This is a genomic window from Streptomyces sp. MAR4 CNX-425 (genome assembly GCF_048656465.1).
GTDB lineage: Bacteria > Actinomycetota > Actinomycetes > Streptomycetales > Streptomycetaceae > Streptomyces.
The window spans coordinates 510,270-623,916 of the sequence record NZ_JBMDLF010000001.1; the positions used below are offsets into that span (position 1 = coordinate 510,270).

101 protein-coding genes, 1 pseudogene and 2 riboswitches (2 of these 104 only partly in view) are annotated in these 113,647 nt (G+C 75.0%); of the genes and pseudogenes, 39 read left to right on the forward strand and 63 right to left on the reverse strand.

Annotation, left to right across the window (positions count from 1 at the left end; all coding sequences use genetic code 11):
* Positions 1-1,474, forward strand: partial view of an isoleucine--tRNA ligase gene (ileS, locus tag ACHZ99_RS02220; protein WP_420302578.1) — the 3' end only. It extends 1,718 nt beyond the left edge of the window; only the last 1,474 of its 3,192 coding nucleotides appear in the window; its start codon lies off the left edge, out of view; the stop codon is at positions 1,472-1,474.
* Between the two features lie 291 nt (positions 1,475-1,765).
* Here the strand turns inward: ileS and ACHZ99_RS02225 are convergent, their stop codons facing one another.
* From ACHZ99_RS02225 to rsmH, 16 genes and pseudogenes are all read right to left on the reverse strand, one after another.
* Entirely contained in the window at positions 1,766-3,043 is a 1,278-nt protein-coding gene (locus ACHZ99_RS02225) for a DivIVA domain-containing protein (RefSeq protein WP_420302579.1), read from the reverse strand.
* A gap of 64 nt (positions 3,044-3,107) precedes the next feature.
* Complete coding sequence (locus tag ACHZ99_RS02230) at positions 3,108-3,395, reverse strand: YggT family protein (RefSeq protein ID WP_281618893.1); 288 nt, start codon at positions 3,393-3,395, stop codon at positions 3,108-3,110.
* A 63-nt stretch (positions 3,396-3,458) separates the two neighbouring features.
* Positions 3,459-4,100: a cell division protein SepF gene (locus tag ACHZ99_RS02235; protein ID WP_420302580.1), complete on the reverse strand. Its 642-nt coding sequence runs from the start codon at positions 4,098-4,100 to the stop codon at positions 3,459-3,461.
* Between the two features lie 124 nt (positions 4,101-4,224).
* Complete coding sequence (locus ACHZ99_RS02240; protein ID WP_420302581.1) at positions 4,225-5,043, reverse strand: YggS family pyridoxal phosphate enzyme; 819 nt, start codon at positions 5,041-5,043, stop codon at positions 4,225-4,227.
* Positions 5,043-5,786: a polyphenol oxidase family protein gene (locus ACHZ99_RS02245; protein WP_420303182.1), complete on the reverse strand. Its 744-nt coding sequence runs from the start codon at positions 5,784-5,786 to the stop codon at positions 5,043-5,045. The genes ACHZ99_RS02240 and ACHZ99_RS02245 overlap by 1 nt, the downstream gene beginning before the upstream one ends.
* A gap of 33 nt (positions 5,787-5,819) precedes the next feature.
* Positions 5,820-7,034 carry a cell division protein FtsZ gene (gene ftsZ / locus ACHZ99_RS02250; RefSeq protein WP_420302582.1) on the reverse strand — a complete coding sequence of 405 codons (1,215 nt, stop codon included), beginning with the start codon at positions 7,032-7,034 and terminating at the stop codon, positions 5,820-5,822.
* Between the two features lie 241 nt (positions 7,035-7,275).
* Positions 7,276-8,103, reverse strand: a complete 828-nt coding sequence (locus tag ACHZ99_RS02255; RefSeq protein WP_420302583.1) for a cell division protein FtsQ/DivIB — start codon at positions 8,101-8,103, stop codon at positions 7,276-7,278.
* A gap of 37 nt (positions 8,104-8,140) precedes the next feature.
* Positions 8,141-9,235: an undecaprenyldiphospho-muramoylpentapeptide beta-N-acetylglucosaminyltransferase gene (gene murG / locus ACHZ99_RS02260; RefSeq protein WP_420302584.1), complete on the reverse strand. Its 1,095-nt coding sequence runs from the start codon at positions 9,233-9,235 to the stop codon at positions 8,141-8,143.
* 43 nt (positions 9,236-9,278) lie between these two features.
* Positions 9,279-10,514 (reverse strand): putative lipid II flippase FtsW, encoded by a 1,236-nt coding sequence (gene ftsW / locus ACHZ99_RS02265; RefSeq protein WP_420303183.1) that lies wholly within the window; start codon positions 10,512-10,514, stop codon positions 9,279-9,281.
* A gap of 588 nt (positions 10,515-11,102) precedes the next feature.
* Positions 11,103-12,527, reverse strand: a complete 1,425-nt coding sequence (gene murD / locus ACHZ99_RS02270; protein ID WP_420302585.1) for a UDP-N-acetylmuramoyl-L-alanine--D-glutamate ligase — start codon at positions 12,525-12,527, stop codon at positions 11,103-11,105.
* Entirely contained in the window at positions 12,524-13,591 is a 1,068-nt protein-coding gene (gene mraY, locus ACHZ99_RS02275) for a phospho-N-acetylmuramoyl-pentapeptide-transferase (protein ID WP_420302586.1), read from the reverse strand. The genes murD and mraY overlap by 4 nt, the downstream gene beginning before the upstream one ends.
* Positions 13,588-15,018, reverse strand: a complete 1,431-nt coding sequence (locus tag ACHZ99_RS02280) for a UDP-N-acetylmuramoyl-tripeptide--D-alanyl-D-alanine ligase (protein ID WP_420302587.1) — start codon at positions 15,016-15,018, stop codon at positions 13,588-13,590. Before ACHZ99_RS02280 ends, mraY begins: the two co-directional genes overlap by 4 nt.
* Positions 15,019-15,161: 143 nt before the next feature.
* Positions 15,162-16,943, reverse strand: a pseudogene (locus ACHZ99_RS02285) (UDP-N-acetylmuramoyl-L-alanyl-D-glutamate--2,6-diaminopimelate ligase); the annotation flags it as partial.
* 42 nt (positions 16,944-16,985) lie between these two features.
* Positions 16,986-18,755, reverse strand: coding sequence for a peptidoglycan D,D-transpeptidase FtsI family protein (locus ACHZ99_RS02290; protein WP_420302588.1), 1,770 nt, complete (start codon positions 18,753-18,755; stop codon positions 16,986-16,988).
* 268 nt (positions 18,756-19,023) lie between these two features.
* Complete coding sequence (locus ACHZ99_RS02295; RefSeq protein WP_420302589.1) at positions 19,024-19,614, reverse strand: FtsB family cell division protein; 591 nt, start codon at positions 19,612-19,614, stop codon at positions 19,024-19,026.
* 22 nt (positions 19,615-19,636) lie between these two features.
* A complete protein-coding gene (rsmH, locus tag ACHZ99_RS02300) occupies positions 19,637-20,599 on the reverse strand; it encodes a 16S rRNA (cytosine(1402)-N(4))-methyltransferase RsmH (protein WP_420302590.1) in 963 nt (320 codons plus the stop codon).
* A gap of 291 nt (positions 20,600-20,890) precedes the next feature.
* Here rsmH and ACHZ99_RS02305 point away from each other — a divergent pair, with 291 nt between their 5' ends.
* The 4 genes from ACHZ99_RS02305 to ACHZ99_RS02320 all read left to right on the forward strand — a co-directional run bounded on the left by ACHZ99_RS02305 (position 20,891) and on the right by ACHZ99_RS02320 (position 26,413).
* Positions 20,891-21,448 carry a beta-class carbonic anhydrase gene (locus tag ACHZ99_RS02305; RefSeq protein ID WP_420302591.1) on the forward strand — a complete coding sequence of 186 codons (558 nt, stop codon included), beginning with the start codon at positions 20,891-20,893 and terminating at the stop codon, positions 21,446-21,448.
* A gap of 153 nt (positions 21,449-21,601) precedes the next feature.
* Positions 21,602-22,639, forward strand: a complete 1,038-nt coding sequence (locus tag ACHZ99_RS02310; RefSeq protein WP_420302592.1) for an AAA family ATPase — start codon at positions 21,602-21,604, stop codon at positions 22,637-22,639.
* A complete protein-coding gene (locus ACHZ99_RS02315; protein WP_420302593.1) occupies positions 22,639-24,021 on the forward strand; it encodes a DUF58 domain-containing protein in 1,383 nt (460 codons plus the stop codon). Before ACHZ99_RS02310 ends, ACHZ99_RS02315 begins: the two co-directional genes overlap by 1 nt.
* Before the next feature lies 1 nt (position 24,022).
* On the forward strand, positions 24,023-26,413 hold the full coding sequence (locus ACHZ99_RS02320) for a transglutaminase TgpA family protein (RefSeq protein WP_420302594.1): 2,391 nt from the start codon (positions 24,023-24,025) through the stop codon (positions 26,411-26,413).
* Between the two features lie 458 nt (positions 26,414-26,871).
* Here ACHZ99_RS02320 and ACHZ99_RS02325 read toward each other — a convergent pair whose 3' ends face one another.
* The 3 genes from ACHZ99_RS02325 to ACHZ99_RS02335 all read right to left on the reverse strand — a co-directional run bounded on the left by ACHZ99_RS02325 (position 26,872) and on the right by ACHZ99_RS02335 (position 29,102).
* A complete protein-coding gene (locus ACHZ99_RS02325) occupies positions 26,872-27,288 on the reverse strand; it encodes a DUF3040 domain-containing protein (protein ID WP_420302595.1) in 417 nt (138 codons plus the stop codon).
* Between the two features lie 227 nt (positions 27,289-27,515).
* The gene (locus tag ACHZ99_RS02330) at positions 27,516-28,310 is read right to left on the reverse strand and encodes a methyltransferase (protein WP_420302596.1); all 795 of its coding nucleotides are present in this window, start codon (positions 28,308-28,310) and stop codon (positions 27,516-27,518) included.
* Between the two features lie 315 nt (positions 28,311-28,625).
* A complete protein-coding gene (locus ACHZ99_RS02335) occupies positions 28,626-29,102 on the reverse strand; it encodes an SAV_6107 family HEPN domain-containing protein (RefSeq protein WP_420302597.1) in 477 nt (158 codons plus the stop codon).
* Positions 29,103-29,562: 460 nt separating this feature from the next.
* Here ACHZ99_RS02335 and ACHZ99_RS02340 point away from each other — a divergent pair, with 460 nt between their 5' ends.
* A complete protein-coding gene (locus ACHZ99_RS02340) occupies positions 29,563-31,095 on the forward strand; it encodes a phytoene desaturase family protein (protein ID WP_420302598.1) in 1,533 nt (510 codons plus the stop codon).
* Between the two features lie 19 nt (positions 31,096-31,114).
* On the opposite strand, the gene ACHZ99_RS02345 is transcribed toward ACHZ99_RS02340, so the two are convergent.
* From ACHZ99_RS02345 to ACHZ99_RS02365, 5 genes are all read right to left on the reverse strand, one after another.
* Positions 31,115-32,140, reverse strand: coding sequence for a hypothetical protein (locus ACHZ99_RS02345; protein WP_420302599.1), 1,026 nt, complete (start codon positions 32,138-32,140; stop codon positions 31,115-31,117).
* Positions 32,141-32,198: 58 nt separating this feature from the next.
* Positions 32,199-33,116: a methylenetetrahydrofolate reductase [NAD(P)H] gene (gene metF, locus ACHZ99_RS02350; RefSeq protein ID WP_420302600.1), complete on the reverse strand. Its 918-nt coding sequence runs from the start codon at positions 33,114-33,116 to the stop codon at positions 32,199-32,201.
* Positions 33,117-33,207: 91 nt separating this feature from the next.
* Complete coding sequence (gene thiE, locus ACHZ99_RS02355; RefSeq protein ID WP_420302601.1) at positions 33,208-33,903, reverse strand: thiamine phosphate synthase; 696 nt, start codon at positions 33,901-33,903, stop codon at positions 33,208-33,210.
* Positions 33,904-33,958: 55 nt separating this feature from the next.
* Positions 33,959-34,324 (reverse strand): Rv2175c family DNA-binding protein, encoded by a 366-nt coding sequence (locus ACHZ99_RS02360; protein WP_420302602.1) that lies wholly within the window; start codon positions 34,322-34,324, stop codon positions 33,959-33,961.
* A 122-nt stretch (positions 34,325-34,446) separates the two neighbouring features.
* The gene (locus ACHZ99_RS02365; RefSeq protein WP_420303184.1) at positions 34,447-35,631 is read right to left on the reverse strand and encodes an NAD(P)/FAD-dependent oxidoreductase; all 1,185 of its coding nucleotides are present in this window, start codon (positions 35,629-35,631) and stop codon (positions 34,447-34,449) included.
* 240 nt (positions 35,632-35,871) lie between these two features.
* Positions 35,872-35,982, forward strand: a riboswitch (TPP riboswitch).
* Here ACHZ99_RS02365 and thiO point away from each other — a divergent pair.
* From thiO to ACHZ99_RS02390, 5 genes are all read left to right on the forward strand, one after another.
* The gene (thiO, locus tag ACHZ99_RS02370; protein WP_420302603.1) at positions 35,979-37,256 is read left to right on the forward strand and encodes a glycine oxidase ThiO; all 1,278 of its coding nucleotides are present in this window, start codon (positions 35,979-35,981) and stop codon (positions 37,254-37,256) included. Its footprint overlaps the riboswitch before it by 4 nt.
* Positions 37,253-37,528, forward strand: coding sequence for a sulfur carrier protein ThiS (thiS, locus tag ACHZ99_RS02375; RefSeq protein WP_420302604.1), 276 nt, complete (start codon positions 37,253-37,255; stop codon positions 37,526-37,528). Before thiO ends, thiS begins: the two co-directional genes overlap by 4 nt.
* A 6-nt stretch (positions 37,529-37,534) precedes the next feature.
* The gene (locus ACHZ99_RS02380) at positions 37,535-38,395 is read left to right on the forward strand and encodes a thiazole synthase (RefSeq protein ID WP_420302605.1); all 861 of its coding nucleotides are present in this window, start codon (positions 37,535-37,537) and stop codon (positions 38,393-38,395) included.
* Positions 38,396-38,552: 157 nt separating this feature from the next.
* The gene (gene pknB / locus ACHZ99_RS02385; RefSeq protein WP_420302606.1) at positions 38,553-40,466 is read left to right on the forward strand and encodes a Stk1 family PASTA domain-containing Ser/Thr kinase; all 1,914 of its coding nucleotides are present in this window, start codon (positions 38,553-38,555) and stop codon (positions 40,464-40,466) included.
* A 1-nt stretch (position 40,467) separates the two neighbouring features.
* Positions 40,468-41,391: a deoxyribonuclease IV gene (locus tag ACHZ99_RS02390; RefSeq protein ID WP_420302607.1), complete on the forward strand. Its 924-nt coding sequence runs from the start codon at positions 40,468-40,470 to the stop codon at positions 41,389-41,391.
* 64 nt (positions 41,392-41,455) lie between these two features.
* Here the strand turns inward: ACHZ99_RS02390 and ACHZ99_RS02395 are convergent, their stop codons facing one another.
* On the reverse strand, positions 41,456-42,391 hold the full coding sequence (locus tag ACHZ99_RS02395; protein WP_420302608.1) for an NADP-dependent oxidoreductase: 936 nt from the start codon (positions 42,389-42,391) through the stop codon (positions 41,456-41,458).
* A 152-nt stretch (positions 42,392-42,543) separates the two neighbouring features.
* Between ACHZ99_RS02395 and ACHZ99_RS02400 the strand changes: the two genes are divergently transcribed.
* The gene (locus tag ACHZ99_RS02400) at positions 42,544-43,017 is read left to right on the forward strand and encodes a MarR family winged helix-turn-helix transcriptional regulator (RefSeq protein ID WP_420302609.1); all 474 of its coding nucleotides are present in this window, start codon (positions 42,544-42,546) and stop codon (positions 43,015-43,017) included.
* Positions 43,018-43,212: 195 nt separating this feature from the next.
* On the opposite strand, the gene ACHZ99_RS02405 is transcribed toward ACHZ99_RS02400, so the two are convergent.
* On the reverse strand, positions 43,213-43,827 hold the full coding sequence (locus ACHZ99_RS02405) for a sulfite oxidase-like oxidoreductase (protein WP_420302610.1): 615 nt from the start codon (positions 43,825-43,827) through the stop codon (positions 43,213-43,215).
* Positions 43,828-43,989: 162 nt separating this feature from the next.
* Here ACHZ99_RS02405 and bfr point away from each other — a divergent pair, with 162 nt between their 5' ends.
* Positions 43,990-44,472, forward strand: a complete 483-nt coding sequence (gene bfr, locus ACHZ99_RS02410) for a bacterioferritin (RefSeq protein WP_420302611.1) — start codon at positions 43,990-43,992, stop codon at positions 44,470-44,472.
* Between the two features lie 13 nt (positions 44,473-44,485).
* Here bfr and ACHZ99_RS02415 read toward each other — a convergent pair whose 3' ends face one another.
* The gene (locus ACHZ99_RS02415) at positions 44,486-44,818 is read right to left on the reverse strand and encodes a (2Fe-2S)-binding protein (protein ID WP_420302612.1); all 333 of its coding nucleotides are present in this window, start codon (positions 44,816-44,818) and stop codon (positions 44,486-44,488) included.
* A gap of 108 nt (positions 44,819-44,926) precedes the next feature.
* Positions 44,927-46,288 (reverse strand): class II 3-deoxy-7-phosphoheptulonate synthase, encoded by a 1,362-nt coding sequence (locus ACHZ99_RS02420; RefSeq protein ID WP_420302613.1) that lies wholly within the window; start codon positions 46,286-46,288, stop codon positions 44,927-44,929.
* Positions 46,289-46,623: 335 nt separating this feature from the next.
* On the opposite strand from ACHZ99_RS02420, the gene ACHZ99_RS02425 reads away from it, so the two are divergent.
* Positions 46,624-48,552 (forward strand): anthranilate synthase family protein, encoded by a 1,929-nt coding sequence (locus ACHZ99_RS02425; protein WP_420303185.1) that lies wholly within the window; start codon positions 46,624-46,626, stop codon positions 48,550-48,552.
* Positions 48,553-48,651: 99 nt separating this feature from the next.
* On the opposite strand, the gene ACHZ99_RS02430 is transcribed toward ACHZ99_RS02425, so the two are convergent.
* From ACHZ99_RS02430 to ACHZ99_RS02445, 4 genes are all read right to left on the reverse strand, one after another.
* Entirely contained in the window at positions 48,652-49,680 is a 1,029-nt protein-coding gene (locus ACHZ99_RS02430; RefSeq protein WP_420302614.1) for a 6-phosphofructokinase, read from the reverse strand.
* Positions 49,681-49,849: 169 nt separating this feature from the next.
* Complete coding sequence (locus ACHZ99_RS02435; protein ID WP_420303186.1) at positions 49,850-50,494, reverse strand: response regulator; 645 nt, start codon at positions 50,492-50,494, stop codon at positions 49,850-49,852.
* 175 nt (positions 50,495-50,669) lie between these two features.
* On the reverse strand, positions 50,670-51,896 hold the full coding sequence (gene macS / locus ACHZ99_RS02440; protein WP_420302615.1) for a MacS family sensor histidine kinase: 1,227 nt from the start codon (positions 51,894-51,896) through the stop codon (positions 50,670-50,672).
* A gap of 38 nt (positions 51,897-51,934) precedes the next feature.
* Entirely contained in the window at positions 51,935-52,708 is a 774-nt protein-coding gene (locus ACHZ99_RS02445; protein WP_420302616.1) for a lysophospholipid acyltransferase family protein, read from the reverse strand.
* Between the two features lie 213 nt (positions 52,709-52,921).
* Here ACHZ99_RS02445 and ACHZ99_RS02450 point away from each other — a divergent pair, with 213 nt between their 5' ends.
* The 4 genes from ACHZ99_RS02450 (at position 52,922) to ACHZ99_RS02465 (ending at position 56,137) form a co-directional block, all read left to right on the forward strand.
* Positions 52,922-53,737, forward strand: coding sequence for an alpha/beta hydrolase (locus ACHZ99_RS02450; protein WP_420302617.1), 816 nt, complete (start codon positions 52,922-52,924; stop codon positions 53,735-53,737).
* Positions 53,724-54,380, forward strand: coding sequence for a hypothetical protein (locus tag ACHZ99_RS02455; RefSeq protein WP_420302618.1), 657 nt, complete (start codon positions 53,724-53,726; stop codon positions 54,378-54,380). Before ACHZ99_RS02450 ends, ACHZ99_RS02455 begins: the two co-directional genes overlap by 14 nt.
* Positions 54,381-54,483: 103 nt before the next feature.
* Complete coding sequence (locus ACHZ99_RS02460; protein WP_420302619.1) at positions 54,484-55,122, forward strand: RNA polymerase sigma factor; 639 nt, start codon at positions 54,484-54,486, stop codon at positions 55,120-55,122.
* Positions 55,115-56,137: a hypothetical protein gene (locus tag ACHZ99_RS02465; protein WP_420302620.1), complete on the forward strand. Its 1,023-nt coding sequence runs from the start codon at positions 55,115-55,117 to the stop codon at positions 56,135-56,137. The genes ACHZ99_RS02460 and ACHZ99_RS02465 overlap by 8 nt, the downstream gene beginning before the upstream one ends.
* Here ACHZ99_RS02465 and ACHZ99_RS02470 read toward each other — a convergent pair.
* The 6 genes from ACHZ99_RS02470 to ACHZ99_RS02495 all read right to left on the reverse strand — a co-directional run bounded on the left by ACHZ99_RS02470 (position 56,121) and on the right by ACHZ99_RS02495 (position 61,610).
* The gene (locus ACHZ99_RS02470) at positions 56,121-56,894 is read right to left on the reverse strand and encodes an endonuclease/exonuclease/phosphatase family protein (RefSeq protein ID WP_420302621.1); all 774 of its coding nucleotides are present in this window, start codon (positions 56,892-56,894) and stop codon (positions 56,121-56,123) included. The two genes, ACHZ99_RS02465 and ACHZ99_RS02470, sit on opposite strands and share 17 nt — an antisense overlap.
* Before the next feature lie 150 nt (positions 56,895-57,044).
* Positions 57,045-57,986, reverse strand: coding sequence for an ROK family glucokinase (locus ACHZ99_RS02475; protein WP_420302622.1), 942 nt, complete (start codon positions 57,984-57,986; stop codon positions 57,045-57,047).
* A gap of 73 nt (positions 57,987-58,059) precedes the next feature.
* Positions 58,060-58,512, reverse strand: coding sequence for a DUF5304 family protein (locus tag ACHZ99_RS02480; RefSeq protein WP_420302623.1), 453 nt, complete (start codon positions 58,510-58,512; stop codon positions 58,060-58,062).
* Between the two features lie 475 nt (positions 58,513-58,987).
* Entirely contained in the window at positions 58,988-60,319 is a 1,332-nt protein-coding gene (locus ACHZ99_RS02485) for an ArsA family ATPase (RefSeq protein WP_420302624.1), read from the reverse strand.
* A gap of 9 nt (positions 60,320-60,328) precedes the next feature.
* Positions 60,329-60,799 (reverse strand): SRPBCC family protein, encoded by a 471-nt coding sequence (locus ACHZ99_RS02490; RefSeq protein ID WP_420302625.1) that lies wholly within the window; start codon positions 60,797-60,799, stop codon positions 60,329-60,331.
* A gap of 49 nt (positions 60,800-60,848) precedes the next feature.
* A complete protein-coding gene (locus ACHZ99_RS02495; protein WP_420302626.1) occupies positions 60,849-61,610 on the reverse strand; it encodes a metallophosphoesterase family protein in 762 nt (253 codons plus the stop codon).
* A 129-nt stretch (positions 61,611-61,739) separates the two neighbouring features.
* Between ACHZ99_RS02495 and ACHZ99_RS02500 the strand changes: the two genes are divergently transcribed.
* Entirely contained in the window at positions 61,740-63,566 is a 1,827-nt protein-coding gene (locus ACHZ99_RS02500) for an AMP-dependent synthetase/ligase (RefSeq protein WP_420302627.1), read from the forward strand.
* A 107-nt stretch (positions 63,567-63,673) separates the two neighbouring features.
* On the opposite strand, the gene ACHZ99_RS02505 is transcribed toward ACHZ99_RS02500, so the two are convergent.
* The gene (locus tag ACHZ99_RS02505; protein ID WP_420302628.1) at positions 63,674-64,837 is read right to left on the reverse strand and encodes a glycosyltransferase family 4 protein; all 1,164 of its coding nucleotides are present in this window, start codon (positions 64,835-64,837) and stop codon (positions 63,674-63,676) included.
* A gap of 114 nt (positions 64,838-64,951) precedes the next feature.
* On the opposite strand from ACHZ99_RS02505, the gene ACHZ99_RS02510 reads away from it, so the two are divergent.
* A complete protein-coding gene (locus ACHZ99_RS02510) occupies positions 64,952-66,274 on the forward strand; it encodes a glycosyltransferase 87 family protein (protein ID WP_420302629.1) in 1,323 nt (440 codons plus the stop codon).
* A gap of 7 nt (positions 66,275-66,281) precedes the next feature.
* Here ACHZ99_RS02510 and ACHZ99_RS02515 read toward each other — a convergent pair whose 3' ends face one another.
* The 6 genes from ACHZ99_RS02515 to ACHZ99_RS02540 form a co-directional block, all read right to left on the reverse strand.
* Positions 66,282-66,404 carry a DUF6126 family protein gene (locus ACHZ99_RS02515; protein ID WP_420302630.1) on the reverse strand — a complete coding sequence of 41 codons (123 nt, stop codon included), beginning with the start codon at positions 66,402-66,404 and terminating at the stop codon, positions 66,282-66,284.
* A gap of 17 nt (positions 66,405-66,421) precedes the next feature.
* On the reverse strand, positions 66,422-67,012 hold the full coding sequence (locus ACHZ99_RS02520) for a helix-turn-helix domain-containing protein (protein WP_420302631.1): 591 nt from the start codon (positions 67,010-67,012) through the stop codon (positions 66,422-66,424).
* Positions 67,013-67,110: 98 nt separating this feature from the next.
* Complete coding sequence (locus ACHZ99_RS02525; RefSeq protein ID WP_420302632.1) at positions 67,111-68,427, reverse strand: hypothetical protein; 1,317 nt, start codon at positions 68,425-68,427, stop codon at positions 67,111-67,113.
* 219 nt (positions 68,428-68,646) lie between these two features.
* Positions 68,647-69,684, reverse strand: coding sequence for an NlpC/P60 family protein (locus ACHZ99_RS02530; protein WP_420302633.1), 1,038 nt, complete (start codon positions 69,682-69,684; stop codon positions 68,647-68,649).
* 229 nt (positions 69,685-69,913) lie between these two features.
* A complete protein-coding gene (locus ACHZ99_RS02535) occupies positions 69,914-70,936 on the reverse strand; it encodes an NlpC/P60 family protein (RefSeq protein WP_420302634.1) in 1,023 nt (340 codons plus the stop codon).
* A 306-nt stretch (positions 70,937-71,242) separates the two neighbouring features.
* Positions 71,243-72,601 (reverse strand): NYN domain-containing protein, encoded by a 1,359-nt coding sequence (locus ACHZ99_RS02540; protein WP_420302635.1) that lies wholly within the window; start codon positions 72,599-72,601, stop codon positions 71,243-71,245.
* Between the two features lie 179 nt (positions 72,602-72,780).
* Between ACHZ99_RS02540 and ACHZ99_RS02545 the strand changes: the two genes are divergently transcribed.
* From ACHZ99_RS02545 to ACHZ99_RS02570, 6 genes are all read left to right on the forward strand, one after another.
* Positions 72,781-73,062, forward strand: a complete 282-nt coding sequence (locus tag ACHZ99_RS02545) for an Lrp/AsnC family transcriptional regulator (protein ID WP_420302636.1) — start codon at positions 72,781-72,783, stop codon at positions 73,060-73,062.
* A gap of 96 nt (positions 73,063-73,158) precedes the next feature.
* Positions 73,159-73,473 (forward strand): hypothetical protein, encoded by a 315-nt coding sequence (locus ACHZ99_RS02550; RefSeq protein WP_420302637.1) that lies wholly within the window; start codon positions 73,159-73,161, stop codon positions 73,471-73,473.
* 3 nt (positions 73,474-73,476) lie between these two features.
* Positions 73,477-74,892: a sensor histidine kinase gene (locus ACHZ99_RS02555; protein ID WP_420302638.1), complete on the forward strand. Its 1,416-nt coding sequence runs from the start codon at positions 73,477-73,479 to the stop codon at positions 74,890-74,892.
* A complete protein-coding gene (locus tag ACHZ99_RS02560; RefSeq protein ID WP_420302639.1) occupies positions 74,892-75,584 on the forward strand; it encodes a response regulator transcription factor in 693 nt (230 codons plus the stop codon). The genes ACHZ99_RS02555 and ACHZ99_RS02560 overlap by 1 nt, the downstream gene beginning before the upstream one ends.
* Before the next feature lie 90 nt (positions 75,585-75,674).
* Positions 75,675-77,099, forward strand: a complete 1,425-nt coding sequence (locus tag ACHZ99_RS02565; protein WP_420302640.1) for an SLC13 family permease — start codon at positions 75,675-75,677, stop codon at positions 77,097-77,099.
* A gap of 76 nt (positions 77,100-77,175) precedes the next feature.
* On the forward strand, positions 77,176-78,357 hold the full coding sequence (locus ACHZ99_RS02570) for a glycerate kinase (RefSeq protein ID WP_420302641.1): 1,182 nt from the start codon (positions 77,176-77,178) through the stop codon (positions 78,355-78,357).
* 88 nt (positions 78,358-78,445) lie between these two features.
* On the opposite strand, the gene ACHZ99_RS02575 is transcribed toward ACHZ99_RS02570, so the two are convergent.
* The 6 genes from ACHZ99_RS02575 to ACHZ99_RS02600 form a co-directional block, all read right to left on the reverse strand.
* On the reverse strand, positions 78,446-79,837 hold the full coding sequence (locus ACHZ99_RS02575; protein WP_420302642.1) for an aminotransferase class V-fold PLP-dependent enzyme: 1,392 nt from the start codon (positions 79,835-79,837) through the stop codon (positions 78,446-78,448).
* A 340-nt stretch (positions 79,838-80,177) separates the two neighbouring features.
* Positions 80,178-80,295, reverse strand: a riboswitch (SAM riboswitch).
* Between the two features lie 89 nt (positions 80,296-80,384).
* The gene (trpD, locus tag ACHZ99_RS02580) at positions 80,385-81,452 is read right to left on the reverse strand and encodes an anthranilate phosphoribosyltransferase (protein WP_420302643.1); all 1,068 of its coding nucleotides are present in this window, start codon (positions 81,450-81,452) and stop codon (positions 80,385-80,387) included.
* 127 nt (positions 81,453-81,579) lie between these two features.
* Positions 81,580-83,214, reverse strand: coding sequence for a cytochrome b (locus ACHZ99_RS02585; RefSeq protein WP_420302644.1), 1,635 nt, complete (start codon positions 83,212-83,214; stop codon positions 81,580-81,582).
* A complete protein-coding gene (locus ACHZ99_RS02590; protein WP_420302645.1) occupies positions 83,211-84,281 on the reverse strand; it encodes a Rieske 2Fe-2S domain-containing protein in 1,071 nt (356 codons plus the stop codon). Before ACHZ99_RS02590 ends, ACHZ99_RS02585 begins: the two co-directional genes overlap by 4 nt.
* Positions 84,278-85,090 carry a c-type cytochrome gene (locus ACHZ99_RS02595; RefSeq protein ID WP_420302646.1) on the reverse strand — a complete coding sequence of 271 codons (813 nt, stop codon included), beginning with the start codon at positions 85,088-85,090 and terminating at the stop codon, positions 84,278-84,280. Before ACHZ99_RS02595 ends, ACHZ99_RS02590 begins: the two co-directional genes overlap by 4 nt.
* A 63-nt stretch (positions 85,091-85,153) precedes the next feature.
* Positions 85,154-85,774, reverse strand: coding sequence for a cytochrome c oxidase subunit 3 (locus tag ACHZ99_RS02600; RefSeq protein ID WP_420302647.1), 621 nt, complete (start codon positions 85,772-85,774; stop codon positions 85,154-85,156).
* A gap of 145 nt (positions 85,775-85,919) precedes the next feature.
* Between ACHZ99_RS02600 and ACHZ99_RS02605 the strand changes: the two genes are divergently transcribed.
* Complete coding sequence (locus tag ACHZ99_RS02605) at positions 85,920-86,333, forward strand: hypothetical protein (RefSeq protein WP_420302648.1); 414 nt, start codon at positions 85,920-85,922, stop codon at positions 86,331-86,333.
* Between the two features lie 76 nt (positions 86,334-86,409).
* On the opposite strand, the gene ACHZ99_RS02610 is transcribed toward ACHZ99_RS02605, so the two are convergent.
* The 4 genes from ACHZ99_RS02610 to coxB form a co-directional block, all read right to left on the reverse strand.
* Positions 86,410-87,663, reverse strand: a complete 1,254-nt coding sequence (locus tag ACHZ99_RS02610; RefSeq protein ID WP_420302649.1) for an Ig-like domain-containing protein — start codon at positions 87,661-87,663, stop codon at positions 86,410-86,412.
* A gap of 114 nt (positions 87,664-87,777) precedes the next feature.
* Positions 87,778-88,176, reverse strand: coding sequence for a cytochrome c oxidase subunit 4 (locus tag ACHZ99_RS02615; protein WP_420302650.1), 399 nt, complete (start codon positions 88,174-88,176; stop codon positions 87,778-87,780).
* Positions 88,173-89,930 (reverse strand): cytochrome c oxidase subunit I, encoded by a 1,758-nt coding sequence (gene ctaD, locus ACHZ99_RS02620; RefSeq protein WP_420302651.1) that lies wholly within the window; start codon positions 89,928-89,930, stop codon positions 88,173-88,175. Before ctaD ends, ACHZ99_RS02615 begins: the two co-directional genes overlap by 4 nt.
* Positions 89,927-90,850: a cytochrome c oxidase subunit II gene (coxB, locus tag ACHZ99_RS02625; RefSeq protein WP_420302652.1), complete on the reverse strand. Its 924-nt coding sequence runs from the start codon at positions 90,848-90,850 to the stop codon at positions 89,927-89,929. Before coxB ends, ctaD begins: the two co-directional genes overlap by 4 nt.
* A 346-nt stretch (positions 90,851-91,196) precedes the next feature.
* Here coxB and ACHZ99_RS02630 point away from each other — a divergent pair, with 346 nt between their 5' ends.
* Positions 91,197-92,612 carry a cysteine desulfurase/sulfurtransferase TusA family protein gene (locus ACHZ99_RS02630; protein WP_420302653.1) on the forward strand — a complete coding sequence of 472 codons (1,416 nt, stop codon included), beginning with the start codon at positions 91,197-91,199 and terminating at the stop codon, positions 92,610-92,612.
* A gap of 79 nt (positions 92,613-92,691) precedes the next feature.
* Here ACHZ99_RS02630 and ACHZ99_RS02635 read toward each other — a convergent pair whose 3' ends face one another.
* Positions 92,692-93,681 (reverse strand): carbohydrate kinase family protein, encoded by a 990-nt coding sequence (locus tag ACHZ99_RS02635; RefSeq protein ID WP_420302654.1) that lies wholly within the window; start codon positions 93,679-93,681, stop codon positions 92,692-92,694.
* 146 nt (positions 93,682-93,827) lie between these two features.
* Between ACHZ99_RS02635 and ACHZ99_RS02640 the strand changes: the two genes are divergently transcribed.
* Together ACHZ99_RS02640 and ACHZ99_RS02645 are read left to right on the forward strand one after the other, a co-directional pair.
* On the forward strand, positions 93,828-94,079 hold the full coding sequence (locus tag ACHZ99_RS02640; RefSeq protein ID WP_420302655.1) for a hypothetical protein: 252 nt from the start codon (positions 93,828-93,830) through the stop codon (positions 94,077-94,079).
* Between the two features lie 95 nt (positions 94,080-94,174).
* Positions 94,175-95,875, forward strand: a complete 1,701-nt coding sequence (locus tag ACHZ99_RS02645) for a hypothetical protein (protein ID WP_420302656.1) — start codon at positions 94,175-94,177, stop codon at positions 95,873-95,875.
* A 137-nt stretch (positions 95,876-96,012) separates the two neighbouring features.
* Here the strand turns inward: ACHZ99_RS02645 and ACHZ99_RS02650 are convergent, their stop codons facing one another.
* Entirely contained in the window at positions 96,013-96,366 is a 354-nt protein-coding gene (locus ACHZ99_RS02650; RefSeq protein WP_027753766.1) for an iron-sulfur cluster assembly accessory protein, read from the reverse strand.
* A 286-nt stretch (positions 96,367-96,652) separates the two neighbouring features.
* Here ACHZ99_RS02650 and nadA point away from each other — a divergent pair, with 286 nt between their 5' ends.
* Together nadA and ACHZ99_RS02660 are read left to right on the forward strand one after the other, a co-directional pair.
* Positions 96,653-97,837, forward strand: coding sequence for a quinolinate synthase NadA (nadA, locus tag ACHZ99_RS02655; RefSeq protein WP_420302657.1), 1,185 nt, complete (start codon positions 96,653-96,655; stop codon positions 97,835-97,837).
* 57 nt (positions 97,838-97,894) lie between these two features.
* Positions 97,895-98,770 carry a GNAT family N-acetyltransferase gene (locus tag ACHZ99_RS02660; protein ID WP_420302658.1) on the forward strand — a complete coding sequence of 292 codons (876 nt, stop codon included), beginning with the start codon at positions 97,895-97,897 and terminating at the stop codon, positions 98,768-98,770.
* A 170-nt stretch (positions 98,771-98,940) separates the two neighbouring features.
* Here ACHZ99_RS02660 and ACHZ99_RS02665 read toward each other — a convergent pair whose 3' ends face one another.
* The 4 genes from ACHZ99_RS02665 to ACHZ99_RS02680 all read right to left on the reverse strand — a co-directional run bounded on the left by ACHZ99_RS02665 (position 98,941) and on the right by ACHZ99_RS02680 (position 102,445).
* On the reverse strand, positions 98,941-99,663 hold the full coding sequence (locus ACHZ99_RS02665; RefSeq protein ID WP_420302659.1) for a response regulator: 723 nt from the start codon (positions 99,661-99,663) through the stop codon (positions 98,941-98,943).
* 2 nt (positions 99,664-99,665) lie between these two features.
* Complete coding sequence (locus ACHZ99_RS02670; protein ID WP_420302660.1) at positions 99,666-101,234, reverse strand: sensor histidine kinase; 1,569 nt, start codon at positions 101,232-101,234, stop codon at positions 99,666-99,668.
* Positions 101,235-101,310: 76 nt separating this feature from the next.
* Positions 101,311-101,589: a PspA-associated protein PspAA gene (gene pspAA, locus ACHZ99_RS02675; protein ID WP_420302661.1), complete on the reverse strand. Its 279-nt coding sequence runs from the start codon at positions 101,587-101,589 to the stop codon at positions 101,311-101,313.
* Between the two features lie 37 nt (positions 101,590-101,626).
* Positions 101,627-102,445 (reverse strand): PspA/IM30 family protein, encoded by an 819-nt coding sequence (locus tag ACHZ99_RS02680; RefSeq protein ID WP_420302662.1) that lies wholly within the window; start codon positions 102,443-102,445, stop codon positions 101,627-101,629.
* A gap of 273 nt (positions 102,446-102,718) precedes the next feature.
* On the opposite strand from ACHZ99_RS02680, the gene ACHZ99_RS02685 reads away from it, so the two are divergent.
* Entirely contained in the window at positions 102,719-103,318 is a 600-nt protein-coding gene (locus ACHZ99_RS02685; RefSeq protein ID WP_420302663.1) for a DUF3043 domain-containing protein, read from the forward strand.
* Positions 103,319-103,420: 102 nt separating this feature from the next.
* On the opposite strand, the gene ACHZ99_RS02690 is transcribed toward ACHZ99_RS02685, so the two are convergent.
* Positions 103,421-103,636 carry a hypothetical protein gene (locus ACHZ99_RS02690; protein WP_420302664.1) on the reverse strand — a complete coding sequence of 72 codons (216 nt, stop codon included), beginning with the start codon at positions 103,634-103,636 and terminating at the stop codon, positions 103,421-103,423.
* Between the two features lie 105 nt (positions 103,637-103,741).
* Here ACHZ99_RS02690 and ACHZ99_RS02695 point away from each other — a divergent pair, with 105 nt between their 5' ends.
* From ACHZ99_RS02695 to sucB, 6 genes are all read left to right on the forward strand, one after another.
* On the forward strand, positions 103,742-104,968 hold the full coding sequence (locus ACHZ99_RS02695; protein WP_420302665.1) for a bifunctional adenosylcobinamide kinase/adenosylcobinamide-phosphate guanylyltransferase: 1,227 nt from the start codon (positions 103,742-103,744) through the stop codon (positions 104,966-104,968).
* 168 nt (positions 104,969-105,136) lie between these two features.
* On the forward strand, positions 105,137-106,231 hold the full coding sequence (locus ACHZ99_RS02700) for a nicotinate-nucleotide--dimethylbenzimidazole phosphoribosyltransferase (RefSeq protein WP_420302666.1): 1,095 nt from the start codon (positions 105,137-105,139) through the stop codon (positions 106,229-106,231).
* Positions 106,232-106,454: 223 nt separating this feature from the next.
* Complete coding sequence (locus ACHZ99_RS02705) at positions 106,455-107,222, forward strand: adenosylcobinamide-GDP ribazoletransferase (RefSeq protein WP_420303187.1); 768 nt, start codon at positions 106,455-106,457, stop codon at positions 107,220-107,222.
* Positions 107,223-107,592: 370 nt separating this feature from the next.
* Positions 107,593-109,185, forward strand: a complete 1,593-nt coding sequence (locus tag ACHZ99_RS02710; protein ID WP_420302667.1) for a leucyl aminopeptidase — start codon at positions 107,593-107,595, stop codon at positions 109,183-109,185.
* Positions 109,186-109,355: 170 nt separating this feature from the next.
* Entirely contained in the window at positions 109,356-110,744 is a 1,389-nt protein-coding gene (gene lpdA, locus ACHZ99_RS02715; RefSeq protein WP_420302668.1) for a dihydrolipoyl dehydrogenase, read from the forward strand.
* Between the two features lie 50 nt (positions 110,745-110,794).
* Positions 110,795-112,678, forward strand: coding sequence for a 2-oxoglutarate dehydrogenase, E2 component, dihydrolipoamide succinyltransferase (sucB, locus tag ACHZ99_RS02720; RefSeq protein WP_420302669.1), 1,884 nt, complete (start codon positions 110,795-110,797; stop codon positions 112,676-112,678).
* Between the two features lie 92 nt (positions 112,679-112,770).
* On the opposite strand, the gene ACHZ99_RS02725 is transcribed toward sucB, so the two are convergent.
* Positions 112,771-113,647: the 3' end of a DNA-binding protein gene (locus ACHZ99_RS02725; protein WP_420302670.1), read on the reverse strand. The gene runs 2,960 nt beyond the window's last position; the window shows 877 of its 3,837 coding nt (coding positions 2,961-3,837); the start codon falls outside the window, past its right edge; the stop codon is at positions 112,771-112,773.

The window sequence follows — 113,647 nt, forward strand, 5'->3', positions numbered from 1 at the left end:
CGGGACCCTGGTCTTCGACCGTTCTTCCTATGAGAACGTCGTCTGCCTCGGGCACATCCTCGCCGAGGACGGCCGCAAGATGTCCAAGCACCTGGGCAACATCCTGGAGCCCATCCCGCTGATGGACCGGCACGGCGCGGACGCGGTGCGCTGGTTCATGGCCGCCGGCGGCTCGCCCTGGGCGGCCCGGCGGGTCGGCCACGGCACGATCCAGGAGGTCGTCCGCAAGACCCTCCTGACGTACTGGAACACGGTCTCCTTCCAGGCGCTCTACGCCCGCACCGCCGGCTGGGCGCCCTCCGCCGCCGACCCGGCGCCCGGCGACCGGCCGCTGCTGGACCGCTGGCTGCTCGGCGAGCTGGACGCGCTGACGGCCCGGGTGACCGAGGCCCTCGACGGCTACGACACCCAGCGCGCCGGCAAGCTGCTGTCCGCCTTCGTCGACGACCTGTCGAACTGGTACGTGCGCCGCTCCCGCCGGCGCTTCTGGCAGGGCGACGCGGCGGCGCTGCGCACGCTCCACGACGTGCTGGAGACGGTGACGCGGCTGCTGGCCCCGGTGGTGCCGTTCATCACCGAGCGGGTGTGGCAGGACCTCGTGGTGCCCGTCGTGCCGGACGCCCCGGCGTCGGTCCACCTGGCGGCCTGGCCGGAGCCGGCGGAGCCGGGCGCGGTGGCGTTCGACCCGGAGCTGTCGCGGCAGATGCAGCTCGTACGGCGCCTGGTGGAGCTGGGCCGGGCGTCCCGGGCGGAGTCCGGGGTGAAGACCCGGCAGCCGCTCTCGCGGGCGCTGGTGGCCGCGGCGGGCTTCGGGACGCTGCCGGCGGAGCTGCGCGCGCAGATCGCCGAGGAGCTGAACGTCACCGCGCTCGCCGGCCTCGCCGAGGCCACCGGCGGGGCGGCGGGGGGCTCGCTGGTGGACACCACCGCGAAGGCCAACTTCCGGGCGCTGGGCAAGCGGTTCGGCAAGCGGGTGCAGGACGTCGCGAAGGCCGTCGCGGCGGCGGACGCGGCGGCCCTGTCGGCCGCCCTGCGGGACGGCGGCAGCGCGACGGTGGAGGTCGACGGCGAGACCGTGACGCTCTCCCCCGACGAGGTCATCATCACCGAGACCCCGCGGGAGGGCTGGTCGGTGGCCTCCGACTCGGGCGCGACCGTGGCGCTGGACCTGGAGATCACCCCGGAGCTGCGCCGCGCGGGCCTGGCGCGGGACGTGATCCGGCTGGTCCAGGAGGCGCGGAAGAACTCCGGTCTGGACGTGGCGGACCGGATCCGGCTGCGCTGGTCGACGGCCGACCCGGAGGTCCGGCAGGCGCTGGCGGACCACGCCGGGCTGATCGCGGAGGAGGTCCTGGCGACGGACTTCGCGGCCGGCGAGACGGACGACGCGGCGGCGGCCGGCGCCGCGGGCGGCTACGGCGAGCCGTTCACCGACGAGCCGCTGTCCCTGACCTTCCGGCTCGTACGGGCCTAGCCCGCGGCGCGGGCGGCGCGGGGGCACCGCGCACGCCCCCGGGCGCAGGGCATAGGCGTGGGGAGCCGGGGCGGGCGATCGCAGGGCGGCGGAGGGCCGACGTCACCGTGAGCCTGTTCGGCCGGTCCCGGCCCCCTGCCCGTACCCGCGGCCCCGCCCCCTGTCGGACGACGGGGGGCGGGGCCGCGGGGCGGGGGCACACAATCGGGGGCACACAAAGGGCCGGGTCCCGCGGCGAGCGTTCCGCGGGACCCGGCCCTCTGCGATATGCCGACGACCGTCAGGCCGTGTTCAGTTGTCGTCCTCGTCGATGAGGAAGCCGCGCATCGGCGACGGCGGCTGCTGCATCGGACCGCCCTGCGGGCGTACCGGCGCCATGGGCTGCGTCATCGCCGGGGACATCTGCTGCTGGCTGCCGTACGACGGGCCGCCGCCGGGCTGCTGCCCGCGGGACGGCATGCCGCCCTGCTGGCCGCCCATCGTGCCGCCCCCCATGCTCGGGGGGCCGCTCATGGCGCCGGCGCCGGCCGGAGCCATCGACGGCGCCGGGGCGGGCGCCGACGCGGCGGGCAGCGAGGCCGCCGCGGCCGGGGTACGGGGCGGGGCGAGCGAGTCGTCCGCCTGGTTCTCCAGCTGGCGCAGCTGCGACTCCAGGTACGACTTCAGCCGGGTGCGGTACTCGCGCTCGAAGCCGCGCAGGTCCTCGACCTTGCGCTCCAGCGTGGCGCGCGCGGACTCCAGCGAGCCCATCGCCACGCGGTGCTTCTCCTGCGCGTCCCGCTCCAGGGCGTCGGCCTTGGCGCGCGCGTCGCGCTCCAGACCCTCGGCGCGGCTGCGGGCCTCACCGACGATCTTGTTGGCCTCGGCACGGGCCTCCGCGATCGCCTGGTCGGCGGTCTGCTGCGCCAGCGACAGCACCCGGGCGGCGCTGTCGCCGCCGGGGCCGCCCTGCTGCGGGCCGGGGCCGCCGTGCTGCTGCGGGGGGCCGCCGACGTGCTGCTGCGGCGGGCCGCCGTGCGGGGCGTGCTGGGGACCCCCGGGGCCGCCCGGGCCGCCGGGCCCCATGGGGCCGGGGCCGTGCGGGCCGTGGCCGGGACCGCCGGGGCCGCCGGGACCACCGGGGCCGCCCGGGCCGCCGGGACCACCCGGACCGCCGGGGCCCATGCCGCCGGGACCTGCGGGCAGCTGGGGTGCGCCGGAAGGCAGCTGGGGCGGGCCGCCCTGCGGCGGGCCCATCTGCTGCGGCGGCACCGGCTGCGGGCCCGATATGGCGGCGGGCACCGGCCCGCCGTGTCCGGGCGGGCCCTGGCGGTCCTGCGGCGGTCCGCCGTGCCCCGGTGGGCCGGGGCGGTCCTGCGGTTCGGGGCCCTTGCGCATCCCCTGGTTCTGCGCCGCGGCCCGGGTAGCGGCGGCCAGCTTGGCCCGCAGGTCCTCGTTCTCGCGGAGCAGCCGGGTCAGTTCGGCCTCGACCTCGTCGAGGAACGCGTCGACTTCGTCCTCGTCGTAGCCCTCTCGGAGTCGGACGGTCGTGAACTGCTTGTTCCGCACGTCCTCGGGGGTCAGCGGCATTTCTTCACCTCAACGTAGTCATCGGCGACATCGGCATATCGGCAGTCTTCGCCCCGCTGCATCATCACCTCGCTCCGCCCACCACGGTGAGCAGGATGTAGACGATGATCATTAGGACGAAGAAGGACAGGTCCAGCGCCACGCCCCCTAGACGCAGTGGCGGGATGAACCGCCGCAGGAGCTTGAGTGGTGGATCCGTGACCGTGTAGGCGCCCTCAAGCAACACCACCATGGGCTTGCCCGGCTCCCAGGAGCGGGCGAACATGAACACGTAGTCCATGATCAACCGGAAGATCAGCACGATCAGGAAAACGAACAGCGCGATGTAGATCACTTGAAGCGCGACGTCCATCTCGCTGTGGTCCTCTCCCCTTCGCGTTCCGGCCCCACGGCCGCTCGCACAGTGTTGCTTGGCTCAGCTTTGGTTGAAGAACCCGCCCTCTGCGATGCGGGCCTTGTCCTCCGCTGTTACGTCGACGTTAGCAGGCGACAACAGGAACACCTTCTGAGTCACTCGCTCGATGCTGCCGTGCAGACCGAAGACGAGTCCAGCCGCAAAGTCGACAAGTCGCTTCGCGTCCGTGTCGTCCATCTCGGTCAAGTTCATGATCACCGGCGTGCCCTCGCGGAAGTGTTCCCCGATGGTACGCGCCTCGTTGTACGTACGCGGGTGCAGCGTCGTGATCCGGTAAGGCTCCCGCTCGGACACGACCTTGGGCATGATCACCGGCGCACTCTTCTCCAGGCTGGGACGGTCAGGTGTGATGGAAGACACGGGAGCGATTCGCCCCGAACGCCCCGATTCGGGCAGCAGTCCCGCCGAACGCCCCGCGGGCTCCCGGTCCGTGGGGCGCTCCCGCTGCGGCGGCGGAGCGGCGATCGCCCGGGGCGGCTCCTCCTCTTCCTGCGGCTGCGGCTGCGGGGCCTGGTGGCGGTGGCGCCGCTCGGGCTCGGGCTCCGGCTCGAACTCGTCGTCGGGGTCGTACCCCGGGCCGTCGTACCCATCGTCCTCCACGAGGCCGAGGTAGACCGCCATCTTGCGCATTGCGCCGGCCATGCTCTACGCCCTCCGCTCTGCGGTGGATCGGCTCTTGTCGCCAGTGACGTGATCCACGCTGCCCTGCCTGAATTGACCGGGAATGAAGCTTATTTTCTACTGTCGTCCGACTCGCTTGGCGACGTTACCGGAGCTGAGGCCGGACTCCGAGTACCGCGGTGCCGACGCGTACGTGTGTCGCTCCTGCGGCAATTGCCTCCTCAAGGTCACCGCTCATCCCTGCCGAGACCATCGTTGCACCGGGATGCGCCGCGCGCACGCGGGATGAGATTTCCATCAGCCGCCCGAACGCCGCCCGTTGCCGGCCCGCGTACGTCCCGGCCAGCGGCGCGACCGTCATCAGGCCGCACAGCCGCAGCCCTTGGGCCGCCGCCACCGCGTCCGCGAGCGCCGGCACGTCGGCGGGCGCGACGCCGCCGCGGTCCCCCGTCGCACCGCCGCCGGAATCCCCGCCGGGCTCCGCGCCGTTGCCGAGGTCCCGGTCGAGCGCCACCTGGAGCAGACAGCCCAGCTCGCGCCCCTCGCGGGCGGCCGCGGCGGCGAGCGCGGTGACCAGCCGGGGGCGGTCGACGGAGTGCACGTAGTCCGCGTAGCGGGCGACGGAACGGGCCTTGTTGGTCTGCAACTGGCCGACGAAGTGCCAGGTGAGCGGCGCGTCCGCGCCCCGCTCCGCGCGCGCCTGCGCAACCAGGGCGGCCTTGCCGGCGGCCTCCTGGTCGCGGTTCTCGGCCACGTTCCGTACGCCCAGGTCGGCCAGGAGCAGCGCGTCACTGGCGGGATAGGTCTTGGTCACGACGACGAGGGTGACCTCCTCGCGCTTGCGCCCGGCCGCGGCGCACGCGCCGGCGATACGTTCCTCCACCCGCGCCAGGTTCGCCGCCAACTCGTCCCGGCGCTCCGGGCCGCCCTCCGGCACCCCGCCGTCCCCCGTGATCCCGTCCATCATTCCCCGTCCAGCCAGACGTACCCCGCGTGCCGGCCGGTGGCACCTTCGCGCCGGTACGAGAAGTGGTCCCCGGACTCCAGCGTGCACACCTCCGACACTGTGATCATTCCCACACCCAGCGCTTCCAACTGCGCGACCACACCCGCACGGATGTCCAGTGCCGGCGTCCCCCAGCTCGTCGTCGCCCGCGCCGCGGGCACCTGCCCGCCGGCCTCGTCGCGCAGCGCCTCGGGCACCTCGTAGCAGCGGCCGCAGACCGCCGGCCCGAGGTGGGCGACGATCCGCGCCGGCGCGGCGCCCAGCCCGGCCATCGCCTCGACCGCGGCCCCGGCCACCCCGGCGACCATGCCGGGCCGCCCGGCGTGGGCGGCGCCCGCCACCCCGGCCCGCGGGTCGGCGAGGAGCAGCGGTACGCAGTCGGCGCCGCGGGCCGCGAGCGGCACGCCGCGGGCGCGGGTGACGACGGCGTCCACGGCCGGCGGGGGCGACTCGCCCCACGGGCCGTCCACGACGGCGACGTCGCGCCCGTGCACCTGGTGCATCCACACGACGCGCTCCGGCGCCACCCCGAGTGAGCGGGCGGCGCGGTCGCGGTTGACGGCGACCGCCGCCGCGCTGTCGGCGGTGGTGCCGACGGTGCCGCCGCCGAGGTTCAGCTCCGCGTACGGAGCGGCGCTCACGCCGCCCCACCGGTCGGTGAAGGCGAAGTGAGCGCCGCCTGTCGTGTATGTCTGCCCTATCACGGGTCGTACGTTACGGGATCAACCCGCCGGTTACTTCAGGAAGTCCGGCACGTCCAGCTCCTCGGCCTCGCTGTCCTGGTACGGCCGGGCCGCCGGCACCTGCGGCGTGGCGGCCGGCGGGGGCGGCGGCGGGGCGCTCTCCTCGGTGTCGCCGGACAGCGAGCCGAGGCCGCTGAACGCGGGCCGCTCCGGCTCCGCGGGCCGGGCGGCCGGCCCGGTGTCCGCGACCGACTCGGCTGGAGCGTCGTCGCGGCCGCTGTACGAGCCGAGGACCTTGTCCCGGTTCTTCGACGGCAGCTGGCCGCCGTCGAACCCGGCGGCGATGACCGTGACCCGCACCTCGTCGCCGAGGGCGTCGTCGATCACCGCGCCGAAGATGATGTTCGCCTCCGGGTGGGCGGCCTCGCTGACCAGCTGGGCGGCCTCGTTGATCTCGAAGAGGCCGAGGTCCGAGCCGCCGGAGATGGACAGCAGCACGCCGCGGGCGCCGTCGATGGACGCCTCCAGCAGCGGCGAGGAGATCGCCATCTCGGCCGCCGCCACCGCGCGGTCGTCGCCGCGCGCCGAGCCGATGCCCATCAGCGCCGAACCCGCCTCCGACATCACGGACTTGACGTCCGCGAAGTCCAGGTTGATCAGGCCGGGCGTGGTGATGAGGTCGGTGATGCCCTGGACACCGGAGAGCAGCACCTGGTCCGCGGAGCGGAAGGCGTCGAGAACGCTCACCTGGCGGTCGGAGATCGACAGCAGCCGGTCGTTGGGAATCACGATGAGGGTGTCGACCTCGTCGCGGAGCGCGGCGATGCCGTCCTCCGCCTGGTTGGCGCGGCGCCGGCCCTCGAAGGTGAACGGGCGGGTCACGACGCCGATGGTGAGCGCGCCCAGCGAGCGGGCGATGTTGGCCACGACGGGCGCGCCGCCGGTGCCGGTGCCACCGCCCTCGCCGGCGGTGACGAAGACCATGTCGGCGCCCTTGAGCACCTCCTCGATCTCCTCCCGGTGGTCCTCGGCGGCCTTGCGGCCGACATCCGGGTTGGCGCCCGCGCCGAGTCCGCGGGTCAGCTCGCGACCGACGTCGAGCTTGACGTCCGCGTCGCTCATCAGCAGTGCCTGCGCGTCGGTGTTGATCGCGATGAACTCGACGCCCTTGAGACCGACCTCGATCATCCTGTTGATGGCGTTGACGCCACCGCCGCCGATACCGACGACCTTGATGACCGCGAGGTAGTTCTGTGGTGCTGCCACGTCGAAGGCCTCTCGCCTCGAGTTACGTCTGCCGTTTGTGGGGGTCCCCGAACGCCGGTCGGACCCTAAGCGTGAAGTTTAGGGTTCCCGCAGCATCCCGTACCTGGACTCTTGGAACGAGACACTAAGTCGACAAGGCTTCCGCGTTCAATGAACACGCCGAACCTCCCGTTTTTCTTTTCACCCTATGTGATCAGGCGTTGCGGCCCCTCACGGGGGGTCTGAACTGCGCTGTTGTGCGTCAACTCGCCGACGCCGCGGGGGCGCTGGGAACGCTGACGTCGAAGTACCGCGCATCGCGCTCCGCTTTCATGACGGCCGCGAGCGCCTTCGACTTCGCCGCGCCGCGCTCCGCGCTGCCCCAGAGCACCGTGCGCCCGCCGGTCAGCTCCAGCGTGACGGAGTCATATGAACGCACCAGGAGGGTGCGGGTGTCACGGCGCACGCTCTCGGAGAGCGCGCCCGCGACCCGCACCGCGCTCTCCCGGAGCCGCTGCCGGCCGAAGCGCTCCAGGCTCGGGGAGTCCGCGACCCGCATCTCCACCACCGGCACGTTCTCCGGCGGCGTCCGCACGGTGGCGAACCGCACGCCCTCCTCGTCGACTTCCACGAAACCCTCCCCCTTGCGCAGCAGCACCGCGGGCCGCCGTTCGGTGACCTTCACCACGACCCGGTGCGGCCAGACGCGGTCGACCTCCACCGTGTCGATACGCCGCAACTCGGCCGCCAGCCGCGCCTCGACCGCGTCCGTGTCGACGGTGGCCATCGGCACGTCCTCGGCGATGCGGGCGGAGTCGAGCACCTCCTCGGGAGTGAGCACGTCCGTGCCGGTGACCGACACCCGCTCCACCCGCAGCCAGCCGGAGCCGTACAGCGCCCAGCCGGCGAACCCGCCGAGCACGACCGCCGCGACCAGCACGGCGACCAGCGTCCGGCGGCCCGGCAGCCGCGGGCGCCGGGACCGGCGCCCGGCCGGCGCCCGGGCGGCGTCGTCCGGGCCGCGGCCGGACGGGGCGCCGCGGCGCTCCCCGCGGCCGGCCGCCGCCTTCTCGCGGACCGCTCCGGCCATCCCCGTACCCCCTGCCTGGTGTGGTGAGATCGGAGCCCTATGATCCCCGCCGGCCCGCCACGGCCTCGTACACCATGCCGACGAGGAGGTCGTCGGCATCCCTCCGGCCGAACTCCGCGGCCGCCCGGGACATCTCGTGCAGCCGCTGGCGGTTGGTGAGCACCGGCAGCACCTCCTGGCGCACCCAGTCCGGCGTCAGCTCCGCGTCGTCGACGAGGAGTCCGCCGCCGGCCTTGACGACCGGCTGGGCGTTGAGGCGCTGCTCGCCGTTGCCGATGGGCAGCGGGACGTACGCGGCCGGGAGCCCGACCGCGGAGAGTTCGGCGACCGTCATCGCGCCGGCCCGGCAGAGCATCATGTCCGCGGCGGCGTAGGCGAGATCCATCCGGTCCACGTACGGCACCGGGGCGTACGCCGGCATGCCGGGCATATTGTCGACCTGCGGCAGCTCGTTCTTCGGCCCGACGACGTGCAGGATCTGCACGCCGGAGCGCTGGAGGTGCGGCGCGACCGCCTCGACGACCTCGTTGAGGCGCCGGGCGCCCTGCGAGCCGCCGGAGACCAGCAGCGTCGGCAGGTTGGGGTTGAGCCCGAACGCGGCGCACGCCTCGGCGTGCAGCGCGCCGCGGTCGAGGGTGGCGATGGAGCGGCGCAGCGGGATGCCGACGTAGCGCGCGTGCCGCAGCTTGCTGTCGGGCGTGGAGACGGCGACGAACTTGGTGTAGCGCGAGCCGATCTTGTTGGCCAGGCCCGGGCGGGCGTTGGCCTCGTGCACCACGATCGGCACGCCGCGGCGCTTGGCCGCCAGAAAGCCGGGCAGCGCGACGTAGCCGCCGAAGCCCGCGACGCAGTCGGCCTTCGTGCGCTCCAGCACCTCCTCGGCGGCCCTGATGGTGCCGCGCAGCCGTCCGGGGACGGTGATCAGCTCGGGCGTGGGCTTGCGCGGCAGGGGGACCGCGGGGATCAGCGCCAGTTCGTAGCCGCGCTCCGGGACCAGCCTGGTCTCAAGCCCGCGCTCGGTACCGAGCGCCGTGATGCCCACCGTCGGGTCCTGCCTGCGCAGGGCGTCGGCGAGGGCGAGCGCGGGCTCGATGTGGCCGGCGGTCCCCCCACCGGCGAGTACGACATGCACCGAATTTCACCGCTCTCCGCGAGGGCCGCCCGCCGGCGGTCCGTCACCTTGTTTTCCTGGCTGTTCTGGATCTGTCTGCGGCGCTCCCCGGCCGTTTTCCGGCGAGCACCCTTCTAGCGGACTGCAGCACCCCCGCGGGCCGCACGGCCAGCGCCGCCCGCGCCGCCGGTTCCTCGCGCGCGAACGCGATCAGCAACCCCACGGCGAACATCGCCGGCAGCAGGGCGGAGCCTCCGTAGGAGAACAGCGGGAGGGGAACGCCGGCGATGGGCAGCAGTCCCAGGACCGCGCCGATGTTGATCACGACCTGCGCCATGATCCAGGCGGTCACGCCCCCCGCGGCGTACCTTACGAAGGGGTCCTCCGTACGTCCGGCCACGCGGATACCCGCATAGCCTAGAGCCGCGAAGAGGGCCAGCACCGACAGCGTCCCCGCCAGGCCGAGTTCCTCCCCGGTCACGGCGAAGATGAAGTCGGTGTGCGGTTCCGGGAGTTCGCCCCATTTTTCCATACTCGCGCCGAGGCCCGAGCCGAACCAGCCGCCGGAGGCGAGGGCGTAGATGCCGTGCAGACCCTGCCAGCAGATGTCGCCGGGGCCCGGGTCGGTGGCGCCGATGCAGCGCAGCCGGTCCATCCGGTGCGGGCTGGAGGTGAACGCCACCACCGTCAGCGTCACGCCGACCGCGATGACCGTGCCGAACAGCCGGGTCGGGGCGCCGGCCACCCACAGCAGGCCCAGCAGGATCGCGGCCACGATCATCGCGGTGCCCATGTCGCCGCCGAGCATGATGAGGGCGAGGATCAGCAGCGCCACCGGCACCAGCGGCACCAGCATGTGCTTCCACTGGGTGAGGAGCTTCTTGTCCTGTTTTCGCGCCAGCAGGTCGGCGCCCCACATCACCAGCGCCAGCTTGCCGAACTCGCTGGGCTGCAACTGGAACGGGCCGCCGAAGTTCAGCCAGTTGGTGTTGCCGCCCACGGACTGCCCTATCCCCGGCACCTGCACCAGGGCCATCAGGAACAGTGACGCGGCCAGCATCGGGTACGCGAGCGCGCGGTGCAGCCGGATCGGCATCCGGGAGGCGGCGAGCAGCAGCAGGGTGCCGAGGACGGCGGCGACGAGCTGCTTGCGGAAGTAGTACGTGGACGCCAGGCCGCTGTTGAGCGCCTCGATCTGGGAGGCGGAGAAGACCATGACCAGGCCCAGCACGGTGACCAGCAGGCTGCCGCCGAGCAGCAGGTAGTACGCGGTCAGCGGCCGGTCCCAGGCGCGGCGCACCCGGCGCGCGAGCCGGCGCGGGCCCGCCGCGCCGGCGGCCGGGCGGCGGGCGGCGCGGGCCGTACGGGCGGTACGGGCCGTCCGCGCCGGGCGCGCGTCGGGGACGGCTGCGCCGCGGCCGCCCCGGGCGGGCCGCGGCGGGTTCTTCGACGCCGCGCCGCGCCCGGCCGCCGGCCGCCGCGCGCCCCGGTCCTGGTCCGCTCTGCTCATCGGTCCCGGTCCGCTCTGCTCATCCGCCGTCTCCTCGCTGGCCCCGCACACCGCCCATGGGCAACGAGGTTGCCACGCCGACGCCCCGCCGGGGGGTATGACGCGACGGTACGCGGTCCCCTTCGGGCCGCCGGGACCCCGGGCCCGTCGTTCGGACCCGGCCGGTTCAGAAAGCAGGGGCGGCGCTCACGCACGCGCCGGGGATGCCGCCACGTGCGCCTGTACGCCGTGGTGGGCAGTGCCGGGTTCCCCCACGGCGCTTCGCGCGTGGGGCGGGCCTCCGGCGGGTCCGGCAGGGGCCGCAGGACCGGGTCCACGGGCCGTCGCCCGTCCGACCGCCCGCGCGCGGCAGGGGAGCCCGGCATCCGCGCCGCCGCGTTACCCGGATCCCCCGGGGCCGCCGGAGGCGAGTTCGCGGACGGCGGCGGCGAAGGCGTCGCCGCGCACGTTGTAGTTCGTGAACATGTCCATCGAGGCGCAGGCCGGCGCCAGCAGCACGGTGTCGCCGGCCCGGGCCAGCCGCGCCGCCTCGGCGACGGCCGCGGCCATCGCGCCGGAGTCGGTCCGGTCGACGTCCACCACCGGCACCCCGGGCGCGTGCTTGGCCAGCGCGTCGGCGATCAGCGCCCGGTCCCGGCCGATCAGCACCGCGCCGTGCAGCCGCCGCGCCGCGCCCGCGACGAGGTCGTCGAAGGTGGCGCCCTTGGCCAGCCCGCCGGCGATCCACACGAGGCCGTCGTACGCCGCCAGCGACGCCTCGGCGGCGTGGGTGTTGGTCGCCTTGGAGTCGTCCACGTAGGTCACGCCGCCGGTCTCGGCGACCCGCTCGATGCGGTGCGGCTCGGGGCGGAAGGCGCGCAGCCCCTCGCGTACGGCCGCGGGCGCGGCCCCGTACGCGCGCGCGAGGGCGGCGGCGGCGAGGCCGTTGGCGACGTTGTGCGGGGCGGGCGGGTGCACGTCGGCGACGGCGGCCAGCTCCTGCGCCGTGCCCTGCGGGTCCGGCACGAACGCCCGGTCCACCAGCAGGCCGTCGACCACGCCGAGCTGCCCGGGCGCGGGCGTGCCCAGGGTGAAGCCGACCGCGCGGCAGCCCTCCTCGACCTCGGCCGCGCGCACCAGCTCCTCGGTGGCGGGGTCCGCGGCGTTGTAGACGCACGCCACCCGGTTGCCTTCGTAGATACGGCCCTTGTCGGCCGCGTACGCCGCCATGGAGCCGTGCCAGTCGAGGTGGTCGGGGGCGAGGTTCAGGACGGCGGCGGAGTGCGCGCGCACGGACGGCGCCCAGTGCAGCTGGTAGCTGGACAGCTCGACGGCGAGCACGTCGTACGGCTCCCCGCCGGTGACGACGTCGACGAGCGGGACGCCGATGTTGCCGACGGCGGCGGTGCGCAGCCCGGCGGCGCGCAGCATCTCGGCGAGCATCTTGACGGCGGTGGTCTTGCCGTTCGTCCCGGTGACGGCCAGCCAGTCCGCGGCGTTCGGCGGCCGCAGCCGCCAGGCCAGCTCCACGTCGCCCCAGACCGGCACGCCGGCCGCCGCGGCGGCGGCGAAGAGTGGGGCGGACGGCTTCCATCCGGGCGTGGTGACGACCAGCTCGGTGCCCGCAGGCAGGGTGTCGCCGTCGCCGAGGCGTACGGTGACACCCAGCGGCGCCAGCTCCGCGGCCTGCGCCCGGGCCCGGTCGTGGTCGGCGCCGTCGACGACGGTGACCGCCGCGCCCAGCCGGTGCAGCGCGCGGGCGGCGGGCCCGCCGCTGACCCCGAGCCCGGCGACGGTCACGGCCCGGCCGGCGAACTCGCTCACCGGGCCGCCCAGCCGGCGTAGAAGATGCCCAGGCCGACGATCACGCACATGCCCTGGATGATCCAGAATCTGACCACCACCAGCACTTCGCTCCAGCCTTTCAGCTCGAAGTGGTGCTGGAGTGGCGCCATTCTGAAGACCCGTTTGCCGGTCAGCCGGAACGACCCGACCTGGATCACCACGGACAGGGTGATGAGGACGAACAGGCCGCCGAGGATGGCGAGGAGCAGTTCGGTGCGGGAGGCGATGGCCAGGCCCGCGAGCGCGCCGCCGAGGGCCAGCGAGCCGGTGTCGCCCATGAAGATCTTCGCCGGCGAGGTGTTCCACCACAGGAAGCCGAAGCAGGCGCCCATCAGCGCGGAGGCCACGACGGCGAGGTCGAGCGGGTCGCGTACGTCGTAGCAGGCGCCCGGGTTGGTCAGGACGTCCGCGTTCAGGCAGGACTCCTGGTACTGCCAGACGCCGATGAACACGTACGCGCCGAAGACCATCACGGAGGCGCCGGTGGCCAGGCCGTCCAGGCCGTCGGTGAGGTTCACGCCGTTCGACATCGCCAGGATCATGAACAGCGCCCACAGGACGAACAGCACGGGGCCGATCGACCAGCCGAAGTCCTGGGTGAAGGACAGCTTCGTGGACGCGGGCGTCAGCTGGCGGTGGTCCTCGAAGTTCAGCGACAGCACCGCGAAGGCGATGCCGACGGTGAACTGGCCGAGCATCTTCGCCTTGGCCCGCAGCCCCAGGCTGCGCTGCTTGACGATCTTGATGTAGTCGTCGAGGAAGCCGACCAGGCCGAGGCCGGCCATCAGGAAGAGCACCAGCAGCCCGGAGTACGTGGGCGAACTGCCGGTGGCGACCTTGGTGATCGCGTACGCGATGATCGTGGCCAGGATGAACGCGACGCCGCCCATCGTCGGCGTGCCCCGCTTGCTGTGGTGCGCCTGCGGGCCGTCGTCGCGGATGAACTGCCCGTACCCGCGCCGGGCCAGCAGCTTGATCAGCAGCGGGGTGCCGATGAGGGAGAAGAAGAGCCCGAGGGCCCCGGAGAAGAGGATCTGCCTCATCGGGCGGCGCCCTCCTCGCCGAGCAGCCCTTCCGCCACGCGCCACAGCGCCTCGGATTTGGACGCCTTGACGAGCACGACGTCTCCCGGCCGCAGCTCGCCGCGCATCAGGTCGACAGCCGCGTCGACGTCGGACACGTGCACCGACTCCTCACCCCACGAACCCTCGTTCTTCGCGCCCATGTCCAGCCAGGCGGCCTCCTGCCGGCCCACTGCCACGAGCTTGCTGATGCCCAGGCGGACGGCCAGCCGGCCCACGCCGTCGTGCTCGGCCATGGCGTGATCGCCCAGCTCCGCCATCGCGCCCAGCACGGCGTACGTCCGTCCCCCCGGCGCCGCGCCGCCCCGGCCCATGGCGGCGAGCGCGCGCAGGGCGGCCCGCGTGGACTCGGGGTTGGCGTTGTACGCGTCGTTGACGACCGTCACGCCGTCGGCCCGCCGCCTGACCTCCATGCGCCGGCCGGACAGCGCCTCGGCGGCGGAGAGCGCCTCGGCGATCTCCGCCGGGGGCATGCCCAGCTCGTACGCGACGGCGGCGGCGGCAAGCGCGTTCGACACGTGGTGCTCACCGTACAGCCGCATGATCACACCGGCGCTGCCCGCGGGCGTGTGCAGGGTGAATTCCGGCCGCCCGTCGGCGGTGAGGCGGACGTCCGCGGCGCGTACGTCCGCCTCGGGCGCCTCTCCGTAGTAGACGGTGCGCGCGCGGGTACGGGACGCCATCGCGCGGACGAGGGGGTCGTCGGCGTTGAGCACCGCGACCCCGCCCTCGGCCCCCGGCGGCAGCGCCTCCACCAGCTCGCCCTTGGCCTCGGCGATCTGCTCCCGGCCGCCGAACTCGCCGATGTGCGCGGTGCCGACGTTGAGGACGAGGCCGATCCGCGGCGGCGTCACCGCGGCCAGCTCCCGGATGTGCCCGAGACCGCGGGCGCCCATCTCCAGCAGCAGGTACCGGGTGTCGGCGGCGGCCTGGAGGGCGGTGACGGGATGGCCGATCTCGTTGTTGAACGACCCGTGGGTGTAGACCGTCGGGCCGAGGCGCTCCAGCAGCTGAGCGAGCAGGTCCTTGGTGGACGTCTTGCCGGAGGAGCCGGTGAGCGCGACGAGCGCGGTGAGCGAGCCGTGGAGGCGGGCGACGACGTGCCGGGCGAGCGCGCTGAGCGCCGGGGGCACGGAGCCGACGACGACGGTCGGCACGCCCTCGACGGGGCGGGTGCCGAGGACGCCGGTGGCGCCGGCAGCGACGGCGCGGGCGGCGTAGTCGTGCCCGTCGACGTGCTCGCCGGCGAAGGCGGCGAAGAGGCAGCCCGGCACCGTGTCCCGGGAGTCGATGACCACGGGGCGGGTGACCTGCGCCTGCGGGTCGGCCACGCCGTGCAGCTCGCCGCCCGTCAGGTCGGCGACCTCGGCGAGGCTGAGCGGAATCACCGGTCTCCTCCGGCGGGGGCGGCGGGATCCACGGAGCCGGGGTACCCGGCGGACGCGGCGGGCCCGGCGGACGCCTCGGGGGCGGCGCCCCCGGCGGGCGGGCGGTCGGACGGCGCGGCGGCGCCCGGGCGCTCGCCGCCCGGCGGCCCCGCGGGCCCGCCACCGCGCGCCGGCGCGGCTTCCGGCCCGGGTTGCGGACCGTCGCTCCCGCAGCCAACGGCCCCGCCGGCGAGGCGCTCGTAAATCGCCCGGCGCAGCTCGTCGCGGTCGTCGAAGGGACGTACCACGCCGGCCGTGTCCTGGCCCTGCTCGTGGCCCTTGCCCGCGATCAGCACCGTGTCCCCGGCGCCGGCGCGGGCCACCGCGATGGCGATGGCGCCGGCCCGGTCGGCCTCGACCAGCACGTCGCCGCGCTCGTAGACCGGCACCTCGGCGGCGCCGGCGAGCATCGCGGCGAGGATCGCCAGGGGGTCCTCGGAGCGGGGGTTGTCGGAGGTGAGCACCGCGGTGTCGGCGAGCCGGCCGGCGGCGGCGCCCATCGGGCCGCGCTTGTGCGGGTCGCGGTCGCCGCCGCAGCCGACGACGACGTGCAGCCGGTTCGCGGTGACCTTGCGCAGCGCGCGCAGCACGGACTCCAGCGCGTCGGGCTTGTGGGCGTAGTCCACGACGGCGAGGTAGCCCTGGCCCGCGTCGACCCGCTCCAGCCGGCCCGGCACCCCCGGCACGGCGGCCACGCCGCGGGCGGCGGTGGCCGGGTCGACGCCGGCGGTGACGAGCGCGGCGATGGCGGCGAGGGTGTTGGAGACGTTGAACGTGCCGGGCAGCGGCGCCTGGGCCGGGACGGCGACGCCGCCCGGGCCGACGGCGGTGAACGTGGAGCCCAGCACGCCGATCTCGACGTCCTCGGCGCGCCAGTCGGCGTCCGGGTGGCCCTCGGCGGAGTACGTGGTGACGGGGTACGCGCCGCCGCCGTCGGGGGCCGCGGCCTCCCCGGCGAGGCGGGCCCCGTACTCGTCGTCGATGTTGACGACGCCCGCCCGCGACCGGGCCGGCGTGAACAGCTGCGCCTTGGCCCGGTAGTAGTCCTCCATGTCGGTGTGGAAGTCCAGGTGCTCGGGGCTGAGGTTGGTGAAGACGGCGACGTCGAAGAGGACGCCGTCGACCCGGCCCAGCACCAGCGCGTGGCTGGAGACCTCCATCGCCACCGACGCCACGCCGCGCTGCCGCATCACCGCGAACAGCGCCTGGAGGTCCGTCGCCTCCGGCGTGGTCCGCTCCGACTTCAGCCGCTCGTCGCCGATGCGCGTCTCGACGGTGCCGATGAGGCCGGTGAGCCCGCTGCCGGCCTTCTCGGCGGCGGCCCGCAGCCCGCCCTCGACGAGGTACGCGGTGGTGGTCTTGCCCGACGTGCCGGTGACCCCGAGCTGGAGCAGCTCCCGCCCCGGCTCGCCGTAGACCGCGGCGGCCAGCTCCCCCATCCGGCCCCGCGGGTCGCCGACGACCAGCACCGGCAGCCCGGCGGCCGCGGCCCGCTCCATCCCGGCCGGGTCGGTGAGCACCGCGGCGGCGCCGAAGTCGGCGGCCTGCGCGGCGAAGTCGGCGCCGTGCAGCCGGGCGCCGGGCAGCGCGGCGTAGATGTCGCCGGGGCGGACGGCGCGGGAGTCGTGGGTGATGCCGGTGACGGTGACGCCCGCGGCCGCACCGGTCACACCGGTGCCCAGCCGGTCGGCCAGATCCGTGAGCGGTACGGGGCCGACCTCGGCGGGGCGGGGCGCCCCCGGGTGCATCGCCGGGGCGCCCGACGCTTCCTGGTGGAACTGATCGGGGTGGGGCACGGCGGTGAGCGTACCGGGCCCGCCTGCCGCACCGCCAAGCCAGGGGGGCCGGGGTCGGCGGTTCCCCGGATCGTCCGTGATTGTGCTCACTGCGCAGGTCCGATCTTTCCGTTCTTATCGGCCATCGGCCGCTTAGCCGGCGCCCGGGCCCTCGCCGCCCTCGCCGCCGTCCCCGCCCGTGCCGGTGGTGCCGGCGCCGAAGGTGACGGGCATCGGCTCCGGCTCGACGCCCGTGGCCGGCACCTGGAGCGTCTTGAGCGCGAACTCCATGACCTTCTGGTAGACGGGGCCGCAGATCTCGCCGCCGAAGTAGCTGCCCTCGGTGGGGTTCTGGATGGCGCAGTACACGGTCACGCGCGGGGCGTCGGCGGGGGCGAAGCCCGCGAACGAGGCGGTGTAGCCGCGGTAGCGGCCGGTCTGCGGGTCCACCCGGTTGGAGGTGCCGGTCTTGCCGGCGACGCGGTAGCCCGGGATGCGGGCCTTCGGGCCGGTGCCCTCCTCGTCGGCGACGACGGACTCCAGCATCCGGGCCAGGGTCTTCGCCGTCTTCTTGCTGACGACGCGGTCCTTCTCCGGCTCCGGCGCCGGGTCGAAGCGGCCGTCGGGGCCGCGGCTGCCGCGGACGAGGGTGGGCTCGACGCGTACGCCGCCGTTGGCGACGGTCGAGTAGACGGAGGCGGCCTGCATCGCGTTGATGGACAGGCCCTGGCCGAACGGGATCGTGTACTGCTGCGCCGCGTCCCACTCGGCGGCGGGCTTCAGCAGGCCGGGGGTCTCCCCCGCGACGTCGAGGCCGCTGGGGCGGCCGAGGCCGAAGTCGCTGAGGTAGGAGTGGAGGATCCTGTTGGCCTGTTCCTGGTTCTTCCCGAGCTGCTCGACGGCGAGGATCGTGCCGATGTTGCTGGACTTGGCGAGCACGCCGTTGAGCGTGAGGTACCAGGTCGGGTGGTCGATGTCGTCGTGGAAGGCGTGGCCGCCGCGGGGCAGCACGTTCGGCACGGTGACCCGGGTGTCGGGCGCCGCGACGCCCTCCTCCAGCACCGCGGCCATGGAGATGACCTTGTTGACGCTGCCGGGCTCGTACGCGTCCTCCAGGGCCGGGTTGCCGAGGGTGCCCGGCGTGGCCGCGGAGAGGTCGTTGGGGTCGAAGCCGGGGGCGTTGGCCATGGCCAGGACCTCGCCGCTGCGGGTGTCCTGCACGATGACGTAGCCGCGGTCCGCCTCGGACGCCTCGACCTGCTTCTCGATGGCGCTCTGGGCCGCCCACTGGATGTCGCGGTCGAGGGTCAGCTCGACGTCGGAGCCGGGCTCGGCGGGCTGCTCCTCGGCGTCCGCGGTGGGGATGCGGCGGCCGGCGGACTGGGCGTAGACGAGCCTGCCGTCCTTGCCGGCGAGCAGTTCGTCGTGCTCGCGCTCGACGCCGCCGCGGCCCTCGCCGTCGGCGTTGACGAAGCCCAGTATCCCGGCGGCCAGGTCGCCGTTGGGGTAGACGCGCTTGTGGCGCTCCTTGGCGAGCACCCCGCCGAGCACGTCGGGCGGGCCGCCCGCCACCTCGCGCTCGGCGGACTCGACCTTGAGCTTCTTGATCCTGTTCCAGACCTGCGGCGTCCGCTTGGCCGCGAGCCGCACGTAGCGCGAGTCGGGCGTGGCGAGCTTGTCCGCCAGCTCCGCCGGGTCCGCGTTCAGCACCGGCGCCAGCACCTCGGCGGCCCGCCGGGGCGCGTCCTTGACGTCGGTCTGCCTGGGCGTGAAGAGGTACGGGTCGGCGATGATGTCGTACGCGTCGACGGTGGTGGCCAGCTCGACGCCGTTGCGGTCGGTGATGACGCCGCGCTCGGCGCTGAGGGTCATCGGCACGTAGCGGTTGACCTGGGCCTGTTCCGCGTACTCGCCGGCGTCCACGGCCTGCACCTGGAGCAGCCGGGCGGTGAAGACCAGCAGGAGCAGGGTGAGGGCGACGCTGACCAGCCGCAGCCGGGGGCGGGGCGACGCGAGCCGGAGGCGCGCCCCGCCCCGGCGGGGCGGCGGGCGGCGGGGGCGGACGCGCGGGTACGGGGCCGGGGCCGCTCGGCGCCGCCGGCGGCGCCGCTCGCGGGGCGGGGGACGCGGCGCGGGGGGCGGTCGCGGCCGTCGCGGCCTTCGTCGGAGCTGCTGCGGGAGCCGCGGGTCGTCACGGTGCCTCCTCGGCGGCGGGCGGCGGAGCGGCGGACGAGGGGGAGGGCGACGCGGAGGGGGACGCCCCGGCGGGGGGCACCGGCTCCCCGGCCGCGGCCCGCTCCCCTTCCTCGGCACCCTCGCCTTCCTCGGCCTTCTCGGGTTTCTCGGCTTCCCCGGCCTCACGCGCCTTCGGGTCCGCCTCGTCCGGCGACGGCTCCGCCGCATCCGCCGGGCGCGGCGCCGGCGGGCCCGTCGCCGTCCACGGCTCGCCCCGTACACCGCCCCACGGCGACAGGAAGACCGGCGGCCCGCCCGGCACCATGCCCAGCTCCCGGGCCCGCTTCTCCAGCGCGTCCGGCGCCGACCGCTTCTCCACCTCCCGGCGCAGCCGCTGCTCCTCCTCCGTCAGCCGGGTCGTCTCCCGCTTCAGGTTGCCGACCCGGAAGGAGCCCTGGTTGACGGCCGCGTTGAGCAGCAGCAGCGCGAGCAGCCCCGTGCCCAGCAGCACCACCACCAGCAGCACGAACGGCGTGCGCGCCGCCGAGCTGCCGCCCAGCAGCCGGGCGCCGCCCTCGCGCGGGAACGCGATCCTCGGCCGCCTCACGGCGCACCCGCTCCGCTCCGGCTCACACGTCCTCCCGGATCCGCTCCGCCGCCCGCAGCCGCGCGGGCGCGGCCCGGCGGTTCGCCGCGACCTCCTCCTCCGCCGGCAGCTCCGCGCCGCGGGTGAGGAGCCGCAGCCGCGGCTGGTGGTGCTCCGGGACGACCGGCAGCCCGGGCGGTGCGGTGTTCGCGGCGCCGGCCGCGAACACCCGCTTGACGAGCCGGTCCTCCAGCGACTGGTACGCGAGCACGGCGATCCGCCCGCCGACCGCCAGCGCCGCGACGGCCGCGGGCACGGCCCGTTCCAGCGCGGCCAGCTCGCCGTTGACCTCGATGCGCAGCGCCTGGAACGTGCGCTTGGCGGGGTTGCCGCCGGTGCGCTTGACGGCCTGCGGGAGCGCCTCGCGGATCACCTCGACCAGCCGCGCGCTGCGCGCGAAGGGCTCCTTCGCGCGCTCCCGCACCACGGCCTCGACGATGCGCCGCGCCTGCTTCTCCTCGCCGTAGGCGCGCAGGATGCGCACCAGCTCGCCGGGCGGGTACGTGTTCAGCACCTCGGCGGCGCTCACGCCCCGGGTCTGGTCCATGCGCATGTCCAGCGGCGCGTCCTGCGCGTACGCGAAGCCGCGCCCGGCCTCGTCCAGCTGCATGGACGACACGCCCAGGTCGAACAGCACCCCCTGGACGGGCCCGGTGTCCAGCTTGCCGAGCACGGCGGGCAGCTCGTCGTAGACCGCGTGCACCAGCGTCACCCGCCCGCCGTACGGGGCGAGCCGCCGGGCGGCCAGCTCCAGCGCGGCGGGGTCCCGGTCCAGCGCGACCAGCCGCAGGTCCGGGTGGGCGGCGAGCAGGGCCTCGCTGTGCCCGCCGAGGCCCAGCGTGCAGTCGACGGCCACCGCGCCGGGCGCGGACAGCGCCGGCGCCAGCAGCCCGGTGGTGCGGTGGAGCATGACGGGGACGTGGGCAGCGGCGCGTGCGTCGTTCACGGTGCCGCCTCCTGTCCCGCCCGTCTGCCGAAGGGGAGCGACCGCCACCGCCCTGCGCGGCGGCGGGGGCCGGGCCCGGAGCGGGCGCCGGCCGCGTGCGCCGGGCGAACCGCAGGAAAGGGGGCGCCACGGCTCCCACTTCGCGTCACTTTAGCCCACTGCACCCCCCGGTCAATCAAGCACCGAAGGCGCGCCCCGCCCGGGCCGCGCGCGGGGCGCGCGCATTGCTCCCTGTGGACTACCTCACCCGGCCCGGGCGGGGGTGCCGCCGCCCGGGATACGGTCGTGGGTATGACGTCCGCTGAAAGCACACCGCCCGCCCCGGGCTCCGCCGCGCCGACCGTCACCGACCGCCTCGTGTCCGCCAACCGCGACTACGCCGGCGACTTCGCCGACCCGGGCATGGACGCCCGCCCCGTGCTGCGGGTGGCCGTGGTCGCCTGCATGGACGCGCGGCTGGACCTGCACGCCGCGCTCGGCCTGGAGCTGGGCGACTGCCACACCATCCGCAACGCCGGCGGCGTGGTCACCGACGACACCATCCGCTCGCTCACCATCAGCCAGCGCGCCCTGGGCACCCGCAGCGTGGTGCTCATCCACCACACCGACTGCGGCCTGCTGAACCTCACCGAGGAATTCCGCTTCGAGCTGGAGGCGGAGGTCGGGCAGCGGCCGGCCTGGTCGGTGGAGTCGTTCCGCGACCTGGACGCGGACGTGCGGCAGTCGATCCGCCGGGTGGAGACCTCGCCGTTCCTGCTCCACACCGACGACGTGCGAGGCTTTGTGTTCGACGTGCGCACGGGACTGCTCCGCGAGGTGTCGGTGGAGCAAATCCCGGCGGGCGACTGACGAAACCGGCATTCGGCAGCAAGAATGCGGGTGTGGCGGCTCCCACGGCACCGTTCCGCGACGACCGCGGCGGCGGTGGGGAGCGCCACGGTATCGGGGAGGGCCGGACCGCGACCGCGGCGCACGGCCCGTGCGACGGGCCGAGGAGGGCCGGTGACGACGTATGACGAGCGCGCGAGCCTCAGCGATCTGACCAGTACCGCGGATGACGTCCGGCGGTCGGTGGAGAGCGTGATCGAGGGGAAGCCCGAGGCGGTGCGGCTGTCGCTGACCGTCCTGCTCGCCGAGGGCCACCTGCTGATCGAGGACGTGCCGGGGGTCGGGAAGACGATGCTGGCCAAGGCGCTGGCGAAGTCGATCGACTGCTCGGTGCGGCGCATCCAGTTCACCCCGGACCTGCTGCCCTCCGACATCACCGGCGTGAGCGTCTACGACCAGCAGCACCGGGACTTCGAGTTCAAGCCCGGCGCGATCTTCGCCCAGATCGTCATCGGCGACGAGATCAACCGGGCCTCCCCGAAGACCCAGTCGGCGCTGCTGGAGTCGATGGAGGAGCGGCAGGTCACCATCGACACGCAGACGTACGAGCTGCCCAGCCCGTTCATGGTGGTCGCCACCCAGAACCCGATCGAGATGGAGGGCACGTACCCGCTGCCCGAGGCCCAGCGCGACCGCTTCATGGCCCGGCTGTCCATCGGCTACCCGAGCGCGGCGGCGGAGCTGGAGATGCTGGACGTGCACGGCGGCATCTCCCCGCTGGGCGACCTCCAGCCGGTCGCGCACGCACACGACATCGTCAAGCTGATCGACGCGGTGCGTACGGTGCACGTCGCGGACTCCGTCCGGCGCTACGCCGTGGACCTGGTGACCTCCACCCGCCAGCACCCGGAGCTGCGGCTCGGGGCCTCCCCGCGGGCCACCCTGCACCTGCTGCGGGCGGCGAAGGCCGCCGCGGCGCTGGCGGGTCGGGAGTTCACGCTGCCCGACGACGTGCAGGCACTGGCCGTGCACGTGCTGGCGCACCGGCTGCTGCCCACCGCGCAGGCCCAGCTCAACCGGCGTACGGCCGAGCAGATCGTCGCCGAGATCCTGCAGCAGGTGCCGGTCCCGGCCGCCGACCTGCAACGGCCGCCGCCGATGCCGCCCGCGTACGGCGGCGGCGCGCACGGCCCGGACGGCCGGCGGTTCTGATGGCCGGCCCGCCCCCGCCCGCCCCCGCCGCGCCGCCCCCGGGACCGGACGCGCAGGCGGGCGGGCTGCGTACGGCGCTGGCCGGCACCACCACGCGCGGCCGCTCGTTCCTCGCCGCCGGGCTCGCGGCCGCCGCGTGCAGCTACATACTCGGCCAGCCCGACCTGCTCCGGGTCGGGATGCTGCTGGCCGCGCTGCCGCTGGTGTGCGCGGCCGTGCTGCACCGCACGCGGTACCGCGTCGGCGGCAGCCGCCGGCTGTCGCCCGCCCGGGTGCCCGCGGGCTCCGAGGCCCGGGTGCACCTGCGGCTGGAGAACGTCTCGCGGCTGCCGACCGGGCTGCTGATGCTCCAGGACCGGCTGCCGTACGTGCTGGGCCCCCGGCCCCGCTTCGTGCTGGACCGGGTGGAGCCGGGCGGCAAGCGCGAGGTGACCTACCGGGTCCGCTCCGACCTGCGCGGGCGCTACCCGCTGGGCCCGTTGCAGCTGCGGCTCTCCGACCCGTTCGGGATGTGCGAGATGACCCGCTCCTTCAGCGCGTACGACACCCTGACCGTGGTGCCGCGCACCGAGGCGCTGGCCCCCGTCCGGCTGGCCGGCGAGGCCACCGGCTACGGCGACGGCCGGCACCGCACCCTCGCCCTGGCCGGCGAGGACGACGTCATCCCCCGCGGCTACCGGCACGGCGACGACCTGCGGCGGGTGCACTGGCGCTCCACCGCGAAGTACGGCGAGCTGATGGTCCGCCGCGAGGAGCAGCCGCAGCGCGCGGGCTGCACCGTGCTGCTGGACACCCGGCGCGACGCCTACACCGGCTCCGGCCCCGACTCGCCCTTCGAGTGGGCGGTCTCCGGCGCGGCCTCCGTCGCGCTGCACATGCTGGAGCGCGGCTACACGGTGCGGCTGCTGACCGACGGCGGCGAGCTGGGGACCGGCGTCGACGGGGCGCTGAACACCCGCGGCGGCGAGTCGGCCGACGCGGCGGGGATACTCCTCGACACCCTCGCCGTCATCGACCACTCCGAGCGGGACACCGTGTCGGCCGCGTACGACGTGCTGCGCGGCGGGCACGAGGGGCTGCTCGTGGCGTTCTTCGGCGACCTGGACGAGGAGCAGGCGGCGCTCGCGGCCCGGATGCGGCAGCGTACGGCGGCGGCGGTGGCGTTCGTGACGGACCCGGCGGTCTGGGCGCCGCGCCCGGGCGCGCCCGGCGGCGCGTACGGCACGGCCGGCGCGGCGGGCGCCGACCGGGTGCGGCAGCTGCGCGAGGCGGGCTGGACGGTGCTGTCCGTACCGCCCGGAACGGCGATGGGCGACGTGTGGCGGGAGGCCGGCGACCAGGCCGGCCAGCTCGCCGCGGCGGCCCGCGGAGGCGAGGGCTGAGATGAGCGGACGGGCCCGGCTGACGGTCTGCGCGGCGGCGGCTTCCCTGCTGGCGGCCACCGCGCTGCTGCCGCTGACCGACAAGATGACCTGGTTCTTCAAGGCGATCTTCCTCGTCTCCGTGATCGGCGGCGTCGGCATGGCGGCCCGCCGCATCCCGCTGCCCCGGCCGCTGACCGTGCTCGCGCAGACCGCGGTCACGGTGCTGCTGCTGACGATGCTCTTCGCCGGCGACACCGCGCTCGGCGGGGTGGTGCCGGGGCCGGCGGCGATCGAGGAGTTCCGGCAGCTGTTCCAGGAGGGCGGCGACGACGTCTCCCGCTACTCCATCCCGGCCCCCGTCACCGACGGCATAGAGCTGATGCTGCTCTCCGGCGTCGCCGGGGTGGCGCTGCTGGTGGACGCGGTGGCGGTGACGTTCCGCAGCGCCGCCCCCGCGGGGCTGCCGCTGCTCGCGCTGTACTCCGTGGCCGCCGGGCTCAACCAGGGCGGGAGCTGGCTGACGTTCCTGCTCGCCGGCGCCGGCTACCTGCTGCTGCTGCTCGCCGAGGGGCGGGACCGGCTGGCGCAGTGGGGCCGGATGTTCGGCGGCGGGCGGTCCGTGGGCGCGCCCGGCGCCGCCGAACCGGGCGGCGGCCGGCCGGTCGCCCCGGTGCGGACGGGCCGGCGGATCGGCGCGGTGGCGCTGGGGTTCGCGCTCGTCGTGCCCGCGGCGCTGCCGTCGCTGGACGGCGGGCTGCTGGACGGCAAGACCACCGGCCCGGGCGACGGCCCCGGCGGCGGTACGGTCACCGCGATCAACCCGGTGGTGCGGCTCCAGCAGAGCCTGAACCAGCCGGAGAACCGCGAGGTCTTCCGCTACCGCTCCACCGACGACACCGCCCAGAACCAGGCGCTCTACATGCGCTTCGTCGCCCTCGACCGCTTCGACGGCACCTCCTGGCGGCCCTCGCGCCGCAGCATCCAGGACATCCCGGACACGCTGCCGCCCCCGCAGGGCTACACCAACAGGCAGGTCGCCTCCGACCTCGTCACGCTCAACGTGCGGGCCGACGACGACTTCCGGCAGCAGTGGCTGCCGATGCCGTACCCCGCCTACCAGGTGCGCATCGGCGACGACTGGCGCTACGAGCCCGAGGGCCGGTCCGTCGTCGGCAACGGCGGCACCACCACCGGCGGCGCCGAGTACCAGGTCACCAGCCTGATCATGGAGCCCACCGCGGAGCAGCTGGCCAACGCGCCCGCGCCCGACCCCGCGCTGAGCGAGGAGTACACGCAGGTCCCGGACTCGCTGCCGGACGAGGTGCGGGAGCAGGCGCGGGAGCTCACCCGCGGCGCGGCGAACGACTACGAGCGGGCGCTCGACCTCCAGGACTTCTTCACCACCAACTTCGTCTACGACACGGAGACCGACCTCGACGCCTCCGACCCCGAGGCGATCCTGAAGTTCCTCCAGAACCGGCAGGGTTTCTGCGTCCACTTCTCCTTCACGATGGCGGCAATGGCGCGGACGCTCGGCATCCCCGCGCGGGTCGCCGTCGGCTTCGTGCCGGGGACCGCGCAGGGCGACGGGTCGATGTCCGTGGGGCTGCAGGACGCGCACGCCTGGCCGGAGCTGTACTTCGAGGGCGCCGGCTGGACCCGCTTCGAGCCGACGCCCACGCGCGGCACGCTGCCCGACTACACGCTGGAGGACACCCCGGCCGGCGGCGGCGACCCCGCGGGCGAGCTGCCCGACCGGGGCAGCACGGCGACGCCGGTCCCGTCCCCGTCGACGTCCGAGGACGAGTGCCCGGCGGAGCTGCGGCGGGTGGACGGCTGCCCGGACGACGAGGCGGCGGTCGGCGGGGCCGCAGGCCCGGCCGACGGCGGCCCGCCGGCCGCGGGGATCGCGGCTGGGGCGGCCGGGGTGCTGCTGCTCCTGCTGCTGCCGGCACTGCCGGCGCTGTGGCGCGTACGGGAGCGGGGCCGGCGGCTGCGCCCGGGCGCGGGGCCGCTGGCGGCATGGCGCGAAATGATCGACGCCGCCTGGGACTTCGGGCTGCCGCCGGACGAGTCGCAGACGCCGCGGACGACGGCGGCGGCGCTCATCCGGTTCGGCTCCCTGGACGGCGCGGCGGCGCAGTCGGCGCTGCGGGTGGCGGGTGCGGTGGAGCAGACGCTCTACGCGCCGCGGCCGCGGCAGACCGACGGGCTGGCGGAGGACGTGCGCCGGGTGCGGGTGGCGATGGGCCGCAGCGCGGGCGTGGGCGCGCGGCTGCGCGCGGCGGTGGCGCCGCGCTCGGCGGCGCGGCTGACGTGGGCGGTGACGGCGCGCTGGGCGGCGGTCACGGGGCGCTGGCGCGAGGCGGCACGCCGCGCGGGCGCGGCGCTGCGGCCGTCGCGGCCGTAACGCCTCCCGCGGTAACGCCTCCCGCTAGGGGGCGGCGGGGTGCGGTAGCGCCTCCCGCCGCCGGGCGGGGGATACCGCGGGCCATGGGCGGCGATCGCCAAGCGCTCGGCGGTACGGCCGGCCGGGGCGGAGCCGGGGCGCTCGCGGAGCGGCCCGCCCCCGCGAGCGCAGCCCTGCGGGAGCGCCTCCCGCCGCGGGGCGGGCGGTACGGAGGCCGGTGCACTCGGGCGCGGGACGGGCAGGAGCCGGTGCGAGGGCGACGGGCGGAGTGGTGACGCAGGGGCGGGGTGCGTGCACGGGAGTGGGTCGCGTCGGCCCGTGCCGGGAGTGCGGTCGCCCGCCCGGCGGGCGGGCGTGCGCGGGGCGAGCCGCGTCGTCCCGGGACCGGGCCGGAAGGCCACATCGCTGAGAGCTCCCGCGGGCCCGGCCCGGGGAGCTCTGTGCGGGGCGTGGGTGGCTTAACGCCCCTCGTCGCGGCGGCGCTGCCACCGCTCTTCGATCCGGCCCATCACGGAACGGCGCGACCGGCTCCTGCGCCGCTGCTGGCCGCCCGATGGGGCGGCGGCCTCACCCGGCTGCTGCTGTTGCTGCTGCTCGCCCGGGTTGGCGGTCCGGCGCCAGCCGGTCACGGCGAGCACCGCACACCCCAGCATGACGAGGAAGCCCACCACGCTGATCCAGATCTGCTGGGCGACCATACCGGCCATCAGGAGCGCGATACCCACCAGGAACCCGGCTACCGCCTGGTACACCCGGCGCCGGGTGTACGTGCGCAGCTTGCTTCCCTCAAGCGCTGTCGCAAACTTGGGATCTTCTGCGTACAGCGCTCGCTCCATCTGCTCGAGCATGCGCTGCTCGTTCTCCGAGAGCGGCACGGAGTCCTCCTACTCGTCGGTCGCTGGGGGCGACCGGGACGCGGCACCTCCAGGATAGGCAGGTATGCGCCCCCGTGAAACCCGCCCCTCTGCCCCAAATCCGCCGATCCGCAGCGCGGATCTGGGCCTGTCCGCCGTACCAGGCCTTGACTCAGATCATACGGCGCCCGGGGGCCGAACGGGTGGCCTGTGGCCTACTGCACCTTTGCCCGCGGGCGGACCGAATATCACTTCCGGGCGCCGAGAACATGGAGCTGCGCCGCGACCGGCTGGAACGCCGGCGACTCCGCGGCCGCCCGCTCCAGCTCCAGCAGCGCGTCGAGCGCGCCGGGCTCGGACTCCGCGAGACCGTCCGGCACCAGGTCGGAGAAGGTCCGTACGCCCTGTACGGCGCGGACCTCCACCCCGGCGGCGGCGACCAGCCGGGTCAGCTCCTCCGGGGTGAACCGGCGCGGCACCGGGTCCGCGTCGCCCCAGCGGCCGTCTCCGCCCGTGAGCGCGCGGTGGGCGGAGGAGAAGTGCCCGGCGAGCGCGCGGGCCAGCACGGCGCCGCCGAGGCCCGCCGCCAGGAGGCTGAGGAGGCCGCCGGGCCGCAGCGCGGCGACGGCGTTGGCGAGTCCGGCGGCGGGGTCGTCGACGTACTCCAGGACCCCGTGGCAGAGCACGGCGTCGTACGCGCCGGGCTCGGCGACGTCGAAGAGGGCGTGGATGTCGCCCTGTACGCCGTGCACCCGGTCGGCGACGCCGGCCTCGGCGGCGCGGCGGCTCAGCCCGAACAGCGCGTTGGGGCTGGGGTCGACGACCGTCACCCGGTGCCCGAGGAGGGCGGCGGGCACGGCGAAGCCGCCGGTGCCGCCGCCCGTGTCGAGCACGTCGAGCGGGCGGTCCCCGGCCGGGCCGCCGGCCGCGTCGCGCGCTCCGGCGGCTCCGTGCCGGGCCAGGGCGTCCTCCAGCGCCTCCCAGACGACGGCGGCGCGCAGCGAAGCCCGCGGCAGGTGGTCGTGCGGTGTCGTACGGGGCATGGAGCGCTCCTCGAAGATCGGGCGTGCCCAGCTTAGAGGCTGCGGATCCGCTCCCCGCGCGCGCGGCGGCGGGCCCGCGCCGGCGCCCGCCGACCCGGCGACGCCCACCACCGCGCGTGCCCGGCGCGGCGGCCGGTACACCGCCGCCCTCCGGTCCGTTGGCCGCCCGGGCGCCGCCGCGGCAGGGACGCGGGAGCAGGGTCGCAGGGTCAGCCGCGCTCCTGGCTCCGGGCCCGAACTCCGGGCTCCGGCCTCCGGCCTCCTGGCTCCTGGCTCCTGGCTCCTGGCTCCTGGCTCCTGGCTCCTGGCTCCTGGTCAGCCTGCCCCGGGGCCCGGTTGGGGACGTATCAGCGGCTGGACCACGAGCATCCGCTCGACGATGCGCGTGAACATCCCCGCCGCCCGGAGCAGATCGGCCGCCTCCTCGGCGTCGACCGCGTCCCTGATGCCCGCCTCCGCGCGGGCGCGCAGCCGGGCGCCGGCGGCGAACATCGCGCTCCACTCGGCGAGTTCGGGCGCGACCTCCGGCAGCACCTCCCACGCGCTGCGAATGCGCTGCCGGCGGCGCGGCGACTGCTCGGGGCGCCCGCGCACCGCGAGCACCGCGGCCGCGGTGCGCAGCGCGGCGAGGTGGGCCAGCGAATAGCGCTCGTTCGCCGTCTCCATCTCCGCCGCCTCCGCCAGCCCGGCGTGGGCCTGCGCCAGCAGCTCCAGGGCCGCCTTGGGCGCGCTGCCCGGGCGCAGGACGGGGTGGACATCACCCGGTGGGGCGAAAGCCGGCTCGGCTGCCATGGCTTGCCTCCTGTCAGCGTCAGTCCTTCAGTCTCTCGTTCGTATGTGCCCATCGTGGCGCACACCACTGACAATCGGCCTGACCTGCCCCGCTACCTGCACCGACGCCCCTCTCCACACCCTCCGGGGCAATTGCGCCGCGCGCGGTGCCGCCCCGGGGCGGGCACCGCCCCGGCGGCCGGGCGCCGCGCCCGTGGAAACGGGCGCTGCCCCGGCGCGAAGCGATCCCCCGTCGCTCCACCACCGGGGCAGCTTCCCCCCATTCCCCCGTTCCCCCCTCGCGGGCCGGCCCGGGCCCCGTTCCGCCACCCCGTGTCGGCGGTCCGTGGCCCCCACTGCTCCGGCCCACGTCCCACACTTTGCCGTTTACGCAGGTCGGGGCCTATCCGCTCGGGTACTCAAGCGCGCGTCTGAGTACCCGTACTCAGAGCTGAGTACGGCGCCGGATAAGGTCCGGGCCATGGCAGAGATCGCGGTGATCGGGGCGGGCATGGGCGCCATGGCCGCCGCCGCCCGGCTGGCCCTCGCGGGCCACCGGGTGACGGTCTACGAGCGCACCGGCACCCACGGCGGCGGCGTACGGCGGCTGGAGCGCGACGGCTTCGGCTTCGACACCGGCCCGGGTGTGCTGTACCTGCCCGCCGTCTACCGCGACCTGTTCCTCAAGACCGGCCGGCGGAAGCTGGAGAAGTGCGTGGACCTGGTGCCGGTGGACCCGGCCGAGCGGCACGTCTTCCCCGACGGCTCCGCCGCCACCCTGCCGAACGCCTCGCGCGCGGGCGTCGTGCGGGCTCTCGACGCCGCCGCCGGGCCGGGTGCGGGCGAGGCGTGGACGGCGCTGCTCGACCGGGGCCGGCTGGTCTGGGAGGCCGCCCGCCGCCCGCTGCTGGAGGAGCCCCTGCCCGCCGACCGGGGCGCGCTGGCCGCGGACCCGTACCCCGCCGCCGCGCCGCCCGCGGCGCGCGGGCTGCTGCGCCGGCTGCGGGGGCCGCGCCCGGCCGCGCCGCCCGCCACGGTGGCCGGCGTCGGCGCGGGCGAGCTGGGCGCGTACCCCGCGCTGGGGCTGATGTTCGCGCAGCACGCGCTGGCGTACGGGTTCGACCCGCGCCACGCGCCCGCGGGCGCGGCGATGCTGCCGTACGTGCAGGAGACGTTCGGCGGGTGGTACGTGCGCGGGGGCGTGCGGGCGCTGGCGGACGCGCTGTACGAGCGCTGTCTGGAGCGCGGGATCGCGTTCGCGTTCGGCGCGGAGGTGGCCGCCGTCCGGGTGGGCGGCGACGGCCGGGCGGCGGGCGTCGAACTGGCCGGCGGCGGGCGGGCGGACGCCGACGTGGTGATCGCGGGGGTGCCGCGCGCCCGGCTGGCCGAGCTGGCCCCGCGCGCGTGGGGGCGTGAGGCGCCGGGGCGGGCCGTGCCGGCGCGCATGACCGTCTGCCTGGCGCTGCGCGGCGGGCGGGACCCGGACGCCGTGCACCGTACCGTCGTGCACTCCCCCGACGCCGCGCGCGAACTCGCCTGGATCTTCGACGGCGAGGAGCCCCCGCCCGCCCCCACCGTCACCGTGCTGCGCCCCGACGACCCCGCCCAGCGCCCGGACGACGGCCACGAGGCCGTGACGCTGACCGCCGTGGTCCCGGCCGGGGCGTGGGCGGCGGAGGGCGGGGAGCGGGCGGCGGAGGCGTTCGCGGACCGGATGGCGGCGGCGGCCGGCCGCGCGGTGCCGGGGCTCGCGGAGCGGGTGCTGTGGCGCGAGGTGCGTACGCCCGCGGACACCGCCGCCGAGACGGGCGCCCCCGGCGGCGCGGTGCCGGGGCCCGCGCTGGCCGGCGCCGGCGGCGCGTACCTGGCGCCGCCGAACACCACCGCCGTGCCGGGCCTCTACGCGGTGGGCGGCTGGGCGCACCCCGGGGGCGGGCTGGCGCACGCCGGGATGTCGGGGGCGCTGGTCGCCGGGCTGATCACGGAGGGCGCGGACTTCCGCGGCTCCCGCTGAAGGGGGCCCGGCGGGCGGGTCAGTAGCGGTACTGCTGCTCGTAGCCGGGGTAGCCCGGCTGCTGGGCGTACGGGTCCTCGGTGCCCAGCGGGTCCGCGTCGCGCTGCTGCGGTATCCAGACGCCGTCGCCCTGGGTGCCGTAGGTCTCCTGGCCGTACGCGGGCTGCTGGCCGGTGTCGTAGCCGCCGTCGTACTGCGCGTACCGCTGCTGGTCGTATCCCGGGTATCCGGCGCCGGTGTCGTACGAGGGCGAGTCGTAGTAGGAGGGGGTCTGGGCGGCGTACTCCGTGCCGCCGTAGGGGTCCGCGTAGCCGGCGGACGTGTCGTATCCGGCGTACTGGTGCTCCGTGCCGTAGCCGCCGGCGTCCGGGTATATCTGCTGGTCCTGCCCGTAGCCGTTCATCCCGGTGCCGTTCGTGGCGTAGCCGCCGGCCTCGTAGCCGCCGGTGGTGGCGTGGGTGCCGGTGTCGTAGGCGGAGGTGGTGGCGTAGCTGCCGGAGTCGTAGGCCGAGGTGGTCGCGTAGCTGCCGGAGTCGTAGGCGGAGGTAGTGGCGTAGCTGCCGGAGTCGTAGGCGGCGCCGTCGCCGTACGTGTCGTAGCCGGTCGGGTACGGCTGCTCCGCGCCGAAGGCGGAGAACTGCGCGGTCTGCTCCGCCGCGGCGGCGGGCGCGGGCGCGGACAGCGCGGGCTCCGGCTCGTACGCCGGGTAGCCGCCGGGGCGGTCGGGCGGCGGCGGCTCCGCCGGGCGGTGGTCGTACGCCGCCGCCTCGTACCGGTCGTCGTAGTCCTCGCGGTCCCCGCGCTTGCTCATGACCCAGCCGCCGGAGTAGCCGCTGCGGTAGGAGAACGTGACCTTGGTCTGCCCGATCGCGAACATCACCACCCCCACCCCGATCACGACGGCCGACGGCATGAGAACGCCGAGCACCACGCAGAGGAAGCCGACGAACGCCAGCGCGCGCCAGCGCAGCGGGGCCTTGTACTGCATCAGCACTTCCCAGAGCAGCCACAGCGCGATGACGCCGAACGCGGCATAGAGGGCCAACCAGGCCAAGCCACCCATAAAGTGCCTCTCTTCCGCCCCCGCTTGGTGGTGCCTGCCCTCAGGACCGCCGGTGCAGTCCGAGGTTCTGGTAGATCTCCAGCGTCGCCGTGGAGTGGTTCAGCGTAATGAAGTGCAGTCCCGGGATGCCCTCGGACAGCAGCCGCTCGCACATGTCCGTGGCGTACTCGATGCCAATGGAGCGTACCGCGGCCCGGTCGTCCTCGACCGCGAGAACCCGGTCCGCCAGCTCCGGCGGGAAGGTGGCCCCGCTCAGCTCGGCGAACCGCTGGATCTGCCGGGCGTTGGTGACCGGCATGATCTCCGGGATGATCGGCGTCGCGCAGCCGGCGGCGGCCACCCGGTCGCGCAGCCGCAGATAGTCGTCGACGTGGAAGAACATCTGGGTGATCGCGTAGTCCGCGCCCGCGCGGCACTTGTCGACGAAGTGCCGGATGTCGGTGTCCCAGTCGCTTGAGCGCGGGTGCCTCTCGGGGAAGGCGGCGACGCCGACGCAGAAGTCTCCCGACTCCTTGATCAGCCGGACCAGGTCGGCGGCGTAGGCCACCCCCTGCGGGTGCGCGACCCACTCCCCCATCGGGTCGCCCGGGGGGTCGCCGCGGACGGCGAGCATGTTGCGGATGCCCGCGCCCGCGTACTGGCCGATGACGTTGCGCAGTTCGGCGATGGAGTGGTTGACCGCGGTGAGGTGCGCCACGGGTGTGAGTGTGGTGTCGGTGGCGATGCGCTCGGTGGCGCGGACGGTGCCCTCGCGGGACGACCCTCCGGCGCCGTACGTCACGGAGACGAAGGTCGGCTGTACGGCCTCGATACGCCGTACGGCGTTCCAGAGGGTCCGTTCCCCCTTGTCGGTCTTGGGTGCGGCGAACTCGAACGAAAACGACTGCTTGCCGGACGCGAGCAACTCACGGACAGTGAGCGCGCGATCATTCCTGGTCGAAGCGATGCCGGTGGCCATACGCCGCAGGTTAACCGCCGGTCACCTCCGGGCCCAAGACCGTCTGCCGAATTACGGGCGGCTCCCCCGGCGCCCGGGGCCCGCCCGGCGACTACCGGACGTCACCGTTCCGCGCGGCCCGCAGCCGCCGTACGAACTCCCCCGTCGCAGCTCCGGGGTCCTCCGCGGCGGTGATCGCGCGGACGACCACGACCCGCCGGGCCCCGGCCGCCAGCACCTCGTCGAGATTTCCGAGGTCGATTCCGCCGATGGCGAACCACGGCCGCCCGGTGTCCAGGCCGGCGGCGTACCGGACGAGGCCGAGACCGGCCGCCGGCCGCCCGGCCTTGGTGGGGGTGGGCCAGCACGGGCCGGTGCAGAAGTAGTCGACGCCGGGCTCCGCGGCCGCGGCGCGGGCCTCCGCCTCGGCGTGCGTGGAGCGGCCGATCAGCACGTCGCCGGGCGCGTCGCCCAGGATCGCGCGGGCGGCGGGCACCGGCAGGTCGCCCTGGCCCAGGTGCAGCACGTCGGCGCCGGCGGCGTGCGCGACGTCGGCGCGGTCGTTGACCGCGAGCAGCCGGCCGTGCCGGCGGCAGGCGTCGGCGAAGACCTCCAGGTGCGCCAGCTCCGCGCGCGCCTCCAGGCCCTTCTCCCGCAGCTGGACGATGTCCACGCCGGCGGCCAGCACCGCGTCCAGGAACTCGGGGAGGTCGCCCTGGCGGGTGCGGGCGTCGGTGCAGAGGTACAGCTGCGCGGCGCCGAGCCGCGCGCGGTTGTCCGCGGCGCGGGCGCCGGTTCCGGCCGTCATGGCGCACTCCCCCTCGTACGGTCGCGGGGCCGGGCGCGCGCCCGGCCCCGCGAGGTTACACAGCCAGCGCCTGCGCCCTGCGCTTGACCTCCGTCCCGCGGTTCTCGCGCAGCGCCTGCGCGGGGGTCCCCGGCAGCGAGGGGTCGGCGGTGAACAGCCACTCCAGCGCCTCTTCGTCGCTGAAGCCGTCGTCCTTGAGCAGCGTCAGGGTGCCGGTGAGGCCCTTGACGACCTTCCCCTCGCCGATGAACTCGGCGGGCACCTGGAGGGTGTTGTTCTCACCGCGCCGCACCGCGATCAGCTGGCCCTCCTTGACCAGCTGCCGGACGCGGGTCACCTCGACGCCGAGCTTCTCCGCGACGTCGGGAAGGGTGAGCCAGGAGGGGACGAGAGCATCGATCTTCGCATCAATCTCGGTCACGTCCCCCAGCCTGCCATCTCCGGCCGCCGGCCGGTACAGGGCAGCGCCAAAGGGAGGCATATCACCGCAGATCCTCCCCGGAGCCCGCGGACGCCGACCCGGCGCGCGCGGCGCCCGGCGCGCTACCGCGCGGCTGATTTCAGCGGTACGGCGGGGTCCGCGGCGCGCTCGCGGTCCAGCGCGGCGGAGGCGTGGATCAGCTTGCGCCCCTGGGTGAGGTCGCGCGGGCGGCCGACGGCGAGCAGCGCGATGAGCCGGCCGGCGCGCAGCCAGCACACCGACCACGACGACCCGTGCGGGTCGCCGCGCCACAGCAGCTCGTCGTCGTCCGTGTGGTGGCCGACGTACTGCACGAAGCGGCCGAACTGCTCGGACCAGAAGTACGGCACCGGGTCGTACCGCGCGCCCGGCACCCCGGCGACGTCCGCCGCGACCGTCGCCGGGCCCTGGAGGGCGTTGTCCCAGTGGTGGATGAGCAGCCGCTCGCCGTAGCGCGCGGACGGGAACGACGCGCAGTCGCCGACGGCCCAGACGCCGGGCACGTTCGTCCGCAGCCGCTCGTCCGCCCGCACCGCGCCGTCGCCGCCGAGGTCGACGCCGGAGCCGGCGAGCCAGTCCGTGGCCGGGCGGGCGCCGATGCCGACGACGACGGCGTCGGCGGTCAGCTCCGTACCGTCGTCGAGGACCACCGCCACGGGCCCGCCCGCGCCGCTCCCGACGCGCTCCACCCGGCGCCCGGTCAGCAGCCGGGCCCCGCTCTCCTCGTACCACCCGGCCATCGGCGCCGCGACCTCCGCCGGCAGCGCCGCCGCCAGCGGGTGCCCGGCCGCCTCCACGACCGTCACCTCGCAGCCCTGCTCGCGCGCCGCGGTGGTCAGCTCCGCGCCGATCCAGCCGGCGCCGACCACCAGGATCCGGCCGCGCCGCACGAGCGCCGCGCGCAGCCGGGCGGCGTCGTCGAGGGTGCGCAGCAGGTGCACGCCGGGCGTGTCGCCGGCCGGCGCGCCGGGCAGCGGGACGGGCACCGCGCCGGTGGCGAGGACCAGGTTCTCGTACGGAACGGGCCCGGCGTCCGTCAGAAGCAGCCGCCGCGCGGTGTCCAGCCGGTCGACGTGCAGCCCCAGCCGGAGCCCGATGCCGCGCTCCGCGAAGTCCACCTCGAACGCCGACCCCTCCGCCTTGCCCAGCAGCACCGCCTTGGACAGCGGCGGCCGGTCGTACGGCCGGTGCGGCTCGGCGCCGACGAGGGTGACGGCGCCCTCGTAGCCCTGCTCGCGCAGCGCCACGGCGGTCTGCACGCCGGCCATGCCGGCGCCGACGACGACGGTGCCGGCCGCGCCGGCGGGATCGGAGGCGGGCGCGCCGGGGGTGGCGGCGGGTTCAGCGTCGGTCACACGATCACCTTATGCCGCGCCCCTCGGGCCCCGCGCGGGCGCTCCCGTGCGGGGCCCCGCGGGGCGGGCCGCCCGGGTCGCCGGGCTCCCCGCTCCGGCAGGATCCGGACGACGGGCCCTACAGCCGCCGGGCGTACGGAGTTAGGGTGGCCGGGAACAACTCGCGGGAGCCCGGCGCACCGGGCTGAGAGGGGGGCTGGCGGCCCCCGACCGTACGAACCTGATCCGGGTCATGCCGGCGAAGGGAGGGGCGAACGCCCATGCAGTCACGCGACACACCCCCGACGACGACCCCGGCGGCCTCCGGCGCACCGCGCACGGCGGACGCCACGTACGACGTCCTCGTCGTCGGCGGCGGCGTCATCGGCCTGGTCACCGCCTGGCAGGCGGCCCGCCGCGGGCTGGCCACCGCCGTCGCCGACCCCGCCCCCGGCGGCGGCGCCGCGCAGGTCGCGGCCGGGATGCTGGCCGCCGTCACCGAGCTGCACTACGGCGAGGAGGCGCTGCTCGCGCTCAACCTGGCCGCCGCCGAGCGCTATCCGTCGTTCGCCGCCGAGCTGGCCGAGGCGTCGGGCCGGGACATCGGCTACCGCCGCTGCGGCGCGCTCAGCGTCGCGCTCGACGCGGACGACCGCGCGCAGCTGCGCGAGCTGCACGGCTTCCAGCAGCGGCTGGGGCTGGCGGCGGAGTGGCTCACCGGGAGCGAGTGCCGCCGGCTGGAGCCGATGCTCGCCCCCGGGGTGCGCGGCGGGCTGCGCGTCGACGGCGACCACCAGACGGACCCGCGGCTGCTGACCGCGGCGCTGGTCGCCGCCTGCGAACGGGCCGGGGTGACCTTCCACCGCAGCCTCGCGGCCCGGCTGCGGCTGGCCGGGGACGCCGGTGCCGGCGGGGACGCCGGGGACGCGGCCGCCGGGCGGGCGGCGGGCGCGGAGCTGGCGGACGGCACGCGCGTCGCCGCCGGGCAGACGGTGCTGGCCGCCGGCAGCCGCAGCGGCGGCCTGGCGGGGGTGCCGGAGGCGGTACGGCCGCCGGTGCGGCCGGTCAAGGGGCAGGTGCTGCGGCTGCGGATGCCCGGCGCGGGAGCGCCGTTCCTGGGCCGTACGGTACGCGCGGTGGTCCGCGGCAGCAGCGTGTACCTGGTGCCGCGGGAGAGCGGCGAGCTGGTCGTCGGCGCCACCAGCGAGGAGCTGGGCTGGGACACCACCGTCACCGCCGGCGGCGTGTACGAGCTGCTGCGCGACGCGCACGAGCTGGTGCCCGGGCTGACCGAGCTGCCGCTGGTGGAGACCGGGGCCGGGCTGCGCCCCGGCTCCCCCGACAACGCGCCGCTGCTGGGCCCCACCGCCCTGCCGGGGCTGCACCTGGCCACCGGCCACTACCGCAACGGGATCCTCCTCGCCCCCGTCACCGGCGACGCGCTCGCCGCCGTGCTCACGGGCGGCGAACTCCCGGACGCCACCCGCCCGTTCGCGGCGACCCGGTTCGGCCGCCCGGCCCGGCACCGGCACGAGCAGCACGAAGGGCAGCACGCATGAGCAACGACACCACCACCGCCGACACCACCACCGCCGACACCACCGCCGCCGACACCACCGCCGCCGACAACGCCACCGTCACCGTCAACGGCGCCGCCCGCCGCATCGCCGCGGGCCTCACCCTCGACGCCCTGGTCGCCACCCTCACCGCCGCCCCCCGCGGCGTCGCCGCCGCCGTCAACGAGGACGTCGTACCGCGCGGCAGCTGGCCCACCACCACCCTCGGCGACGGCGACCGCGTCGAGATCCTGACCGCGGTCCAGGGAGGCTGACCCACCGTGACCCGCACCGCCCCCGCCCTCGCAGACCCCGCCGCCGACCCGGCCGCCGACGACCCCCTCACCATCGCCGGCGTCCGCTTCTCCTCCCGCCTCATCATGGGCACCGGCGGCGCGAGCAGCCTGGACGCCATGGAGCGCGCCCTGCTCGCCTCCGGCACCGAGCTGACCACCGTGGCGATGCGCCGCGTCGACCCCGGCGTGCACGGCTCCGTGCTCGACGTGCTGCGCCGCCACGGCATCCGCGTGCTGCCGAACACCGCCGGCTGCTACACCGCGGGCGAGGCCGTGCTCACCGCCCGGCTGGCCCGCGAGGCGCTCGGCACGGACTGGGTGAAGCTGGAGGTCATCGCGGACGAGCGCACCCTGCTGCCGGACCCGGTCGAGCTGCTGGCCGCCGCCGAGACGCTCGTCGACGACGGCTTCACCGTGCTCCCGTACACCAACGACGACCCCGTTCTCGCCCGGAAGCTGGAGGACGCCGGCTGCGCCGCCGTGATGCCGCTGGGCTCCCCCATCGGCTCCGGGCTCGGCATCCGCAACCCGCACAACTTCCAGCTCATCACCGAGGCCGCCGGGGTGCCCGTCGTCCTCGACGCCGGCGCCGGCACCGCCTCGGACGCCGCGCAGGCGATGGAGCTGGGCTGCGACGCGGTGATGCTGGCGTCCGCGGTGACGCGGGCGCAGGAGCCGGTGCTGATGGCGGCGGCGATGCGGCACGCGATCGCGGCGGGCCGGCTCGCGGCGCGCGCGGGGCGCATCCCGCGCCGGCACTTCGCGCGGGCGTCGTCGCCGGCGGCGGGTATCGCGCGGCTGGACGCGGCCCGCGAGCCGGACCCCGAGCGGCCCGCGTTCGCGTGAACTGCCCTGCCCCGTACCGGCACCCGGCCCCGGCACACCCCCGGGAACGTACTGCAGCACAACGGTGACGGGAACGCGTCCGTCACCTCGTAGACTGCGCTGCGTGGACACGACTCTGGACCCGTCCCCCCAGCCTCCGGGAGGGCGGGGAGACCCCATGGTCGGGCAGCTGCTCGACGGGCGCTACCGCATCGACGCGCGCATCGCCGCGGGCGGCATGGCCACGGTCTACCGGGCCCTGGACACCCGGCTCGACCGGGTGCTCGCCGTCAAGGTGATGCACCCGTCGCTCGCCGCCGACGCCTCCTTCGTCCAGCGGTTCATCCTGGAGGCCAAGTCGGTCGCCGGGCTCGCCCACCCGAACGTCGTGGGCGTCTACGACCAGGGCACCGACGGCCCGCACGTCTTCCTGGCCATGGAGTACGTCCCCGGCTGCACCCTGCGCGACATGCTGAACGACCGCGGCGCCCTCCAGCCGCGCGCCACGCTGGACATCCTGGAGCCCGTGCTCGCCGCGCTCGGCGCCGCGCACCGGGCCGGTTTCGTCCACCGCGACATGAAGCCGGAGAACGTCCTCATCGGCGACGACGGCCGCGTCAAGGTCGCCGACTTCGGCCTCGTCCGCGCCGTGAACAGCAATACCACCGCGTCCACCGGCACCGTGCTCGGCAGCGTGTCGTACCTGGCGCCCGAGCAGATCGAGCGCGGCGCGGCCGACCCGCGGGTCGACGTCTACGCCTGCGGCGTGATGCTCTACGAGATGCTCACCGGCGCCAAGCCGCACTCCGGCGAGCACGCCGCGCACGTGCTCTACCAGCACCTCCACGAAGATGTCGAGCCGCCGTCCGCCGCCGTGCCGGGGCTGCCCGCGCAGCTGGACGAGCTGGTCGCCGCGGCCGCCGCGCGCGGCCCGGAGGAGCGCCCGGCGGACGCCGTGGAGCTGCTGTCCGCCGTACGGGACGCCCGCGCGCAGCTCACCGACGAGCAGCTGGACGCGGTGCCGCCGCAGGCCGTCGCGGAGGAGCGGATCGGCTCCGAGGACCGCACGGCCGTGGTGGCCGTCGCGGCGCCGGCGCCGGACCGGCTGAACGTCACGAGCGTGCTGGAGACCCCCGCCGCCGGACCGGCGGACGCCACCGCCGCCCCGCCGCCGGGACCGCCCGGCGCGCCGCCGCCGGACGGGCGGCCGGGCCGCGCCCGGCCGCGCTACGGGCTGCTGGCGCTGCTGGCGGCGGTGCTCGTGGTGGGCGTCGGCGTGGGCGTCTGGTACATCAACTCCGGGCAGTTCACCAAGGTCCCCTTCGTGCTGGGCAAGACCGAGGCCGAGGCCCGGGACATGCTGTCCGGCGAGGACCTCGACGCCGACGTCTCCGAGGACTTCAGCGACACCGTGAAGCCCGGCCGGGTCATCCGGACCGACCCCGAGGGCGGCAACCGCATACGCCAGGGCGACTCCGTCACCCTCGTGCTCTCCAAGGGCCCCCGGATGGTCGAGATCCCCGAGCTGTACGCGGTCCCGCTCGACGAGGCCAGACAGGAGCTGCGCGACGCCGGGCTGAAGCCGGGCGTGACGCAGGAGGCGTTCAGCGAGGAGCTGCCCGCCGGGCGCGTGATCAGCACCGACCCCGAGGACGGCGAGAAGATCAAGGCCGGCCGGGCGGTGTCCATGGTGGTCAGCCGCGGCGCGCCGATCGAGGTGCCGGACGTGATCGGCGACGACCGGACCGACGCCGCCGACGAGCTGCGCGAGGAGGGCCTGACCGTCGAGGTCGCCGAGGAGACGGTGTACTCGGAGGAGGACGCCGGCACGGTCGCGGAGACCTCGCCGGAGCCGGGCGCGGAGCTGGGCGAGGGCGACAAGGTCACGCTGACGCTCTCCAAGGGCCCGGAGCTGCTGGAGGTCCCGGACGTGGTCGACATGAGCGTCGACGACGCCGAGCAGACGCTTGAGGACGCCGGTTTCTCCGTGAACGTGAACCAGATCTTCTTCGGCGACACCGTCTGGCGGCAGTCCGTGGACGGCGGCGACGAGGCCCCGCGCGGAAGCGAGATCACCCTCTGGGTGCGGTGACGTGACCTCCCGTACGATCCGCGCCCGCAACCCCGTCGGCAGCCATGTGCCGGTCGCCGGCGGCCTGGCCGCGAAGGGCCTCGCGTACGCGCGCCGGATCGGCGCGGAGGCCGTGCAGGTCTTCGTCGCCAACGCCCGCGGCTGGGCGACGCCGCCCGGCGACCCGGCGCAGGACGAGGAGTTCCGGCGGCGCTGCGCCGAGGACGACGTCCCGGTGTACGTGCACGCCCCGTACCTGATCAACCTCGGCTCGCACACCGAGGCGACCGCCGCGCACTCCGTCGCCTCGCTGCGGCACTCGCTGCGCCGCGGCCGGGCGATCGGCGCCCGCGGCGTCGTGGTGCACACCGGCTCGGCGACCGGCGGGCGGCCCCGCGAGACCGCCCTCGCGCAGGTACGGGAGCTGACGCTGCCGCTCCTCGACGAGCTGGGCGACGACCCCTGCGGCCCGGACGGCCCTGACGGGCTCGCGGCGCCGGAGCTGCTGCTGGAGCCCACCGCCGGGCAGGGCTTCTCGCTCTGCTCCCGGCTGGACGAGCTGGGCGCCTACCTGGACCTGCTGGACCGGCACCCGCGGCTCGGCGTCTGCCTCGACACCTGCCACGTCTTCGCCGCGGGTCACGACCTGGCGGCCCACGGCGGCGCGAAGGCGCTGCTCGACGAGCTGCTGGAGGTGGCGGGCCCGGGGCGGCTGCGGCTGCTGCACGCGAACGACTCCAAGGCCGCGGCTGGCTCGCGGCTGGACCGGCACGAGAACATCGGCGCGGGCCGGATCGGCGCCGAGCCGTTCCGCGAGCTGCTGCGGCACCCGGCGACGGCGGGTGTGCCGCTGATCATCGAGACCCCGGGCGGCGGGCCCGAGGGGCCGAAGGCGGCGGCGGACATCGCGCTGCTGAAGGAGCTGCGGGAGCCCGCGGCGCGGTAGGCCGGCGGTGTCCGGGCCGCCCGTCGGCGGCCCGGACGCCACAGAGGCGGCCCGGTGGGCGTGGTCAGGGCGCGAGCACGACCGTCTTGCCGGGCAGCCGCCCGGCGCCGGCGTCGTCGTGCACGGCGGCCAGCTCGGTCACCGGGCGGCGGTCGGCGACGTGGATCCGGAGCGCGCCGGCGTCCACCTTGGCGACCAGCTCGGCCAGCTGGGCCCCGTCGCTGCGGACCCACAGGTTCGCGCTGCGCACACCGCGCGCGGGGTCCTCGGGAATCGGGCCGGCCGTGCTGGCGGCGACGCCGCCGTCGGCGACGTACCCCGCCAGCCGCGCGAGGTCCTCCCCGGGAAGGCGCACATGGTTCACCACGGCCTCGAACGGACCGCCCACGGCGGCCGGGCCCGCGGCGAGGTCGAGGGGCTCGACGACCCGGTCCGCGCCGTAGCCCCGCAGGCGGTCGGCGTGCTGCGCGGTGTCCACCGCGGTCACGTGCGCGCCCGCGTCGACGGCGAGCTGCACCACGAGGCTGCCCACCGCGCCGCCGGCCCCGTTGACCAGGACCGTCCGGCCGGGCTTCAGCCCGGCCAGCTCGAACGCCGTCTGCCACGCCGCCAGCCCGGTCAGCGGCAGCGCCGCGGCGTCGGCCAGCGCCGTCGACCGGGGCGCCGGCGCGAGGGACCCGGCCGGGACGAGGGCGTACTCGGCGGCGCCGCCGGCCGTGTCCAGGGGCAGCATGGCCACGACGCGGTCGCCGGCCTCCGGGCCCGTCACGCCCGCGCCGAGCGCGGCGACGGTTCCCGCCAGGTCGATCCCCGGGACGTACGGGAGGGCGATCGGGAGCATCCCGGCCAGGGCACCGGCGCGGATGTGGTCGTCGACCGGGTTGAAGGACGTGGCCGCCACCCGCACCAGCACCTCGCCGGCGCCGGGGACCGGGCGGTCGACGTCCTCGTAGGACAGCACCTCGCTGCGGCCGAACTCGTGGAAACGCATGGTCTTCATGGCACGTCCTCCTGGGTCGCGGTGGGCCTCGGCAACCCACTCCTTGACTTGCCTAGGCAAGCTTTTTCGCTTGCTCAGGCAAGTGAAACCTACCCGGTGATGACTTTCCCAGGCAAGTAATCACGGGCGGCTGGACACGTATGATGGGGCGCATGGACACCCCCTCACCCTGGCTCGACGACGAGCAGCAGGACCTGTGGCAGGCGCTGCTCACCGTCGTCATCGCGCTCCCGGCGACCCTCGACCGCCAGCTGCAGCGGGATGCGGGCATCTCCAACTTCGAGTACGGGGTGCTGGCCCGGCTGTCCATGGCCGGCGAGGCCACGAGGCGACTCAGCGACCTGGCCCGGGACTGCGACAGCACCCAGCCCCGCATGTCGAAGCTGATGGACCGCTTCGAAGCCCGCGACTGGATCACCCGCCGCCCCGACCCCGACGACGGGCGGTACACCCTCGCCACCCTCACCGACGCCGGCCGGCAGAAGCTCGTCGAGGCCGCGCCCGGGCACGTCGCCCAGGTCAAGCGGCTCGTGTTCGACCCGCTGAGCGCCGCTCAGCGCCGCCACCTCGGGACGGCGCTCACCCGCGTCGCCGCGGTCCTCCGCCGGGAACTCGACGGCGGCTGAGCGCCGCCGCCCCGCGGCGGCCCGGAGGCGGCCTAGGGCCTGTCGTTTGGATCTTGTCGGATCAGGGAGCGGCGGATGGTGCTGTGCATCGCAAGGCGGAGGAGGGAGGCGACGCGGAGCGTCGTCGACCGACGACAACGCCGCGAGGTGCAGTGCCAGGCGTCGCGAGCCCGGCGAAGATCCGAACGACAGGCCCTAGAGGTCGGGCCCGTCGCCGGGCTCCTCCTGGTACGAGTAGCGCTGCTCGCGCCACGGGTCGCCGACGTTGTGGTAGCCGCGCTCCTCCCAGAAGCCGCGGCGGTCGGCCGTCATGTACTCCACGCCCCGCACCCACTTCGGGCCCTTCCAGGCATAGAGGTGCGGCACGACGAGCCGTACCGGGAAGCCGTGCTCGGCGGTCAGCGGCTCGCCGTCCTTGTGGGTGGCGAAGATCGTCCGCCCGTCGGCGAAGTCGGCGAGGCGCAGGTTGGAGCTGAAGCCGTACTCGGCCCACACCATCACGTGCGTGACCCCGGGCCCGGGCGGCGCGAGGTCGAGGAGCGTACGGGCCCGGACCCCGCCCCACTCGGCGCCGAGCATGCTGAACTTCGTCACGCAGTGCAGGTCGCCGACGACGGTCGCGTACGGCAGGGCGGTGAACTCGTCGTGCGTGAGGGACCGCTTCCCGCCGTCCGCGGTGGCCCCGAAGACCTGGAGCTCCCAGCGGTCCGGCTTGAACCGCGGCACCGGGCCGTAGTGCGTCACGGGCCAGCCGCGCTGGAGCCGCTGGCCAGGAGGGAGGCCCTCCTGGTGGCGCTCGGACTGACCCATGGACCCATGGTGACAGACGCTTGCGCATGGTCATGACCGGGGGCGCCGGGGGGGTGGATGAGGGCAACCGGGATAAGCCTGCACTTACTGGATCGCCCGGCCCCCGGGGTGCGAGGATGCGCCCTGACCCGCCCCCGAACACACGCGGAGAGGAGCCCCGTCATGCAGGGCGACCCCGAGGTGCTGGAATTCCTGAACGAACAGCTCACCGCCGAGCTGACCGCGATCAACCAGTACTTCCTGCACGCGAAGATGCAGGAGAACTTCGGCTGGACGAAGCTGGCGGCGTACACGCGGTCGGAGTCGTTCGACGAGATGAAGCACGCGGAGATCCTGACGGACCGCATTCTGCTGCTGGACGGGCTGCCGAACTACCAGCGCCTCTTCCACGTCCGGGTCGGGCAGACGGTCACGGAGATGTTCCAGGCCGACCGGCAGATCGAGGTGGAGGCCATCGACCGGCTGCGCCGCGGGGCCGAGCTGATGCGCGCCAAGAGCGACATCACGTCGGCGAACATCTTCGAGTCGATCCTGGCGGACGAGGAGCACCACATCGACTACCTCGACACCCAGCTGGACCTGATCGAGAAGCTGGGCGAGGCGCTGTACCTCGCGCAGCAGATCGAGCAGCCGGAGGAGGCGTAGCCGGGGCCCGGTCTCAGGCGGCCTCGGCCGCCACCGGGCTCGGGGCCGCCACCGGGCTCGGGGCGGTCACCGGGCCGGGAGGAACGACCGGGCCGGGCGCGGCGGCCGGGGTCTCCGCGGGCGGCGCCGCGCTCTCGCTCCCGTCCGCCGGCAGCTGCCCCGCCAGCAGCTCGCGGCGGGCGCAGCCCGCGCCGCGGCCGAGCAGCGCCTGGATCCGGCGGACGCAGTTGCCGCAGTCCGTGCCCGCCTTGCACTCCGAAGCGATCTGGCGCGGCGTGCAGCGCCCGGCCGAGGCGTGCTCGCGCACCTGCTCCTCGGTGATGCCGAAGCACGAGCACACGAACACGCGAACCCCCGGGACGGGACGATTAGGTAACCCTAACCTTACCCGGCCCCGGGGGTGCCGTGAAAGACCGGTCCGGCCGTGACCTGCGTTACGCCGCGGCCGGCCCGCTCACTGGTCCCGGTACATCTCGGCGACGAGGAACGCCAGGTCGAGCGACTGGCTGCGGTTGAGCCGCGGGTCGCACGCCGTCTCGTAGCGCTGGTGCAGGTCGTCGACGAAGATCTCGTCCCCGCCGCCCACGCACTCGGTCACGTCGTCCCCGGTCAGCTCCACGTGGATGCCGCCGGGGTGGGTGCCGAGCGCCTTGTGGACCTCGAAGAAGCCCTTGACCTCGTCGAGCACGTCGTCGAAGCGGCGGGTCTTGTGGCCGGACGCGGCCTCGAAGGTGTTGCCGTGCATCGGGTCGGACACCCACGCCACCTGGGCGCCGGCGGCCGTGACCTTCTCCACCAGCGCGGGCAGCCGGTCCCGTACCTTGTCGGCGCCCATCCGGCTGACGAACGTCAGCCGCCCCGGGATCCGCTCCGGGTCCAGGCGGTCGATCAGCGCCAGCGCCTCCTCCGGGGTGGTCGACGGGCCCAGCTTCACCCCGATGGGGTTGCTGACCCGCGAGGCGAACTCGATGTGCGCGTGGTCCAGCTGCCGGGTGCGCTCGCCGATCCAGACCATGTGGCCGGAGACGTCGTACAGGTCGCCGGTGCGCGAGTCGGTGCGGGTCAGGGAGGACTCGTAGTCGAGGACGAGCGCCTCGTGCGAGGAGAAGAACTCGACGGTCTTGAACTCCTCCGGGTCCACGCCGCAGGCGTGCATGAAGCTCATGGCCCGGTCGATCTCGCGGGCCAGGGCCTCGTAGCGCTGGCCGGAGGGCGAGGAGCGGACGAAGTCCTGGTTCCAGGCGTGCACCTGGCGCAGGTCGGCGTAGCCGCCGGTGGTGAAGGCGCGCACCAGGTTCAGCGTGGCCGCCGAGGCGTGGTACATCCGCTTCAGCCGCTCCGGGTCCGGCGTGCGGGACTCGGGGGTGAACTCGAAGCCGTTGACCGAGTCGCCCCGGTAGACGGGCAGGGTGACGCCGTCGCGGGTCTCGGTGGGCTTGGAGCGGGGCTTGGAGTACTGCCCGGCGATCCGGCCGACCTTCACCACCGGGACGGACGCCGCGTACGTGAGCACGGCGCTCATCTGGAGCAGCGTCTTGAGCTTGTTCCTGATGTTGTCGGCCGAGACCGCGTCGAACGCCTCCGCGCAGTCACCGCCCTGGAGCAGGAACGCCTCGCCGCGGGCGACGGCGCCCAGCTGGTCGCGCAGCTGGTCGCACTCGCCGGCGAAGACCAGCGGCGGATACGACCGCAGCTCGGCGAGTACGTCGCGCAGAGCCGCGGGGTCCGGCCAGTCCGGCTGCTGCGCCGCGGGCAGGTCGCGCCAGGTCTGGGAGATACCGGCGGCGCTCGTGGCGGGTTCGGCGTTGAGTTTCACGGGGCCAAGATTACGGGGTCGGCCCGCGGAGCCCCGGCCGGTGACCGACAGATGAGACGGAGCAGACAGCGGGCTGCCGCGGGCGCCCCGGTCGGCTAGGGTGTCGGCCGTGTACGCGATCGCGACCCGCACCTGGTGGTGGCCCGCCCAGCCGGCGGCCACCTGATCTCGCGTACCCGAGAAGACTGACGCGAAGGCCGCCCGAGGGGCGGCCTTCGGCGTTTTCCGCGGGTCGGTCCCTCCGTCGCAGGAAGGACCGTTACGTGCAGCGAAATCCCAGTCCAGACAGGCAGAGCGGCACCGGGGACGGCAGCGCCGCCGCGCGCGCCGCCGCGCTGGTGCGCCGGCTGCTGGCCGACGGCGCCGGGCCGTTCGCGGTGCTGCGCCGCCGCACCCCCGGCCGCCCGGACGCGCCCGTCGAGGTCCTGCTCGGCGCCGTCCACGAGGTGAACCGGCTCGCGAACATCCCCGACGCCCCGGCGTCCGGCCCCGCCGTCGGCGCGCTCGCGCTCGTGCCGTACCGGCAGCTCCGGGAGCGCGGCTTCGACGTCCGCGACGACGGCACGCCGCTGGCCGTCCTGGTCCCCGACGAGGTCCACGAGCTGCCCGCCGCCGCGCTGCTCGACGCCCTGCCCGCGCACCCCGTCCGCGTCGCCGGCGGCGCCTTCGACGTGCCGGACGACGAGTACGGCGACATCGTCGGCCGCGTCCTCGACGACGAGATCGGCACCGGCGAGGGCGCCAACTTCGTCATCCGCCGCACCTTCGAGGGCCGCGTCGACGGCTTCGGCGCCGCCGACGCGCTCGCCCTCTTCCGCCGGCTGCTGGCCTGCGAGCAGGGCGCGTACTGGACCTTCGCCGTGCACCGCCCCGGCGTGCGCACCCTGGTCGGCGCCAGCCCGGAGGTGCACGTGCGGATGACCGGCGGCACCGTCGTGATGAACCCCATCAGCGGCACCTACCGCTACCCGCCCGGCGGCCCGGACCGCGCCGGGCTGCTGGACTTCCTGCACGACGCCAAGGAGATCGAGGAGCTCTCCATGGTCGTCGACGAGGAGCTGAAGATGATGTGCACCGTCGCCCGGGAGGGCGGCGTGGTCGTCGGGCCGCGGCTGAAGGAGATGGCGCACCTGGCGCACACCGAGTACGAGCTGCGCGGGCGCACCGCGCTCGACGCGCGCGACGTGCTGCGCGAGACGATGTTCGCGGCGACGGTGACCGGCTCGCCCGTGCAGAACGCCTGCCGCGTCATCGAGCGCTATGAGCCCCCGGGCCGGGACGGGCGGGGCCGCGGCTACTACGCCGGCGCGCTGGCCCTCCTCGGCCGCGACGCGGGCGGCGCGCAGACCCTCGACTCCCCCATCCTCATCCGTACCGCCGACATCGGCGCGGACGGGCTGCTGCGGGTGCCCGTGGGCGCCACCCTGGTGCGCGGCTCCCGGCCGGCGGACGAGGTCGCCGAGACCCACGCCAAGGCCGCCGGGGTGCTCGCCGCCCTCGGCGTACGCCCCGCGCCCGCGCGCCCGGCGGGCGGGGCGGCGGCCGGCCCGCGCTTCGCGGCGGACCCGGAGGTGCAGGCGGCGCTGGCGGCCCGCCGGACGCACCTGTCGCCGTTCTGGCTGCGGATGCAGGGGGCGCGGGAGAGGGGGGCGGGCGGGCTGTCCGGCCGCACGGTGCTGGTGGTCGACGGCGAGGACACGTTCACCGCGATGCTCGCGCACGTCCTGCGCGCCTCCGGCGCGGCGGTGGACGTACGCCGCTTCGACGCGCCGGGCGTACGGCGGGCGGCGCTGGCGCACCCGGGCCCGGTCGTGCTCGGCCCCGGCCCCGGCGACCCGGCGGACACCGCGGACCCGAAGATGGGCTTCCTGCGCGGGCTCGCCGGCGAGCTGCTGCGCGGCCACCGCCACGGCCTGCTCGGCGTCTGCCTCGGCCACGAACTCCTCGCCGCCGAGCTGGGGCTGCCGCTGGTCCGCAAGGACGTGCCGTACCAGGGGGCGCAGGAGGAGATCGACTTCTTCGGCCGGCCGGAGACGGTCGGCTTCTACAGCACGTACACCGCGCGCTGCGACGCCGCCGCCGCGGCGGCGCTGGCCGCGGCGCGCGGCGTCGAGCTGAGCCGCGATCCGGACAGCGGCGACGTGCACGCGCTGCGCGGCGAGCGCTTCGCGTCGGTGCAGTTCCACCCGGAGTCGGTGCTGAGCCTGAACGGCCCGCACCTCGTGTCGGAGCTGCTGCGGGAGCTGGCGGCGGCTCCCGCGTAACGCGGGAACCGCAACGCCCGTCCCGGCCGGAGGGAGCCCTTGCTCCCCGCGGGCGCGGGGACACGGCCGCCGGAAGTCGTCTTCCGGCGGCCGTCCCCGTCAGCCGAAGAAGACGCCGACCTCCTCGTACAGCTTCGGGTCCACCGTCTTGATCCGCGCCGTCGCGTCGGCCAGCGGCACCCGCACCACGTCCGTGCCCTGGAGGGCGACCATCTTGCCCCAGTCCGCCTCGTGCACCGCCTGGATCGCGTGCAGCCCGAAGCGGCTGGCGAGCCAGCGGTCGTACGCGCTGGGGGTGCCGCCGCGCTGCACGTGCCCGAGGACCGTCGTCCGGGCCTCCTTGCCCGTACGCCTCTCGATCTCCTTCGCCAGCCACTCCCCGACGCCCGACAGCCGGACGTGCCCGAAGGCGTCCAGGGACTCGTCCTTGAGCACCATGTCGCCGTCCTTGGGCATCGCGCCCTCGGCCACGCAGACGATCGGCGCGTAGCTGGCCTTGAAGCGGGAGGTCACCCAGCCGCAGACCTTCTCGACGTCGAAGCGCTGCTCGGGGATGAGGATCACGTTCGCGCCGCCGGCGAGCCCGGAGTGCAGGGCGATCCAGCCGGCGTGCCGCCCCATCACCTCGACGACGAGGACGCGCATGTGGGACTCGGCCGTGGTGTGCAGCCGGTCGATGGCCTCGGTCGCGATGTTGACCGCGGTGTCGAAGCCGAAGGTGTAGTCGGTGGCGGAGAGGTCGTTGTCGATGGTCTTCGGTACGCCGACGACCTGGATGCCGTACTCGTCGGCGAGGCGCTGCGCGACGCCGAGGGTGTCCTCGCCGCCGATGGCGATGAGCGAATCCACCTCCAGCTTCGCCATGTTCTCCTTGATGCGCTTGATGCCGCCCTCGACCTTGAGGGGGTTGGTGCGCGACGACCCGAGGATCGTTCCACCGCGCGGCAGGATGCCGCGTACGGCGGGGATGTCCAGGGTGACGGTGTCCGCCTCCAGCGGCCCGCGCCAGCCGTCACGGAAGCCGGTGAACTCGTACCCGTACTCCTGGACGCCCTTGCGGACAGCGGCCCGGATGACCGCGTTGAGCCCGGGACAGTCACCGCCACCGGTCAGTACTCCTACCCGCATCACGTATTCCCTTCTGACGGTCGTGACCCCGCTGCAGCAACGCTAACGGTGATCCACCTCACACGACACGGAGCGAGCGGGATTAGCGCACCAACCTGTCAATTCGGCGGCGGCGGGGTTCACCCGGCGGAGGGACCCCGGGGGTAAGGGAACGGCGGGCGGGCGCCGTTCAGCCGTCGTCGAGTCCGCGTTCGATGGCGTAGCGCACGAGTTCGACGCGGTTGTGGAGCTGGAGCTTGCCCAGGGTGTTCTGCACGTGGTTCTGGACGGTGCGGTGGGAGATGACGAGGCGCTCGGCGATCTGCTTGTACGACAGCCCCTTGGCGACCAGCCGCAGCACCTCGGTCTCCCGGTCGGTGAGCTTGGGCACCTCGGGCTCGTCGGGGTCCTCCGCGACGGGCTCCCCGGCCAGCCGCCGGTACTCGCCGAGCACGAGGCCGGCGAGGCCGGGCGTGAACACCGGGTCGCCCTGCGCGGTCCGGCGGACGGCCTCGATCAGCTCCTCGGTGCTGGCGGACTTCACGAGGTAGCCGGTGGCGCCGGACTTGACGGCTTCGAGCACGTCGGCGTGCTCGCCGCTGGCGGAGAGCACCAGCACCCGCACGCCGGGCTGGGCGCCGACGACCTCCTTGCACACCTGCACGCCGGGCAGGCCGGGCAGGTTGAGGTCCAGCACCAGCACGTCGGGGCCCGCGGCCCGCGCCCGCCGCACGGCCTGCGGCCCGTCCCCGGCGGTGGCGACGACGGCAAACCCGGCGGCGTCGAGGTCGCGGGCGACGGCGTCGCGCCACATGGGGTGGTCGTCGACGACCATGACCTTGACCTCGGCGCCGGCTTCTGCGACCACGTGGACTCCCTCCCTGCGCTTCTGGGTGGATGATGCCCGCAGACCATGGTGGCGTATGTGGTGAGTTACGGCACGTGTCGTTTCCGGCGGGGGCGTACGGGCCGCCGCGGCGCCGGGGCGCGCGCCGCCCGGGCCCGGTGGGTCATCCGTGGGGGGCGGGGAGGCGGAGTTCCACTTCGGTGCCCTGGCCCGGGGTCGACACCCACTCCGCCGTGCCGCCCAGGTCCCGCAGGCGCCCGCGGATGGACTGCGCCACGCCGAGCCGGCCCTCCGCCTCCGCCGCCGCCAGGCGGCCCCGCGGGATGCCGGGGCCGTCGTCCCGTACGGTCACCACCACCGTGCCGTCCGGCTCCTCCTCCAGCAGCACCCACGCCTGCGCCTCCGGGCCCACGTGCGCGCGTACGTTGTCGAGCGCGGCGCCCACCGCCGCGGCCAGCTCCTGTGCCGCGTCGGTCCGCAGCGACACCGGCGAACCCGGCTCGGCGACCGAGACGCTCGGCCCGCCCATCGCCAGCAGGAGCAGCCGCAGGGACGTCGTCGCGTCCTCCTCCCCCGGCCCGCCGTCCGCCGCCCCGGCCCGGGCCCCGGCGCCCCCGCCGGGGACGGCGGAACGTTCCGGCGGCGGCGCCGTGCGCTGCGCCGGCAGCGTCGCGCCCGTCACCAGCGCCCGCAGCGCCGCCTCCTGCTCCCCCGCCAGCCGGCCCAGTTCCTTCGCCTCGCCGCCGATCGCCGCCCCGCGCCGCTGCACCAGGGCCAGCACTTGCAGCACGCTGTCGTGGATGTCGCGCGCGAGCCGCTCCCGCTCCCGCGTCGCCGCCTCTATCTGCAGCGCGCGGGCCAGCGCCCGCTCACTGGTCCGCGCCACCTCGACGATGTAGCCGATCGCCGTCGACGCGACCATCAGCAGCACGATGTTGTGGAAGTTGTCCTGCACCACCTCGCCGCGCTGCACGATGTTCGACAGCCCGACCGCCGCCGACGACGCCGCGCCCCACCGCCAGCCGCCCTTGATCGCGAAGCCCAGCACCGACCCGGCCGCCCAGATCGACGGCAGCGTGCTCGCGCCGTCGTCGATGCGCTCCGGGGTCTCCACCGGGATCGTCAGCAGGATGCCGGTCAGCGTGAGCCCGATGTCCGCCGCCAGGAACCGGTACGTGCAGCGCTCCGCCGACGCGACCCGGCGGAAGGTGAACGCCGTCCACAGCGCCAGGACCGCGAAGTACGCCCAGCCCAGCGCCGGGCGGGCGACGTCCCCGTGGCGGGGTACGAACTGCGCCACCGCGTACGCCAGGGTCAGCACCCGGAAGTACGTCAGCGCCTGCCACAGCGGCTGCTCCACCGACATCCGCCGCTTGCTCTGCCCGGCCATCGCCCCGGCTCTCCCTCCCGCCGCACGCGCACCGCGCGCTAGGCGGCGTCCGTCCGCCCGCCGTCGCCCTCCGCGTCCGCCTTCCGGGCCTTCTCCTCGGCCTTCTCCTCCGCCTTGCGGCGCTTGGCCTCGTCATCCATCCGCCGCTTGGCCGCGGTCGCGTACTCGTCGACGTACTCCTGGCCGGACAGCTTCATGATCTCGTACATGACCTCGTCGGTCACCGAACGCAGGATGAACCGGTCGTGCTCCATGCCCTGATAGCGCGTGAAGTCCAGGGGCGCGCCGATCCGGATGCCGGGCCGCATCACCTTCGGCACCACCTGCCCCGGCGGCTGGATCTTCTCCGTGTCGATCATCGCCACCGGCAGCACCGGCGCCCCGCTGAGCAGCGCCAGCCGGCCGAGGCCGCCGGGCTTGCCGCGGTAGAGGCGGCCGTCGGGCGAGCGGGTGCCCTCGGGGTAGATGCCGAACAGCTCACCCCGCTCCAGCACGTCGAGACCGCTCTTGATCGCCGCCTCGCCGGCGCCGCGGCTGCCGGAGCGGTCGACGGGCAGCTGGCCGACGCCCTTGAAGAACGCCGCGGTCAGCCGGCCCTTCACCCCGGGGGTGGTGAAGTACTCCGCCTTCGCGATGAAGGTGATCTTCCGGTGCAGCATGGAGGGGAGGAAGAACGAGTCGGAGAACGACAGGTGGTTGCTCGCGAGGATGGCGGCACCGGTGTCGGGCACGTTCTCCATGCCTTCCACCCAGGGGCGGAAGACGAGCCTCAGGCTGTTGCCGAGGGACATCTTCATCGCGCTGTAGAACAACCGGGGCCTCCTGCGATCTGCTCGTGTGACCATAGCGCTCCTGGTCGGAGAGCGGTATCCGGGGGCGGCGGGCCCGCCCGGGGCCGGCCGGCGGGCGGCGCGGGGCGGCCGGGAGGCGTCCGCGGGGGGCCCGTCCGTCCGTACGGGGCAGTACGCTCAGGGGCAGCGCCAGGCACGTATCCGCCGCCCGCCTGACACGATCGGAGTCCCGTCATGCCGGTCCTTCCCGGAGCCGAGCCGTTCCGCCAGCCGGGTGGCGAGACCGGGGCCCTGGTCTGCCACGGCTTCACCGGCTCGCCCCAGTCCGTACGGCCCTGGGCCGAGGATCTCGCCGCGCGCGGCCTGACGGTGTCGATGCCGCTGCTGCCCGGGCACGGCACCCGCTGGCAGGACCTCCAGCTGACCCGCTGGCAGGACTGGTACGCGACGGTGGACCGGGAGCTGCGCGAGCTGTCCGAGACGTGCGAGCGGGTCTTCCTGTGCGGGCTGTCCATGGGCGGCGCGCTGATGCTGCGGCTGGCCGCCCGGCACGGGGACGCGGTCGCCGGCGTGGTCGCGGTCAACCCGCTGAACAAGCTGCACGGGCTCGCGCCGAAGGCCCTGCCCGTCGCCCGCTTCCTGGCGCGTACGTCCGCGGGCGTCGCGGGCGACATCGCCAAGGAGGGCGTGGCGGAGACGGGCTACGACCGGGTGCCGCTGCACGCCGCGCACTCGCTGCGGCAGTTCCTCGCCCGCGTCGACGACGAGCTGCCGCAGGTGACGCAGCCGCTGCTGGTGCTGCACAGCCGGGTCGACCACGTCGTCTCGCCGCAGGACTCCGTCCGCATCCTCGGCCGGGTCTCCTCGCGGGACGTCACCGAGTCCGTGCTGGAGGAGAGCTACCACGTCGCCACCCTCGACCACGAGGCGGAACGGATCTTCGCCGAGACCGCCGCCTTCATCGACCGGCTGACCCCGCCGGCCGGCGACACCGACGGCCCCGGCGACACCGAGCAGCGGAAGGAGGCCCGGGCACGTGGCGGAGCGTAACCCGGACCGGGAGGACCCGCAGCAGGGCGACGGGTCCGCGGGCGCGGAGCCGGCGGGCGCGGAGCCCGCCGGAGCGGACGGCGGCGGCCCGCTCGACGAGGAGGCCGCCTGGGCGGAGATCGTCGCGGCGTTCGAGGAGGACTCCGTCGAGCCGCCGCACGAGCGGGCGTCGCGCGCGGCGGCCGGGGACGAGGGGCCGGACGGCCCGGCGGAACCGGGCGGCGACGGCGGCGAGGGCGGCGACGGCGCCGCGAAGGACGGCGGCCCGGCGGGCGGTGCCGCCACCGGCACCCCGGCCACCGGCGCCGGCTTCATCGTCTTCTCCGCCGGCACCGGCCCGCGCGACTGGGAGGCGGCGGAGGCGTCCGACGACGACCTCGGCGAGGCCGACGAGGGCCACTTCGTCCCGCCCGAGCCGCCGCCGCTGCCGAAGCCCGACACGACGACCAAGTTCGCCTGGATCGCGGTCCTCGGCGGCCCGCTGCTCCTGCTGACGATGCTCATCCTCCAGCAGCCGATGACCTGGTGGGCCTCGGTGCTCGGCATCGGCGGCTTCCTCGGCGGCTTCGCCACCCTCGTCGCCCGGATGCGCCCGGGCGGCGGCGATGACGACGAGCCGCCGGGCGGCGGCGCGGTGGTCTGACGGACCGCCCCCCGAGCCGGTACGGAACTCGTTCGGGCGCCCCGGCGAAGTAGTGGTGCAAGGCCCGGAAACGGGCGAGTCCACCACGCTCTGGAGGCGCTCGATGGGGGGATTGACGGGCGTGTACACGGAGCCCGAGAGCGACGCGTCGGTCGTCGCACGGTCCCGTACAGAACCCGAGGCGTTCGCGGTCCTCTTCGACCGGCACGCCGACGCCATACACCGGTACGCGGCACGGCGGCTCGGCGACGAGGCGGCCGACGACGTCATGGCGGAGACGTTCACGACCGCCTTCCGGCTCCGCGAACGGTTCGACCCGGGACGCGGCGACGTCCGCCCCTGGCTGTTCGGCATCGCCACGCACCTGGTGAGCCGGCACCGCCGCGCGGAGGCCCGCCGCTTCCGCGCGCTCTCCCGGCTGCCGGCCCCCGCCGAGACCGACGAACCGCTCGCCGACCGGGTCGCGGCCCGCGCGACCGCCGACGGCATGCGCCGCGAGCTGGCGACCGCGCTGGCCCGGCTGTCGCCGTCGCTGCGCGACGTGCTGCTGCTGGTGGCCTGGGCGGATCTGGCGTACGAGGAGGTGGCCGAGGCGCTCGGCGTGCCGGTGGGCACGGTGCGCTCCCGGCTGCACCGGGCCCGCGGCCGGCTGCGGAAGGAACTGGGTGCCGGCGGCGCACCCGCCGGCGACACGGAGGCCGGGCAAGCGGACGACGCGCGGAAGGAACGGGGACATGGATGAGCTGAAGGTGCTGCGGGACTGGGACGCGGGTACGCGGCCGCCGCGCGAGACGGCCCGGCGGGCGGCCCGGGAGAAGCTGCTGGCGGAGGCCCGCGCCGCGGCCCCCGAGGCGGACCGGGCGCGCGCGCCCGGCACCGAGCCCCCGCGGATACGGCTCGCGCCGGTCCGGCTCCGCGGGCCCGGCGCGGGCGGGCCGTCCCGCCGTACCGTCGTACGGAGCCTCGTCGCCGCCGGCGCCACGGCGGCGGCGGTCGGCGCGCCGCTGGCGCTGCTGGAGCGCCGGGACGGCGGCGGCGCCGGCCCGGCGGCCGACCTGCCCCCGGCGGGGGTGCTGCGCGCGGCGGCCCGGCTGGAGCGGGAGCGGGAGAGCATGCGCCCGCCCCTCGAACCGGGCCCGGGCCAGTACGTATACAGCAGGGTGGACGTCCTGGAGGCCCCGGACGACCCCGCCGGCGCCGTCGCGCGGTACACGCAGGAGGCGTGGCTGGCGGCCGACCCCTCGCGGCGGAGCTGGCGGGGCGCGAACCACGACCCGAACGGCTGGTGGCAGACCACGCCGCAGTCCTGGCCACCGGCGGACTGGCGCACCCTCGCGCGGATCCCCCGGGAGCCGGAGGCGATGCTGACGCACTTCAGCTCCTTCCGCCGCGGGCGGACGCCCGACGAGTTCGAGACGCACGACTGGAAGTACGCGGCCGGCTACCTCATCGAACTGATCGCGTGGCTGCCCGTGCTGCCCGACGGGCTGCTGCCGGCGGCGCTGGAGACGTTCGCCGAGTTTCCCGACAAGGACGTGCTGACCGGCACGATGGACACCCAGGGCAGGGACGCGCTCGGGCTGGGGCTGGACGACGAGCCGGGCAGCGGCAAGCTGCTGCTCTTCGCCGTGGGCACGCACGAGTACCTGGGTGTGCAGCAGCCGCGTATCAGAGGCGGGAACCCCGAGAACGGCTCCACGGAGACAACGTCCCTCAACACCTACGCCGTCGTGGACGAGGTCAAGCAGCGGCCCTAGCCGGGCCGGACACCGGCACCCGCAGGGCAGCCAGGACCGGCAGGTGGTCGGTGGCGTCGCGGAGGTCGGCCGGGGTGACGCCCGGCAGGCCCGCCGGGACGCCGCAGCCCAGCACCTCGACCGACGCGGTGGCCAGCACGGCGTCGATGCGCTTCCTCGGGTCGGGCGCCGGGTAGGTGTGCCGGCCGCCCCAGGGGGCGACCGCCCGGCCGTCCCGCAGCTCGGCGGTGAGCCGGCGGAACGCGGCGCCCCCGGGGCGCTCGTTGAGGTCCCCGGCGACCACCGCGTGCGGCTCGCCGAGCCCCCGCACGTGCGCGAGCACCAGCCCCGCCTGCTCGTGGCGCTCGGCCCGGGCCAGGCTCAGATGGGTGCTGACGACGGCCAGCCGGGCCGCGCCGAAGCGCAGCACCGCCGTCGCCAGGCCCCGCCGGTGCAGGCCGGGGGTGCGGGGCAGCAGCGTCTCGTCGGTGCGCTCCACGTGCGCGCGCAGATCGGCGAGGAGCAGGGGCCCCGCGGTGGTGGCGCCGCCGGCGACGTACAGCAGGCCGGTGGCGCGGGCGAGCCGCGCCGCCTTCTTGCGCCACCGGAAGAACCGCGGCCCCTCCTGCACGCAGACGACGTCCGGCGCGCAGGCCCGGATCACCCGGGCGAGCGCCGCGGTGTCGTCGCGCAGGGAGCGGACGTTGTAGCTGAGCAGCCGGACGACGGCGGAGCCGTCCGGCTCGGTGCGCGAGGCGGGCAGATCGGGCAGCAGCACGGGGTGAGACTACCGGGGGGAGCACCCGCGGCGGCGGTGCCGCGGACCGTCGGGCCCGGCGTTGACGCGGGGCGCCGGGACCCGGGGCGGCCACCGCGGGGCCGGCGCCACGCGGTGCCGGGCCGTCACGGCGTACGCGCCCGCCGGCCGTCAGCCCTGACGGGCCAGGTCGGCGGCGCCGACGAGTCCCGCGCGACCGCCGAGTTGGGCGGCGAGCACCTGCGCGTGCGGCCGCCACTGGCTGCCCACCAGCCAGCGCCGGAACGACTTGCGGATCGGGTCGAGGACGAGGTCGCCCTCGTCCGACACGCCGCCGCCGACGATGAACGCGGACGGGTCGAAGAGCGAAGCCAGGTCGGCGAGCCCCGCGCCCGCCCAACGGGCCAGCTCCCGGAACGAGTCGACCGCCACCGGGTCGCCCCGCCGGGCGGCCTCGCTGACGTGCCGCCCCTGGACGCCGTCGGGGGTGCCGTCACCGAGCGCGAGAAGTATCTCGGCCGCCTCGGGGGTGGCGGCGGCACGCTGGTGCGCGTACCGCACGAGGGCGCGGCCGGACGCGTACTGCTCCCAGCAGCCCTGGCTGCCGCAGCCGCACAGCAGCCCGTCCGGCACCACCCGGATGTGGCCGAACTCCGCGGCCACACCGAAGCGGCCGCGGTGCAGCCGGCCGCCGATGATCACGCCGCCGCCCAGGCCGGTGCCCAGGGTGATGCAGACGACGTCGTCGTGGCCCTGGCCGGCGCCGAAGCGGTACTCGCCCCAGGCGGCGGCGTTGGCGTCGTTCTCGACGACGACGGGCAGGCCGATGCGCTGCTCGACCTTGTCCTTCAGCGCTTCGAAGCGCCAGTTGACGTTCGGGGCGAAGAGCACGGTGGCCCGCTTGTCGTCCACGTACCCCGCGGCGCCGATGCCGACGGCCTCGGCGGGGGTGGTGGACGTGACCTCCCGGACCGCCGCGCAGATGGCGTCCACGACGCCTTCGGGTGTCTCCGGGGTCGGTACCGTGCTCGTCTCGATGATCGAGCCCTCTTCGTCGACCACACCGGCCGCAATCTTGGTGCCGCCGATGTCGACGCCGATGGTGAGTCCCATGTCTCCCTCGGATATTCGGTTCGAGCCCCGCTGCGCCTCCTCACATTACCGGAGGCACCGCGGGACCCGGCCGTCAGTCGAGGTCGATCTGCTTGGGGCTGCTGGGCGGTTCGTCGTCCCGGGACCAGTCCGCCTCCTGCCGCTGCACGGCGGCGCGGTAGGCGGCGGCGATCTCCGTGCCGGCGGTGGCGAGGTGGTCGAAGATCTGCGGATTGCGCTCCACGACGGGCTCGACCACGGTCTTCACAGAGGCGAGGAACTGCTTCGCGAACTGCTGGGCGGCGGTCTGCGCGACGGCGGCGGTGCCGCCGGTCGCGCCGGGGGCGCGGAGGTCGGAGACCTTGTCGGAGAGGGAGTCGAAGAAGCGGCGCAGCTCCTCGGCGGCGCTGACGGGCTCGGGGCCGTAGACCGCGCGCCGCCGGGCCTGCTCGGCAGCGAAGTCCTCGGCACACGCCTGGGCCCACGCGTCCGGGTCCGGGGCGGTGGAGGCCGCGCCGGGTTCAGGGCGCTCGATGGCATCACTCATACATCGACGGTACCCGAACAGGGACTTCAGGTTCACCGCCGCGCAGCGGGTTGTGCGAGCGGGGCGACCGGCGGCGGGGTACGCCGCAGGTGGGGCGGGGTGATGGACGCGCGGAACCCCGCGGGGGCGGGAGCAGGTGTGGGAAGCGGGCGACGGGCCTGGGGCGCGGGGAAGGTTCGCAGCGGGTTGTACGGGCGGGGCCGCCAGCGACGCGGTACGCCGCAGGTGGGGCGGGGTGACCGAACCGCGGCCCCCCGGGGGGCGGGGAGCGGACGTGGGAGGCGGGCGACGGGCCGGGGGCGCGGGGAGGATTCGCAGCGGGTTGTACGGGCGGGCCGCCCGCGGCGGGGTACGCCGCAGGTGGGGCGGGGTGACCGAACCGCGGGGCACCGCGGGGTTCCTGCGCCGCTGGCGCGAATCCGGGCACACCGCCGCAGATCCGGCCCCCCGGTCCCCGGCAGCCGCCGCGGGGCGTTCAGCGGGGCCAGACCGCCGGGTCCGGGGCGAAGCGGATCTGGAGCTCGCCGTCGTGCAGCCCGGCGCGGTCGATGGTGCAGCGGCGGAGCGCGGACGGCAGGGGCAGGGCGCGGCGGTGGCCGGCGACGGTGACGAGGAGTTCGTCGCCGCGGCGTACGAGGGTGAGGTCGGCCCGTTCCGCGCCGGGCAGCGGCAGCCGGTACCGCAGCACCCCCTCCGCCGCCAGCAGGTCGTCCACCGCGGCCGGGTCCCCGGGGCTCGTCCCGGGCGCGCGGACCGCCGCCCGCGGCGGGTCCACGGCCTCCGCCAGCGTGCCGAGGGCGACCGGGCCCTGCGGCTCCGGGCCCAGGTGCGGCAGCGCGCAGAGCGCGCCGCCCGCCGCGCGCACCTCGGCGCCCAGCTCCTTGACCACGCGGTGCTGCTCGTCGGCGAGCGTCGCGTACCAGGCGTCCTCGGAGCCGGCCGGCAGGACGCGGTTGGCGACGACGGTCTCGACCGCGCAGCCCTGCAACGCGAGCGCCGCCCGGAGCCGCCGCAGCTCGCGGGCCCCGCGCGGGGTGGCCTCCAGGACGAGCCGCATCCCCGTGCCGGCGGCTTCGGCGGCCTCCCGTACGGCCTGGAGCCGGTGCTCCCAGTGGGCGGCGGCCTCGTACACCCGGCCCGCCGGCACCGGCGCCCCGAGCAGCCGCCCCAGCATCGGCCGCAGTCCCCGCGCGGCCTGCCGCTCGGCCGGGAGCAGCCGGTGCAGGTACCGCACCAGCTGCTCGGGCAGCGCGAGGACGCGCAGCGTCTCGCGGGCCGCGGGCATGTCCACGACCACGAGGTCCCATGGCCCGACCGCACCCGACCCGCCGCCGCCCGGCGTCTCGTACAGCGTCACCAGCGCCCGAAGCAGCGCGAACTCACGCGAGCCCGGCAGCGGCGTCAGCTCCTCCGCCGCCAGCGGCGTCGCCCCGAGCTGCTCCAGGGCGTCCGCGTAGCGCTCCTGCCAGACCGCCAGCGCCTCCGCCGCCGACTCGGCCCCACGCAGCCGCGCCGCCCACACCCCGTCCTCGATCCGGACCGGTTCCGTCCACGGGGGCGGCTCCTCCGCCCACTGCTCCCCGGCCCGCTCCGCGCCGCCGTCCGGATCCGGTTCCGGTGCCGTCCCGGCTCCCGCCCGCGGCGCCGGGATCAGCGCCTCCGGCACCGTCGCCAGCAGTCCGCCCGCCTCCGCGTCCGCGCTCAGCAGCAGCACCCGCGCGCCGTCCCGGCCCGCCCGCAGCGCGGTCGCCGCGGCGACCGTCGTACGGCCGGCGCCCGCCGCCCCGGTGACGAGGATCGTGCGCACGCCGGGGGCTCAGTCCGTGCCGGAGTCGGCGGACGCGCCGGGCACGCTCTCGACCCGCTGTTTCAGCCCGTCCAGCGCCCGCTCGATGATGATCTTCTCCATCTTGCGCTTCATCATCCCGAGCATCGGGATCTTGACGTCGACGGTCAGCTCGTACGTCACCTCGGTGCGCTCCCCGCCCGCCAGCGGCTTCAGCAGGTACGCCCCGTCCAGCGCGCGCAGCATCTGCGACTTCTCCAGCGTCCACCGCACCTCGTGCGGCCCCGCCCAGGTGTACGCCAGCGTCTGCTCGTCCCGGATCGTCTTCGCGTCCAGCACCAGCAGCACGCGCGCCGCGCGCCCCTGTCCGTCCGCTTCGAGCACCTCGGTCCGCCGCACCTCGCCGGTCCACTCCGGGTAGCGTCCGAAGTCCGCGATCACCGTCATCACCGCGTCCGGGGCGGCGTCGATGGTGATGCTCGACCTGGTGTGCTCTGCCATGCCTGGGCTCCTCCGTCAACCGTCCGCGCTGAAGGTTACCGCGCCCCGTTCACCACTCCAGAACCCACGGCTTCCCCCGGGACGCGAAGTGCCCGACGTTCACGCACTCCGTCGCCCCGATCCGCATCCGCCGCGCGAGCGGCTGGTGGACGTGGCCGAAGAGCGCGTACCGCGGGCGCGTCCGGTGCAGCGCCTCCAGCAGCGCCTCGCTGCCCCGTTCGAAGCGGCGCGCCACCGTGTCGTAGCACAGGTCGGGGACGAGCGGCGGGATGTGCGAGCAGAGCACGTCGACGTCGCCGAGGGCGGCGACCTTCGCGGCGTACGTCTCGTCGTCGATCTCGTACGGGGTGCGCATCGGGGTTTGCAGCCCGCCGCCGACGAAGCCGAAGACCCGCCCGCCGATCTCCACCCGCTCGCCGTCGAGGACGGTGGTGCCCTCGCGGGCGAACTCGGGCCACAGCCGCGGGACGTCGACGTTGCCGTACGTCGCGTACGTCGGCGTGGGGAAGGCCGCGAACAGCTCGGCGTACTGCTTGCGCACCGCCTTCTCGATCTCCCCGCCCTTGTCCTTGCCCGCCCACAGCGAGCGCACGAAGTCGCGGTGCTCGTCGAACCTGCGGGCGGTGCGCAGCTCGACGCTGCGCGTGGTGTTCGCGACGCCGAAGAGGTCGGGGAAGATGCCCCGGGAGTGGTCGGCGTAGTCGATGAAGAGGACGAGGTCGCCGAGGCAGATCAGGGCGTCCGCGCCGTCGCCCGCGCGGGCCAGGTCAGCGCTGTTGCCGTGCACGTCACTGACCACGTGGACCTTCATGTGCTCAGCCTACTTCCGTCCCGCCGCGGCCCGGCCGCCCGGTCGTCCCGGTGAGCGCCGCCACTGCCGCGGAACCCCGGGTGGGGATAGGGTCACAGATGGCCCACCGGCACGTCGAGGAGCAGCGTCTTGCGAGAGTTCGCCCTTCCCGCCCTGTACGAGGTCCCGGCGGACGCCAACCTGACGGACCTCATCCGCACCAACGCCGCCCGGACCCCCGACCTCGCGGTCGTCGCCCGCAAGAACGCGGCCGGCGACTGGGCGGACGTGTCCGCCGCCGACTTCCTCGCGGAGGTGGAGGCGGCGGCCAGGGGCCTGGTCGCGGCCGGGCTGCGGCCCGGGGACCGGGTCGCGCTGATGTCCCGTACGCGCTACGAGTGGACGCTGCTGGACTTCGCGATCTGGACCGCGGGCGGCGTGACGGTGCCCGTGTACGAGACCAGCTCGCCGGAGCAGATCCACTGGATCCTCAGCGACTCGGGGGCGGTCGCGTGCGTGGTGGAGACCGCGGAGCACGCCGCGGCGGTCGAGTCGGTACGGAGCCGGGTGCCGCACCTGCGGCACGTGTGGCAGATCGACGCGGAAGGCAACAAAGGGGACAACCGGGTCGAACAGGGCGCCGTCGCCGCGCTGACGGCCGCCGGCGCCGACGTCTCCGACGCCACCCTGGAGAAGCACCGCACCGCCGCCGGCGCCGACGACCCCGCCACCCTCGTCTACACCTCCGGCACCACCGGCCGCCCCAAGGGCTGCGTCATCACCCACGGCGGCTTCCTCGCCGAGTGCGGCAACGCCGTGGAGTTCCTGCGCCCGCTGTTCCGCCCCGGCGAGAGCTCGATCCTCCTCTTCCTGCCGCTCGCGCACGTCTTCGGCCGGCTGGTGGAGATCGCGGCGATGGTCGGGCCGATGAAGCTCGGCCACGCGTCGGACGTGCAGAACCTCACCGACGACCTCGCCGGCTTCCGGCCCACGCTGCTGCTCGGCGTGCCCCGCGTCTTCGAGAAGGTCTACAACTCCGCGCGCGCCAAGGCGCAGTCCGACGGCAAGGGGAAGATCTTCGACAAGGCGGCGCACACCGCCATCGCGTACAGCCGCGCCCTGGACTCCGGCGGGCCCGCCCTCGGGCTGCGGCTGCGGCACGCGCTCTTCGACAGGCTCGTCTACGGCAAGCTGCGCGCCGTCCTCGGCGGCCGGGCCACGCACGCGATCTCCGGCGGCGCCCCGCTGGGCGAGCGGCTCGGGCACTTCTACCGCGGCATCGGCTTCACCGTGCTGGAGGGCTACGGCCTGACCGAGACCGCCGCCGCGATCACCGTCAACCCGGTGGAGCGGCCGAAGATCGGCACCGTCGGGCAGCCGCTGCCCGGCTGCACCATCCGCATCGCCGACGACGGCGAGGTGGTGGTGCGCGGCGGGAACGTCTTCGAGCGGTACTGGAACAACGAGGACGCGACGGCCGCCGCGCTGGACGGCGAGTGGTTCCGCACCGGCGACCTCGGGAGCCTGGACGAGGACGGCTACCTCTCCATCACCGGGCGGAAGAAGGAGATCCTCGTCACGGCCGCCGGCAAGAACGTCGCGCCCGCGGTGCTGGAGGACCGCATCCGGGCGCACGCGCTGGTGGCGGAGTGCATGGTCGTCGGCGACGGGCGGCCGTTCGTCGCCGCGCTGGTCACGCTGGACGAGGAGTTCCTGGCCAGGTGGGCGCAGGACAACGGCAAGCCGGGCCGGACGGCGGCGGAGCTGGCCGACGACGCGGACCTGCGGGCGGCGGTGCAGCTGGCGGTGGACGACGGGAACGCGCAGGTGTCGCGGGCCGAGTCGGTGCGCAAGTTCCGGGTGCTGACCGGGCAGTTCACGGAGGAGTCGGGGTTTCTGACGCCGTCGCTGAAGCTGAAGCGGGCCGTGGTGGCGGACAAGTTCGCGGCGGAGATCGAGGCGCTGTACGAGCGGTAGGGGGCGGCGCCGTACGGGAGCGGCGACGTAGGGGACGGTGACGTAGGGGACGGTGACGTACGGCGCGCGGGGGGCCGGGTCCGTACCGTACGGGCCGGGCCCCGGCCTCACAGCAGCGCCGCGAGCCGCCGGGCCAGCAGGTCCCAGCGCCACCGCTCCACCACCCACGCCCGCCCCCGCGCCCCCGTCCGCGCGCGCAGCTCCGGGTCCCCCAGCAGCGTCACGACGCGCTCCGCCGTCTCGGCCGCCTGCCGCTCCGCGCCGCCGCGCACCACCCACCCGGTCTCGCCGTCGAGCACCGCGTCCGGGGCCCCGCCGGAGTCGCCCGCGACGACCGGCAGCCCGGTCGCCGACGCCTCCAGGTACACGATGCCCAGCCCCTCCACGTCGAGCCCGCGGCGGCGGGTGCGGCACGGCATGGCGAAGACGTCGCCCGCGCCGTAGTGCGCGGGCAGCTTTTCCCACGGCACCGCGCCGGTGAAGCGCACCGAGCCGGCGACTCCGGTGGCCGCCGCCAGCTTCTCCAGCTCCCCGCGGTACGGTCCGCCGCCGACGATCAGCAGCACCGCGTCCGGCTCCGCGGCCAGGATCCGGGGCAGCGCGCGGATCAGGGTGTCCTGGCCCTTGCGCGGCACGAGCCGGGAGACGCAGACGACGACCGGCCGGTCCGCGAGCCCGAGCCGGGCCCGTACGGCGGCGCCGCCCGAGCCGGGGTGGAACTCCGTCTCGTCCACGCCCGGCGGCAGCTGCACCATGCGCGCGGCGGCCGCGGGGGTGAGCGCGCGGGCGATGCGGGAGCGGGTGTACTCGCCGAGGTACGTGAGCGTGTCCGCCGACTCGCCGATGCGCCGCAGCAGTTGCCGGGCGGCGGGCAGCTGCGCCCAGCCGGCCTCGTGGCCGTGCGTCGTGGCGACCACCCGCTCGGCGCCGGCGCGGCGCAGCGCGGGCGCCAGCAGCCCCAGCGGCGCGGCGGCGCCGAACCACACGGAGCGGCAGCCGTGCGCGCGCAGCAGCCCGGCCGCGCGGCGGGCGACGCGCGGGGTGGGCAGCAGCACCGTGGCGCGGTCGCGGACCACCTCGTACGGCTGGCGGGCGTCGAAGTCGCGGGTGGCGGCGCGGCCTTCGGCGTCCCGCTTCCAGGTGGAGGCGTAGACGACGACCTGGTCCGGGTCCAGCCGCAGGCACATGCTGTGCAGGAAGTTCTGGATGCCGCCGGGGCGGGGCGGGAAGTCGTTCGTCACGACGAGCGTCTTGCGCGGTGGCTTGTGCATCGCCGCGACAGTACCGGTGCCGGGGCCGCCGGGCCCGGTGGGCTCCTGCGGCCGGGTGGGGCCGTGTCGTAGTGTCGTCGGACGGAGCCGGGGGGTGTGGGCGGAGGTCGGGCGATGGCGCGGGGCGCGGCACCGGTCGCGGCGTGGGTGCTGACCCGCGCCGGGCTGCTGCTGCTCGTGCTGAAGGTGGTCACGCTGCCCGGGCCGGACGTCACCACCGACGTCGAGTTCATCTACCGCGGCTGGTACGAGGTGCTGCGCACCGGCACGTTCCCCGTCGACGACGTCAGCTGGCAGTACCCGCCGGGCGCGGCGCTCGCGGTGCTCTCCCCCGCGCTCCTGCCGTTCCTCGGCTACGCGCCCGCGTTCTTCGCGCTGGTCTGCGCGGCGGACGCGGTGGTGCTGGCGCTGCTGCTGCGGGCGGGCGGCGGCGGCACGGGGGCGGGGGCAGGTGCGGGGCGGTCGCGGGCGGGGGCGTGGTTCTGGGTGGCCGGGGTGCCGCTGCTGGGGCCGACCGCGTACGCCCGCTACGACCTGATGGTCACCGCCGTCGCCGTCGCGGCGCTGCTCGCCGCGGCCCGGCGGCCGGCGGTGGCCGGGGCGCTGGCCGGGTTCGGCACGATGCTGAAGGTCTGGCCGGTGCTGCTGCTGCTCGGCGCGGCGCGGGGGCGCACGACGCGGCTGACGTGGGGCGCGGCGGCGGGCACGGCCGCGGCGGTGGCGCTGGCGGCGGCCGCCGCGCTGCCCGGGGCGTTCGGCTTCCTCACCGCGCAGCGCGACCGCGGCACGGAGGTGGAGTCGCTGGGCGCGCTGGTCTTCCACGTCGGCCGGCACCTCGGCTGGGACGGCACCGTGCAACTGCACTACGGCTCCATGGAGTTCCTCGGCCCGGGCGTCGGCCTGGTCAGCGACCTGGCGCTGGGCCTCTCGGCGGCGGCGATGGGGTGGCTGGTGCTGTGGCGGCTGCGGGCGCGGGAGTTCACGGCGACGACGGCGTGCGAGGCCGCGTTCGCGGGCACGCTGCTGTTCACCACGACGAGCCGGGTGATCAGCCCGCAGTACCTGATCTGGCTCGTCGGCCTGGCCGCCGTGTGCCTGACGCTGCGGGCGGCGCGGATGGCGCTGCCGGCGGGGCTGGTGCTGGCGGCGACGGGGGTGACGCTGGCGGAGTTCCCCGTGTGGTTCGGGGAGGTCGTGGGGAGTACCGGGACCGGGATCGCGCTGCTGGCGCTGCGGAACGGGCTGCTGGTCGCGGCGACGGTGGTGGCGTGCGTACGGCTGTGGCGGTCGACGGTGCCGGCTCCGCGGCGGCGGGCGCGGGCGCGGGGCGGGAGCCGGGGCGGCGGCCGGGGCGGGGGCGTACCGGGGCCGCGGGAGCGCGGCGCGCCGGCCGCCCCGGGGTCGGCCTCCGCCTCCGACGAACTGCTGACGTGGTGAGCGCCCGCTACGCGCCGCCCGCCTTGAAGAGCAGCAGCAGGAACCCGGCGAAGAGATGGCCGACGAAGACGTAGACGAGCAGGCGGACGATGAGGCCGCGGGGAAATCTCTCCTCGATCCGCTTGGACACGGCGGTTCTCCTCGGGGTCAGTGCCGGGCGCCGTCGCCGAGGCACAGCTCGGCGACGGCGCTCTGCAGGAGGGTGTGGACGAAGAGCAGGTCGAGCCCGCGGCGGGTGGCGGCGGCGATGCGGTGCGGGGTGAGGGAGTCGAAGTGGGCGCTGTCACCGGGATCGAGCAGCTGCTCGTGGTCGCCGAGCGCGAGCCGCATCCGGCCGTCGAGCACGTACAGCCACTCCTCGCCCGGGTGCACGCGGACGAGGTCGCGGTGCTCGGCCTCGTACGGCACGTGCACCCGCAACGCCTGCATCCCCCGGTCCGTGGCGCCCGCCTGCCGGTACGACCAGCCGCCGGCCTCCCGCACGGGGGCGTCGGCGCCCCGGACGACCGACGTCGGCGCGGCGGGCGCCTCGCCGAGCAGCTCGGAGACCGTCGTACCGTAGACGCGGGCCAGCTTGAGCAGCACCGGCAGCGAGGGCTGGCGCCGGCCGGTCTCCAGCCGGGAGAGGTGCGCCGGGGACAGCTCAGCCCGGGCGGCGCCGGCCTCCAGCGTCAGGCCGGCGCGGCGGCGCAGCTCGCGCAGCCGCGGGGCGTGGGGGTGGGGGTCGGCGGTGCTCATGGGCCTCATTGAGCCAGCGCCCGTGCCTCGGAGTCAAACCTTTTGCCTCTGAGGCAAAACCCGCCGTGGGGATCGGCCCTGAGGCTCAGCCGTGGGGATCAGCCCAGCTCGCGTTTCAGGTAGTCGCGCCAGCGCTCGGTGAACCCGTCCAGTCCTACGCCCAGCTCCGCCCGCAGCACGGGGCCGACCGCCTGCGCCCGCGACCGCGCGGCGCCCGCGGCGCGGTAGAGCGCCACGAGCCGGTCCGCGCCCCACTCGTCCGCGACCATCCGGCAGGCCAGCCACGCCTCCCCGTACGCCCGGGCCAGCCGGTCGCCGTCGGCGGCGCGGCCGAAGTCGCCGTCGGCGGGCAGGTCCCGGGGGACCCGGCCGGCGGCGACGGCGCGCGCCAGCTCCGGCGCGCCGGCGCGCGGGCCGCGGGCGGCGCTGCCGAAGCCGACCCAGTCGGCGAAGCCCTCGGAGAGCCAGAGGGGGGTGGCCGGGGTGGTGTGGGCGCGGGTGGCGACGTGGGTGGTCTCGTGGGTGAGGACGATGCGGCGGCCGGCGGCGCCGAGGGTGCCGTAGGCGTCGGGGTTGACGAGGACGCGGTCGGCGGGGCCGGGCGCGCGGTTCCGGTTCCCGCCGCCCTGGCCCGGCCCGGTGCCGGTGTTGGCGCTGGTGCTGGCGTTGGCGCCGGTGTTGGTGCCGGTGCCGGTGCGGCCGGTGGTGACGGCGGCAATGCCCGCGTAGTCCGTGGGCCCCGCCCCCAGCAGCTCCCCCATCGCGGCCTGCGACGCGGGCACCAGCACCACCACGCGGCGCGCCCAGCCGCGGCCCCACGCGGCGGACACGTCGGGCACGGCGCGGTCGGCGACGGCGGCGACGCCGCGCAGCTCTGCCTCCGGTCGGCCGACGCCAAGCACGAGGCTGTGCGTACCGCGTACGACGGTCATGGGGCCCTGCTCCCAGGGCTGCGGACGGCTGCCGGGCGCGGGTCCGGCGACGTACCAGCGGCCGTCGCGGCGTACGAACTCCAGCCGGCGGCCGGCGGTGACGTCGCCGGGGTCGTAGCCGCGGAGGCGGTAGCGCAACCGGACGTCCGCGGTGGCGTGGCCGGTGCCGGCGGGCACGGGGTCGTCGAGGCGGAGGGTCCAGGCGGCGAGCGGGAGGGCGTCGAGGTTGCGGAAGACGGTGCGCTGCTCGCGGCGGTACGGGCCGGACTGCGGGTCGACGGTGCGCAGGAACGCGGCCTCGTCGCCGTCGCGGACGGCGGCGGAGCGCTGCCGGAGGAGGTCGCCGAGGGCGCGGGCGGCGGCGGGGTCGGCGGCGGGCGGCCCGGCGCGGTCGCCGTCGTCGCCGCACCCGGCGAGCAGGGCGGCGAGCAGCCCGGCACAGAGCCCCAGCACCGCCGTCCGTACGCCCGCAACGCCCGCCACGCCCCGAGCGTACGTCGCCCCGGCCCCCGGGGCGGGGGACGGGTGACCGGGGCGGTTTGTCGGAGGGGCGGCCTACCCTGGGGTGGGAGTGCGGGTGACGGGTCGGCAAAGTGCTGTCGCCGGGGCTTCGCCGGGGACCGGAGTGCCGGGGGACGCGCGGGGGCGGTGCTGTCAGTGGGGCGGCCTACCCTGGGGCGGGAGTGCGGGTGACGGGCGGGGCTACGGGCGTGTTACCGACGCCACCGGCATCATCCCCACCGGGTCGTAGCGCACCGACGCGCCCGGGTACGGCGCGTGGACGACCTGGCCGCCGCCCACGTACATGGCCACGTGGCTCGCGTCCGCCCGGTACGTCACCAGGTCCCCCGGCCGGGCCTCGGACAGCGGCACCTGGCGGCCCGCGTACCGCTGCGCCTGCGACGTGCGCGGGATCGCCACCCCGGCCCGGGCGTACGCCCACTGCGTCAGCCCCGAGCAGTCGAAGCCCGCCGGGCTCGCGCCGCCCCACACGTACGGGGTGCCCACGGCGCCGCGCGCCGCCGCCACCGCCACCGCGCCGCGGCCGGAGGCGGGTGCCGCGCCGAGGTTCGGCGCCGGCGCGGAGCGCGAGGCGCGGTCGCCGGAGCCGGGGCGCTCGTCCTCGGGCAGCGAGTTGAGGAGCCGCCGTGCCCGCGCCAGCCGGTCGGTGATCTCGTCCTTGTGCTCCGCCAGCTTCTCGCGTCCGCGCTCCAGTTCGGCGAGTGTGTCGCCGGCCCGGACCCGCCGCTGCTCCAGCTTGCGCCGGAGCTGGACGAGTTGGCGGAGCCGGCCGCTCTGGAGGGCGCCGATGCGCTCCAGCGTCGCGGCCTTCGCCAGATACCCCTCGGGGCTCTCCGAGAGGATGAGGGACAGCTTGGGGTCGATGCCGCCGGAACGGTACTGCGCCCCGGCGAGCGAGCCGAGCGCGGTACGCATGCGGTTGATCCGGGCCAGGTCGCGGGCGGCCCGGTCCTGGAGTCGCGCCGCCTTGCGGCGCAGTTCTTCGGTGCGCTCGCGGGCCGCGTTGTACTTCTCGGTGGCCCGCTCGGCCTGGGCGTAGAGGTCGTGGACCCGCGCCCTGGCTTCGGCGTGGTCGTCGGGGGCCGCGAAGGCCGCGTCGGAGAGACCGGCGAGGACCGCGGGCGAGCCGGACAGCACCGCCGCCGCGGCGGCGGTGAGGACGCCGGTACGGAGGCGGCCGGCACCGCCGGGCCGGGTGGATCGTCGATGAGCTGACACGCGGCAGACAGTAACCACGCGACTACGCACGGCCAAGAACCGCGCCCCGGGGCCATGTCGGCGCCCGGGTGCCGACGCAGGTCACCCGCGGGGCGTTCGAAACGCGCGGTGTCGGCAATTCGCCCGAACGGGCGTCCCGGTGGCACCCCGGGCGGCGTCCCGGCGCCTTCCGGCCGCGAACGCGCCCCGCCGCGGCGCGCGGCGGGGCGAGAACGAGGGGGGCGGGGCGTCAGACCCGGGCGCCCCACATGAACGGCATGTTGCTGACGGCCTCGTAGCGCACCGACGCGCCCGGTTTCGGCGCGTGGATGATCTGGCCGTTGCCGGCGTAGATGCCGACGTGGTGCAGGTCGCTGTAGAAGAACACCAGGTCGCCGGGTTGCAGCGCGCTGGACGAGGATATCCGGGTGCCGACGTTGGCCTGGTCCTGCGAGATGCGCGGCAGCGAGACGCCGGCCTGCGAGAAGGCCCAGCTGGTGAGGCCGGAGCAGTCGAACGAGCTGGGGCCGGTGGCGCCGTAGACGTACGGGGCGCCCAGCTTGCTCTGCGCCGCGGACAGCGCGGCGGCGCCGTGCGAGGAGCCCGGGGGCAGGTCGCCGAGGTCGACGCGGTCCTCCGCCTCGCGGCTGGCGCGCTGCTCCTCCTCGGCGAGCGCGGCCTGCTCCGCCTCGGTCAGCTGGTTGAGCAGGGCGCGGGCCTCGCTCAGCTTGTCCTGGACCTTCTTCTTCTGGGAGCCCAGCTCCTTGCGGGTCTCCGCCAGGTCCTTGAGCTTCTCGCCCGCCTCCTGGCGCTGCTGCGCCAGGCTGCGCTGCTTGTCGGCGATGCGCTCCAGCGACTCGGCCTGCTTGCCGCTGACCCGGTCCATCGTGGACGCCTTGTCCAGGTAGGTGTCCGGGTCGGAGGAGAGGAAGAGCTGCACGGAGGGGTCGATGCTGCCGCTGCGGTACTGGGCGTTGGCGAGCGAACCGAGCCCGTCGCGGAGGTCGTTGAGCTCCTGCTGGCCGCGGGCGGCCTTGTCCTGCAGCTCCTCGACGTCCTCTTCGAGCTTGTCCTGCCGCTCCTTGGCGCCGTTGTACTTCTCCGTGGCGCGCTCGGCGTCCTCGTAGAGGTTGTCCACCTGCCGCTTGACGTCGTCCTTGTCTGGGGCGGCCTGCGCGCTCTGGGTGGAAAGGGCGACGGCCGCCGCGGCGGTGGCGGTGAAGACGGTGACCCTGGCCCGGTTCGGCTGCTTCGGTCGACGGTGGGACGCCACGAAGGCGAGCTCCTCTTCCTCCAGCCGCCCGACCGTGGCTTGGGGATGCCCCGGTACCGGCGGGACCTTCGCCGTCGCCCCGGATGAGCGATCGACTGCACGAAGGTTCGGGCCAGACACTAACGACGCTTCGGTGATCCGTTCAAATCTCTCCGGCAAAAAAGTCCCCCCGAACCGCGTTTCTTTACTCACTTCACACGGCCAGTAATCACTGTTCGACAACGAGTTGGACTCGGAGCGGCGAACTGTCCACACCCGGCCGAGACCGGCCGTGTTGTCCGAACTCGCCCTCGTTTCCGCGGGTTGTCAGCTGCGCGCGAGCCGTTTGAGGAGCAGCGCGGACGACACCGGGCGGGCGCCGGCGGCGGCGACGCCGTCGGCGACCTCGCGGTCGGCGGAGACCACCACGACCGGGCGGCCGGTGGGTTCGGCGCGGACGAGCCGGCGGATCAGCTCGTCCGCGGTCTCGCCCGGCTTGCTGAACAGCACCCGCACCCCGCGCGGCGGCGCGAGCAGCACCGGCGCGGCCAGCTCCGCGCCGTCGAAGACGCACGTGACCTCGGCGCCCGTCTGCGCGGCGAGGCCGGCGAGGCCGCCGAGGAGGCGCAGGCGCTGCTTCTCCAGCGGGAGGGTGGGATAGCCGGTCTTGGTGACGTTGTAGCCGTCGACGACCATGTGCGCCTGCGGCAGCGCGAGCAGCTGGTCGAGGAGCGCCGGGTCGGTCGCGGACAGCGCGCGGGCGGCCACGTCCTTCGGCGACATCGTGCCGGGCTCGACGGCGGCGACGGTGTCGGCGGGGCTCATGCGGGCGGGCGGCAGGGCGAGTTCGCGGCGGAGTCCCTGGGCGGCGTCGAGGACGGTGTCGAGGAGGAGGCGTACCCGCATGTCCTCCACGCTGCGCCCCTCGCGGGCGGCCCGGCGGCTGGCCTCCAGGCCCGACTCGGCCTCGCCGAGGCGGGCGCGCAGCCGGCGGGCCTCGCTCTCGGCCGCGGCCAGCTGGGCGGCGGCCTCGTCGCGGCCGGCGGCGGTCTCCTGCTGGAGCTTGCGCACGGCGGCCTCGCCGCGCTTGACGTCGCTGAGCGCGCTGCGCAGCCGGCGGTGCAGGCCCTCGTTCTCGCGCCGCAGCGCCTCCAGTTCGTGCCGGGTGCGCTCGGCGTCGCCGCGCGCCGCGGCGCGGGCCTCGGCCAGCTCCGTACGCAGCCGGGCCAGCTCGCGGGCGGCCTCCTCGCCGGCCCGTTCGGCGCCGGCGCGCTGCTCCTCCTCGCCGGCGGCGGCGAGGAGCTTGACCCAGCCGGCCGGGCGCAGCAGGTACGCGAGCGCCGCGACGTCCACCGGCTCCGCGGCGGCCGGCGGGCTGCCGTCGACGAGGGCGGCGGCCAGGTCGGGCTGGAGGGCGGCGGCCCGGCCGGCGATCCGTTCGCGGAAGGCGGCGTCGGCCTCCAGCGCGGCGGCGATCGCGTTGCCGGCGAGCTTGACGCGGCGGGGCGGGGTGAACCGGGCGTACTGCCGCAGCTGTACGGGCAGCTCGGCGACGGTCAGCCCGCCGAAACACTCGTCGGCCAGCGTGACGATCCGGCGGCGCACGCCCTCCGGCAGCGGGCCGTCGAGTTCCTCGGCCGCGCCTTCCTCGGAGGAGACGCCCGGGCCTTCCCTCGGCTCCACCACCGGTCACCTTTCCGCAGCAGCGATCCCCCGCGGCTCCGGCCGGGCCCTCCGGCGCCGGCGCCGGCCCGGCGCTCCGCCCGTCGTCGCAAGGCCTGCCCCCACCCTACGACCTGGAGCGGCCCGTGGGGCAGGCAGATAGAGTGAGCGCCGCACGCGGGTCCGAGAGGGAGAGCGCACACATGATCACTGCGATCGTTCTGATCAACACCGACGTGGACCGCATTCCCGAGATCGCGGAGTCGATCGCCGCGATCGACGGGGTCAGCGAGGTGTACTCGGTCACCGGGGCGCACGACCTGATCGCCCTCGTCCGGGTGGCGCGCCACGACGACCTGGCGGACGTGATCCCCGGACGGATCAGCAAGGTGCCGGGGGTGGCGGCGACGGAGACGCACATCTCGTTCCGTACGTACTCGCAGCACGACCTGGAGGCCGCGTTCGCCATCGGCCTGGAGGAGTAGCACGGAGCGGCGCGGGGCGCGCTCGGGGCCGTAGATGAAGAATCTCTCATCCTTCCTTCACACTGCGCGCCGGGCGCCGGGCGCAGGCTCGGGGGCATGGCTTTCTCGCAGCGCATGGCCGCACTGACCGCGGTCGTGGCGATCCCGCTGGGCGTCGCCGCGACCAGCTACGCTCTGACGGACGACCCGGAGGAGCCCACTCCACCCGCCCGGGTGGAGCTGGAGAACACCACCTCCCCGCCGGGCTCCGCCCCGTCCTCGCCCACGGGCACGCCGAGCGACGAGGTCGTCTCCCCGCCGCCGGTACGGGACGGGCCCACCGCGGACCCGACCGGCAGCCCCGGCGACGACTCCGACGACACCGGCGACGACTCCGGCGGCGGCCCCGGCGACGACGACGCCGACGACTGACCGATGATCTCCGCGCGCGCCCGCATCCTGCTCTGGCTGCTGGTGGTGATGACCGCGGCGCTCGCCGCCGTCGCCGGCACCACCCGGTCCATCCTGCTGCGCGACCTGGATCACCGGGTGGACCGGCTGCTGGCGCAGGAGACGCGGGAGTTCGCCAACCTCTACCGGCAGGGCGTCGACCCCGAGAACGGCCGCCCCTTCAGCGACCCGGGCCGGCTGCTGCGCGTCTTCCTGGAACGGCAGTACGCCGACCCGGACGAGGAGCTGATCGGCCTGGTGCGGCAGCCGGACCGGGGGCCGACGCAGCTCGTCCAGCCCCGGGAGCTGACCGTGTCCCGGCCGCTCCAGGACGACGCGGCGGGCCGCCGGGCGATCTTCGAGTCCGGGGACCGCACGGGCCGCCTCGACCGGCCCTCGGGCGACCTGCGCTGGGCCAAGGTCGGCATCGGCGCGAAGGAGGAGCCGGACGCGGCGGCGTTCGTCGTCGCCTTCCACACCGAGCGCGAACGCGAGCAGGTGGGCGACGTGTTCGTCATCATGCTGGCGATCTCGGCGGTGGCGCTGGCGCTGATCAGCGCCATCGGCTGGGCGGTCGCGGGCCGCATCCTGGCGCCCGTACGGCTGGTCGGCGAGACCGCGGCGCAGCTCACCGAGCAGGACCTCACCCGGCGGATCCCGGTGCGCGGGCGCGCCGACCGGGACGAGACGGCGGCGCTGGCCGCCACGTTCAACGCCATGCTGGACCGGCTGGAGCGGGCGTTCGCCGCGCAGCGGGACTTCGTCGACGACGCCGGGCACGAGCTGCGTACGCCCATCACGATCGTGCGCGGGCACCTGGAGCTGATGGGCGAGGACCCGGCCGAGCGCGAGGAGACGCTGCGGCTGGTCACCGACGAGCTGGACCGGATGACCCGGATCGTCGAGGACCTGCTGCTGCTCGCCAAGGCCGAGCGGCCGGACTTCGTCTCGCCCGAGCCGGTGCAGCTGGCGGAGCTGACCGCGGACGTGTTCGTCAAGGCCAGGACGCTGGGCGACCGGAACTGGGAGCTGTCCGAGGTCGGCGACGGCGAGGTGCGGCTCGACCCGCAGCGCGTCACCCAGGCGATGGTGCAGCTCGCCCAGAACGCCGTCCAGCACACCGCGCGCGGCGGCCGCATCCGCGTCGGCTCCCGGGTCGCCGGCGGGCACGTCGAGCTGTACGTCGCCGACGGCGGCCCCGGCGTCCCGCCGCAGGACGCCGACCTCATCTTCGAACGCTTCCGCCGCGGCACCGCGCGCCGCGGCTCCCGCGGCGGCGGCGCGGGCCTGGGCCTGGCCATCGTGAAGGCCATCGCCGAGGGCCACCGCGGCCGCGTCGCACTCGGCCCCACCGAAGGCGGCGGGGCCACCTTTACGCTGATTCTGCAAGGGGGTCTGTGATGAACCGGATTCTCATCGCCGAGGACGAGGAGCGCATCGCCTCCTTTGTGGAGAAGGGGCTGCGCGCCAACGGCTTCACCACCACCGTCGCCGCCGACGGCGACACCGCGTACGAGTTCGCCCTCACCGGCGGCTTCGACCTGGTCGTCCTCGACATCGGGCTGCCGGGCCGGGACGGCTTCACCGTGCTGCGCCAGCTGCGCGAGGCGCGCTCGACCGTGCCGGTCATCGTGCTCACCGCGCGGGCGTCGGTCACCGACACCGTCGCGGGCCTCGAAGGCGGCGCCGACGACTACATGACCAAGCCGTTCCGCTTCGAGGAGCTGCTCGCCCGGGTGCGGCTGCGGCTGCGCACCGCCGCGCGGGCGCCGGAGGTGACGGTGCTGCGCAGCGGCGACCTGTCGCTCGACCTGCGCACCCGCCGGGCCCGGGCCGGCGGGCGCACCGTGGACCTGACGGCCCGCGAGTTCGTGCTGCTCGAACTCTTCCTGCGCCACCCCGGGCAGGTGCTGTCCCGGGAGCAGATCCTCTCCCACGTGTGGGGCTACGACTTCGACCCCGGCTCCAACATCGTGGACGTGTACGTACGCGCGCTGCGCAAGAAGATGGGCGCCGAACGGCTGGAGACCGTACGCGGCATGGGCTACCGGCTGCCCACCCGCCGGCCGGATGAACAGGAGCTGTCGCGCTGACGCTCTTTCGGGTGACACCGGGGTAAAAGGTGAAATCTCCTTAATCTCCGGCTCATCGAGGGCTCACCGCCGCCGCCGAGTCTCATTCCTGTGAGCCTCTCCCTGCGCCAGGCCGCGACGCTCTGCGTGGCCCTCTCCCTCTGCGCCCTGCTGGCCGTCCCGGGCAACGCCCCCGGGCTGAGCGCCGACGGCCGGCTGACCCTCGCCGTGTTCGCGCTGGCGACCTGCGCGTGGATCGGCACGCCGGTCGACGACACCTTCATCGCGCTGGGCGCCGGGCTGGCGCTCGTCGTCACCGGGGTGCTGGAGAGCGAGACGCTGTTCGGCACCCTCGGCGACGCCACGGTGTGGCTGCTGATCTGCGCGTTCGTGCTCGCCGCCGCGGTGGCGGGTACGGGCCTCGCGGGCCGGGCGGCGGCGTTCCTGGTCACCGGCGCGCGCTCCGTACGGCAGCTGGTGCACCTGACGACGGCGGCGCTCGTCGTCACCGCCTTCGCCGTGCCGGCCACCTCCGGGCGGGCGGCGCTGGCGCTGCCGGTGTTCCTGGCGCTGGCCCGGGCGCTGGGCGAGCGGCGGCGGCTGGTGGTGATGCTGGCGCTGCTGTTCCCCACCGTCATCCTGCTGTCCGCGGTGGCGACCCTCATCGGGGCCGGGGCGCACCTGATCACGGTGTCGGTGCTCTGGGAGGCGACCGGGGAGCGGATCGGCTTCACCGAGTGGCTGCTGCTCGGGCTGCCGCTGGCGATCGCCACCGCCCACCTCGCCGCCGAGGTGGTGCTGCTGACGACGACGCGGCGCGCGGACCGCAAGGGCCCGGTGCGCCTGACCGCCGGGCAGATACAGGAGCACACCGAACAGCCGGTCACCGGGCCGCTGTCGCAGGCCGAGGCGCGCTGCGCGCTGCTGCTCGGCACGGTGGTGGTGCTGTGGTGCAGCGAGCCGCTGCACCGGGTGCCGCCGGCGGTGGTGGCGCTGATCGGCGCGGTGGTCGCGGCGTCGCCGGTGATAGGGACCGTACGGCTGAAGGACGCGCTCAAGACGGTGCCGTGGTCCCTGCTGCTGTTCATGGCCGCGACGATGGCGATGGGGATCGCGCTGTCGGAGTCGGAGGCCGCCGCCTGGCTGGTCTCCGGGCTGCCCGGCGGCTCCTCGGTCCCGGCGTGGGCGTTCCTCGCCGCGGTGGTCGCCGTGAGCACCGCCGCCCACCTCGTGCTCCAGTCCCGCTCCGCGCGCTCCAGCGTGCTCGTCCCGCTGGTCATCGCCGCGGCGCTGGCCGCCGGCGTCAACCCCGTCGCCGCCGCCCTCGCCTCCACGGCGGCGGCCGGTTTCTGCCAGACCCTGCCCGCGTCCGCCAAGCCCGTCGCGCTCTTCTCGGACGTGCCGGGCGTACCCACGTACACGCCGCGCGACCTGCTGCGCACGGCCGCGGTGCTGGCGCCGCTGACGGCGGGGCTGGTGCTGCTGTTCGCGCTGGCGGTCTGGCCGCTGCTCGGCGTGCCGGTCACGGACGGCTGACCGCCCGCCCCGCCCGCCCCGGCCTCCTCACCGACCCCGCACACCCCCACGCACGTCCAACCTCCCGGGAGCCCTCATGATCAACCGTGTCGTCGTCGCCCCCAGCGGCTTCAAGGAGTCCCTGTCCGCCGAGGCCGCCGCCGAAGCCATCGCCGAAGGCGTCGGCCGCGTGCTGCCCGACGCCGCCGTCGACCTCATCCCGCTGGTCGACGGCGGCGAGGGGACCGCGCAGGCGCTGGCCGCCGCCACCGGCGGCCGGCTCGTGCCGCTGACCGCCACCGGACCGGTCGGCGACCGGCTGGAGACGCACTTCGGGCTCCTCGGCGACGGCACCACCGCGGTGGTGGAGATGGCCGCCGTCGCCGGCCTCGCCCTGGTCCCCCGGCCCCGCCGCGACCCGGGCGGCACCACCACGTACGGGGTCGGCGAGCTGATCCGCGCCGCCCTCGACCGCGGCGTACGGCGCATCGTCGTCGGCTGCGGCGACTCCGGCACCTCCGACGGCGGCGCCGGCGCCCTCACCGCCCTCGGCGCCCGGCTCCTCGACGCCGACGGCCGCCCCCTCGCCCCCGGCGGCGCCGCCCTCGCCCGGATCGCCCGCGTCGACACCGCCGGGCTCGACCCGCGGCTCGCGGAAACGGAGCTGCTGGTGGCCTGCAACCCGTACAACGTGCTGTGCGGCCCGCGCGGCGTCGCGCGCGTCTTCGGCCCGCAGAAGGGCGCGACGCCGGGGCAGGTGGCGGAGCTGGCCGCCGCGCTCGACCGCTGGGCCGACGTCCTCACCCGCGACCTCCCGGCGCCCGGCACGGACCTCCGCCGCGGCGCCGGCACCGGCGCCTCCGGCGGCCTCGGCGCCGGGCTCGCGGCCGTCGGCGCCCGCCTCCTCCCCCGCTTCGAGGTGCTCCTCGGCCACCTCGACCTCGACGCCCGGCTGGCCGCCGCCGACCTCGTCATCACCGCGGAGGGCGCGCTCGACCACCAGACCCCGCGCGGCAAGGTCCCCGCGGAGGTGGCGCGGCGCGCCAAGCTGCACGACCGCCCGGTCCTGGCGCTCGCGGGCACCCTCGGCGAGGGCGCGCACGAGATCCACGGCACCGGCGTCGACGCCTACGGCACCATCATCCCGGGCCCGATGGCACTGCCCGAAGCGCTGCTGCGGGCCCGGGAGTTCCTGGCGGACGCGGCCGAACGGTCGCTGCGGATGGTGCTGCTGGGCAGCGCGCTGGCCGCGCGGCCGGCGGCCGGGGCCGGACGGTAGCCGCGGGCTCCGGACCGGGAGGAGGAGCGGCGGTACGGCGGAACGGGACGGACGCGCGCCGCCGCGCGGCCGGGCCCCGGCCCCGCGCTCAGACCTCCCGGTCCGCGCCGGTGGCGGGGACGCAGCGGCCGTCCACCGTGCGGTACGACCACCGCGCCCCGTCGCGCACCAGCGACCCCAGCGCCGCCAGGAACCGGTCCACGTGCTCGTCCGGCGTGCCCGCCCCGAAGCTCACCCGCACCGCGTTCAGCGGCAGCTCCCCCTCCCCCGTACCGCCCCCGCACTCCGCGGACTCCGTGGACCCGCCCGCCCCGGCCGCCCCGCCGAGCAGCGCCCGCACCAGCGGGTGCGCGCAGAACAGCCCGTCCCGCACCCCGATGCCGTGCTCCGCCGACAGCGCCGCCGCCAGGTGCGCGCTGCGCCAGCCGTCGACCACGAACGAGATCACCCCCACCCGCGCCGCGTCCGCCCCGAACAGCGACAGCACCCGCACCCCCGGCAGCTCCGCGAGCCCCGCGAGGACCCGCGCCACCAGCGCCCGCTCCCGCGCCACCAGCGCGTCGAACCCGGCCTCCGTCAGTGCCTTGCACGCCGAGGCGATCGCGTACGCGCCGATCACGTTCGGCGACCCCGCCTCGTGGCGCGCCGCGGTCGTCTGCCACTCGACGTCCAGCCCCCCGTCCGCCGCGCGCCCCACCCGCCGGCTGGCGCCGCCGCCCGCGAGGTACGGCGGCGCGGCCCGCAGCCAGTCCGCCCGGCCCGCCAGGACGCCGGCGCCGAAGGGCGCGTACAGCTTGTGCCCGGAGAAGGCCACCCAGTCCACGCCCAGCTCCGCCACGTCCACCGGGTGATGCGGCGCGAGCTGCGCCGCGTCCAGGACCAGCCGCGCCCCGTGCCGGTGCGCCGCGGCGGTCAGCTCCCGTACGGGCCACAGCTCGCCGGTGACGTTCGAGGCGCCGGTGACGCAGACCAGCGCCGGCCCGTCGCCGACCCGCGCGGCGAGCGCGGAGTCCAGCGCCGCCACCGCCTGCCCGGGGCTGCCGGGCGCGGGGAGGACGGTGACCCGGCCGGCCGTGGAGCCGGGCCGCCGCCAGGGCAGCAGGGCGGCGTGGTGCTCGGTCTCGAAGACGTAGACCTCGGTCCCCGGCGGCAGCGCGGTGGCCAGCAGGTTGAGCGAGTCGGTGGTGGAACGGGTGAAGACGACCTGGTCGCCGGGGCGGCAGCCGAGGAACCCGGCGACCGTGGCCCGGCTGGACTCGTACAGCTCGGTGGACAGCTGCGAGAGGTAGCCGGCGCCGCGGTGCACGCTGCCGTAGTACGGCGCGTAGGCGGCGACGTCGTCCCAGACGCGCTGGAGCGCCGGGGCGCTGGCGGCGTAGTCGAGGGCGGCGTACTCGGCGTCGCCGCCGGTGACGAGCGGGGCGCGGACCTCGCGGCCGAGTACGGGCAGACAGGCGGAGGCGAGCGTGGACGCGGACATGCGGAACTCCCGTGGGCGGACGTGCGGATGCGGGCTGACGGGCCGTACGGCCCGGAACCGGCCCGGAGGGCCGGGCGCGCGGCGCCCGGAGGCGGAAACCGCGCGGGGGGGCGGAGGCCCTCAGGGCCTGCCCGGCGGACCGTCTCGCGGTCCCGCGAGGCGCCGGCGCGCGGCGCCGGCGCGGCGTGCACGACCCGGTGTGCGGGCGGCGCCCCGCCCGCCGGTGGACGTTGCCGGGCGCCGCGGGATCTCCGAACCGGATCCGCCGGACAGGCCCTAGCGCATTCGCTTGCTCACGGCGGTACTCCCTCGGCCGACCAGGACCCCTGGATACGCGAGGGGTCCGCGCTTGCCGCAGACCTCGCTGCCTGCGGCCCGGTCATCACCCGGGGCACCCCGCCACGGACGGAGGGTTGCCGGACAGCGGGCCGGGGCCTTGATCGCTGTCGCTCGTGACCTGGTCAGGAGTATGCGCACCGGAGAGCCGCGGCGCAACCCGGTTGCCCGGACTGTCCGCAACTCTCCGGAAATCGGCGGCCAAAGCCCCTCAGGCGTTGCTGGCCGCCACCCAGCGCTCCAGCGCCCGCTGCGCCGATCCCGAGTCGATCGACTCCGCCGCCCGTACGATCCCCGCCGCGATCCGGTCCGGCAGCGGGCCGTCCGCGTCGCCGTCCAGGGCCGTGAGGGCCGCCGCCGCGTTGAGCAGGACCGCGTCGCGCACCGGGCCGGTCTCGCCGGCGAGCAGCCGGCGGGCGACGTCCGCGTTGTACGAGGCGTCGGCGCCCCGCAGCGCCTCCACCGGCACCAGGTCGATGCCGACGTCCCGGGGGTCGAAGGTCTCCCGCCGCACCGCGCCGCCGCGCACGGTCCACACCTGGGAGGTGGCCGTCGTGGTCAGCTCGTCCAGCCCGTCGTCGCCGCGGAAGACGAGCGCGGACGCGCCGCGCTCGGCCAGCACCCCGGCCATGATGGGCGCCATCCGGGCGTCCGCGACGCCGGTGGCCTGCGCCCCGACCCGGGCGGGGTTGGTGAGCGGGCCGAGGAAGTTGAACGGGGTGGCCACGCCCAGCTCCTTGCGCGTCTGCGCGACGTGCCGCAGCGCGGGGTGGAACTTCACCGCGAAGCAGAACGTGATGCCCGCCTCCCCGACGACCTCGGCGACCCGCTGCGGCGTGAGGTCGAGGTTGACCCCCAGCTTCTCCAGCACGTCGGAGGCGCCGGAGGCGGAGGACGCCGCCCGGTTGCCGTGCTTGACGACCTTCGCACCGGTCCCGGCGACAACGATCGCGGACATGGTGGAGATGTTGACGGTACGGGCCCGGTCGCCGCCGGTGCCGACGACGTCCACGGTCGGGCCGGGGACGTCGATGGTGTGGGCGTGCTCGTACATCGTGCGCACCAGCCCGGACAGCTCCGCGACCGTCTCGCCCTTGGCCCGCAGCGCGACCGCGAACCCGGCGATCTGCGCGTTGCTGGCCTCGCCCGACATGATCTGGTCCATGGCCCAGGCGGTGTCCTCGGCGCTCAGGTCCCGCCCGGCGATCAGCGCGCTGATGACGTCCGGCCAGGAACGCGCGGCCGAGCTGTCGCCTCCTGCTGCCGTCTGCACGCTCATGGCACACCATCCCGTGGGTCGTCTCGGCTGACGGGCGTCAGCTTATCGGGGGCAGGGTACGCCGAAGGGCCCCCGTCCGATTCCTGGACGGGGGCCCTCGCCGGCGATCCGCCGGGCGGCGTACGGGTCAGTGGTGCCCGTGGCCGCTGGTGATCTCCTCGTACTCGCGCCGGGTCGGCTTCGGGATCTGGCCGGCCTCGCCGAAGTAGCCCTGCGACAGCCGGGCCCGCAGCTTCTGCACCGGGCTCTGCTTGCGCACCACGCCGTTGTCGTCGACCGTCGGGCCGAGCTCCAGCGGGGCGTACTGCTCGTGCGCGGTGAGCTTGTGCAGCTCCTCCTGCGGCAGCGGCTCGTGCACCTCGGTGAACTCGCCGTGCGGCAGCCGCTTGATGATGCCCGTCTCCCGGCCGTGCAGGACCTTCTCGCGGTCCCGCCGCTGGAGCCCGAGGCAGATGCGCCGGGTGATCCAGAAGGCGAGCACCGGGCCGACGAAGAAGGAGATCCGCACGAACCAGGTGATCGAGTTGATCGACAGGTGGAAGTGCGTGGCCCACAGGTCGTTGCCGCCGGCCATCAGCAGCACGAAGACCCAGGTCAGCCAGGCGACGCCAAACGCGGTCCGGGTCGGGACGTTGCGCGGGCGGTCCAGGATGTGGTGCTCGCGGCGGTCGCCGGTGACCCAGGACTCGAAGAACGGGTAGACCATCATCGCGATCGGGACGACGCCCACGATCATCAGCGGGATGAACACCCCGAAGTTGATCGTGTACCCGCCCGGGATGACCCACTCCCAGCCCGGCATGAACCGGATCAGCCCCTCGGTCCAGCCCATGTACCAGTCCGGTTGGGCTCCGGTGGAGACCAGGTCTGGTCGGTAGGGTCCGAGATCCCAGACCGGGTTGATGGTGAACATCCCCGCGATCACCGTGATCACGCCGAAGACGAGGAAGAAGAACCCGCCCGCCTTCGCCACGTAGACCGGCATGAAGGGCATGCCCGCGACGTTGTCGTTGGTCTTGCCGGCGCCCGCGTACTGGGTGTGCTTGTGGTAGAAGACCAGGATCAGGTGGAGCACGAAGAGCCCCAGCATGATTCCCGGCACCAGGAGCACGTGCACGGCGAAGAATCTCGGAATGATGTCCGTCCCGGGGAACTCACCGCCCCACAGGAAGAACGCCAGGTAGGTGCCGATCACCGGGGTGGCCAGCGTCGCGCCCTCCATGAACCGGACGCCGGTGCCGGAGAGCAGGTCGTCGGGCAGCGAGTAGCCGGTGAAGCCGGCGATGCAGCCGAGGACCAGCAGGGTGAAGCCGAAGAGCCAGTTGACCTCGCGCGGCTTGCGGAACGCGCCGGTGAAGAAGACGCGCATCATGTGCGTCGCCATGCCGGCGATGAAGATCAGCGCGGACCAGTGGTGGATCTGCCGGATGAGCAGACCGCCGCGGACGTCGAAGCTGATGTCCAGGGTGGAGGCGTACGCCTCGGTCATGCGCACGCCGTTCATGGGCGCGTACGAGCCGTGGTACGTCATCTCCGCCATGCTCGGCTTGAAGAACAGCGTCAGGTACACGCCGGTCAGCAGCACGATCAGGAAGGTGTACATGCAGATCTCGCCGAGCATGAACGACCAGTGGTCCGGGAAGATCTTGCGGAGGTTCTTCCGGCCGGCGGCGTGCAGGCCCAGCCGGCCGTCGGCCCAGTCGGCGACCCGCTCGCCCCGGCCCGGCGGGTTGCGGCGGGTGTCTGTCGTGGTGGTGCTCATCCGCGCTCCCAGAAGCTCGGGCCGACCGGCTCGTCGAAGTCACCGAGCGCGTAGAGGTAGCCCTCGTCGTTGACGGCGATCTTCAGCTGCGGCAGGGGGTGCCCCGCCGGGCCGAAGAGCACCCGCGCGCCGTCGGACAGGTCGAACGTCGACTGGTGGCACGGGCACAGCACGTGGTGCGTCTGCTGCTCGTACAGGCTGACGGGGCAGCCGACGTGCGTGCAGATCTTGGAGTAGGCCAGGATGCCCTCGTGCCCCCAGGACGCCGACCGCGGGTCCTTGATGTCACCCGGATGGATCCGGACGAGCATCAGGGCCGCCTTGGCGATTTCCTTGTTGAAGTCGTGGTCGCTCTCCTCCAGCCCCTCGGGCTTGGCGAAGGCCAGCGAGCCGATGGTGATGTCGGAGGGGCGCAGCGGCTCGTCGGTGTTCATGTTGACGAGCAGCTTGCCCTTGCCCCACAGGGTGTGGCGGAGCTTGGTGCCCGGCAGCGGGCCGAGGTCGCGCAGCAGCACGATGCCGCTGAGCGGCACCAGCGTGAGCGCGCCGAGCAGGGTGCGCCGGATGATCTTGCGGCTGCCGATCGCGGATTCCTCGGTGCCCTGCCGCCACTCGGCCTTCGTGATGGCCTTGGTCTCTTCCGTGGCCTCGATCGGGTGCCGCTCCTGGACGACCTCCACGTCCGACATCAGCGTGCGCGACCAGTGGATGGCGCCGGCGCCGATGCAGAACAGCGCGAGGCCGAGGGTGACGCCGAGCGCGAAGTTCAGCGCGCTGATGTGGCCCAGCGGGAAGATGTAGACGATCTCGTCGACGTCGATGGCGACGAACGACGCGATGAAGCCGACGGTCGCCAGCATCGACACCGTGAACAGCAGCGACACCGTGCGCTCGGAGCGCTTGGCGGCCCGCTCGTCGATGTCCTGCTTGCGCGGCTCGTGCGGCGGCAGGCCGGGGTTGGCGAACGGGTCGCGCTCCTCGACCGCGACCCCGCCCTCGCCCTCCTTGTGGAGACTCGGCAGGTTGTCGCCGTTGTTCTCGTTCTCAGATCCAGCCTGGCTACTCATGACTTCCTGGCCTTTGCACTCCGGGCGGTGATCCAGATCGTCAGCACGACGAGCGCTCCGAGCCCGAAGACCCAGGCGAACAGACCCTCGCTGACGGGTCCGAGGCCGCCGAGGCCGAACCCGCCGGGCGACTCGGCCTCTTCGCCGCCGACCTCGTCGAGGTAGGCGATGATGTCCTGCTTGTCCTGGGACGTCAGCAGCTTGTCGGGGAAGGCCGGCATGTTCTGCGGGCCGGTCACCATGGCCTCGTACATGTGCTTCGGGTCGACGCCGTCGAGGCTCGGCGCGTACTTGCCGTCCGTCAGGGCGCCGCCCTTGCCGGTGAAGTTGTGGCACTGCGCGCAGTTCGTACGGAACAGGTCGCCGCCGCGGGCGACGTCGCCGCCCGCCGGGTCGTACTGGCTCTCCTCGGGCACCGCCGGACCGGGGGCCAGGGAGGCGACGTACGCGGCGAGCTGGTCGATCTCCTTCTGGGTGTAGACGGCCGGCTTCTTCGGCGCCTGGGCGCCCTGCTGCTGCAGGGGCATCCGGCCCGTGGAGACCTGGAAGTCCACCGCCGCCGCGCCGACGCCGACGAGGCTGGGGCCGTCGCTGGAGCCCTGCCCCCCGGTGCCGTGGCAGCTGGCGCAGCCGACCCGGAAGAGCTTCTGCCCCTCTTCGACGGCGAGGGACTGTGCACTGGTCTCATCGGCCTGCGCCTTGCCCGTGGGCGCGAAAGTGGCGTACAGCCCCCCGGTGGCCGCCAGCGCGATGAGTAGGACGACGAGCGCCGCCAGCGGATGGCGCCGTCGTGCGGAGAGCTTTTTCACGGATTACCCCGGTATCAGGATCTTCAGCGTCGGTGTGCTTCTCGGTGCCGGCTCCCCGGCCGGTTACTTGATCATGTAGATCGTGGCGAAGAGGCCGATCCAGACCACGTCGACGAAGTGCCAGTAGTAGGACACCACGATCGCCGCGGTCGCCTGCTGGTGCGTGAAGCGTCTGGCCGCGTACGTGCGCCCCAGGACCAGCAGGAAGGCGATCAGGCCGCCCGTCACGTGCAGGCCGTGGAAGCCGGTGGTCAGGTAGAACGCCGAGCCGTACGGGTCGGAGGAGATCGAGATGCCCTCGTGCTCCACCAGCTCCACGTACTCGGTGACCTGCCCGCCGATGAAGACGGCACCCATCACGAAGGTGACCGTGAACCACATCCGCAGCTTCTTCACGTCCCCGCGCTCGGCGGCGAACACGCCGAGCTGGCAGGTGAGGGAAGAGAGCACCAGGATCGTGGTGTTGCCGAGCGCGAACGGGAAGTTCAGGACATCGGCGTGCTCCTTCCAGTAGTCCGCACCCATCACCGACCGCAGGGTGAAGTACATCGCGAAGAGGGCCGCGAAGAACATCAGCTCGGAACTCAGCCAGATGATGGTTCCGACGCTGGTGAGGTTCGGCCGGTTGACCGACGGGTGCGCGTGCCCGGTCTCTACTGCTGTTGCTGTCGCCACGTCCGACATTATGTCGGTCCCTTATCCCCGCCTCACTCCGGGGGGTGCCGTTCGGAGTGTCAAGCACTGCCGGGAGGCCCTGGACTGCCCCGCCGACCCCCGGGCGGAGTAGCATCCGCGGTGAGAGCGGTGCCCGAGAACCACCGGAGGAACGATGCAGTCGACGGCCGCAGCACCGGTCAACGTGCTGGTCTACAGCGACGACGCGAACACGCGCGAGCAGGTCCGGCTCGCCGCCGGCCACCGGTCGGCGGCCGATCTGCCACCGGTGGAGTACGTCGAGTGCGCCACGCTCCCCGCGGTGTTGGAGGAGCTGGAGCGCGGCGGCATCGACGCCTGCGTGCTGGACGGCGAGGCGGTGCCCGCCGGCGGCATGGGCGTGTGCCGGCAGATCAAGGACGAGATCTTCCAGTGCCCGCCGGTGCTGCTGCTCATCGGCCGCCCGCAGGACGCCTGGCTGGCCACCTGGAGCCGCGCGGAGGCCACCGTGGCGCATCCGGTGGACCCGGCGGCGCTCGCCGACGGCCTGGCCGGCGTGCTGCGCACGCGGCTCGCGGTCGGCGCCTGAGCGCCGCGCGCCGCGGGCCGGGGGCGGACGGGCCGGCGCGTACACCCCGCGCACCCCGCGCGCGTACGTGCCGGGCTCAGACCGCGGGCCGCAGGCGGTTGGCGTCGGCCGGGCCGCCCCCGTCGCCCGCGCCGGGCGTGAGGGCGCTGCCCTTCCGCCACTCGGCCCAGGACAGGTTCCAGTCGCCGTAGCCGTTGCCGAACGGGGCCATGTCCTCGCCGTAGCTGTTGACGACCTCCACGATGTCGCCGGGGCGTACGGTCTTGTAGAACCACGCGGCGTCGTCGGTGCTCATGCCGGTGCAGCCGTGGCTGACGTTGGCGGCGCCCTGGGAGCCGACGGACCAGGGGGCGGCGTGCACGTACTCGCCGCTCCAGGTGACCCGGGTCGCGTAGGACACCTGGAGGTCGTAGTCCTCGCTGGTGCCGCCGACGCCGATGCTGGCGCCGGTCATCCGGACCAGTGACTGCTTCTCCAGCACCACCTTCTTGCCGTTGCGGGTCTCGAAGCCCGCCTTGCCGGTGGTGACCGGCATGCTGTTGATCTGCTCGCCGTTGCGGTAGACGGTCATCTCGTGGGCGGCGGCGTCGGTGACCGCCTCGATGCGGTCGCCGATCCTCAGCTCGACCGGCTTCGCGGCGCCCGCGTAGACGCCCTCGCGCACCTTCACGCCCTCCAGCCGGCTCTCCAGCCGCACCCGGGCGCCCGCGGGCCAGTACTGCCGGGGCCGGTAGTGCAGCTTCTTGTCGTCGACCCAGTACCAGGAGCCGTCGACCCGCGGGGTGGAGGAGACCTTCAGCCCGCGCTCGACGACGGCCCGTTCCGGCTGGGTCCGCACCGCGCGGCTGAGCTCCACCGTGAGCGGCTGGCCGACGCCGTAGGTGCCCTTCTCCGGGCCCAGCTCCACCTTCATCGGCTTCTTGGCCTTCGCCGCCGAGGTGCGGTACGTCAGCCGCTTGCGGCCGGGCGCGCCGTCGTCGTTCTCCGTACTGACGTCGACGGTGTAGCGGGAGCGGGCGGCCAGCGGCACGGTGCTGCGCCAGGTGTGGCCGTCGGCGGACAGCCGGCCGCGTACGTACCGGCCGTTCTCGTCCACGGCGGTGACGTCGGTGATGCGCGCCTGGCCCTCGGCGGTCACCTCCAGATCCTTCGCCGGGTCGGCGAGCCGGGTGTCGCCGCCCAGGCCGGTCAGCGTGATCGGTCCGGCCGGCTCGCCGGGCTCCGCGGCGAGCGGATGCCCGTCGGTGCCGCAGGCGGCGAGGCCCGGGGCGAGGGCGACCAACAGCAGGGAACAGCTGACCGCGGTGCGGCGGTGGGGCGTCTGGCTCATGATCACACGCTAGGCAGCCGTCCCGTCCGGCGCACGGCGTGTGGGCCGTACGAGGGGGCCGCGGCACCCGTTCGGCGTGCCGCGGCCCCCTCGGCGGAGCTGTGCTGTAGTGCGCTACTGGTTCTGGTCCACCCCGCGGTAGTACTCGAAGACCCAGCCGTAGATGCCGACCAGAATCACCGGAATGGAGAAGTACAGCAGCCACCAGTCGAGGACGATGCCGAGGAAGGCGAGCGCCCCGCCGATGCCCAGCGACAGCGGCTGCCAGCTGTGCGGGCTGAAGAAGCCCAGCTCGCCGGCGTCGTCGGCGACCTCCGCCTCCTTGTTGTCCTGCGCCCCGGTGTCGACCCGGCGGGCCGTGAAGACCAGGTAGTACCCGATCATCGCGGTCAGGGCGAAGGCCAGGAACAGCGCGGTGGTGCCGACCGGCTCCTTCGACCAGTAGCCGTAGACGATCGCCGTGATCAGGATGAAGGCGGCGAGGATGCCGAACATGTGGCCCTGGATCTTCACTTCGCTTCCCCTTCGCCGCCGCCGACGAGCGTCTTGTCACCGGCACCGTGTCCGTGGCCGCCGACCTCGGCCGCCGCGAACTCGGGATGGTGCAGGTCGAAGGCCGGCGATTCGGACCGGATGCGCGGCAGCGAGGTGAAGTTGTGCCGTGGCGGCGGGCAGGACGTGGCCCACTCCAGCGAGCGGCCGTAGCCCCACGGGTCGTCGACCTTGACCTTCTTGCCGTACTTCGCGGTCTTCCACACGTTGTAGAAGAACGGCAGCATCGACATGCCGAGCAGGAACGAGCTGATCGTCGAGAAGGTGTTCAGGGCGGTGAAGCCGTCGGCGTCGAGGTAGTCCGCGTACCGCCGGGGCATGCCCTCCGCACCCAGCCAGTGCTGCACCAGGAAGGTGCCGTGGAAGCCGATGAACAGCGTCCAGAAGGTGATCTTCCCGAGGGTCTCGTCCAGCATCTTGCCGGTGAACTTGGGCCACCAGAAGTGGAAGCCGGCGAACATCGCGAAGACGACGGTGCCGAAGACCACGTAGTGGAAGTGGGCCACCACGAAGTAGGAGTCGGACACGTGGAAGTCCAGCGGCGGCGAGGCCAGGATGACACCGGTCAGACCGCCGAACGTGAACGTCACCAGGAAGCCGATGGACCAGAGCATCGGTGTTTCGAAACTCAGTGATCCCTTCCACATCGTGCCGATCCAGTTGAAGAACTTCACTCCTGTGGGCACCGCGATCAGCATCGTCATGAACGCGAAGAACGGTAGGAGCACGCCTCCGGTCACGTACATGTGGTGCGCCCACACGGTCACGGACAGGCCGGCGATGGAGATCGTGGCGGCCACCAGGCCGATGTAGCCGAACATCGGCTTGCGGCTGAAGACCGGGATGACCTCGGAGATGATGCCGAAGAACGGCAGCGCGATGATGTACACCTCTGGATGGCCGAAGAACCAGAAGAGGTGTTGCCACAGGAGCGCACCGCCGTTGGCCGGATCGAAGATGTGCGACCCGAGTTTTCGGTCCGCCTCCAGCGCGAACAGCGCGGCGGCCAGCACCGGGAAGGCGAGCAGCACCAGCACACCGGTGAGCAGCACGTTCCAGGTGAAGATCGGCATGCGGAACATCGTCAGGCCGGGCGCCCGCATGCAGATGATGGTCGTGATGAAGTTGACCGAGCCGAGGATCGTGCCGAAGCCGGAGAGCGCCAGGCCCATGATCCACATGTCGGCGCCGACGCCCGGCGAGCGCACCTCGTTCGACAGCGGCGTGTACGCGAACCAGCCGAAGTCGGCCGCGCCCTGCGGCGTGATGAAGCCGGCGACCGCGATCAGCGACCCGAAGAGGTACAGCCAGTACGCGAACATGTTCAGCCGCGGGAACGCCACGTCCGGCGCGCCGATCTGCAGCGGCATGATCCAGTTCGCGAAGCCGGCGAACAGCGGCGTCGCGAACATCAGCAGCATGATCGTGCCGTGCATCGTGAACGCCTGGTTGAACTGCTCGTTGCTCATCACCTGCGTGCCCGGCCGGGCCAGCTCGGCGCGCATGAACAGCGCCAGGATGCCGCCGAAGATGAAGAAGACGAACGAGGTGACCAGATAGAGCGTGCCGATCGTCTTGTGGTCAGTGGTCGTCATCCACTTCACCACGACGTTGCCCGGCTCGCGGCGTCGCGCGGGCACCTCGTTCTCGTACACGTCTTCGTCTGCGTCTGTGCCCGCGGTCGCCGCACCCCGGGGTTCGTTGAGGATGCTCATTGCTCGTTGGTCTCCGCATTCCTAGCGGCGTCGGTCTGGGCGATGCCCGCCGGGATCGCCCCGGTCTGGCCCTTGGCGGCCAGCTCCTGCAGATGCTGGCGGTACTCCTGGGGGGAGACCACCTTCACGTTGAAGAGCATCCGCGAGTGGTCCGTGCCGCACAGCTCGGCGCACTTGCCCATGAAGGTGCCCTCCTTGTTGGGGGTCACCTCGAAGACGTTCGTCTTGCCCGCGATGATGTCCATCTTCATCAGGAACGGCACCACCCAGAACGAGTGGTTGACGTCCCGGGAGGTCAGCACGAACTGGACCGTCTCGCCCTTGGGCAGGACCAGCGTGGGGCCCGGGTTGCCGGTGTCCTCGTTCACGCTGGCCGGCACGCCGTAGTCGTAGACGCCCTCGGCGCCCTTCGGTACGGCCTTGTAGGCCCGGTCCGCGATGGCGTCCAGCTCCTTGGGCCGCTTCCCCGGCGTGGCGGCGTCGCCGTCCACGTTCTCCAGGTAGTTGAAGCCCCAGCTCCATTGGTAACCCACCACGTTGATCACGTGGTCCGGCTTCTCGGAGGTCTCCAGCAGCTTGCTCTCGTCGCGCGCGGTGAAGTAGAAGAACACCGCCACGACGATGAGCGGGACGACCGTGTACAGCGCCTCGATGGGCAGGTTGTACCGGACCTGGGCCGGGACCTCGACCTTGGTCCTGGAGCGGCGGTGGAAGATGACGCTCCACAGGATCAGTCCCCACACCAGGACGCCGACGGCAAGCGCGGCCGCCCAGGAGCCCTGCCAGAGGGAGAGGATGCGCGGCGCCTCCTCCGTGGTCGGCGAGGGCATGCCCAGGCGGGGGAAGTCCTCGGAGGTGCAACCGGAGAGGGTGACCAGGACCAGGCCCGCGGCCAGCGCCTGCGGCAGCCTTCGCCGCATCGTGCGCCGCGGCGAGCGGGTACCTCCCGCGGCTGCCTTGTGGCCGCGGGGGAGGTCGGAGCCGTTGTGACTCACGTAGCGCCTTCCCGAGAGTCTCGCCCACGGTCCCATCGGGCGCGCGGGCAGCAGGTTTGGATGTTTACGCGGACCAAACCCTACTGGACGCCATTTGGGGTCGCTCGGGGAGGGTGCCCTGGCGCGCCGGGCGACTTCCGATGGGGTGGTGACGCCGGTCAACTCGGTCCCGGCGGTCCCACGTCGGGCCGCCGCCCGGAGCCCGCCGGGGACGCGCACGGCCGCCGCCGGCGGCGGCCCCGGCGCGTGGACCAGGGGTTAGCGTGGTCGGGTGCCGTACTTCGACGCCGCGTCGTCCGCCCCGCTTCACCCGATCGCCCGGCAGGCGCTGCTCGCCGCGCTCGACGAGGGCTGGGCCGACCCCGCCCGGCTGTACCGGGAGGGCCGCCGGGCGCGGCTGCTGCTGGACGCCGCGCGCGAGACGACGGCGGAGCTGGCCGGCTGCCGCCCGGACGAGTTGGTGTTCACGACCTCGGGTACGCGCGCCGTGCACGACGGGATCGCCGGGGCGCTCGCCGGGCGGCGCCGCACCGGCCGGCACCTGATCGTGTCAGCGGTGGAGCACTCCGCCGTGCTCCATTCGGCCGAGGCCCACCGCACCGGGGGCGGCGAGGTGACGTACGTGCCGGTCGACCGCGGCGGCCGGGTGGCGCCGGGCGCGTACGCCGCGGCGCTGCGCGACGACACCGCGCTGGCCTGTCTGCAGTCCGCCAATCACGAGGTGGGCACCGAGCAGCCGGTCGCCGAGGCCGCCGAGGAGTGCCGGGCCGCCGGGGTGCCGCTGCTGGTGGACGCGGCGCAGACGCTGGGCTGGCGGCGGGTCGACGGGCCGTGGTCACTGCTGGCGGCGAGCGCGCACAAGTGGGGCGGCCCGCCCGGGGTGGGGCTGCTCGCGGTGCGCAAGGGCACGCGCTTCGCGCCGCCGGGCCCGGCGGACGAGCGGGAGTCGGGCCGCGCCCCCGGGTTCGAGAACATCCCGGCGATCGTCGCCACGGCGGCGTCGCTGCGCGCGGTGCGCGCGGAGGCGGCGGCCGAGGACGCCCGGCTGCGGGAGCTGGTCGGCCGGATCCGGGCGCGGGTGCCGGAGACGGTGGCGGACGTGGAGGTGGCCGGGGATCCACAGCGCCGGCTGCCGCACCTGGTGACCTTCTCCTGTCTGTACGTGGACGGGGAGGCGCTGCTGCACGCGCTGGACCGGGCGGGGTTCTCGGTCTCGTCCGGCTCGTCGTGCACGTCGAGCACGCTGACGCCGAGCCATGTGCTGAAGGCCATGGGGGTGCTGTCGGAGGGCAACGTGCGGGTGTCGCTGCCGCCGGGGACGACGGGCGAGGACGTGGAGGGCTTCCTGCGGGCGCTGCCGGAGGCGGTGGCGGGGGCGCGGGCGGAGCTGGGCGCGCCCGCGGGCGGCGGCGCGGCGCAGGAGGCGCAGACGGCGCCGGGGGCGCAGCCGTCGCCGGCGGCCGGGGAGACGGTCGTCGACGCGCTCGGGCGGCGCTGCCCGATCCCCGTCATCGAGCTGGCGAAGGTCTTCGACCGGGTGCCGGTGGGCGGCACGGTGCTGGTGCTGTCGGACGACGAGGCGGCGCGGCTGGACATCCCGGCGTGGTGCGAGATGCGCGGGCAGGAGTACGTGGGCGAGGAGCCGGCGGCGGGCGGCACGGGCTACCGGGTGCGGCGTACGCGCTGACGCGGGCCGCCGCCCGCGTCCCCCGCGGGCGGGCGCCCGGCCGTACGTGTGCCGGGCGCCCGCGCCGTCCGGGCGTCCCCTAGTCCTGCACGCTCTCCGGCAGGTGGTGCTGCACCTCGGCGGCGGCCTCCTCGCCGTACGCCTTGGTGAACCGCTCGACGAAGTTGCTGCGGCGCAGCTCGTACTCCTGCGGGCCCACCGTCTCGATGACCAGCGTCGCCAGCATGCAGCCGAGCTGCGCCGCCCGCTCCAGGCCCACGCCCCAGCTGAGCCCGGACAGGAAGCCGGCCCGGAAGCCGTCGCCGACGCCGGTGGGGTCGGCCTTGCGCTCCTCGTCCGGGCAGCCGACGAGGATCGGCTCCTCGCCGGCCCGGTCGATGCGCACGCCGCGGGCGCCGAGGGTGGTCACCCGGGTGCCGACGCGGGCGAGCACCTCCGCGTCGGTCCAGCCGGTCTTGGACTCGATCAGCCCCTTCTCGTACTCGTTGGAGAAGAGGTACGCGGCGCCCTCGGTGAGGGTCCGGATGCCGTCGCCCTCCATGCGGGCGATCTGCTGGGAGAAGTCCGCGCCGAAGGGGATGCCGCGGCTGCGGCACTCCTCCGTGTGGCGCAGCATCGCCTCGGGGTCGTCGGCGCCGATGGAGACGAGGTCGAGCCCGCCGACGCGGTCGGAGACGGTCTTCAGCTCGATCAGCCGGGCCTCGCTCATCGCGCCGGTGTAGAAGGAGCCGATCTGGTTGTGGTCGGCGTCGGTGGTGACGACGAAGCGCGCGGTGTGCAGCACCTCGGAGATGCGTACGGAGCCGGTGTCGACCCCGTGCCGCTCCAGCCAGTCGCGGTACTCGGCGAAGTCGGCGCCGGCCGCGCCGACGAGGATCGGCCGGGCGCCCAGCTGGCCCATGCCGAAGCAGATGTTTGGCCCGACTCCGCCGCGCCGGACGTCCAGTTTGTCGACGAGGAACGACAGCGAGACGGTATGCAGCTGGTCCGCGACCAACTGCTCGGAGAACCGACCGGGGAAGGTCATGAGGTGGTCGGTCGCGATCGAGCCGGAAACGGCAATATGCACGGCGTACGCTCCTGTAGGCGGGGCGGGAAACGCGGGTGCTACTCACGCTACCGGCTGAACGTCCGCCACCCGAGTGGTTCGACCCGGCCAAAACTACCTGATAGTAGGTCTTACCCCTCGTCGCCGGGGATGCGTACGGTCGAGACATGCAGAAGGACATGCGGGCCTCCGCCACCCCCCTCCCGCCGCCGGCCTTCGGGGGCACCGCCCCGCTGGAGCTGGACGGCGGCCTGGCCGAGCTGCGCACCGACTGTGCCCGGATGGCGCCGCACTGGTCCGGGCACGCGCGGGCCTCCGCGGGACACGTGCCGGACGCCACGGTGCGCGGCCTGGCGCGGATCATGGTGCCGACGACGTCCGCGGACCTGCTCCGCGGGATGTCCGAGTACGGCGACTGAGCGGCGCCTGACCGTTCCGCCCGGTCGGCTCCGGGTGGGAACCGGATGCGGGTGACCGGCGTCCCATCGGCATCCGAAGACGAAGGAGCCGAACGGTGAGCACCGAGCACCCCCCGGGACCCGGGCCCGAGCCCGAACCCGCGCATGCGCACACCGACGACCCGGGCGACCCCGACGGCCCCGAGGGCCGGCGGCGCCCGGGGGCGCTGGCCGCCGTCGCCGTCGCGGTCGCGGTGATGCTGACCGGCGGCGGGGTCGCGTACGTGGCGGACCGGACGGGCGGCGGCGCGGCCTCGGACGGCTCCGGCGAGGAGCCGCCCCCGCTGCGCCTGGACGGGCTCGCGATGGAGCCCGCGGGCGCGGCCGGCGGCACGCCCCTGCGGCTGGCCGGTGAGCTGCCCGAGGGGCCGGACGAGGCACCGGTGTACGCGTCGGAGGGCCGCGTCGAGGCCGCCGACGTGGCCCGGCTCGCGGAGGCGCTGGGCCTGTCGGGCGAGCCCCGGCAGGAGGGCGGCCGCTGGCGCGTCGGCGTCGCGCGCGACGGGCAGGGCCCGCTGCTGGAGGTGCAGCCGGAGGCGCCGGGCGCCTGGACGTACCAGCGGCACCGGGCCGTCCCCTGCGATCCGCCGCCGGAGAAGACGGAGGGCCCGGCGGGCGTCGAGTGCGTGCAGGCCGCCACCCCGCCGGCGGAGCTGCGGGGCGACCCGGTGCCGGAGTCCGCGGCCGAGGAGACCGCGGAGCCGGTGCTCGCGGCGGTGGGGCAGCAGGACGCCGAGGTGGCGTCGGCGGAGCCGTTCGGGGCCGTACGGACGGTGACCGCGGAGCCGGTCGTCGACGGGCTGCCGACGGCGGGCTGGCGGACGTCCCTGCAGATCGGCGGCGACGGGCAGGTGAGCGGCGGCAACGGCTACCTGGTCGAGCCGGCCGCGGGGCACACGTACCCGGTGATCACCGCGGACGCGGCGCTGACGGAGCTGAACAAGCCCGGCGGCACCCGCGAGAAGCTCGCGGTGGCGCCGGCGTGCGCCTCGGCGGTGCCGTACGAGAAGGGCACGGGACCGGGCCGGCCGCTGGTCGGCAAGGTGGACCCGTGCATCGGCAAGCTGGAGCCGACCACGGTGCGCGGCGCCGAGTTCGGGCTCTCCGCGCAGTCGGTCCAGGGGCGCCTGACGCTGGTGCCGTCGTGGCTCTTCGAGGTGACGGGGGACTCCCCCACCCCGTTCCACGGCGGGAAGCCCGGCACGATCGTGTGGCCGCAGCTGGCCGTCGCACCGGAGTACGTCACCACCGCCGGCCCGGACACGCCGACGGCCCCCGAGCCCGCCCCGACGGCGCCCGCCCCGGACGCCGAGCCGGGCACGGACGGCGGCTCCGACAGCGCCCCCGGCAGCGGCTTCGGCTTCGGCGGCGGCCCCGGCGGCGGTGCCGAGCCGGGCTCGCCCGGCCAGGTGGAGCCCGCGGAACCCGCGGAGCCGGCGCAGCCGCCGGCCTCGGCGCCGGCCGATCGGCCGGAGGGCGGCGGCGCGGCGGGGACGGCCGTGGGCGTCGAGTCGTACTCGGTGGACGGGCGCACCCTGAAGCTGCACTTCTGGGGCGGCGTGTGCACCGACTACGCGGCGTCCGCCGAGGAGTCGGGCGGCACGGTGACGGTCCGCGTCACCGGCGTGGAGAAGGAGCCGGGCCAGGTCTGCATCAAGATCGCGAAGCGCTTCACGGAGAAGGTCGAGCTGTCCGCCCCGCTCAACGGCCGGAAGGTCGTGGACGCGGGCACCGGGGACAGGGTGGCGGCAAAGTAGCAGAAACCTGCCGGCCGGGCGCAGCGCCCGCACAAGCGGAAGGCGGCGGAACCGTGGGGGTTTCCGCCGCCTTCCTCATGCCGGTCGCCGATGGGGGCCGTGGCCCGCGCGCTCCGGGCGGGCGCCTCGGCCCCGGGTCAGCTGAAGGAGTCGCCGCAGGCGCAGGAGCCGGTGGCGTTCGGGTTGTCGATCGTGAAGCCCTGCTTCTCGATCGTGTCGACGAAGTCGATGGACGCGCCGCCCAGATACGGAGCGCTCATCCGGTCGGTCACGACCGAGACGCCGCCGAAGTCCTTGACGACGTCGCCGTCGAGGTCACGGTCGTCGAAGAAGAGCTGGTAGCGCAGGCCGGAGCAGCCTCCGGGCTGAACGGCGACGCGGAGCTTGAGGTCCGGCTGGCCCTCCTGCTCCAGCAGGCTCTTGACCTTCGCCGCAGCGGCGTCGGACAGAATAATGCCGTCGACTGCGGTGGTCTCGCCCTGAACGGTCATTCGCATGTCTCCCGGGTTGTGGACTGCTTGCCGATCGAGTCCAACCGGCCGCGCTCCCGATTCATTCCGGCCGGGCGCGCGCTTTCTTGCTCCATTCATGCTCGCATACGCCACCACTTCGGGTCATCCGCCCGCCCACCGGGCAGGCGCACGGCGGCATTCGTCACATTGACGCGAGGACCATCGTCAGCCTGACGCGAAGGGGTTATGATTAATAACGTCAATATGACGAAAACGGATGCGACGGCAGCCCGCCGAGAGCCGAAGAGAAAGGGTGGAGTGCGCTGTGACCACCGCCCAGGACCTTGATGTGACCCCCACGCCCCTCGCCCTGCTGCTCCTCGGGCGGGAGGCGGACCCCGCCAGCGAACGCGGCGTCGACTGTCCCGGCGACCTGCCCGCCCCCTCCGACCCCGGGCTCGTCGAACGCGCCCGCGCGGCCCGCGAACGGCTGGGCGAGCGGGCCTTCGTCCTCGGCCACCACTACCAGCGCGACGAGGTCATCCAGTTCGCCGACGTCACCGGCGACTCGTTCAAGCTCGCGCAGCAGGCCGCGGCCCGCCCCGAGGCGGAGTACGTCGTCTTCTGCGGCGTGCACTTCATGGCCGAGTCCGCGGACATCCTCACCTCCGACGCGCAGGCCGTCGTCCTGCCCGACCTGGCCGCCGGCTGCTCCATGGCCGACATGGCCACCGCCGAGCAGGTCGCCGAGTGCTGGGACGTGCTGACCGAGGCCGGGGTGGCGGACGCCACCGTCCCCGTGTCGTACATGAACTCCTCCGCGGACATCAAGGCGTTCACCGGCCGGCACGGCGGCACCATATGCACCTCCTCCAACGCCGAGCGCGCGCTGAACTGGGCGTTCGCGCAGCGCGCGGACGGGGCCGGCAAGGTCCTGTTCCTCCCCGACCAGCACCTCGGCCGCAACACCGCGGTACGCGACCTGGGCCTCACCCCCGACGACTGCGTCGTCTACAACCCGCACCGGCCCGACGGCGGCCTGACCGCCGACCAGCTGCGCGCCGCGAAGATGATCCTGTGGCGCGGCCACTGCTCCGTACACGGCCGCTTCTCCCTCGACTCGGTCGAGGAGGTGCGCGAGCGCATCCCCGGGGTGAACGTGCTGGTCCACCCCGAGTGCAAGCACGAGGTGGTCGCCGCCGCCGACCAGGTCGGCTCCACCGAGCACATCATCAGGGCCCTGGACGCGGCCCCGGCCGGCTCGAAGTGGGCCGTCGGCACGGAGCTGAACCTCGTCCGGCGGCTGGCGAAGCGGCACCCCGACAAGGAGATCGTCTTCCTCGACCGCACGGTCTGCTTCTGCTCCACCATGAACCGCATCGACCTGCCCCACCTGGTCTGGGCGCTGGAGTCGCTGGCGGACGGCAAGGTGGTCAACCGCATCGAAGTCGACAAGGAGACGGAGCACTTCGCCAAGCGGGCGCTGGAGCGGATGCTGGCGCTGCCCTGACGCCCCGCGCGGGTACGGGGGTGACGCGGTCCCGGCGCAGGGCCGAGGATTGACCTCATGATCCTGCGCCAGGTCCGCGACTCGAAGGACGACGCCGAGGCCGTACGCCTCGTCAGCGACACGGGCTTCGCCGCCTCCGACGCCGCCAAGGGCGACGCGCCGGAGGAGCCGGACGAGAACCGCGCGATCCTCCTCCGCAGCGTCGTCCGGCACCTGGCGCGCACCGACCCCGGCGGCTGCTGGCTGGCCCTGGACGACTCGGGACAGCCGATGGGCGCGGCGCTGTCCACCCGGCGCGAGGGCACCTGGGGTCTTGCGCTGCTGGTCGTCGTCCCGGAGGCGCAGGGCAAGGGGGTCGGCAGGGCGCTGCTGGCGCGCACGCTCGCGTACGGGCAGGGCTGCCTGCGCGGCCTCATCTGCGCCTCCCGCCACCCGCACGCCGCCCGCGCCTACCGCGCCGCGGGGTTCACGCTGCACCCCGCCATGCGGCTGCGCGGCACCGTCGACCACGCCGGCCTCGAACCGCCCACCGGCGCGGTCGTCGAGGGCGGGCCGGGGCAGCGGGACCTCATGGACTCCGTGGACCGCAGGCTGCGCGGCGGCGCCCACGGCCCGGACCACACCGAGCTGCTGCGGCACTGCCGGTCCATCGTCGCCGACGACCTCGCGGGCAGCGGGTACGCGTACCTGCGCGACGGCCGGGTGGAGCTGCTGGCGGCGACGTCGCGGCGGATCGCGGCGCGGCTGCTGACGGCGGCGCTGCTGAGCCTCGCCCCGGGGGCGACGGCGGAGGTCGGGCGCCTGACGGCCGAGCAGGAGTGGGCGGTGGACGTGGGGCTGGCGGCGGGGCTGGAACTGACGACGCGGGGTTACGTCTGCGTACGGGGCATGCGCCCGCCGGCGCCCTACCTCCCGTCGGGCCTGCTGCTGTAGCGACGGCCTAGGGCCTGTCGTTTGGATCTTGTCGGATCAGGGAGCGGCGGATGGTGCTGTGCATCGCAAGGCGGAGGAGGGAGGCGACGCGGAGCGTCGTCGACCGACGACAACGCCGCGAGGTGCAGTGCCAGGCGTCGCGAGCCCGGCGAAGATCCGAACGACAGGCCCTAGCTGCCCGGGCGGACCAGGCCCGACTCGTAGGCCAGCACCACCAGCTGGGCGCGGTCGCGGGCGCCGAGCTTGGCCATGGTGCGGTTGACGTGGGTTTTCACCGTCAGCGGGCTGACCTCCAACCGGCCGGCGATCTCGTCGTTGGCCAGCCCGCGCGCGACCAGGCCGAGCACCTCGCGCTCCCGGCCCGTCAGCGCGCGGAGCCGCTCCGCCGCCGGCGGCCGGCCGGTGTCGTCGGCCGTGCCGTCCGCCGGGTCGTCGGCGCCCGCCAGAAAGCGGTCGATCAGGCCCTTCGTCGCCGCCGGCGACAGCAGGGCCTCGCCGTCCGCGGCCACCCGGATCGCGGCCAGCAGCTCGTCCGGCTCGGCGCCCTTGCCGAGGAAGCCGGACGCGCCGGCGCGCAGCGCCTCGATCACGTAGTCGTCGACCTCGAAGGTCGTCAGGATCACCACCCGCACGTGGCGCAGGCTGTCGTCACCGGAGATCGTCCGGGTGGCGCTGAGTCCGTCGGTGCCGGGCATCCGGATGTCCATGAGCACCAGGTCCGCGCCCTCCTCACGGACGAGCCTCACCGCCTCCGCGCCGTCGCCCGCCTCGCCGACGACCTGCATGTCCGGCTCGGAGTCGACCAGCACCCGGAACGCGCTGCGCATCAGCGCGTGGTCGTCCGCCAGCACCACCCGGATCGGCCGCGCCCGCGGCGGCGGGACATCGCTCACCCCTACTCCTTGATCGCCTCGCCGGGCCGCCGGCCCGGGCAGCCCCGGGCCCGGGACGCCGCCGACCCCGGTCCGGTGGCCGCGCCCGTACCGGCGGACCGGCGGCCCGCGTCCGCGTCGCCGGCCACCGGCAGCGGCAACCGTACCCGGACCTCGAAGCCCTCCCGGCCGTCCGCGCGCCCGCCCGCCTCGCACAAGCCGCCCAGCGCGGCGGCGCGCTCCCGCATGCCGACGAGCCCGAGCCCGCCCGGGCGCTCGCCCCCGGCGTCCCCGTCGGGGGCGGCGTCCCCGTCGGGGGCGGCGTCCCCGGCGGCCGCGCCGGCCGCGTCCGCCGCGCCGGTCCGGCCGGTCCCGCCGGTCCGGGCGGACCGGCCGGCCGGCCCGGATCGGCCGGTCTCGTCGGCCCGTTCGGTCCCGTCGCCGCCCCCGGCCTCCCCGGCCCCGTCCCGGCCACCGCCGGACTCCGCGCCCCTGCCGTCGTCCCGGACCGTGACCTCCAGCCCGGTCGCCTCCCGGGACAGGCTCACCACCGCCGCCGCGCCCGGGCCCGCGTGCTTGCGCACGTTCGTCAGCGCCTCCTGCAACACCCGGTACGCCGCCAGGTCCACCGCCGCCGGCAGCGCGCCGACCACCTCGGCCGCCCGCTCCACCCGCGTGGTCACCGCCGACCGGCGCGGGCCCAGCTCCGAGGCGACCTCCACCGACACCGGCGTTCCGGCCCGTACGAACCCCTCCACCAGCTCGGCAAGCATCGCCAGCCCCGGCGCCGGCTCGGTGGGCGCGTGCGGGTCGCCGGACTGGCGCAGCAGCCCGACGGTGGTGCGCAGCTCCTCCAGCGCGGTGCGGCCGGCGTCGCGTACGTGCGCCAGGGCCTCCTTCGCCTGGTCCGGGCGGCTCTCCATCACGTGCGACGCCACCCCGGCCTGCACGTTGACCAGCGCGATGTGGTGCGCGACGACGTCGTGCAGTTCGCGCGCGATCCGTACCCGCTCCTCCGCGACCCGCCGCCGCGCCTCCTCCTCGCGGGTCCGCTCGGCCCGCTCCGCGCGCTCGCTGATGGCGGCGACCACCGCCCGGCGGCTGCGCACGGCATCGCCGACGCCCGCGGCCATCCCGGTCCAGGCGAAGATCCCGAGGTTCTCGTCCGCGTACCAGGGGCGGTCGCCGAAGAGCATCACCGCGAACGTCAGCACCCCGATGGTGAGCAGCGCGATCCGCCAGGTGGTGTGGCGGTCGGTGCGCGCGGCGACGGTGTAGAGCGCGACCACGACGCTCAGCGCGATCGGCGAGCGCGGGTCGCCCGCGGAGGCGATGACGTGCGCGATCGTCAGCGCCATGGTGCCGGCGAGCACCGCCCAGGGGGCGCGCCGCCGCAGGACGAGGGCGGCACTGGCGGCGGTCGCCAGCACGACCTCGGCGGGGCCGAGGTCGGCCGGCGGCGGCGCGCTCGCCTCGCGGTCGGGGTAGACGGCGCTGACGAGGATCACGGCCAGTACGACCGCCGCCAGCAGGGCGTCGGCCGCGCGGGGGTGCGCCCGCAGCCAGCGGGGCAGAGCGGCTAGTGGGGTCACGGCAGCGGTGCTTGCAGAGGAGGGCCGGCCCCGGTCCGGGCGACCGGGGCGAAGAGCGGCCGAGGCGTGCGTGGGCTCAGCTGGGGATGAGGCCGTCGTCGCTGAGCATGTCCCGGACCTCCTCCAGGGAGGCGTCGGGCGCCGGGAGGATCAGCTCGGACGGCTCCAGCGAGTCGTCCGGGAGCGGGGCGCCCATCGAGCGGACGGCGTCCAGCAGGGCGCCGAGCGTACGCCGGAAGCCGGCCTCGTCGCCGCTCTCCATCTCGGCGAGCAGCTCGTCGTCCAGCTTGTTGAGCTCGGCGAAGTGGCCGTCGTCCAGCTTCACCTGACCCTCCCCCATGATCCGTACGATCACGGTTCTCTCCCGTTCTTCCGAGCCCGTCGAGGGGCGGTCACTGCTTGTCGAACCGCGGGGTGTCCTGCGGCTGCTGCGTCTGCGGGGCCTGCTGCTGCGGCGGCTGCGCGCCCTGCTGGCCGCCCTCGATCGCCTGCTGCTGCTCGGCGGGGCCGCCGGCCAGCTCGGCCTTCATGCGCTGCAGCTCCAGCTCGACGTCCGCGCCGCCGGAGAGCCGGTCCAGCTCGGCGGAGATGTCGTCCTGCGCCATCCCCGTCGGGTCGTCCAGCGCGCCGGAGGCCAGCAGCTCGTCGATCGCGCCGGCCCGCGCCTGCATCTGCGCGGTGCGGTCCTCGGCCCGCTGCACGGCCAGGCCGACGTCGCCCATCTCCTCGGAGATGCCGGAGAACGCCTCGCCGATACGGGTCTGCGCCTGCGCCGCCGTGTACGTCGCCTTGATGGTCTCCTTCTTCGTCCGGAAGGCGTCCACCTTGGCCTGGAGCCGCTGGGCGGCGAGGGTGAGCTTCTCCTCCTCGCTCTGGAGGGTCTGGTGCTGCGTCTCCAGGTCGGTGACCTGCTGGTGCAGCGCCGCCTTGCGGGACAGCGCCTCGCGCGCCAGGTCCTCGCGGCCGAGGGCGAGGGCCTTCTTGCCCTGGTCCTCCAGCTTGGCGGACTGGTTCTGCAGCTGGCCGAGCTGCAACTCCAGGCGCTTGCGCGACGTCGCCACGTCGGCGACACCCCGGCGCACCTTCTGCAGCAGCTCCAGCTGCTTCTGGTACGAGTAGTCGAGGGTCTCGCGCGGGTCCTCGGCCCGGTCCAGGGCCTTGTTGGCCTTCGCGCGGAAGATCATCCCCATCCGCTTCATGACACCGCTCATGGGCCTCGCGCGCCCCCTTCTGACGGACTTCAGCCTCGGCACATACTCTGCAGAACCCACAGTACGGGCCCTGCTTCCATTACCGCACTGCCTGGGCGCCAATGCGCTCCTCCTGCAGGACGAACCGCCGGGGGTCCGCCCTCCCGCCCAGGGAGTAGACGGCCGTAGGGGCTGTCCGTTCACGTGCCCCCACAGGTAGTGACACGCACGCCGTTGCCGGATCGTTCCCCGGGGCTCTGGGGCGTACACCCGACTGCCCCTATTCTTGAGCCTGTGTTCGGAAGCCGTTCCAAGGATGACCAGTCCACCGACGCCGACGTGAGCGACGCGGTGGAGACGAAGCAGGTGCGCCCCGCCGAGGCGCCCAAGGGCAGGCCCACGCCCAAGCGCAGCGAGTCGCAGGCGCAGCGCCGCGCGCTGGCCAAGACGCCGGTGACGCGCAAGGAGGCGGCCAAGCGCGCGCGGGAGACCCGCCGGGCCGACATGGCCCGCCAGCGCGAGGCCCTGGCCTCGGGCAACGAGCGGTATCTGCCCAACCGGGACAAGGGCCCGGTGCGCAAGTTCGTGCGTGACTACGTGGACTCGCGGTGGTGCGTGGCGGAGTTCTTCCTGCCCATGGCCATCGTCATCCTCATGCTCAGCATGACGCCGTCCGCGGGCCTGAAGAACATCTCGCTGCTGCTGTGGCTGTTCGTGATCGTGCTGATCGTCTTCGACTCGATCGCGATCACCGTGCGGGTGAAGAAGCAGCTCAAGGAGCGCTTCCCGGACGAGAGCCACCGCGGCGCCCGGGCCTACGCGCTCATGCGCACGCTCCAGCTGCGCCGGATGCGGCTGCCGAAGCCGCAGGTGAAGCGGGGCGAGCGGCCCTGACGCGGCCCTGACCCCGCCCCGCGGGCGGCGGGCGTACGGGGCGGGGGTCCGCCGCGTACGCCCGGGAGCCGCGTGCCGCCGTACCGGCCGGCGGGCCGGGCGTTACGCGCCCTCGGCCGCCTCCAGGCTCATCGGGCCGTAGACCTCGGCCCCGTCCTCCAGCAGCGTGACCTGCTCGACGCCGCCCTCCAGCAGCTCTTTCCAGAACTCGCCGATCCACGATTCGGCGTCGCCCTGGGTCGTGAAGTCCTCCGGTTCCACCGCGGGGGTCGCCGCCGTGCCGTCGGCCTTTTCGAACCGCCAGGTCCACGCTGCCATGCCTGCCTCCGTCCCGTGCCGGATAGTGCGCTCGCAGCGTAACGGAGAGCGCCGAAGCGGGGACCCGCCCGGGCGCGGCCCCGCCGCCCGCGAGACGATCGTGGCGTGGACATCACCCTCCTCGGCACCGGCGCGCCCGCCGGGCTGCCGCGCCCGGGCTGCCCGTGCGCGGCGTGCGCCGCCGCCGTCGGGCCGGAGGCGCGCGCGGCGACGTCCGTCCTGGTGGACGGCATCGTGCTGCTCGACCTGACGCCGGGCGCCGCGCTCGCCGCGGCGCGCGCCGGGCGGACGCTGTCCGGCGTCATGCAGGTGCTGCTCAGCCACCCGCACGACGGCCCGGCCGTGGCGCCGCCGGCGGGGGTGCCGGCGCCGTCGCGGGCGCCGGAGGGGCAGGAGGTGACGCTGATCAGCGGGCACCGGGTGCGGGCGGTCGCGGTCGACTCGCCCGGCACGGGGTACGAGGTCACCGGGCCGGGCGGCCGGCGGCTGCTGTACCTGCCGCCGGGGGCCGCGCCGGCGGGGCCGGTGGGGCCGGCGGACCCGTACGACCTGGTGCTGCTCGACGTGGCCAGCCGGCCGGACGCCCTCGCCCGGCTCCGCGCCCACGGCGCCGTCGCCGCCGCCACCGACGTCGTCGCCGTGCACCTCGGCGGCCATCTCGCCGCCGGCCGCCGCGGCGGTCACCCGGACGTCGCCGGGCCCACCCCGCCGCCCGGGCCCGAGTTGCACCGCCGGCTCGCCGCCGCCGGGGCCCGGGCCGTCCCCGACGGGCACCACCTGGTCGCGGGCCACGGCCCGGACCGGCCCGTCGTGCCGCGGCGCACGCTGGTGCTGGGCGGGGCCCGGTCCGGCAAGTCGGTGGAGGCCGAGCGGCGGCTCGCGGCGTTCCCGGAGGTCGAGTACGCGGCCACCGGGGGCACCCGCGACGGCGACGCCGAGTGGGCGGCCCGGGTCGCGGTCCACCGCGAGCGCCGCCCGGCGGGCTGGCGGACCACCGAGACCTGCGACCTGGTGCCGCTGCTCGCCGCGGCCGGCGGGCCGCCGCTGCTGGTCGACTGCCTGTCGCTGTGGCTGACGGACGCGCTGGACGGGACGAAGGCGTGGGAGGGCGGCGACGTGCGGCCGCGGGTCGACGAGCTGGTCGCGGCGGTACGGGCGACGCGCCGCACCCTGGTCGCGGTGAGCAACGAGGTCGGCTCGGGCGTCGTCCCGGCCACCCCGGCGGGCCGGCTGTTCCGCGACGAGCTGGGCCGGCTGAACGCGGCGGTGGCGGCGGAGTGCGAGCAGGTGCTGCTGGTGGTCGCGGGCCAGGTACTGGTGCTGCGCGGGTAGCCGGCGGGTCCGTACGCCCGGCGGCGTCGGATACCGGGGCGTATCCGGGCGATGCGGCCGCGCGGCGGCCGCACCTCGGGCGCAGGCGGGCCCGGGGCTTCTTCAGCCCGGGCGGGAATCCGCGGGGGCAGCGGAGCCGGCGGCGCGCCCGGCGGGTAACCTGCGCCCGTGAGCGGCCTGAATCTGGACGACTTCATCAACGACATCGACCGCCCCGACACGGCTGTCCGCCGGGACGCCGAGGAGTGGCGGGCGACCCACGGCCCGCGCCCCGGCGCGCTCGGCCGCCTGGACGACCTCGGCGAGTGGCTGGCGGCGGCGCAGGGCGGGGTGCCGGCCAAGCCGATCGCCGAGCCGCGGCTGGTGCTCTTCGCCGGCGACCACGGCGTCGCCGGGCTGGACGTCTCCGGCCGCCCCGCGGGCACCGCGGAGGCGCTGGCCCGCGCCGCGCTCGACGGCCGCAGCGCGAGCGCGATCCTCGCCCGCCGCTTCGGCGCGGGCCTGCGGGTCGTGGACCTGGCGCTCGACTGCGACCCGGAGTCGCTGCCGAAGGACGTCACCCGCCATCGCGTACGCCGCGGGTCGGGCCGTATCGACGTCGAGGACGCGCTCACCGCCGAGGAGGCCGAGGAGGCGTTCCGGGCCGGGATGGCGGTCGCGGACGAGGAGGCCGACTCCGGTACGGACCTGCTGCTGCTCGGCGACCTCAGCGTCGGCGGCACCACGGCGGCCGGCGCGGTCGTCGCCGCCCTCTGCGGCACCGACGCCTCCGTGGTCACCGGCCGCGGCGGCGCGGGCATCGACGACCTGGCCTGGATGCGCAAGTGCGCGGCGATCCGCGACGCGCTGCGCCGCGCCCGCCCGGTGCTCGGCGACCAGCTCCAGCTGCTCGCCACGGTCGGCGGCGCGGACCTCACGGCGATGACCGGCTTCCTGCTGCAAGCGGCGGTGCGGCGCACCCCGGTGGTCCTCGACGGCGTCGTCTCGGCCGCGGCGGCGCTGGTCGCGCAGCGGGTGGCGTTCCGGGCGCCCGACTGGTGGCTCGCCGGCCAGGCGAGCGGGGAGCCGGCGCAGGAGAAGGCGCTGGACCGCATCGCGATCGACCCGCTGCTCGACCACGGGGTCACGGCGGGCGAGGGCACGGGAGCGCTGCTGGCGCTGCCGTTCCTGCAAGCGGCGGCCGAGCTGTGGGCGGACCTGCCGGAACACGGGGGCGGGCCGGGGGACGGCCCGCCCGAGGACGCGGTTGACGACATCACCTGAGCCGTCGCCCCCGCGGGAGGACCCCGGGGGCACGGACCGGGCGGGTCGCCCCGGCGGCGACGGCGATTCGCCCGGCGGGGCCGAGCGTCCGGAGTCCGCTGACCCGACGGCCGACCGGCCGCAACCACGCGGCCCCACCCAAGACACCGACCCCCCGCACCCGGCGACTCCCCCGGACCCCGGGGACGCCGCCCCCGCTCCCAGCGGGGGCTTCGCCGCCGGGCTGCGGTTCGCGTTCGGGACCCTCACCGCGCTGCCCGTGCGCGTCCACCGCTGGGACCGGCGCGCCGCCCGCGGCGGGATGCTCGCCGCGCCCGTCGCCGGGCTCGTCGTCGGCGGCCTCGCCGCCGGGCTCGGCGGGCTGCTGCTGCTCGCGGGCGCCGGGGCGGCCGTCGCCGCCGTGGGCACCGTCGCCGCGCCGGCCGCGCTGACGCGCGGGCTCCACCTCGACGGGCTCGCCGACACCGCCGACGGCCTCGGCAGCGGGCGGCCCGCCGCCGAGGCGCTGCGGGTCATGCGGCGCTCGGACATCGGCCCGTTCGGCGTGATCACGCTGCTGCTGGTGCTGCTCGGGCAGGTCGCCGCGGTGTACGAGCTGTACGACGACGACGCCCCGGCCCGCGCCGCCACCGCCGCCGTCGCCGCCGCCGTCGCCGCCCGCGCGGCGCTCGCCCTCGCCGCCCGCGCCGGGGTCCCGCCGGCGCGGGCGGAGGGGCTCGGCGCGGCGGTGGCGGGGGTGCTGTCCGGCCGTACGGCCGCGGCCGTGGCGGCGGCCGCCACCGCCGTGCCCGCCGCGGCGGCCGGTCTCCTCTCCGGCCCTTACGCGGCGCTGCACACCGCCCTCGCGGTCGCCGCCGCGCTGGCCGCCGCGGAGCTGCTGCGGCACCACTGCGTACGGCGCCTCGGCGGCGTCACCGGCGACGTCTTCGGCGCCCTGGCCGAGACCGCCGCGACCGCCGCGCTGCTCGCCGCCGTCCTCGGCCCGGCCTGAGCGACTCCGCCCCGCCACCGGGGCACAGCCCCACGCCCCGCGCCCGACGGCGCCCACGGCGACCCGTAGCGGGCGTCCGCACACAGGCTCAGTCGCCGCCGCCTCGGATCCCGCCCGAACGGATCCCCCTGCACGGACTGCACAGCCCACGTCCCCCGTGCGCCACCCCGCGCCCCAACCCCACGCAGGCCCCTGGCGCGCCCGGCCCCGGCAGCCCCGCCGCCGGCGCCCGCGGCGACCGGCGGGTCCCCGCCACCTGCCCGTACGCGGGGAAACCCGCCGTCAACCCGCCGCCCCCGGCGGGGGCCGAACCGCATACGATGCGGCGTACACCCCCCAAATCCGCACCCGAGAATGGACTCCCACCACCGTGACTGCTCTGACTCTCAGTTCCTCGTCCGCCACCGGCCTGCGCGCGGACGCCGTCGTCGTGGGCGTGGCCAAGGGCCCCAAGGGTCCGGTCCCGGCGCCCGGCGCGGAGGCGGTCGACGAGGCGTACGACGGGAAGCTGGGCGCCGTGCTGGAGGCCCTGGGGGCGTCCGGCGGCGAGGGCGAGGTCACCAAGCTGCCCGCGCCCGACGGCCTCAAGGCGCCCCTCGTCGTCGCCGTCGGCCTCGGCGCCGTGCCCGCGAAGGGCGCCGCGTACGACACGGAGGCGCTGCGCCGCGCCGCGGGCAGCGCGGCCCGGGCGCTGGCGGGGACGAAGAAGGCCGCGTTCGCGCTGCCGCTGGAGGTCGCCGACGACACCGCCGCCGTGGCGGAGGGCGTGCTGCTCGGCGCGTACGCCTTCCAGGTCTACCGCGGCGGCGCCGACGCGGCGGACGGTGCCAAGGACGGCGCCAAGGACGGCGCCAAGGGCGGCGCGAAGGGCGGCAAGGGCGCGAAGGACAAGGCGAACGGCGCCAAGGCCCCGCTCGCCGAGGCCGCCCTCCTCGGCGCCAAGCGCGACAAGTCGCACCGCGCCGCCGTCGAGCGCGCCGCCGTGCTCGCCGCCGAGGTCAACCGCGCCCGCGACCTGATCAACACCCCCGCCAACGACCTCGACCCCGCCCGCTTCGCCGCCGCCGCCCAGCAGGCCGGGAAGGAGCACGGCTTCAAGGTCGCGGTGACCGACGAGAAGGCGCTCGCCAAGGGCGGGTACGGCGGCCTCGTCGGCGTCGGCCAGGGCTCGCAGACGCCGCCCCGGCTGGTGCGGCTGGAGCACCGGCACCCGAAGGCGAAGCAGACGGTCGCGCTGGTCGGCAAGGGCATCACGTACGACTCGGGCGGCATCTCGCTCAAGCCCGCCGGCCACAACGAGACGATGAAGTGCGACATGAGCGGCGCCGCCGCCGTGCTCGCCGCCGTCTCCGCCGCCGCCCGGCTGGGGCTGCCGGTGAACGTCACCGGCTGGCTGGCCCTCGCCGAGAACATGCCGTCCGGCTCCGCCACCCGCCCGGGTGACGTGCTGCGCATGTACAGCGGCAAGACCGTCGAGGTGCTGAACACCGACGCCGAGGGCCGGCTCGTCCTCGCCGACGCGCTGACGAAGGCTTCGGAGGAGAAGCCCGACTACATGATCGACGTGGCGACGCTCACCGGCGCCATGGTGCTGGCCCTGGGCAACCGCACCTTCGGGATCATGGCCAACGACGACGCCTTCCGGACCCGGATCCACGTGCTCGCGGAGGCCGCGGGCGAGCAGTCCTGGCCGATGCCGCTGCCGCCGGAGCTGAAGAAGGGCATGGAGTCGCCGATCGCGGACATCGCGAACATCGGCGACCGGATGGGCGGCGGGCTGGTGGCCGGGCTCTTCCTGGAGGAGTTCGTCGGCGACGGCATCACCTGGGCGCATCTGGACATCGCGGGCCCGGCCTTCAACACCTCCGGCCCGTTCGGCTACACCCCGAAGGGCGGCACCGGCTCGGCCGTGCGGACCCTGGTCGCGCTCGCGGAGCAGGCGGCCCACGGCGACCTGGCCTGACGGGCCCCGCGGCCCCGCCGGCGGGTTGCGGCCCGCGTCTCCGCCTTCCGGCGACAAGTGCGAAGATGGCTGATGGCAGGACAGGGCCTCAGTAGTAGAGCGGCCGTAAAGGAGCCGCCGCCCGGCCGCACCACGGCCGGCCACCGGCGCACATGCATGGAGGACGTGACGTGGCGAACGACGCCAGCACCGTTTTCGACCTGGTGATCCTCGGAGGCGGCAGCGGCGGCTATGCCGCCGCCCTGCGAGGTGCCCAGCTGGGTCTTGACGTCGCCCTGATCGAGAAGGACAAGGTGGGCGGCACCTGCCTGCACCGCGGATGCATCCCGACGAAGGCGCTGCTGCACGCCGGGGAGCTCGCCGACCAGGCGCGCGAAGGCGCAGCCTTCGGAGTGAACACCTCCCTCGACGGCATCGACATGACCGGCGTGCACAAGTACAAGGACGGCGTGGTCGCCGGCCTCTACAAGGGCCTGACGGGGCTGATGGCCTCCCGCAAGGTCACCGTCGTGGAGGGCGAGGGCCGGCTGTCCTCGCCGACCTCGGTGGACGTGAACGGGCAGCGGTACGAGGGGCGGCACGTGCTGCTCGCCACCGGCTCGTACTCGAAGTCGCTGCCGGGCCTGGACATCGACGGCGACCGCATCATCGCCTCGGAGCACGCCCTGGTCCTGGACCGGGTGCCGAAGTCGGCGATCGTGCTGGGCGGCGGCGTCATCGGCGTGGAGTTCGCCTCCGCGTGGAAGTCCTTCGGGGCCGACGTGACGATCGTCGAGGGCCTTCCGCACCTGGTCCCCGCGGAGGACGAGAACAGCTCCAAGCTGCTGGAGCGGGCGTTCCGCAAGCGCGGCATCAAGTTCAACCTGGGCACCTTCTTCGAGAAGGCGGAGTACACCCAGGACGGCGTGAAGGTCACCCTCGCGGACGGCAAGGAGTTCGAGGCCGAGGTCCTGCTGGTCGCGGTGGGCCGCGGCCCGGTCTCGCAGGGGCTCGGCTACGAGGAGCAGGGCGTGGCCATGGAGCGCGGCTTCGTCCTGACGGACGCGTACAAGCGCACGAACGTGCCCACGATCTCCGCCGTCGGCGACCTGACCCCGGTGCTCCAGCTCGCGCACGTGGGCTTCGCCGAGGGCATCCTGGTCGCGGAGCGGCTGGCGGGGCTGGACGTGGTGCCGGTCGACTACGACGGCGTGCCGCGGGTGACGTACTGCCACCCGGAGGTCGCGTCCGTCGGCATCACGGAGGCGAAGGCGAAGGAGACCTACGGTGCCGACAAGGTCGTGGCGCTGAAGTACAACCTGGGGGGCAACGGCCGGAGCAAGATCCTGAAGACCACGGGCGAGATCAAGCTCGTCCAGGTCAAGGACGGCCCCGTGGTCGGCGTACACATGGTCGGCGACCGCATGGGCGAGCAGGTCGGCGAGGCGCAGCTGATCTACAACTGGGAGGCGCTGCCGGCCGAGGTGGCGCAGCTCATCCACGCGCACCCGACGCAGAACGAGGCGCTCGGCGAGGCCCATCTCGCACTCGCCGGCAAGCCGCTTCACGCTCACGACTGAGCCACGGACACGCCCACCACCCGCAAAGAACGTGAGGAGCAACCGAAACCATGGCGGTTTCCGTAACCCTGCCGGCGCTCGGCGAGAGCGTCACCGAGGGCACCGTCACGCGCTGGCTCAAGGCCGAGGGCGAGCGTGTCGAGGCCGACGAGCCGTTGCTTGAGGTCTCCACCGACAAGGTCGACACCGAGATCCCCTCCCCCGCCGCCGGAGTGCTGTCCTCCATCAAGGTGGCCGAGGACGAGACCGTCGAGATCGGCGCCGAGCTGGCCGTGATCGACGACGGCACCGGCGGCGCCGCGGCGGCCCCCGCACCGGCCGCCGAGCAGGCGCAGGCCCCGGCGCAGCCCGCACCGGCGCAGCCCGCACCGGCCGCGGCGCCGGCCCAGGCTCCGGCCGAGGCGGCGCCCGCGGCGCCGCAGCAGCCCGCACCCCAGCAGCCCGCGCCGGCGCAGGCCGCCGGCGGTGCCGCCCAGGGCACCGACGTCACGCTGCCCGAGCTGGGCGAGTCGGTCACCGAAGGCACGGTGACCCGCTGGCTGAAGCAGGTCGGGGAGCAGGTCGAGGCGGATGAGCCGCTGCTGGAGATCTCCACCGACAAGGTCGACACCGAGATCCCGTCGCCGGCGTCCGGCACCCTGCTGGAGATCGTCGTGCAGGAGGACGAGACGGCGGAGGTCGGCGCCCGGCTCGCGGTCATCGGCAGCGGCGCCGCCGCTCCGGCGGCGGCACCGGCACCGGCCGCACCGGCACCGGCCGCACCGCAGGACGCCGCCCCGGCGGCCGCGGCTCCGCAGCCGGCCGCGCCCACCGCGGCACCGGCTCCGGCCGCGGCACCGCCCGCCGCCCCGCCGGCCCAGCCCGCGGCGGCACCGGCGCCCGCGCTGGCCCCGGCACCGGCACCCGCGCCCGCGGCCGCCCCGGCACCGGCCGCCGCGGCTCCGGCGCCCGCCGCCGCGGCTCCGGCGCCCGCCGCCGCGGCGCCCGCCGCCGAAGGCGCGTACGTCACCCCGCTGGTGCGCAAGCTCGCCGCCGAGTCCGGCGTCGACCTGTCCACCGTCAAGGGCTCCGGCGTCGGCGGCCGTATCCGCAAGCAGGACGTCGTCGCCGCCGCCGAGCAGGCCGCCCGCGCCGCCGCCTCCGCCCCGGCCGCCGCCTCCGCGGCGCCGTCGGCGGGCCGGCCCGCGGCGCCCGTGCTGGAGGCGTCGCCGCTGCGCGGCCAGACCGTGAAGATGCCGCGCATCCGCAAGCTCATCGGCGACAACATGATGCGCGCCCTGCACGACCAGGCCCAGCTGTCCACCGTGGTCGAGGCGGACGTCACCCGCATCATGCGGATGCGGGCCCGGGCCAAGGACGCGTTCGCGCAGCGCGAGGGCGTGAAGCTCTCGCCGATGCCGTTCTTCGTCAAGGCCGCCGTCCAGGCGCTGAAGGCCCACCCGGTCGTCAACGCCCGCATCAACGAGGACGAGGGCACCATCACCTACTTCGACACCGAGAACGTCGGTATCGCGGTGGACACGGAGAAGGGCCTGATGACCCCGGTCATCAAGGGCGCGGGCGACCTCAACATCGCCGGTATCGCCAGGAAGACGGCGGAGCTGGCGGACAAGGTCCGCAGCAACAAGATCACCCCGGACGAGGTCTCGGGCGCGACCTTCACCATCAGCAACACCGGCTCGCGCGGCGCGCTGTTCGACACGATCATCGTGCCGCCGAACCAGGTCGCCATCCTCGGCCTCGGCGCCACCGTCAAGCGCCCGACGGTCGTCGACCACCCGGAGCTGGGCGAGACGATCGCCGTGCGCCACATGACGTATCTGACGCTCTCCTACGACCACCGCCTGGTGGACGGCGCCGACGCCGCCCGCTACCTGGGGGCGGTCAAGGGCCTGCTGGAGGCGGGCGAGTTCGAGAGCGAGATCGGCCTGTGAGGCGGTCCGCCCGGTAGCCGTACGGCACGGCGGCGCCCCCGCTCCGAGCAGCAGCCCGGGCGGGGGCGCCGCTCTGTCCGGGCCCGCGGCGGTCAGCAGATGTCGCGGTACGCCAGCCCCGGCAGGTACGCCTCCCAGTCCGCCCGCGACAGCCCGCCGCCCGCGCGCACGCACACCGCCCGCCGCGCCCGCTCCGGGTCCGCCGGGTACGCGCGCGGCGCGGTGTGCCGGCCGACGGCGTGGACCTCGGTGCCGTCGGGGCTGAAGGAGACCGCCAGCAGCTCGTCGCCGGCCGTCGGCAGGCTGCCGCCGAGCGCCTGGTTGGACGCGGTGTCCCACAGCCGCAGCGCCCCCGCGTGCCCGGCGACCGCCAGCGTCCGGCCGTCCGGCGAGAACGCCAGCGCCGTCGCCGGCTCCGCCGCGCCCGTCTGCATCCCCCGGTACGTACCGGGCAGCACCCCGAGACGGCGCCGGCCCGCGCCGTCCCACAGGGTGACCCGGCCGGAGTCGTCGCCCGCGGCGAGGAAGCGGCCGTCGCCGCTGAACTCCACGGACCGCACCCCGTCCTGCGCCAGCGGGCGCGGGGTGACCCGGCCGCCGCGCAGGCCGACGAGCTGGTCGTCGCCGGTGGCCAGCAGCCGCCCGCCGGGGTGCAGGGCGAGCGGGTCGCCGCCGGCGTCGCGCAGCCGCCGGACCCGTACGCCGCGCGAGACGTCCCACACCTCCAGGGTCCCCCGGTCGCGCGTGCGGGAGAGGACCAGCCTGCCGCCGGGGCCGTAGACGAGGCTGCGCAGCGGGCCGGTCCCGCCGGGGTCCGCGGTGACGTCGAGGACGCGTACCGTCCGGCCGGTCCCGGTGTCCCACACCCGCACCCGCTCCGGCTCCCCGCCCCGGCGGCCCGGCAGCGCGTACGCCAGCCGCCGCCCGTCCGGGCTGAACGCCATCAGCGGCGCGCAGAAGTCCGCGCCG

Bases quoted from the DNA above. Each gene is read 5' to 3' on its own strand.
- ACHZ99_RS02690 (WP_420302664.1), bottom strand. From the start codon at position 103,636: ATGGCAGCGTGGACCTGGCGGTTCGAAAAGGCCGACGGCACGGCGGCG.
- mraY (WP_420302586.1), bottom strand. From the start codon at position 13,591: ATGAGGCAGATCCTCTTCTCCGGGGCCCTCGGGCTCTTCTTCTCCCTC.
- ACHZ99_RS02405 (WP_420302610.1), bottom strand. From the start codon at position 43,827: ATGGGTCAGTCCGAGCGCCACCAGGAGGGCCTCCCTCCTGGCCAGCGG.
- ACHZ99_RS02605 (WP_420302648.1), top strand. From the start codon at position 85,920: ATGCAGTCGACGGCCGCAGCACCGGTCAACGTGCTGGTCTACAGCGAC.
- pknB (WP_420302606.1), top strand. From the start codon at position 38,553: ATGGTCGGGCAGCTGCTCGACGGGCGCTACCGCATCGACGCGCGCATC.
- ACHZ99_RS02400 (WP_420302609.1), top strand. From the start codon at position 42,544: ATGGACACCCCCTCACCCTGGCTCGACGACGAGCAGCAGGACCTGTGG.
- ACHZ99_RS02490 (WP_420302625.1), bottom strand. From the start codon at position 60,799: ATGGCAGAGCACACCAGGTCGAGCATCACCATCGACGCCGCCCCGGAC.
- ACHZ99_RS02545 (WP_420302636.1), top strand. From the start codon at position 72,781: ATGATCACTGCGATCGTTCTGATCAACACCGACGTGGACCGCATTCCC.
- ACHZ99_RS02460 (WP_420302619.1), top strand. From the start codon at position 54,484: ATGGGGGGATTGACGGGCGTGTACACGGAGCCCGAGAGCGACGCGTCG.
- ACHZ99_RS02560 (WP_420302639.1), top strand. From the start codon at position 74,892: ATGAACCGGATTCTCATCGCCGAGGACGAGGAGCGCATCGCCTCCTTT.
- ACHZ99_RS02505 (WP_420302628.1), bottom strand. From the start codon at position 64,837: ATGCACAAGCCACCGCGCAAGACGCTCGTCGTGACGAACGACTTCCCG.
- thiO (WP_420302603.1), top strand. From the start codon at position 35,979: ATGCAGTCACGCGACACACCCCCGACGACGACCCCGGCGGCCTCCGGC.
- ACHZ99_RS02365 (WP_420303184.1), bottom strand. From the start codon at position 35,631: ATGGCCGGCGTGCAGACCGCCGTGGCGCTGCGCGAGCAGGGCTACGAG.
- ACHZ99_RS02435 (WP_420303186.1), bottom strand. From the start codon at position 50,494: ATGGTCGTCGACGACCACCCCATGTGGCGCGACGCCGTCGCCCGCGAC.
- ACHZ99_RS02335 (WP_420302597.1), bottom strand. From the start codon at position 29,102: ATGGCAGCCGAGCCGGCTTTCGCCCCACCGGGTGATGTCCACCCCGTC.
- ACHZ99_RS02315 (WP_420302593.1), top strand. From the start codon at position 22,639: ATGGCCGGCCCGCCCCCGCCCGCCCCCGCCGCGCCGCCCCCGGGACCG.
- ACHZ99_RS02475 (WP_420302622.1), bottom strand. From the start codon at position 57,986: ATGGGACTCACCATCGGCGTCGACATCGGCGGCACCAAGATTGCGGCC.
- trpD (WP_420302643.1), bottom strand. From the start codon at position 81,452: ATGAGCGTGCAGACGGCAGCAGGAGGCGACAGCTCGGCCGCGCGTTCC.
- ACHZ99_RS02305 (WP_420302591.1), top strand. From the start codon at position 20,891: ATGACGTCCGCTGAAAGCACACCGCCCGCCCCGGGCTCCGCCGCGCCG.
- ACHZ99_RS02520 (WP_420302631.1), bottom strand. From the start codon at position 67,012: ATGAGCACCGCCGACCCCCACCCCCACGCCCCGCGGCTGCGCGAGCTG.
- ACHZ99_RS02480 (WP_420302623.1), bottom strand. From the start codon at position 58,512: ATGAGTGATGCCATCGAGCGCCCTGAACCCGGCGCGGCCTCCACCGCC.
- metF (WP_420302600.1), bottom strand. From the start codon at position 33,116: ATGGCCACCGGCATCGCTTCGACCAGGAATGATCGCGCGCTCACTGTC.
- ACHZ99_RS02235 (WP_420302580.1), bottom strand. From the start codon at position 4,100: ATGGCCGGCGCAATGCGCAAGATGGCGGTCTACCTCGGCCTCGTGGAG.
- thiS (WP_420302604.1), top strand. From the start codon at position 37,253: ATGAGCAACGACACCACCACCGCCGACACCACCACCGCCGACACCACC.
- ACHZ99_RS02510 (WP_420302629.1), top strand. From the start codon at position 64,952: ATGGCGCGGGGCGCGGCACCGGTCGCGGCGTGGGTGCTGACCCGCGCC.
- ctaD (WP_420302651.1), bottom strand. From the start codon at position 89,930: ATGAGCATCCTCAACGAACCCCGGGGTGCGGCGACCGCGGGCACAGAC.
- ACHZ99_RS02495 (WP_420302626.1), bottom strand. From the start codon at position 61,610: ATGAAGGTCCACGTGGTCAGTGACGTGCACGGCAACAGCGCTGACCTG.
- ACHZ99_RS02340 (WP_420302598.1), top strand. From the start codon at position 29,563: ATGGCAGAGATCGCGGTGATCGGGGCGGGCATGGGCGCCATGGCCGCC.
- coxB (WP_420302652.1), bottom strand. From the start codon at position 90,850: ATGCGGCGAAGGCTGCCGCAGGCGCTGGCCGCGGGCCTGGTCCTGGTC.
- ACHZ99_RS02225 (WP_420302579.1), bottom strand. From the start codon at position 3,043: ATGCCGCTGACCCCCGAGGACGTGCGGAACAAGCAGTTCACGACCGTC.
- ACHZ99_RS02255 (WP_420302583.1), bottom strand. From the start codon at position 8,103: ATGGCCGGAGCGGTCCGCGAGAAGGCGGCGGCCGGCCGCGGGGAGCGC.
- ACHZ99_RS02550 (WP_420302637.1), top strand. From the start codon at position 73,159: ATGGCTTTCTCGCAGCGCATGGCCGCACTGACCGCGGTCGTGGCGATC.
- sucB (WP_420302669.1), top strand. From the start codon at position 110,795: ATGGCGGTTTCCGTAACCCTGCCGGCGCTCGGCGAGAGCGTCACCGAG.
- ACHZ99_RS02640 (WP_420302655.1), top strand. From the start codon at position 93,828: ATGCAGAAGGACATGCGGGCCTCCGCCACCCCCCTCCCGCCGCCGGCC.
- ACHZ99_RS02585 (WP_420302644.1), bottom strand. From the start codon at position 83,214: ATGAGCACCACCACGACAGACACCCGCCGCAACCCGCCGGGCCGGGGC.
- ACHZ99_RS02680 (WP_420302662.1), bottom strand. From the start codon at position 102,445: ATGAGCGGTGTCATGAAGCGGATGGGGATGATCTTCCGCGCGAAGGCC.
- ACHZ99_RS02650 (WP_027753766.1), bottom strand. From the start codon at position 96,366: ATGACCGTTCAGGGCGAGACCACCGCAGTCGACGGCATTATTCTGTCC.
- ACHZ99_RS02320 (WP_420302594.1), top strand. From the start codon at position 24,023: ATGAGCGGACGGGCCCGGCTGACGGTCTGCGCGGCGGCGGCTTCCCTG.
- ACHZ99_RS02465 (WP_420302620.1), top strand. From the start codon at position 55,115: ATGGATGAGCTGAAGGTGCTGCGGGACTGGGACGCGGGTACGCGGCCG.
- ACHZ99_RS02610 (WP_420302649.1), bottom strand. From the start codon at position 87,663: ATGAGCCAGACGCCCCACCGCCGCACCGCGGTCAGCTGTTCCCTGCTG.
- ACHZ99_RS02555 (WP_420302638.1), top strand. From the start codon at position 73,477: ATGATCTCCGCGCGCGCCCGCATCCTGCTCTGGCTGCTGGTGGTGATG.
- ACHZ99_RS02395 (WP_420302608.1), bottom strand. From the start codon at position 42,391: ATGAAGACCATGCGTTTCCACGAGTTCGGCCGCAGCGAGGTGCTGTCC.
- ACHZ99_RS02430 (WP_420302614.1), bottom strand. From the start codon at position 49,680: ATGCGGGTAGGAGTACTGACCGGTGGCGGTGACTGTCCCGGGCTCAAC.
- ACHZ99_RS02330 (WP_420302596.1), bottom strand. From the start codon at position 28,310: ATGCCCCGTACGACACCGCACGACCACCTGCCGCGGGCTTCGCTGCGC.
- ACHZ99_RS02600 (WP_420302647.1), bottom strand. From the start codon at position 85,774: ATGTCGGACGTGGCGACAGCAACAGCAGTAGAGACCGGGCACGCGCAC.
- ACHZ99_RS02450 (WP_420302617.1), top strand. From the start codon at position 52,922: ATGCCGGTCCTTCCCGGAGCCGAGCCGTTCCGCCAGCCGGGTGGCGAG.
- ACHZ99_RS02660 (WP_420302658.1), top strand. From the start codon at position 97,895: ATGATCCTGCGCCAGGTCCGCGACTCGAAGGACGACGCCGAGGCCGTA.
- ACHZ99_RS02240 (WP_420302581.1), bottom strand. From the start codon at position 5,043: ATGGACGGGATCACGGGGGACGGCGGGGTGCCGGAGGGCGGCCCGGAG.
- ACHZ99_RS02230 (WP_281618893.1), bottom strand. From the start codon at position 3,395: ATGGACGTCGCGCTTCAAGTGATCTACATCGCGCTGTTCGTTTTCCTG.
- ACHZ99_RS02590 (WP_420302645.1), bottom strand. From the start codon at position 84,281: ATGAGTAGCCAGGCTGGATCTGAGAACGAGAACAACGGCGACAACCTG.
- bfr (WP_420302611.1), top strand. From the start codon at position 43,990: ATGCAGGGCGACCCCGAGGTGCTGGAATTCCTGAACGAACAGCTCACC.
- ACHZ99_RS02575 (WP_420302642.1), bottom strand. From the start codon at position 79,837: ATGTCCGCGTCCACGCTCGCCTCCGCCTGTCTGCCCGTACTCGGCCGC.
- macS (WP_420302615.1), bottom strand. From the start codon at position 51,896: ATGGCCGGGCAGAGCAAGCGGCGGATGTCGGTGGAGCAGCCGCTGTGG.
- thiE (WP_420302601.1), bottom strand. From the start codon at position 33,903: ATGACGGCCGGAACCGGCGCCCGCGCCGCGGACAACCGCGCGCGGCTC.
- ACHZ99_RS02570 (WP_420302641.1), top strand. From the start codon at position 77,176: ATGATCAACCGTGTCGTCGTCGCCCCCAGCGGCTTCAAGGAGTCCCTG.